Raw genomic sequence first — 115,343 nt, 5'->3', positions numbered from 1 at the left:
GACTAAGCCTGCCTTTGTATTGGATGCGGTTGGGAAAAATAGTTTCTGGGTTCAAAACAAAACAACCCAGGGCATTGAAAGTTACCCGGAGTTGTTTCAATATGTCCGTAAAAACTATACGTTTGCGGGAAGCTTCGATGATACCCGACTTTTTATAAGAAAAGACCGGCCCAGATCAAGATAAAACATCTGTCCGCTCAGCGGTTTCTGCCTGCAACAGGTCGTTTAAAGTTGTCTTATCTAATACTTCAAGGTTTGCATCCCGCCATTTTTCGAGGACAGTACGCAGGCTGCATGACTCTTCGTCCTTGCAATCATCACAACGCCCGTAGAAAAACATAGAAACGCAAAGAGCTGGTGCGATTGGGCCGTCGATTATCCTGAGAACTTTCGAAAAATTTACTTCGCCCGGAGGTACTCTTAGCAAATACCCGCCACCCTTGCCTTTTTGACTTTGCAACACGCCATTATTCCGAAGATCAAGTAAAATTGCTTCCAGAAATTTTTTCGGAATCTTCTCTTTCTCAGCAATATAGGAAATCAGCACAGGGCCTTTCCCATATTGTTCCGCCAAAACTTTCAGGGCTTTCAGGGCGTATTTGGCTTTTTTCGAAATCATTGTTGGTCAATTGTACTTTTTAGAGGAATTAGTATGCGTGAAGATGAATTTGTTCCAGATCTCAATAAACGATTAATTCTAAATATCGAGCTTTTATTGGAAGATCATACCATTTGCAGAACATAATTTGCCCTTGCAATAATTCCGCGAATAAATTCGCCCTTCACTAGTTACGGGGCGGTTTGCCTCCATTAAGCAAGCCCTGCATTCTTTCCAATGTTTTCTTTTCTCCACAAAGTGACAAAAATGCCTCCCGTTCCAGATCCAGCAGATACTGTTCCGTTACATTTTGTGCATAGCTCAAATCCCCGCCGTTGATTACATATGCTAATTTGTTAGCGATCTTGGCATCGTGATCGGAAATGTAATTCGCAATGCGCATTTGTGCGATCCCTGCCATAAATAACGCAATACCGGTTTTTCCCTGCACTTTGATGTCAGCGCGCTGCTTGGGCTGGGTGTAACCATTATCCGCAAGTTCAATCGCCGCTTGTTTTGCCTCCGCGATTAATCTTGACCGGTTCAGTACAATCTGATCCTTTTCCTGCAAATAATTCATTTCCCTTGCTTCCTGCGCAGAAGTGGAAACTGTGGCCTGTGCAATGTTCATAAAAGCAGTTTGCAGAATGTTCAACTCCGTGTCTCCCGTCTGGTACATATCCGAACATCTCAATGCCATTTCTTTGGTCCCGCCGCCAGCCGGAATGACACCCACCCCAAATTCAACCAATCCAATGTATGTTTCCGCATGCGCAACTACCTTATCTGCATGCAGGTTAAGCTCGCAGCCGCCGCCCAAAGCGAGCGAATGCGGGGCTGTCACGACGGGGATGGAGGAATAGCGCGCGCGCATCATTGTCTGCTGGAATTGCGCAATTACCATGTTAATCTCATCAAACTCCTGTTCAATGGCATACATGAAAAGCATGGCCAGGTTCGCACCAGCTGAAAATGCCTCACTGGATTCATTTCCAATCACGAGGCCACGAAAATCTTTCTCGGCAATGCTAATCCCTTTCTGGATTCCCTCGATAACTTCGGAACCCATGGTATTCATCTTGGACTTGAATTCCAGGTTCAGAATTCCGTCGCCCAGATCGTATAGGTTTGCCCCGGCGTTTTTCCAGACAATGTTGTGCGAAAAGTTGCTCAGTAAAATGAAGCTATCCTGTCCCGGGACTTTTTTGTAGGATTTGGAAGGAATGTCATAATATAATCTGCTACCTTTTTCAACTTTATAAAATGATTCATTGCCTGCTTCCAGCATTTCATGAATCCAGGCTGCCGGTTTCAAATCCAGGGTTTCCATGATGCCCAGCATATTTTTCACGCCAATCGCATCCCAGGTTTCAAAAAGGCCATATAGCCATCCAAAACCTGCTGAAATAGCCTGATCGATCCTGAAAATTTCATCCGAAATTTCCGGAATGCGCAAACTGGCGTATCTGAAAAGGTCGGCGAAGGTTTTTCTGTAAAATTCACCTGCCTTATCCGCTCCGGCCAGCAGCACCGGAAACCGTTCCAAAACGTCACTTATCGCTTTGGTCCCTTCCAAAGTGTCAAATTTGACTTTTTCGGAAGGCTTGTATTCCAATGTGGAGAAGTCCAAAGCAAGAATGACCGACTTACCTTTTTCGTCCTTAATTTTTTTATAAAATCCCTGTCCGGTTTTATCTCCCAGCCATTTATTATCAAACAACTTTTGCATAATCGAAGGCAGCACAAATGCATCCCGTGACTCATCATGACCTTCCCCAGAACTATACAGATTATTGGCCACGTGAACGGTGGTATCCAATCCCACTACATCGGACAAACGATAGGTCCCCGACTTCGGACGTCCGGCGACAGGTCCCGTGAGCTTATCTACCTCATCCACCGACAATTGCATTTCCTCCGCGATGCGTATCGTCTGGATCAATGCATAAATGCCCAGACGGTTGGCAATAAAACCCGGGGTATCCTTGCACAAAACGGTCGTTTTTCCAAGGAATAGCTCTCCATAATGCATTAGGAAGTCTATCACACGCTGATCCGTATCGGCAGTCGGAATGATTTCCAATAACCGCAGATACCTGGGCGGATTGAAAAAATGAGTTCCGCAGAAATTCTTTCTGAAATCCTCGCTCCTACCCTCTGCCATCAGATGAATCGGGATACCTGATGTATTGGAAGTGATCAAAGTGCCTGGCTTGCGTAGCGCATCAATTTTTTCATGAAGACTTTTTTTTATGTCGAGCCTTTCTACGATCACTTCGATTATCCAATCAGAATTTTTAATATCAGCCAGATTATCATCAAAGTTCCCAAGCTTAATGCGGGAAGCAAATAAGGGGCTATAAAGTGATGCGGGTGTAGATTTTAAAGTTTGCTGAAACGAATCGTTGACAAGGCGGTTACGAAAAGCAGGATGTTCTGTGGTAATTCCCTTCACTTTTTCGGCTTCCGAAAGCTCTCTTGGAACAATATCCAATAATAAGACTTCCACGCCAATGTTGGCAAAATGGCAGGCTATACGGGAACCCATAATCCCCGATCCCAGGACAGCTACTTTACGAATTGAACGGTTCATTTTTTAAAGGTTTGGTTTGGGTAGTTGTTGGCTTCGGCTTCAACTTGTTTTTCAGAATTCTTCTTCGGTATCGCCGATTTCTCCGGCTTTTAATTTCTGGTTTTCTTCTTCGACGAGTTTATTGATATCCTTGATCACTTCGAAAAAGGTAACCAGCTTGTCCAGAGGGATTTTATCGCGGATCATGGTATTGAATGAAATGACACCTTCACGGGCCATCTCGCGCTTTTCTTTTCCTAGTTCTGTCAGTACGATCCGAACAAAACGCTTGTCGCTTTCGCTCACTTCGCGTTTGATCAGGCCCCGTTGTTCCAGATTTTTCAGCATCCGGACGAGGCTTCTTGGTTCCATGCCCAGAAGCGGTGCAATTTTAGTCGCAGGAGTTCCTGTCTCGATATCAATGTTGAGGAGGACATAACCTACGGCCATGGTGGTGTCGAAACGCGCGGCGTAGGCATTATACATTCTGGAAATAGAATGCCAGGCCCATTTAATCTGGAAATCGATTGTTTTTTCCTTGCGCATTGTTTCAGAAAGCCGTGTATTGGAGCAAATGCCTTATACACAAATGTAAGAAATCACGGCAGTATTATGCAAGCATACTACTTTTCAGCGATGAGCTTATCCATCAGGCTATTGAAGTCGGAGACGAATTCATCGTAGTATTTACCTGTACCCGGACCAGAAAAGCCGGTGTGGATTTCACGGACTTTTCCTTTTTTATCAATGAAAATCGTTGTGGGATAAGACATTACCTTATTTAGCATTGGTAATGCTTTGGCAGTGGCTTCATCGGTATTGGTACCGGCCAGCAAGATCGGATAGTCAATGTCAAACCGACTAATCATGCGCCTAATCTTCGGATTAGCCACTTCGGGCTTATCTGAACGCTCGAATGAAAGTCCAACCATCTCTACGCCGCGGTCTTTATTTTTCTGATACCAAGGCGCCATAAAATTGGTCTCGTCCATGCAATTGGGGCACCATGAACCCATGATTTGGATAATTACAGCCTTGTCCTTAAAGCTCGGGTCTTTTAACGACCATACCTTTCCATCCGAATCCGGAAAACTGAAATCGACTGTTTCAAAACCTGGCTTTAAAAAGGTCAGCTTGGCCGCGTCCGGAAGCTCCGCTTTGGGATCCAATCGTGCCTCCCATGTTTTATAAGCCTTCACTCCCGACCATAAAGAACCTTTCAGTATCCCATTTTCACCAATAGCCGCCTTGAACAATTTGGCATTGGATCCGTCAAATGTGGAGAGGAAAAGACTGTCGCCATTTACACTTCCCGTTAAGAACCGATAGTCCCCGGTTGTAGTCAGAAAAGACCCGGTTACATCTGTTCCGGTTTGCGTAAAATTGCCTACTGCCTGGGTGGAATCGCCTTTGTCATCCATAAAAAACGTAGCCCATTTCCCGGTTACATTCTTTGAAGATTTGGCTTCCCCACTTTTGAAGAATTTATAGCTTTCTCCTGCTTTTGCTTCGAATGGCAAAGATCCGGTAATAACACCATTTGCTACCCGATAATAAATTCCTTTCAAAGATTCCGGTTCTGCCTTTGCGATTATTTTGGCATCGAAGAGCTGCATTGGGATTACGATGGAATCGTTTTCGAAATAGGCCGAATCGAGCTGCAATTTTTCGGCTCCGTTCAGCGCAAAAATGGTGTAGGTTTTCCCGTCAGGGTTTTTGGTAATGTCAAGAAGGAGTGGAAGCTGCTGGTTTTCGCGGTTTAATGTTGCGCGCCAAACGCCGTTTTTTAATGTGGGATCGGCAGCAGGTTTGCAGGCAAATTGTATTAAACAAAACAACGTTACCGCGGCGGAAATGATCAATCTCATAAACAGTGGGTTAACATGAATACGTTAATGTAGCAATAAAATTAATTCCTTTATTACCGGTAATTCCTACGCATTAAAATTGCTAAGTTTGTAACTGCCTCCCGGCAAAAATAAGTTCCTGCTACATTGCTTTTAACAAATGAATCCACTAAGTACTTATCATGAGCCTGTCATGTTACAGGAGTGCCTGGAAGGTCTTCTGATACAACCCGACGGCATATATGTGGATGTTACTTTTGGCGGAGGAGGCCATTCGAGGGCAATTCTCGACAAACTGACCACCGGTCGTCTTCTTGTTTTTGACCAAGACCCGGATGCCGTTGCTAATGCAGAAGAATTCAAGGATGACAAAAGATTTACCTTCATCGCAGCCAATTTCCGGCACCTGAAACGTTACCTAAAATTACACAAGGCTGAGAAGGTAAACGGTATCCTGGCAGATTTGGGCGTTTCATCACACCAAATCAATACGCCCGAAAGGGGTTTTTCTACCCGGTTTGATGCCGAGCTGGATATGCGGATGAACCCGGCAAACGAAAAAACCGCTCGGGAAGTGATTAATACAAGATCAACAACGGAATTACAGCGGATATTGGGCATGTATGGCGAGGTGATGAATGCGAAAACAGCTGCCGAAGCCATCTTTTCAGCCAGGCATAATTCCCAGATCGAGACTGTGAATGATTTGAAAGACATTCTCATGCGTTATGCGCCCAAACACCGGGAAAACAAATATTTCGCCCAGGTCTTTCAGGCATTGAGAATTGAGGTTAATGATGAACTGAGCGTGTTGGAAGAGTTTCTGACACAAGTTCCGGAAGTGCTGAATCCGGGCGACAGGCTGGTTGTGATGTCATACCATTCCTTGGAAGACAGGCTGGTCAAAAATTTCATTCAGAAGGGTAAATTTTTCGGGGAAGTGGAAAAGGATTTTTACGGAAATGAAATCAAACCGATGAAAAGCGTCACCCGGAAACCTGTCGAAGCCACGCCGGAAGAAGTTGCAATAAACCCCAGGGCGAGGAGCGCGAAGCTGAGGGTGGCTGAGAAGATTTAGTGAAAGTGGTCATTTGTAGTCATTGATGGTCATTTATTGTTTTAAATTATTATATATCACCATAATAACTACAAATGACTATATATGACCATTAATGACTATTTCTGACCACATATAACAGTTGACACCCCGGAATCATGGCAGAAAACAAAAAGCGACCGAAGCCGATACCGCCCAAGCCTCCAAAACGGAAGCGGGAGTATCCTTTATTCAACTGGCTAAACAAATTTTTGCCGTTAGACCGTGTTTTCGGCGATAATCTGCCTGGGCATGAGGAGCGCCTTCCGGTGAAATATTTCTATTATTTTGGTTGGGTTGTTATTTTGCTGGTGGCGTACGAAAGGATTGGGTTTCAGTCCGAGCAATATGTTCGAAACAGCATTAAATTAAAAAAAGAAGTGGATGATCTGCGGGCAGAATACACGTCCATTCACTCCGAATACATGAAGAGCAGAAAGCAATCGGTGGTTATTGAAAAAGTAAAAACCGAGGGATTAGAGGAAAACCTGATGCCGCCTAAGAAAATTGTTATCAAGCAAGTTGAAGAATAGCAATCATGAAGAACGAAATTGAAAGCGGTCAAAACAATAAAAAAGCTTTAATCGGTCGCGCTAGGACCGTTGGCTGGATGCTTCTTCTACTGGCTATCCTGGTTTTTGTCAAACTGATTCGGGTGCAGTATTACGATGAGTTTAAAGGGAAAACATGGGCCGAATACTCGGTTAAAAATGACCTTAAACTGGATACGATTCCGGCCATGCGAGGGAATATCTATTCCAACGACAATAGCCTCCTGGCAACTTCCCTACCCTATTATTTCATTGGCCTTGATACCAAAACATCCGATTCCGCTTATTTCTATGCGCATGTAGATGAGCTCGCTTCTCTGCTTGCCAAGAGCTTTCACGAAAATGACGTTGCAGGTTATCGACGAAAGATCATTAGTTATAGGGTAAGCAGGAGCAAGCGCTACCTGCGTTTGAAAAATAAGGAAATCAGCCATCTCGATAGAGAAAAAATAAAGAAATGGCCGTTTTTCGTAAAAAACCGCAAAGGCGGTGGCGGTAAATTCGAAACGATTTACAAACGCTACAAACCATTCAGTCCAATGGCCGACAGGACTATTGGCGGCATTGATCCTAAGAGCGGACGCGGATACATTGGCCTTGAAGCTAGTTTTGATAAAAATCTTGAAGGAAAATCGGGTATTGGCTGGGCTGAAATGGTCGAAGGTGGAATAAAAATTCCAGTTGGCGATGCATTGAATGTGCAACCTGAGGCTGGAAGGGACATTTACACTACCCTGGACATGAATTACCAGGATATGGCTGAGATTGCATTAAGAAGAAAACTCAAAGAAATGGATGCCGACTTCGGCTCGGTAGTGATCATGGAAGTGAAGTCTGGCGAGATAAGGGCAATGGCTAACCTGACAAAACGCGGTGAAAACAAATATGAGGAAGTTTTCAATTATGCGCTGGCAGGAAGCAATGATCCCGGATCGACGTTTAAGCTTGCGACCATGATGGCGTTGCTGGAAGAAACGCATATGGACCCGGATAAGATCATGGTGAACACGGGTACCGGCGCCATGCCATTTAAAAACCACGTGATCCGGGATGCGCACAGAGGCGGTTTTGGAACTATTACGGCTTCTGAGGTTTTGGAGAAATCATCCAATATAGGGATCGTGCAGCTGATGCTCCGCTATTTTGCAAGCAAGCCCGATAAATATCTTTCCTATCTCAAACAATTTCACCTCACCACGCCCACAGGCATTCACATGAAAGGTGAGAAGCCTCCACTTATTCGTGATCGCAGTTCCAAACATTGGAGCAGCTATTCACTTTATTTCATGGCGCATGGTTATGAAATGCAAATGACGCCCCTGCAAACACTTGCGTTGTACAATGCAGTGGCTAATGATGGTTACTGGGTAAGGCCGATGATCGTTCGGGAAGTGCGGAATGCGGAGGGAATAGAAGACAAAATACCTCCGTACGTGGAAGATCAGCCGATTTGTTCGCCTGAAACGATAAGGAAAGTGAAAAAGATGCTGCAAGGAGTTGTTAATACCGGCCTAGCAAAACACATTAAAAGTGATCTCTACGAAATTGCAGGGAAGACCGGGACAGCCCGGAAACTGATCAACGGGGTGTACACTGAGGGCAGGAACTATACCTCTTTTGTAGGTTATTTTCCTGCGGATAAGCCCAAATACAGCTGCATTGTGATCATTGACAACCCGAAAAGTAAAGGCGCCGATTACACCCGGTATGCGGGAAGCGTTGCAGCGCCGGTCTTCAAAGAAGTAGCGGATAGGATTTATGCTTATGATGTCAATATCCAGAAGCCCGTAAAGGATTCTATCCCAGAGACTTCGAAAGACGTGAAATGGGCTGGAAAAACATCGGAATTGCGAGTGATCAGCAAAGAACTGAAACTTACCCCGGTACCCGAAGATACCGAATACGCCTCCGCCTCTCTTTTCAAAAAAGGAAAAACAAACTGGCAATCCCGGAATATTAGCTTAAGAGATATCCCCAATCTGCAGGGAATGGCCATGCGTGATGCTTTGTATATCATGGAAAATAAGGGTTTTAAAGTAAATTTCCGGGGCTCAGGAAAGGTAATTGAGCAATCCTTACCCCCCGGCTCCAATGAAGCTGGCGCAAAAACAATCCTTTTAACATTACAGTAATTCCATTTATGGAAATCAATCAAGAGAAGAGTCTGAGCAGTTTGCTGGCAGAGGTGAAGGACGCGCAGCTGTTTGGGCAAGTGGATATTGTTGTTAACAATATCATTTTAGACTCAAGAAAAGTACTACCCGGCAGCTTGTTCGTCGCATTAAGAGGCACTCAAACAGATGGTCATCAATACATAGGCATGGCCACAGAACTTGGCGCTGCCGCGATTCTTTGTGAAGAATTGCCCGAAAATAGAGTTACCGGAACAACATACATTCAAGTACCGGATTCTGCGGAGGCTATGGGGCACATTGCTTCGGCATTTTACGGACATCCTTCGAAAAGTCTGACGCTAGTAGGCGTTACCGGGACAAACGGAAAGACTTCCGTAGCCACATTTCTTTTCCAATTATTCAGGGCATTGGGGTATAGGTGCGGCTTGCTTTCGACCGTGCAAAACCAGATTGAGGATAAAGTAATTGCCGCAACGCACACCACTCCCGATTCCACTGCTTTGAACGAGCTGCTTGCCCAAATGCTGGCAAAGAAATGCAGCCATGTCTTTATGGAAGTGAGCTCGCATGCCGTTGCTCAGCACCGCATTACGGGTTTACAATTTGCTGGTGGCATTTTTACCAATATCACCCACGATCACCTCGACTTTCATAAGACATTCGATAACTACATTAAGGCGAAAAAAGGCTTTTTCGATGCGCTTCCCAAGACCGCATTTGCATTGGTGAATGTAGATGATCGCAGGGGAGCGGTAATGGTGCAAAATACCAGCGCTAAAATAGAAACTTACTCGCTTCAGACGCTTGCAACCTTCAAAGGGAAAGTAATTTCTGATACGCTGGCGGGAATGCATATGGAGATCAATTTACAGGAGGTATGGTTCAGGGTAATTGGGCGATTTAATGCGTATAACCTGCTTTCGGTTTACGGTGCTGCGCTTCTATTGGGAGAAAAAGCTGATTCTGTCCTAACTGAACTTTCCAATTTGAAAAGTCCTCCGGGAAGGTTCGAGCAATTTCATTCTGATGATCACGTTGTCGGCATTGTAGATTATGCCCACACGCCGGATGCATTGGAAAATGTTTTGGAAACGATTGCGCATTTGCGAAGCGGAAATGAAAAGGTGATTACGCTGGTCGGATGCGGGGGAAATCGGGATGCTGAAAAAAGGCCGAAAATGGCTGAGATTGCTTGTAAGTATAGCAATCAGGTCATATTAACCTCCGACAATCCCCGCTTTGAAGATCCGTTGGACATTCTGGACCAAATGAAAAAAGGCGTCCCTCCTTTGGATTATAAAAAAACGAAAGTGATCGCTGATAGACGAGAGGCCATTTTTAAAGCGGGTTTAGAAGCGGAGTCAGGTGATATTATTCTTATTGCAGGAAAAGGGCATGAAAATTACCAGGATATCAAAGGTGTAAAACATCATTTCGATGACAAAGAGGTTTTATTGGAAGTATTTGAAAAACGACATTCCAATTAAAAGTTTCCAGGCCTTTTGTGTAATCTCCGAAATAAAGCAACTTTGCAGCCGTCACTCCAATAAGCAATTTCATGCTCTATTATCTTTTTGAATATTTAGATAAAAATTTCAACATCCCTGGCGCAGGGGTTTTCCAATATATCTCATTCAGGGCATTAGGCTCTACGGTTTTATCCCTTTTTATAGCTGCCACTTACGGAAAGACTATCATTAATTTCCTCCGGAAAAAGCAAATGGGGGAAAACATCCGTGATCTTGGACTGGCAGGTCAGATGGAAAAGGCCGGAACCCCTACCATGGGCGGCTTCATTATTTTAGCATCGCTATTAATTCCCGTCATACTTTTTGCAAAACTGACTAATGTATATATCGTTCTGCTGATCATTACCGCTCTTTGGACTGGAATGATTGGCTTTATCGATGATTATCTTAAGAAATTTAAAAACAATAAAGACGGGCTTCACGGGCGGTTTAAAATCGTAGGACAAGTAGGATTAGGCTTGATTGTCGGCATTACGCTTTCGTTTAATGACAATGTGAGGATCCGCATTTACGATAAACCATTACTAAGTTCTAATCTAGGCGAGATACAGCGGTATCGCGATATCATCCATCCCACGGTTACCACCATTCCTTTCACCAAAAACAATGAATTTGATTACAAGGCGCTGCTTTTTGGCCTGCCAGAAGAGTACACCTGGATCATTTACACCATTGTAGCGATTTTTATCATCACCGCAGTTTCCAACGGTGCAAACATTACAGATGGAATAGACGGATTGGCTGCAGGTGTATCAGGGATCATTGCGCTCACATTGGGCGTTTTGGCTTATTTGTCGGGAAATACCAAGTTTTCACAGTATCTCAACATCATGTACATCCCAAACTCGGGTGAGCTCGTGATTTTTTGCGCGGCATTTATCGGGGCCTGTGTTGGGTTTTTGTGGTATAATGCGTATCCAGCCCAGGTTTTTATGGGTGATACGGGAAGTTTGATGCTTGGGGGAGTGATTGCAGTGGTTGCGCTGGCCATTCGTAAAGAATGGCTTATTCCGATTATGTGTGGAATTTTCATTGCCGAAAACCTTTCGGTCATCCTGCAAGTCAGCTATTTTAAATACACCAAAAACAAATACGGGGAAGGAAGAAGGATCTTTTTGATGTCGCCCCTACACCATCATTATCAGAAAAAGGGCATTCACGAGTCGAAAATTGTAACTCGTTTCTGGATTGTGGGAATAATCCTGGCAATTATGACATTGGCAACGTTGAAATTAAGATAGAATTTAAGGGAGGAAGGAGGACATGGATGAAGGGGAATAGACACTGCGTCAAACCTTTCGTCCCTTTACTCCTTCCTCCCTTTTCTCCTATCAAATCTATCTACCAACGGCTTCGCTGTATCTTCTCGGATCGTAACCTTTCGCGAATAGCGGGTATTGGTCAAAAATACGTCTTACGACACTTCGGTAGTGATTATTGGAATTTTCAACTCCCTTGAAGATTCCAGACGCATAGCCTCTCCACACAACCTGATCGCTTTCAGCATCAATTAGAGAGACTATCAATGTTCCTTTATCTAATGCATATTTGATTGGTTCATATCGAAACCCGTCATTTTCAGTGTCCACCCAGTTCTTAATCACCGGCTGCATATAACCCTGATAGCGCAGGTTATCGTAGAAAATTCCATAATTAACCAGCAGAGTTGGTTTCTCGGCAGTTAGCTTGTAACCCCTAACCTGCATCTGACGACGAATCGCCTCATAAATTTCGGTACAAAGATTATTGGTATCTCTCTCACATTCAAGAAATGTATAGGAAGAATAATCTTTAAAGTTGGTTTCGTAGCTATAATCATGCTCCACAAACACTTTCCGACCACTTGAGCAGCCCGCAATTATAACTACCAGAAAAACAGCGGAATAAGTAAAAATAGACCTCAGCATAAGCATTTAATTTGTCAGGTTTTATATATATATCAGAATGTTTCAATACTTGGTTGATCCTGCAATAACTTGTTTACGAGACCTTTCAAAATTATCCCAAATAATAAGCTATTGATTTACGCATTTCGGAAGCAGTAACTACTATATCATAAGCACATTGCCCTGCTCCATTTAGCAGTGAAAACCTCACTTCTTTTCCTTTGTTTTTCTTATCCTGGCGTGTCAAGGAGATTATTTTCTCAACATCATCCGGTTTTATAGCCACTTTGCCATATGTGGCAAAAAGAAATTCTTCAATATTTGTCAGCGTTTGCTGATCTATCATTTTCCTTGCAAATGAGAGGTAACTCTCCATGATCATGCCAACTGCAATTGCCTCTCCATGAAAAAGTCTTTGGCCAGCTGGCTTATTCAAAAAGCACGTTTCCACTGCATGCCCTAATGTGTGTCCGAAATTTAGAATTTTCCTTACTCCTTTTTCAGTCGGGTCTTGCTCCACTACCCGCTGCTTAATTTTGACCGAATGACTGATAAGGTCCTCCCAGTTCTGTTCCTCAAAATCCTTATACCTGATCTCCTCCCACTTTTCCTTATCCGCTATCAGACAATGTTTGATGACCTCTGCAAATCCTGAACGCAACTCGCGCTCTGGTAAAGTGCTTAAAAACTTCGGATCGATGAGCACGCTCTTCGGAATGTTGAAGACGCCCAGATGGTTCTTAAACCCTTGAAAATCAATTCCCAATTTTCCTCCTACACTCGCATCAACCTGGGATAACAACGTCGTCGGGACCTGTATAAAATCTATTCCACGTTTGTAAACTGCTGCGCAAAATCCCCCCATATCGCCGATCACTCCTCCTCCTAAATTAATAACTAACGCATGCCGGTCTAATTCCTCCTTTGTCAGTATTGCCCAGATTTTTTCGCAAGTTGCCAGTGTTTTTTGAGACTCTCCGGGCAGAACGGTTACCACACTATGTCTTGGTAAAACCGCCTTCAAAGCTGGATAACAATGCTTTTTAGTATTATTATCGACTACAACAACTACCTTTGAATATTGAAAAGAACTCAAAAATCCCGATAAGCTTTCGCCCAAAGGTGCAATTACTACTGACTGATTCATTCGAAACTTGAATTGAGACTGGCTCACCACACATACGATGAGCACACATAAATGGATGCGTAGACTTCGTTCTTTCTGAAATAATATTCTGGAAATCTCTTTTAAAGATAGGAATTATTATGTTTACCAAATAAATAATTAGGTTTTGTATCCTAAGATATTTTCTATAAACCACATTTTTGATTCAACTTTCTTGCCCAACGACTGGTTTACATTTTATTTTGTAAAATTGCGATTTTGAATAACCCGTTTTTGTAACCCATTAAAAATTTAATCTCGACGAATGAGTGCTCCACTGATTTCAGGAATTCAACAAGTAGGAATTGGTGTTCAGAATGTGCCCGACGCATGGAAATGGTACCGTAAGGTCCTAGGATTTGATGTTCCCGTGTTTGATGAAAAGGCGGATGCACCGCTGATGATCCCTTATACCGGCGGTGAAGTTCACCAAAGGCATGCAGTGCTGGCGATCAATATGGCGGGAGGCGGTGGTCTTGAAATCTGGTCATTCACAAGCAGGACTTCGCAACCTCCAAATTTCAAAATTGAGCCGGGTGATCTTGGAATCAATGCAATACGGTTTAAAGCCCCCGATGTTAAGAAAGCGCACGACTGGGTTAAAAGTAAATCCAAAGAGGCTGTCGGCCCATTGGTGAAATTGCCGGAAGGGGAAGGATTTTGGGGTAATGACCCTTACGGAAATGCCTTTCAGATCACCAGTGACAATTCCTGGTTCCAAAAAACAGGTAAACCGGTAGGTGGTGTTGCAGGTGTTGTGATTGGGGTTTCGGACATTGACCAATCCGTAATTTTTTACGAAAACCTGTTGCGGCCATTGGAAGTTGTGTATGATCTGACAGGCACATTCGACGATATTCCAGCATCCATTCCCAGCCAAAAGTTCAGAAGAATGTTACTGCGCAAAAGCTTCACGCCTGACGGTGCGTTCAGCAAGTTACTTGGCGACATCCAGATTGAATTGATACAGACATTGGACAGAACGCCTAAAAAGATATTTGAGAACCGATACTGGGGAGACTGCGGCTACATTCATTTGTGTTTTGACACTCTGGACATGAATGCGCTCAAAACAAAGCTGCAATTACAGGGTTACCCCTTTACAATAGACAGCGAAAGCTCTTTCGGCATGGAATCCGCTGCAGGCCGGTTCGCTTATCTTGAAGATCCGGACGGAACATTGATCGAACTCGTGGAAACGCATAAGGTACCAGTTCTGAAGAAAATAGGCTGGTTTCTGGATATTCAAAAAAGGAAGGATCAGAAGCCGCTACCGGATTGGATGCTGAAGACGATGAGTTTGAATCGGGTGAAAGATTAATTCCAACAAATTTACTTCGATTTTCCCAAATAACCATGTAAATTTATTCTTCAAAAATAAAATTACATGGTTAATGATAAATCGCTCGATTGAGCAGGCTGTCTTGCGCTCTCTTAGCTTCTTCCCGGCCGTCGGAATTTTAGGTCCCCGGCAGGTGGGAAAGACAACTCTTGCGCAGAAACTGATGACTGAGTTACAAAAGCCTTCGGTCTATTTTGATCTTGAATTAGCAGAAGACTTTGAAGCTATCTCACAAAATACTACATGGCTCCTAGAAAATAACATTGACAAAACGATTGTAATTGATGAGGTTCAAAGGCTACTGCCTTTGTTTACACAATTAAGAGCTATTATAGATCGAAAAAGAGAGGCAGCGCGGTTCATTCTGCTAGGGTCTGCTTCTCCGAGTTTTTTGCAAAAAAGCTCAGAATCCCTTGCGGGCAGAATTGCATATCACGAATTATCACCAATACTGACAGTCGAAGCTGCATCTACCGAAATTCCCTGGCAACAGCACTGGCATCGCGGTGGATTTCCGGATGCCTTACTTGCACCTGACGACGGTTTCTGGTATCAATGGCAACAAAATTTCATCAAAACGTATGTCGAACAAGACCTGTCACAACTCGGCATAACCATGTCAATACCTCTGCTGAATAATTTTATTCGTATGATATCGCATGTTCACGGATCCCTTCTTAATTATGTAACAATCAGCAATTCTATTGGCATTTCAAATATCGCGGTTCGTCGCTATCTGGAAATTCTTGAACAGGCTTACCTCGTGAGACGGCTCGAACCTTGGTATGTAAACATGAGCAAAAGGATCGTAAAATCGCCGAAGATCTATATCAGGGACAGTGGAACCCTGCATTTCCTCCATAATATCAGGACGTTCGACGATCTGATTAAGCATCCCGTTTCTGGTGCATCATGGGAAGGCTATGTGCTCGAACAGGTCATTCCTTTACTTGACCCCGCAATACGCCCGCATTTTTATCGGACTTCAAACGGAGCCGAAATGGACTTAGTTTTGGTTGATGGGATTACTCCTGTGGTTTCAATTGAAATAAAGATATCCTTAGCTCCTGCATTAAAAAGAGGATCAACAGAATCAGTGAATGATTTGAAAACTAAAAACAATTTTGTTGTCACTCCAAAGGGTGGAAATACATCAATTCGTCCGGGCTGGATTCATTGTAATGTGGTGGAATTAATTCAAAATCTGCAAACGTTAAAATTTGTGAAGTATTAAAACTTTGCAAGTCTTAATACTTACTCCCAACCCAAGCCAGAAGCGGAAGTGCAATAAACAGTCCCAATCCTGCAGTCCAGCCGGCAATAAATCCCAAAATAACAGAGAGCAAGCCGACTATTACGGGATATAGGTAGATCAAAAGTCCAAATAATACCGAATCATAAAATACCGTCCGCGCTGTTAGTTTGGCTGACTTATTTTTAAAGACGGAAAGCAGCGGCCGATGAATGGTCCGCCCGATTACACCGATTGCTTGCAGCAAAACATTTCCCTTGCCCGGAGCAGGACAATTTTCAAAAAAAGCATTCAACTTTTGAAGTTGCTCTGCTTTGGGCAGGTCACCGGGAATGGTCAGAATTTCATTATTCATTCTCTTTTCGAGAATTTCATTGAACTCGCGCAGCCATTTTTCGTATTCCTCAGGGTTGGTCGCGATATCCGCCTGGCTAATCGCGTCGCCGAATTTGAGGGATACACGCTTTCCAAACCCACGGAAATGTTCGTAATTAACACCTGTTGGAATTACTTTCATTGTAGGCACTGCATCTTCTCCGTACCAAGTCTTGTGGGCCATTCTTGCGGTTCCTTTGCCTAATGGCCGTAATTTCCATTCATGAACACAAACACCTTCTGAAAAAACCAGAACCGGAGACCCTTTTTTCAATGCGTTATGGCTTTCGTCCGCGGTAATTTCATGATTCTTAAGATATTGCCGACCTTCGGATCCCCTAAAAACCGGAATGAGATTGATCTGACGCAGCCAGAAAGCGACCTTCGGATTTTTGAAAACATCCCCTCTTGCCAGCGTATACATAGGCTTTAGAACGGAACCGATCACCAATGCATCGAAAAACGAGTCAGAGTGATTGGAAGCAAAAAGTAAAGGCAGCTCCTGAGGCAACTGTTTATACCCGGTGAGACAAAGTTTTTTTAGGTAGATCGGCAAAGCAAGCCTGATCAGAAAGCGCGAGAAGTAGTAAAACAAAATCTAAAAGGTAAGTTTTTGTAAAATTATAAGATTATTTTTTATTCGGCTTGCTCATGCAGCGGTATTGCACACCTGCGAAGTTGCTACCTTTGGAATAACATAACTCCACGGAGCAAAGCATCAACAATGCTGAAACCTAATGCTTATTTGTAATGCGTTTAAAAGATTATCCCGAAATTATCCGTCAGGCCTGGGCCGGTTTTGATAATTCGATCGGAGTAAAATTTGTGGAGGATATCAGTGCCAAAGTATCAACTAACCATGTTTTCAGGGTTACACTGGACAATGACGATGTAGTCGTTGCAAAGCTTTCCTATTTTGGTAAATACGAACATTTCAAGGAAGATCACCGGATCATTCAGACGCTATCCAATAATTTGCTTTATCCGTTTGAAAACGTCCTCGCCAAGTCGCTGGTTAAGAATAATCAGGTTTATACATACCGTTATCAGGAAGATTTTGTGGATACCTGGGTTGTTTTTTACAATCCGATCCGCGCCATGAACCGTTTGCCGAGGAGGCTTAATGAAGATCAGATACGCAAATTAGGTACTGAGGCCGCAAAATTCCATCAGGCTTGTTTTAGAGCAGGTAAATCCATCCCCAAATCATCCAAAAACCTGCGGACAGATATTCAGCATTTGCTCGAAATCCTGGAAAGCGACACGGGGAAATATGAGCACCGGGGTAATATACATATCCTGGAAAAGCAATGTGACATTTTCATGAAAAACATCCAGCGCCTGAACCTGAGCTCGTTTGACCTGATGCCTGTTTTTATGGACTGGAACATCGGCAACTTTTCTGTCACGGATGATCTGAAATTGTTTTCACGCTGGGATTACGACTGGTTTCGGGTTTCTTCCCGTGTAATGGATTTTTATTTTTTCAGCCGGGTGGTTTCTAGTGTTGGTGACCGTACTGTTTTCAGCTATCTTATTGGCCCGCTGATGGAAGACCGGTTTATGATTTTTTTACAGGAATACCATAAAGTATATCCATTGACAGAGCGGGAAGTGCGGTTTATGAAAGAGGCTTACCGCTTTTTTATTCTCAATTATGTGATCAAATATGGAAAATATTTCTTCCATCGGTCTTATTGCACCAAACTACAAAAAGAAGCCTACGAATTATACTTCCCATCCATTGATGGGTTTGATGCCGAAAAAATTTTAAGAGCATTAAAAATTTAAAAGCACCGTTACCCTGAATTACTCAAAGACACCAACTCTATGATCCTCGACAATTTTAAATCTGTTATCTCCAAATATGATGTAATTTTCTTTGATGCTTTCGGTGTCCTTAAAACCTATAATGGGCTGATCCCTGGCATTAAAAATACATTTGCTTATCTGAGGGAGACAGGGAAAGATTTTTATGTGGTTACCAATGATGCCTCAAGAGGGCCTGAGGAACTTGCCGAGAGTTATGTTAAGTTGGGTATAGATGACGTCACGCCGGACAGGATCGTTTCATCAGGAATGCTGGCCCGGGAATATCTTGAATTAAAAGTCAGAAGCGGTGTTGTTGCTTATCTGGGGACCGAAAATTCTGCACATTACATCGAAAGTTCTGATTTAAAAACACTTTCCATCCGGAAGCTGGACTTAAGTGACATTAATGATATTAATGCATTGGTCTTCCTCGACGACGAGGGTTTTAACTGGAACACGGACCTTACTAAAACCCTGAATTTGCTGCGGAAACGAAACATTCCCGTTATCGTGGCGAATACAGATAAAACCTATCCGGCTTCTAAAACCCGGCTCTCTATTGCTGTTGGCGCATTGGCCAAAATGATTGAGGATACGATCGGCCGTCAATTTATTAGGTTTGGAAAGCCTGATCCCCAAATGTTTATTTTCGCTTATCAGCACATTAAAAACTATCCCAATGTCAGCAAAAGAGACATTCTAATGGTCGGCGACACTTTGCATACCGATATTTTAGGTGGCAATAAATTTGGCCTGGATACCGCATTGGTTCTAACTGGTAACACCCAAGCCGAGGACGCCGAAGTCAGGATCCGGGCGACGGGGATCATACCTACTTACATCTGCGTTTCAGCGGTGGTTGAATAGTAAGGTTAGGCAATTTTTTTATATTTATTAAAAACACAATGATTATGGACTCACGGGCAATTCAAATTACTGAAATTGAAACACCGCTGGAAGAGTCCATGTCATTGAACCATTCCCGTCTGACTTACCGCATTAGCGTCCTGTTATCCGCTTACGACACACAATTTGATATTATGCCAGAATTGGAACTGGAATTAATTGAAGGGCGCGGCAAACCGGATATCTCCATTTTTCAAAATTTAGTATTCAACTGGGAAGAGACATTATAAGGTATCCAGCCCCGCCAATCACTGCTATTGAAATCCTATCCCCAACGCAAGCTTATGATTCTTTAACCAGTAAGATTCGCAAAACATACTTCCCAAGCGGCGTTAAATCTGCCTGGATCGTCATGCCTTCCGTCAAAAGCATTCAGCTGTTTATTCCAGATCAACCTGTTAAGTGGTTTACTGAAACTATTTTCAGCGATCCGGTGAACGGAATTGAGTTGGATCTGAAGATGGTTTTCAGATAAAAGGCGATAATGAAAAGCTGCGTGATAAAAAACTGCACAACCACCAGACTTTTTCGCATGGATACCTTTCCGGCTTTTTGCGTCGTCAATTTACCTTTGAGGGCTGCAACCGGATTAAACCGAGCGAGAATATCCGCAGGATATAGTCCCGTCAGCAAAATCACCCCGACTACTAAGGTGCCAAACCATTTAAATGCATTTGGATTCAAAAGATCAAGGACTGAAATGTTCGCGTGAAGCATGGACAATGCCTGATTAAGCATTGGTAGACTTAGCTTCGTAAAAATTAGGGCAACGACAAAAGCACCGAGACAAATGATGGCTGTTTCCAGCATAAACTGTCCAATTAGCTGTCTCCGTGTACTCCCCATTGTTTTGCGAACACCCACTTCCCTTGAACGTTTGATTGCCTGAGCCGTAGAAAGATTGATAAAATTGACGCTGGCTGCCAGCACCAGAAATAACCCAACACCAATCAATGCATATAAAATAGGTTTTGGTGCCGCGCCATATCCGGGCGCGTGAAACATTTCGCTTAACGGAATCGCTCGGAAGCTGTAAGCCTTCGCGTCGTTGGGCCTATAATGTTTTTTCACATTTCAGGAAAGCTGCTGGTCAATCTGGAAGGCTCTGTTCCCTCCTTTAATGTTACCCAGCACATGGTGGATGGTTCGGCCCAAACATTGAGCATATTGGTATCGCCATAAAATCCTGGTATCGTGGAATATGAAATCAGGACATCATAACGAAGCTGCGTATTCGGCGGAGGATTTTCAATAATTCCTGTGACGGTTAGATTCACTTTATTATCAAACCGCAGGATTTCTCCCATTACATTTTCACGTCCAAAATACTTTTTCGCATAATCCCTGGATAAAACAACCGTATTGGGAGCGGACAGCGCTTGTTTCGCATTTCCGCTAACCCATTTGGAATCGAAAACATCAAAATATTCAGGTTCTGTAAAACAAATATTCCTTGATTCCTCGAATTTTTTGCTGCTACCACCCTTACTATCAGGGACAGCGATAACCGATCCGAATAAATTATTCAGTCGAACAGAACTTTCTACAAAAGGATATTCCCGTCGCAAGATTTCACCCATTGGGCGAGGCGTAACATCCGTTTGCTGAATTTCATCATCAATCACATCTGTAACAATCCAGAAAATACGATCTGCCTTTGAATGATAGCGATTGAAGCTATCTATTTGTCTTCCATTTTAAAAAAGTATTCCCTTGCCCGTTGCGCCTCCTGGGTGAATTCCTGCTCTTTACCCAATGTTTTCAAAATTAGTGATCGGTGCTGATGGCATTGGGCAGCCACATAGGAGTCTGGAAATGAGCGGGCAGACCTGGTGAATAAAATCATAAGCCGTGTGCACAAGCATTAAAACGGCAATGATTTATTTCTCCGATTTCCTGCTATTTTTGCCAAAAATCGTCCTATTAATTACTCTAATTACACACACATGTTCGCTAAAACTTATGGTAGCGCCGTTTTCGGTGTGGATGCGCAAATCATCACGATTGAAGTCAATGTGGGCCAGGGCATTGGCTTTTTATGGTTGGACTTGCCGATAGTGCGGTAAAGGAAAGCCAGCAGCGCGTAGAAGCCTCTCTCAAATATTTTGGCTACAAAATGCCGCGGCAAAAGTTGGTTGTTAACCTCGCCCCTGCCGACATTAAGAAAGAAGGCTCATCGTATGACTTGCCAATTGCTCTTTGCACCCTCATCACCTCCGAACAACTTAATTGCGAGCTCAATACAGAAGACTACATTATCCTCGGCGAACTTTCTCTGGACGGCATGCTCAGGCCAATAAAAGGCGTACTTCCCATTGCAATTGAAGCACGAAAAAAAGGATTTAAAGGCTTGGTACTCCCCGCTGAAAATGCGCACGAAGCTGCCATCGTCAATAACATCGACGTTATTCCGGTAGAAACGCTGACCGACGCCATTGCCTTTTTTGAGGGGAAGCTTCACATTGAGCCATTGGTTGTGGACACGCGCGATTTGTTTTTTACTTCTCAAAATGAATATGATGCTGATTTCGAGCATGTTCAGGGGCAGGAAAACATCAAACGTGCGTTGGAGATAACTGCCGCAGGCGGACATAATGCAATCATGATCGGGCCACCAGGAGCGGGGAAAACCATGTTAGCAAAGCGAATTCCTGGCATATTACCTCCGTTGAGCCTACCCGAAGCCCTCGAGACCACTAAAATTCATTCGGTGGCTGGAAAACTTGGAAAGCAGGCAACGCTTGTTTCCCGCAGGCCATTTCGTTCGCCGCACCATTCAATCAGCGACGTGGCATTGGTGGGCGGAGGCAGCTATCCACAACCCGGCGAAATATCCCTGGCGCACAATGGTGTACTTTTTCTTGATGAACTCCCTGAATTCAAGAGAACGGTGCTTGAAGTAATGCGGCAGCCTTTGGAAGAACGGAAGGTAACCATTTCCCGGGCAAAAATGTCTGTTGAATTTCCTGCCAATTTTATGCTGATCGCCAGTATGAATCCTTGCCCGTGCGGCTATTATAATCATCCGGACAAAGAATGTGTCTGTGCTCCAGGCGTCGTCCAAAAGTACCTGAACAAAATCAGTGGACCCTTATTGGACCGCATTGACTTGCACGTGGAAGTAACTCCCGTATCATTCGACCAGATCTCGTCCACCCGAAAATCGGAAAACAGCGAGCAGATCAGGGAACGGGTTATCAAGGCTCGCAAGCGGCAAACTGAACGTTTTAAGGATCGGAAAGATATTTATTCCAATGCCATGATGACGCCTGAAATGGTGAAGGAAATCTGTGTGATAGAGGATGTCGGCAAAGCATTGCTGCGGAAAGCAATGGAAAGGCTGGGCTTATCTGCCAGGGCTTATGACCGCATTTTAAAGGTATCCCGCACCATTGCCGACCTGGCCGGAAGTGATGATATCAAGGTTGAACATTTGGCAGAAGCAATTCAATATCGGAGTTTAGATCGGGAAAGCTGGGCTGGGTGAACCATTTGAAACCAATTTTTTTACACTTAAATATTATTAAATTTGGAAACACAACTTTTGACTAAGGAAATGAGTACCCGCATTTATTCTAAAATTTTGGACAGACCGGATGCTTATTTGATTATCGAAGCAGTGAAAGCCGCATTGGATAAAGAAAAAGAAACACGGCTAAAATTTTATGACAATATCACGGAGGAGGACAAGGCTGAATTTATTAACGGCGAAGTGATTATGCACTCGCCGGTAATGATGCGGCATAATCATGTAACAGGATTGCTGCTTCGTCTACTGGGTATATATGTTGCCCGAGAGCAGCTAGGCTTCGTAGGATTTGAAAAGCTTATGATTTCGCTCACACGCAATGACTATGAGCCGGACATTTGTTTTTTTCGTCAGGAAAAGTCAGCGCAATTTACAGGTGACCAAATTCTTTTTCCTGCACCGGACCTGATCATTGAAATACTTTCCAACTCAACACAAGCCCGTGATCGTGGCGTTAAGCTTAAAGATTATCAGGCTCATCGAATCGAAGAATATTGGATTATTGATCCAAAGGATGAGACACTAGAGCAATATCATCTGTTCGGGGAGGAATATCAACTAGTTCTAAAATCCAGGGTCGGGGATGTAAAGAGTTTTGTGGTTGAAGGCTTCCTGATTCCCATTCGAGCTATTTTTGACAATGCTGAAAATCTAAAAGCACTTCAAAATTTATAATACTCCACTCAAAGTTCCTCTATACTCACTCCCCCCAATTCTTGAAACAACGTTTGCCAATAATGGGTAATGTGCGGATTATTTTCCTTTGAAGAAGCCGTAGGCTCGAACGGCGAAACAATAGTAACCTGCGGTGAACCGATTGCATATTGATCCAGTTTCTTGGAATCTGCTTTTGCATCTGCCTCAGCCTCAGAATCATTCTTCGGTGGTTTGATATGGAAATCCCTTCGATCGGAGCCCCTTACACTTTCAATCATATCACTGAAATAATAGACTTTTACCTCAGAGCCACTTTCACCTGCTTTGGCAATAACAGGTAAGCTTGCCCAGATATCGGTATATTGACTGGATGAACCGGTATTTTGCTGGTTCATTTTTGCCAGGAGCTGACGGAGGTAGATGCCTTTTTCCTTTTGCAATGAGAGTTGGAAAGCAGTTTCAATACCTTCCTTATCCGTAGCATTTGCCCCATCCATATTATCCTTTTCGCTCCTCACAGTCAATGACAATGCTCTTGCCTTCGAAGTATTTTCATGGATAAAGTAAACCTCCAATTTATCGCCCTTGTTTTTCATATTGCTTTCAATGATATCTGTTAATGCCTGGCGGTATTTATCATTGACATAATTCTTGTCGACATGTATGCTTTGTGTTTTATCCAAAAAAACCAATGAGTAAATGGATGCGTCCGGAACCGTCTGCGCAACTTCCTTTTCACCTCCGCAGGCAAAAAGCATTGAAATGATAGTTGAAACCAGGACAACCTTTGATGTCTGTTTACTTTTTCTAAAAAAGGGGCGATTTAATTGAGGATCCATAGATAAATTTTATTTGGCTAAACGGGTGAGTAGTGCAAATATTTTATTCAACAAAGTAAACCCCTCAAAACGTGTGCCTTGAAGGGTTTTCCTATTTCAATGATGGTAAAACGCTATTTGCTTTGATTCTGGATCAGCTCTACAAGGTCTTCTGAAATACCTGTTGACGAATAACCCCCATCGTGATAAAGATTTTGCATGGTCACATAACGGGTCAGATCCGAGAATAAGGTAATGGCGTAATTCGCGCAATCATCTGCGGAAGCATTCCCCAAAGGGCTCATTTTTTCAGCAAATTCATAAAAAGCATCAAATCCTTCAATTCCTGAACCTGCTTTCGTTCTGGTAGGCGATTGGGAAATGGTATTAACTCTTACATTTTTTGATTTTCCGTAACGGTATCCATAGCTGCGGGCAATGCTTTCTAACAATGCTTTCGCTTCCGCCATATCATTATAAAAAGAATACGTACGCTGAGCGGCAATGTAGGATAAAGCCACAACCGATCCCCAATCATTGATAGCATCCTGCTTCTCAGCAACTTGTAAAAATTTATGCAGAGAAAGGGCAGATATATCCAATCCTTTTTGGAACCACTCATAGTTAAGATCGCCGTATGCTTTCCCTTTCCGAACATTTAAAGACATTCCGATCGAGTGAAGGACAAAGTCAATTTTACCTCCTAAAATTTCGACTGACTTGCTAAACAGATTTTCGATATCCTCAATAGAAGTAGCGTCGGCAGGAATTATCTGAGCGTCACATTGTTTTGCCAGATCATTAATAGCACCCATTCGCATGGCAATTGGGGCATTCGTTAATGTAAAAATTGCACCCTCTTCTTTTGCTTTCAGTGCCACTTTCCAGGCTATCGAATTTTCGTCCAAAGCACCTGATATAATTCCCCTTTTTCCTTTTAATAAACCGTAAGCCATGTTTTCCTTTTATTGTTAATGAACTTGGATTCGTCCGTTTAGGGCGGCAAAGTAAAGCATTTCAGTGCTATAAAACACTCTTTTCTGCTGGTTTCATGTGTAGCTTATCTTGAAAAAATGCATCAGTAGCTTCATAAACGCTTTTTACATCTTTGGAGCGAAGGTGTGAACCAATCACGTGGTCGCCGCTCTCGGGAAATGCTTTTTCAACTTTCATTTCGTCAGGTGTACCTAGTTTCTGGAACATATTCTGAATAGCCTTGACAGACACTACCTGGTCTTGCTCTTTTTCATTTTTGTAATAATACCCTACGAAAATCGGCATTTTGACTTGTTCAAAAATCTCAGGCTTCGCAACGGCGTCTATCGTTTGCTGCAAAGTCATTAATCCGTTGGTATGATAACCCTGCAGCCAGTATTTAGCCTGTTCTGTGTCCTCATCTTTTGATATGTTGTGTTCACCAATTACCTGCTTTAAAATTTGTCTGCCCCAAGGTTTTGTAATGTATTTTAAGGCTGGGTTAGCCACTGCCATGCAGGGAGAATAAAGCACAACCCCTTTAATTTCCGGATGCGTGGCGGCTAGATACACTGTTAGAAGTCCACCGGCGGAGGTACCAATCACGATCACGCTATCGCCGATCGCCTTACCAATTGCCAATGCGCGTTTGGCGCCAGCCAGAAAATTGGCAGGGGTTAGGTCATTAAAAGCATCGGGATCGCTGATACCGGCATCGTGCATACGCGACAGGTATAAGTTGGCGCCATACCTCTTCGCAAGCTCTTTATGAATCGGATCGCCCTCTGCCCAACTGGCTCCATAGCCGTGAATGTAAACCACGCTATATTTTGTCTTTTCCTTTTTGGTACTATCTGCCCACACGATACGTGCCTCATTATCAGGCTTTATCAGCGGTATGGCCTTTTCAGATTTGATCACTTCCTCTTCCAATTTTGGCAAATCCGAGGTAATGGTGGGTAAAACGGGCGTCAGGCGCGCCTCAGGTATTTTGGGCCCGACGAAGTAAGCGATGCCTAAAATGACGATCAATGCAATGACCCAAAAGAGAAATTTTAACATTATTTATGAGTTAAGAAGGTTTTTGAGAGTCGAAAGATCGGTAGTTTTAGGCAGTTATTTGTTAGATTAATGTGTAATCTGAAAGTTCTGACAGAAGCATTATTACCCCGTTTCCTTACTCCCCGATTGACATTTACTATCTTGCAACTTCATTTAAAAGCGCTCTCCAATGCCTAATCTTTTGCTTGTTGAGGATGATGCCAACCTTGGTTCTCTGTTACAAGAATATTTAATAGATAAAGGCTTCCCTACCGACCTTGCTACTGATGGCCAAAAGGGATGGCAGAGTTTTGTGGACAAAAAATATGATCTCTGCATCTTTGATGTGATGATGCCAAAGAAGGATGGGTTCTCTCTCGCAAAAGAAGTGAGGATGAGCGGACGGGATGTTCCTATCATTTTTTTGACGGCTAAATCAATGAAAGAAGATACAATGCAGGGATTTCGGGTAGGTGCGGATGATTATGTTACCAAGCCATTTGACAGGGAAGAATTGCTTTTACGCATTGAAGCAATCTTACGTCGTTACAAAACGCAACCCGATGCGCCGGAAGAGCCGAAGGTGTTTCAGGTAGGCCAATTCACTTTTGATTACAGTCACCAGCAGCTTATAGCTAATGATAAATCGGCGAGGTTAACCAGTAAGGAATCTGAATTGCTTAAACTGTTTTGTCAAAATCTCAACCAGCCGATTAGCCGAAGCTTTGCGCTTAAAACCATTTGGGGCGACGACTCCTATTTCAATGCACGCAGTATGGACGTTTACATTACCAAGCTTCGCAAATACCTGAGAGAGGACCCAACGATTCAGATTATGAATTTGCATGGAGAGGGTTTTAAGCTAATGGTCGGGTAAAAACAGGAACTTCAGTTTTAACCGGCTGGTTTTCTTCCAATATATTGAAATAACAGCCTCGTCTCATGATCAACTTATCCCGTCGCCCGCGACGTAACAGAAAATCAGCCGGAATTCGGGAAATGGTTCAGGAAACCACTCTTCGGGTCTCTGATTTTATATATCCCATGTTTATTCAGGAGGGTGCAAATCAAAAGGTTGAGGTCAAATCAATGCCTGGTATCTACCGCTTTTCACTGGATAATCTGCTTGAAGAACTGAAAGAAGTCACTGATCTTGGCATTGTTGCGATCGACCTGTTCCCCAATTACCCCGAAAGCAAGAAAGACCGGATTGCAAGTGAAAGTTATCATGAGAACACGTTCTATCTAAAGGCAATCACAGCGATCAAAGAGCAGTTTCCGGAATTAGTGATCATGACAGATGTTGCGATGGACCCGTACAGTTCAGACGGACATGACGGCCTGGTTGAAAATGGGAAGATCCTCAACGACGCTACGTTAGAAATTCTCGGAAATATGTCGCTGGCACAAGCCAAAGCAGGGGCTGATATCCTCGGGCCCAGCGATATGATGGATGGTCGGGTCGGATATATTCGAAAACATTTGGATACGCATGGTTTCACGGATGTGAGCATCATGTCTTATTCGGCCAAATATGCCAGTGCTTTTTACGGCCCGTTCCGCGATGCACTCCAATCTGCCCCTAAATTTGGAGACAAGAACAGTTACCAGATGAACCCCGCAAACAAGCGGGAAGCATTGCTCGAAGCACAGCTGGATTTTGAAGAAGGTGCTGATATGCTGATGGTTAAGCCCGCGTTATCCTACCTAGATATTATCCGTCTTTTGGATGAAAACTTTGAGATTCCTATTGCGGCCTATAATGTTTCGGGTGAATATGCGATGATCAAAGCAGCCGCACTAAACGGCTGGCTGGACGGCGACCGCGCCATGATGGAAGTACTACTAAGCATACGCAGAGCCGGCGCCAAGTGCATATTGACGTATTTTGCAAAGGAAGCGGCGATGATATTGAATGGGTAACTTTGCTGAATTTATTATATTTGTTTAAAACTAAAAGGCTATGCAACACACTTTTAAAATCAATACGGCTCAGCTTGGCTCTAAGTTTATCGAGTCAGTGAAATCTATGTTCTCTAACCGAAATGTAAAAATTGTGGTAGAGGAAATTGATGTAATTGATAAGAACATCAATACTTCCGAAGTCACCAGGTTTTTGGATCACAGGAAAAGCCATCCCTCTGTTAAAATTTCAGGTCAGGGTGATTTCAATCAAATTGTCGACGAAGTAAACCTTTGATCGATGATATATTTTGATTCAGATGTGATTTTTAATTATGTGGTTATACAAGATCCCGAAAAAAACCGGCAGTCTAATCAACTGATTCTTGAGGCAATTACCTACAATCATTTCGTTATATCCACTTTAGTTATCAATGAGGTCGGTTATGGGCTTGCAAGATTTAATGTTGAAAATCAGGTCATAAAATCAGAGTTGGACTTCCTGATCTCTTTAAATATTGCGCAAATCGAGCGACGCCATTTATCCCGGGCGCTACACTTGTCAGAAATTATCGGATTCAAACATATCAATGACTGCATTCATACGTCCATTGCAGAAGAATTGAATTGCGATACTTTTTATACCTATAACAGATCTGAATTTAGGCGTATCCAAAAGCATACAGATCTTCAAATTATTATTTTATAAAAATCTTTTACCAAAGAATTATCGCAAGATTATGAGAACCCCGTTACTTCTTTTATTTCTAATTTTAAAAATTTCCCAACCCTCATTCTCCCAAAAGAAACCGCCAGTTCTCCCTGAATTTCAGATAAAAAAGGCGGAGGCGGAGGCTCACATGCGCTTTTTGGCTGCGGACGAGTTATTGGGACGACGTACTGGAGAGCAAGGGAATGCTGTTGCGGCAAGATACATTGCAGAGCAGTTTCGCAAATTGGGCGTGACCTCCGTTCCTGGAAATACGGCATCAGGTACTGGCACTTATTATCAGAATGTCCCTTTTGAAAAAATGGGCCTGTCGGGCGCTGGTGAAATTACAGCTGATACAGAAGTGATGAAAAGCGGGCAGGATTGGATCCTGATGAATGGTGGAGAAACGAATCTAAAAGCGCCCATTGTTTACGCGGGCTTTGGACTCGAAAATGCCGCAAAAAGCTGGGATGATTATAAAGGACTGGACGTAAAAGGTAAAATTGTGCTTGTTGAAAGCGGTACACTTGAGACACAAACCCCATCCGAAATCATAACGACCTCAATTGAAAAACGGAAAATTGCAGCTGATAAAGGCGCTATTGGAGTCATTGAGCTGTTCAATGCCCCAATTCCCTGGAATATAGTAATACGCAATTTTGATCGGGAAAAAATGTCGCTGGGAGAAGGCGACAAATCTGCATCCAGCTCTATTCCTCACGCCTGGGTTAATGGGAAGGAAGCCAAATTTGCTCGCGCGCTAAGGGCAGTCAAAGAAGTAGATTTCAAAACTGCCGGACGTAAATCGCAGACGATCAACAGTTACAATGTGGCTGGTTTAATCGAGGGAACCGACCCTAAATTGAAAGAAGAATATGTGCTGCTCACTGCCCACTATGATCACATTGGTACCGGGAAGCAAGGCGGACAAGCGTTTACGCCAGAAGACAGTATTTTCAATGGAGCCCGGGACAATGCATTTGGAGTCGTTGCACTGCTCACTGCTGCGGAAGCTCTTTCTAAAAACCCGCCTAAACGCTCGGTATTGATCGTCGCCTTAACTGGCGAAGAAGTCGGACTACTAGGCGGCAAGTATTATGCTTCGCATCCCTTAATGCCTTTGAATAAATGCATTTTTAATATGAATTCAGACGGTGCCGGCTATAATGATACGACCATTGTTTCGGTGATGGGGCTCGATAGGACAGGCGCACGTGCCGAAATTGAAACGGCCAGCAAAGCATTCGGCTTAGGTGTTTTTGCAGATCCTTCTCCAGAACAAGGATTATTTGATCGGTCAGATAATGTAAGTTTTGCCAAAGAAGGCATTCCGGCACCCACATTCACCCCTGGTTTCAAGGAATTTAATGGTGATATCATGAAAAATTATCACCAGGTTTCTGATAATCCCGAAACCGTTAACTTCAATTATCTGCTTAAATTCAGTCAGGCGTTTACATATGCCACGCGATTGATCGCAGATAGGAAGGTTGTGCCCCAATGGTCACCAGGCGATAAATACGAACCTGCCGCCAAGAAGTTGTACGGAAAATAAAAGCAAAAAACGCAGCTGGCTTGGCTGCGTTTTTTGCTTTTATCAAACGATTACCTTCCTCCTGGAGGACAATTCCTTTTCAGGTAATCTGTAAATAAAGTTCGCATATGCTGCGCTGTTCCGGTTCCTTCATTGATTCCGTGAGACCTGTTGGGATAAGGCATCACCTGGAACACCTTATTGGCTTTAATCAGCTCATTGATAAGCATTTCGGCATTCTGGTAATGCACATTATCGTCTCCCGTTCCGTGAATGTAGAGCAAATTCCCGCGCAGGTTTTTCGCATATGTTATTGGCGATCCTTTCACAAAATCTTCGCGGTTTTCCTGAGGAAGGCCCATGTAGCGCTCCTGATAAATGTTATCGTAAGTCAATTGATTTGCAACCGCAGCAACCGCAATACCTGTTTTGAAATGCTGCGGATATTGGAATAGCAGGTTCAATGTGGAAGAACCGCCGCCGCTCCATCCGTGGACAGCCACTCTTGAGGTATCTATAAAAGAATATTTCTTAAATATCTCGGCAGCAGCGCCATCCAAATCCCTGATGTTAATCACACCAATATTCTTGTGAATCGCTTTACGCCATGCAGATCCTTTCGGCGACGGCGTTCCGCGGTTATCCATAGAAGCATAGATGTAGCCATCGTCGGCCATACTCCCGCTATAGAGCTTATTTGTTCCTGTTCCATAAGTATCCTTTATGGTAGTTCCTGCTGGTTCCCCGTAAACAGTAAAAACAATTGGATACTTTTTCGAGGCATCAAAATTGGTGGGTTTAACAAGCCAGGCATCCACTTCAACACCTTCTGCGGTTTTTACTTTAAAGAATTCAATGTCTAGCTTAACAGAATTGATCTTACTTGCTGATTGCGCAATGGAATTGTTAGGGTCAATGGAAATGTGGTTTGGAAAAGAGACCCACTCCGTCAAAGTCGCGGTTTTAGCGTTCGAAAATCTGTGCTTGCCAAATTTTGCTTCCGGCGAAATGTCGTAAATATGCGACCCTTGCTGATCAGCAGGGGTAACCCTTACCGCTTTGCCTTTCCCGTTTAATGAGATTTTGTAAAGGTAATTTTGAGTAGCATTATCGGGAGAAGCCATGAAATAGTAAGCATTATTCTTTTCATCGATGCGCACCGGACTGATCATATCGAAATTGCCAATAGTAACCAAAGTTTCCTTTTTACCGTCACGGCTCACACGATATGTATGTCGCCAGCCATCCTTTTCACTGACCCATAAAAATTCTTTCCCGTTATTCACCCAGTCCCAGCCACTTGGATCACCTCCCCAGCGACTCTTTATATCAATCCAGGCAGCATCTTTTTCTGTATAAAAAGGTTTGGCACTCCCGTCAGTTGTGTTGATATAGAAAAGCGTGCTCTCGTTTTGTTTTCTGTTTAATTGCTGGATCACCAATTCGCTAGGCATTCCCGACCATTCCATTCTGGGTACGTAAGTATTCTGAGGGTCGCCGGGAATATTCATCCATTTGGTCTGCGCATTAGCAATGTCTACCACACCGATTTTGTAGGGAGAAGGCGTTTCACCTACCTTCGGATATTCAACCGGAACAGTGTAAGCGTAAATGGAATCGGTCGTGTTGATCATCAGGAAATTCCGGATTTTACGCGCATCCAGCTGCCAATACGCAATGAATTTACTGTCGTCACTCCACCGGAAACCGTCGCGGCAGCGAAATTCTTCCTCATAAACCCAGTCGAAAGTTCCGTTAATAATGCGATCGGTGCCGTCCTTAGTAAGCGATTTTACTTCTCCTGTTTGTAAATCTTCAACATACAGATTGTGCTTACTCACATAGCCTACGTTTTTCCCATCTGGTGAAAACTTCCCAAACATTAATGAAGATTCCGGCAAACCCTTTCCCAATTTTTGAAGTGTTTTGGAGGTCAGGTCAAAAACCCAGTAATCGCCGCGGGTATCCAATCGCCAGACTTTTTTTGTATTGGTGTATATTAAAGCCTTATCCCCAGCTTTACTCAAAGTATAGCTCCTGATTGAAAGTGGAGAGCCTCCGGAAGGAGTAAGCTGGGCTTTTGAAATAAGTACGTTCGGCTGGTTAGCAGGTAATGCAACTTCAACAATCTCATTTTCCACAACATCCCGATAGCCGCTCCCGTCGGGCAGCCATTGAAAGTTATTTGGTATTTGGGCAAAAAGCCGGACGGAAAAAAAAGTAAAAAACAAAATCCCCTTAATATGCTTCATGAAATAAAAATTGGTACAACAATTATGGTTAGGCAAATTTAACGCCTTAATTATTCTTCTCATCTACCCGTCCTTCGCCACTAGACTTTTGACGTTTCTGCTTTTTCAGTGCTTCGCCGAGTAGATATTCGATCTGACCGTTTAAACTGCGAAAATCCTGCTGTGCCCAGGCTTCCAGTTCCTTGAGCACATCAGGATTAATGCGTAAAACAAATGCTTTCTTCTCCGCCATATCAAGGATATAAGGTACCTGCGTTCAAAATTGGTGTGGCCGCTTTTTCACCACATAGCACCACCAGCAAGTTACTCACCATCGCAGCTTTGCGTTCTTCGTCCAGATTAACAATTCCTTTTTCAGACAACATGGCCAATGCCATTTCCACCATCCCAACTGCACCATTCACGATCTGACGGCGGGCAGCAACCACAGCCGATGCTTGCTGTCTCTGAAGCATTGCGCCTGCGATTTCAGGCGCATAGGCCAAATGGCTTATTCTTGCTTCCAGAACGTCAATTCCCGCTCGGCTTAGGCGTTCGGTTAATTCGCCTTCCAGCATTTCGTTGATTTTTCCGCTGCCGTCCCTCAATGTAACTTCCTGAATTTTCAGATCTTCATCCTCCATGGTATCGTAAGCATAGATTCCAGCCAAATGCCTTACCGCCGCTTCCGACTGGATTTCTACATATCTCACGTAATCATCTACTTCAAACGACGACTTTGCGGTATCACCAACCCGCCACACGACGACAGTAGCGATTTCGATAGGGTTACCAAGCTTGTCGTTAACCTTCAATTTTTGTCCGTTCAAGTTACGGGCACGAAGACTTATCTTTTTTCTGCGAAACAATGGGTTAACCCAGCGTAAACCCCTTTGCTTCATCGTACCCATGTAATCCCCAAAGAAAGTGGTCACAACCGCTTCATTGGGATTGATAACGGTTAGCCCGATCAACAGGACAAAACCGATAACGGAAATCAAAACGCCTTCCAGTAGGTTACCTGTTCTTACGACATAAATGACGCCACCAAATAGCATAATCAGGCCGATTGCAAAGAGTAAATAGCCTGAGATCGAACGTAATTCTTTTTCATTCATAGTTTGGATTGTGATAGTAAAATGATATTACAATATTATTAAATCAAAATCACATTCAAAGAAAAATTAGACAAAAAAAATCCCAAAACCAGTGACTGGCTTTGGGACAGGATAAGTGGTTTTATCAGTTCAACTGAAAATTGATTGGGACGTCAATGGCCTTCCAATAGCCATCTCCTGCCTCAACTCGTTGTGTACCGTCTACATCCCAGGCATAGTTACTTCACCTACCGAGCACACATGAATAGGATAAAAATTCTCATCATTTGATTGCTTGATTTAAGCAAATATAAATCATGTCTTCATTTTTCTTTATTAACTCATAGTTACCATGCAACAAAGAGCATAAATTTTAGTAGAACTAGTTTTTAGACAAATCTTAACCTATTGATAATCTGCGAATAACATCCAGGTAATAAGAAATGAGAAAATTTGTAACATGGGAGATACAACTCACTTTCGCACCATTATCATCTCTGATCTGCATTTAGGGGCCGGGGGTTCCAAGGCAGAGGAGGTAACCAGTTTTCTCAAAAGTTACTCTTGCAAAAAGCTTATTCTGAATGGCGACATTATCGACGCCTGGCAGCTGAAAAAGTATGGAGTTTGGAAGCGCAAGCATACAATGTTTTTCAAGCGGGTTCTTAAAATGATTGAAGAGAACAAAACGAAAGTGATTTATATCAGAGGTAATCACGACGATTTTTTGGATCAGATCATCCCGCTTCGCCTTGGAAAGCACTTTCAAATCCGCAAAGACTACATTCTCAACTCTGGCTCCCGGCGATTCTATGTAACTCATGGAGATGTTTTTGATTCAATAACAACGCATTTGAAATGGTTGGCTTATTTGGGTGATATGGGTTATACATTCCTTTTATGGGTCAATAAATTTTATAATAAATACCGCGAATGGAGGGGCCTATCCTATTATTCCCTTTCTCAAAAAATCAAGCAGTCAGTAAAAATGGCAGTCAATTATATGACGGATTTTGAAGAAAAGCTGACTGAACTAGCTAAATCCCGCAATTGCGACGGTGTTATTTGCGGACATATCCATCATCCGGCAATCCGTGAAATCGACGGTGTTGTTTACATGAATTCAGGAGATTGGGTGGAAACATTAAGTGCGCTGGTGGAAGATTTCGATGGAAACTGGAGTCTTCTTTATTACGATCAGCAGGCTTTTGGCAAAAAATCCCTTAAACAGGCCAAAGCCACCACGCAAGTGGAAGGCTTCCCTGTAATTGACAAGCAAGTTGCATTTACCGGCTTTCCGACCGGGAGAAACCAACGCTACCTGTAATATGCGAATTCTATTTATGGTACAGGGAGAAGGCCGCGGGCATCTTACCCAAGCTATCTCGCTGGGGCAAATTTTACGATCGGCAGGTCATGATATTGTGGCTTCGATGGTAGGATCTTCGCCCGGACGGATAATTCCCGCATTTTTTGAGGAACAAATTTTGGCACCCGTCATTCAAATTGATGCGCCTAACATTATCTACAATGCGCAAAATGGCGGGATGAACCTGCAAAAAACAGTCTTTACCCATATATCCAATTTACCTAAATACCTGCGAAGCCTGCGTCACATTCACCAGTGCATTGAGCAAATTAAGCCTGATCTTATCATCAGTTTTTACGAAACATACGGAGGCTTGTATAATGTGATGTACAGGTCAAAAATTCCGATGGTGTGTGTTGCACACCAGTATCTCTTACTGCATCCCAAATTCGTTTTTCCGGAAAAAAGCCGATTTAATCAATTACTGATCAACCTAAATTCCAGGTCTACATCATGGCTCTCGGCAAAGCGACTGGCATTGTCCTTCCGGGAAATTCAAAATGAAGAGAAATTTGGAGTAAGCGTTGTCCCGCCGCTTTTACGTCAGGAAGTTGTAAATCTTGTTCCCAAGAAAGGAAACTACTTTCTGGTTTACATGACGCATCACAGTCTGAGTCATCAAATTATACATTGGCACCTGGCGAATCCTGAAACCCCTATCCATTGCTTTTGGGATAATCCGGACGCTTCTGAGGAATTTATATTTGATGAAACCCTGACGTTCCACCGGATCAATGGCCGAAAGTATCTGGAAATGCTTGCTGGTTGCGAGGCTTTGGTCACAACCGCTGGTTTTGAGTCAGTTTGTGAGGCAATGTATCTTGGGAAGCCGGTTATGATGGTTCCCGTTCCAAATCATTTTGAACAGGAATGCAATGCCATCGATGGGGTAATTTCAGGAGCAGGCATTACTTCCAAATCGTTCGACCTCTCCGTTTTGTTGGATTATCTGCCCAGGCATGTTGATCAGTCCGAGAAATTTAGGTCCTGGTATAAACACGGGCGGTTCATTTTTATTAATGAAATTGATGATTTAGGTCGAAAGTATAATCTCAACAGTCGTTCGGTCACAAATCCTGAGAGCGTTAAGACTGATCAAAAGGACCTTACTTCGATTTCTTAAATACCATACTTTCCAAAGCATTTTTGAAGGTAATCTTCAGCGTTTCTCCTTGAACGCTATAGGTACCTTGGGATGAAGCCAGCCAAGCCTTGCCACTCCATTTGGGTTCACCAACCTTTGAGCCTCCAAAGCTTTTAATTTCGATTGTACAGCCGGATATCAACGTGTAAGCGCCATAAACCTGATTGGCAACGGTATGCCCCTCAATCGTTCCCGCTCTTGTATCGTCCTTTAAAGTAAAAACGACGCCTCTGCCATCCGGGTCCGGATCTGCGTCCAGTGCACCTGTTGTTATGTTTTCAAATGCTGTCAAACGCCAGGTACCTGTTAATGTATTTTTCTCCGAGCAGGGTGGCGGGCCGCAACAGAGGCGGGCCGCCTCTTCATTGGTGCATTGAAATGCAAAGCATCCTACGAATAAAATGAAAGTATAATAACAGACTTTCTTCATAGCATCAAAAGCTTATTCCCAACCTCATTGCCAAACGATTATAGACCCTCTGTTCAGAACGCTCCGTTTGATCCGAAAAGGGTGGTTTGTCGACCTGAGCTTCCTGTCTTTTATAAGTTAAGGCCAATGTGAAACCCGCATCTTTTCCGATTCTTAGTCCTAAACCTGGATTTACCATAACGCCGCCCCGGGTATCGTAGCCCTCGGCATCGTCATGAAACCAGGCAAAGGCGTAGCCCGCATCCAATGTGCCGAAAACCTTCACATTGCCTTTCCTGGTAAGGTCGTAACGCAATCCTGCTGCAATTGGATTGAGCAATGCGGCCCGATACCAATCCATACCAACGGTAACACCAGTTATCAATCGTTTGTTGATCTGGATTCCGTTAAAAGTCTGAACTGTCAAGTTGAGCTTATTGTCAACTTGCTCCTGGTTGCCGTTGTATTGATTTAGGTATTTTACACGTCCAAACAGTCCACCAAACTCAGTATGGTTCACATATTTTTTAGTGTTTGGATTTTGAGCGTTTGCATTATATGTCAGCAAAAGCAATGTGAATAAGATGTATAATGTTGTTTTCATCTCAGATGGCTTTCCCTACGGGAATTTTGCTGATCAATTTCAGATCAAGCGGATTGGAAGAATCGTATTGATAAAACCCATCTTTTCCGATCAGCAATAAGGTCTTGCCAAGCGATATCACATCATAAGCATCCATATTCTTGAAATGTGCCAGTTGATGTTTGTCAACTCCAAATTTGTCCTTTACATCAAACAATTTTAAGCCATGCTCCCCTTCACATAAATACAATGTTGGGAAATCAAGGCTCAATCCATGGGGATTTTCCATCTGATAGCTCTTGATCAATTGAGGAGATGAGGCATTGCTGACATCCACCAAATCCAATTGATTTTGCGAACCTGCACAGGCATTTCCTGTACGTAGGGTAACATACGCAATGTCTTCATGCACCACGACCGGGTCACACGCGCGGCCATGCTGAAATGTTGAGAGCTGTTTTGGTTGAGCAGGATCGCTATTTTCATAAATAAACATTCCCGTAGACGATCCAATGAACAATTTGTTTTCGTAAGGAAATATGGTCTCAATTCCCCAACCAATGTCAACCATAGCGAAATCTACTGGTTTGGATGGTTTGGAGATATTAAATAAATGAAGCTGGTTTTGGCTAACTGTGTATAAAAATTGTTGATGAAGTGCGAAACGGGACATTGATCCGGCCTGTCCATTGGAATTTCCAGATGATTGTGGAGAGGCAGCTGAGCCGCTGGAATTACTTAAAGATGCCCTATCGGCGATTGCCCAGCCTCCGCTCCACCAAAAATTCGGGGATACATTTTCTTCGCAATTAACAGTAACTGTTTCCGTAACGTATTCTACATTTTGATCATTTATCGAGCCGATTGATTCATTCAAATTCCATAAGCCGCCATCAAAAAGGCCATTTTTAAAAACATTTTTTACCCTTTCAATTTCCTTTGCTTCGGCCGGATTACTGATATCGATTGCGACGAGATCTGAAAAACTATCCGCATAAAGAACATTATCCCGGACTGCGATATCGCCGTTTCCTGGAATATTGATAAAGGAAACAAATTTGGGAGACGAGGGATTACTATTATCGATAATGTGAATTCCCTTTTTAATTTCATTGACATAAAGGTAATTGCCTTTAACGTACATTTTTCCAGGCTTTTCCAACCCGCGGGGAGATTCAGACTTGACCTTTGTGCGCAGCTCCATCAGAGAATGTGTAACGTTGCTAAACCGGCGCACTACACGGGATTCTTTACATTGATCGTTGCAGGACCATAGCGTGACTGCCGCTATAAAAAGAATTAAATGTAAAAGTTTAGGATTCATGTTTTTGAAGTTATGGGTTGAGTAAAAGTCATTGACGACTTTAAAAACACATGGACACTGCAACTTTTTAATTGGTTGTAAATCAAAACAAAATCGTCCGAAAGCAAAGCCTCCGGACGATAACGCACCCCGAAAATGCCGGAAATCCGGCATTTTTTATCTTAAATGTTTTTAATGGCTAACAGATGATTTATTTACTATCCGGATTTTTTATTCTTCCAATAAAGAGAACTGTATTTGAGGTCCTTTCACTAATTATCAACCCAAATGGGCGGTCACATACGAACTTCGGCTCATCAGGGCTTACAGATGTTACATCAAATCCAATCGAAGTTACCGCAGCTGCCTCAGTTCCCTGTTCGTCTATTCCCAGATACGTGTCTTGCTTTACAAAATCTACAACCAGATTAGCCGTCTTGTTAATCTTGCCCAATTCTGCTGAATCCGTAAACACTTTTTTAATCCCCATTCTTTCAAGGGTTGTATTAAGTTTTATTGAATAATCCAGCTTGAAGCGAGGCAAACCAACTTTTACTGTTCTTTCATACATTCCATTGGATAACTCTTTCCAACTGGCATCGCTGAAATTCGACAAGACCTGATCAATAGAGTTCGTTCCCTTCGGTATTAGTAAGGTCATACTAAATTGCCCATTGGAATAAGGAAGTTGTACCGCGTCATATTTATTATTACTCGCCACTCTGAACACCGACTTAACATTCATCATTTTCACTGTTTTGCTGCCACCTTTCTCCAGATTGAATGGTGCATCAACAGTCATTTTCGCGTCAAATTTTGCTTTCCAATCCCCCTTAAAATAAAGTGCATTCAATAGGAACATTACCTTGTTTGGATCGATATCGTCCAACACTTTCTTGATTTTTCCATTGGTTTTGTCACTCGCCCAACGGTTGATTTTATCTTTGGCGGCATTGTCAAATGGTAACCCTGTTATGTCAGAATTGAATGATGTTTTAAGAATATTTTGGAAATCCTTTTCAACCTCAAATCCGCTTTTATACCACATTGAATTTGCAAGACCCAAACTCACTTTGGGATCGGCAACGGGTAAATCGTTAACAAGTGTATTGTAAGTTTTATTAAGATCAGATATTGAAATGCTTTCTAGTTGAAGAGTTTTCAAAATCTCAGCTGCGGTTTCTTTTTCTGCTCCATTCAACAACATTCCCAATGCTATATTTAAACTCAACGGAGAAACAAAAAGATTGTCTTGTGATGGTTGGGTTTGCTGTAAAGTGTGTAGAAAATTAAAAGCAAATGACGTTGTTCTATCTGCTATTCCAGCAGGTATTTCAACTGGGTTAATTTCATTCGAGGGAGTGGGATTTTCATTAGTACATCCCAAAAGTATCAACACTGTAAAAAAAAGGACACTGGCTAATTGTGTGAAAATTTTCATGGCTAATAAATGTAATATGGCTACACTTTTTCTAGATTCAAAAAGAATATCAATGGTTGGAACAATCCGGCTATTAATCAGAAAGAATAGCGGACTCCCCAGGAAACACCATACAAATAAGGATGTGTATCGAGGCTTTGATTGGATTTAAAACCAGAGGAAATTGCCTTTTGATATGAGCCGGTTAGGCTGGCTTTCCATTTGGCAGACAATTTGTAATTAAACCGGAGTCCAGTCGTAGCTGCCCAGTTCATACTTCTGTATATCTCGTCGCTCGCTGTCGTCGTGATTATTTCTCCCGAAGCAGATTCCAGATCATTACTTAAAAAGAAATTTGCCATCATCCCGCCTAAGACGGAATAACTGAGCTTCTTATCAGGATTAATCGTAAATCCGGCCTGAACTGGCAATTGCAAAAACTGATAGTTATTGCTCACCTTTTTGGACACATCCACATAAATTGAGCCGGTATTAGCAAAATTGTAATTTTTATCTGTGGCAATAGGGCTCGATGATGGAGCCAATCCTGCCAGTGCATTTTCTAACACATTGGCAGATTTGCTATTGTTCGCATTCAATAGATATCCACCTCCTTGGTAATCAGAATTTCCTTTTAAATAACTAACTCCAAGTTCGACAGACCAATGCTTTGATATGCGCATTCCACCTTGAGTCTGCACGGCATAAGATGCGCCAGCTTCACTCGATCCCGAAACCGATTTTTTGTCTGAAACCGTTTGATTGGCAAATCCAATCGGCGCTTCTTTCACCTTCAGATCCGGATTGAACGATGCAGGCATTAAACCCAAACCAGCCCAATATTCTTTGTGACCTGTCAGTTTTGTCGGGTTCTCAGATTCAACTTCGGGTTTGAAAAACACATACCTTTTTTGAACGTGCACATCGAGCTCACTGTAAGGCCGTGAAGCCAAAAGCGTTGCCGTAATTGTCTGTTCCATCGACTCGATCTGCTGCAACCTGGTAGCTTCACCTCTGATTACCGAAGACGGCAGATTATCAGGATCATTATCTATTTTGTTAAACGAATTTTTGCCACCTTCAAAGATTGACACGCCTTCTTTGGAATTTTTGAATGGGTTAGTTTGCCCTTTTGTAGCGACCTCATCGGTATTCTTTGGCACCAATCCGACATTTTCCAGAACCTTACCTTCTGCAAGGCGCTCCTCTTTTTGAGGTGAGACGGCAGAGCTCTTTTCCGCATCAGATGTCTGCTTATCATTTTTCAGACGAAGACCTCTCTCGTTGGCTGCGATCGTGTTGATCTTCTGATCATTAACATCAGATCCGGAAAACCAAACACCTGCCCCGACGATTAATAATGCTGCAATAGATGCAGCTGCATACCAGAGCTTACGCGACTGCCACCAAAGAGGAAGTACCAAACCTCTTTCACTATCTTCTTCCAGACGTGCTTCTATACCCTGCCATACTGACGGAGGAGGTGGTTCAGAAGCTTCATTCAAAGCCTTTCGCCACTGATCTTCAAAATTGTTTATTCCGGACGGATCCATCATCAAATCTTTTTTCCTTGTTTAATTTTTGTTGAAGCAGCATTCGGGCCCGTGAGTATTGCGATTTCGAAGTGCCTTCGGATATTCCTAATTTCTCTGCAATTTCATTATGCTGATAACCCTCAATTGCATATAAGTTGAAAATGGTCTGACAGCCAGGCGGCAATTCCCGGATCAGCTCCAATAACTGCTGCATTTGAAAATTGCCAAGTGTAAATTCTTTATCTGCAATTCCATTATGATGTATATCAATATCATCAAGCTCCTTTAAATGTTTTTGCTGCCTCAGATGATTTAATGCTGTATTCACTACAACTGAGCGCAACCAATATTCCAGAGGGCTATCTGCCCGGAATGAGTCGATATTTTCGTAGATTTTAATAAACGCATCCTGCAATACATCTTCGGCATCTGCCCGATTTTTGGTGTAACGAAGGCAAATAGCGAACAGCTTACCCCCAAAAACGTCATAAAGTTGTTTTTGGGCGATGCGGTTGCGCTGTTTACAGCCTCTCACCAATTCCTGTTCGTTAAAGGTCATCCGAAGTTTAGGGGTGCTTCGCTCGGTTTATGATTAATGTCAGCACCACTATCGCAAAGATAGGTGATACTGCTTTGCTGAATTCCGGCTTGAAACGTTGAGTACCCCAATCCGTACTGGGTACGACACGCTCATTTTCAAATTGGTTGGAAAAAATGGAAGAGTTTCTGCGTTTTTAGTATATCACTAACAGGAACTAATCGTTGATTCATATCCTTTTATAATTGTTGAAATGAAGTAAAAGGTATTTTAGTAACACTAATTTCTATCGTGATGAGCCAATATATGGTCGAAATTCAGCTTCCGGCAGTTATGTCGGAAGAGTTCACCGCAAGGATACCTGCCCAGAGAAAAAAGATCAATGAGATGATGGAGCAAGGCAAGTTGATGTCTTACGCTTTGTCGGACGATTATTCCAGATTATGGTGTGTCGTGAGGGCAGAAAGTGAATTTGAAGTAATGACACTTGTTTCAGAGTTCCCTCTAATCGACTATATGGATCCTAAAATTTCAAAATTAATGTTCAATAATGTGGTGGCGCTCAGGCTTCCGATGTTTTCGTTAAACTGATATATAGCAGGTGAATAAAAAAAACCCCACTACTTTCTGAGTAATGAGGGTTTTTTATTTTATAACAACTATGAATTATAGTTTCCTCTCGATGAGTTTGACTATATTTCCCAGCCCGCTCACATCAACATCCGTAAAATCATTAAGCTCATCACTATCCACGTCAAGTACCATTGCAACAGTACCATTCCTATAAAACAACGGAACTACAATTTCTGATTTTGATGCGGAATTGCAGGCAATATGTCCTGGAAATAATTCCACATCCGGAACAACGATGGTTTTTCTTTGTGTGTAACTGGCACCGCAAACACCTTTATTAAAAGCAATTCGTGTGCAGGCAATAGGTCCCTGAAATGGACCAAGTACGAGTTGACCTTCTTTAACAGTGTAAAATCCCACCCAAAAAAAGCCAAATGCTTCTTTGAGAGCCGCAGCAGTATTTGCCAGGTTAGCAATCAAATCGCTTTCGGTTTCAACCAGCGACTGTAGCTGGGGAAATAATGCTTCGTAAACCGTTTTCCGATTGGTCTCTGTGGGAATTATTAATTCTTCGGCCATCCTTTTTTCATTTTATATATTTAGGAACAGGATTAAGGGACCAATAGTTACCACCAAAGCAAGATGAATATGTGTTCTGGTGACTTATTTTTATCAGGAAGAATAAGAAAGTTTAATAAGACGTGAATCTTTTGGGCAAGAAAAAAGCCCTTAGTCAGAATCACCGAGGGCTTTTTGCAATCTGATGGATGTTATTGAATATGTAATGGTACAAAAAAATCTTTAAAACATCAAATTCAGATTCAATGGGTTAACCAATTCTAACGATATTCTAATTAGACAGGAATGGCGGTTCTCGCCAGATCAACAAGGTCTGCGTCATTCACTTCCTTTTTTAAATCAGCTACCTCCAGGAACCTCGTATACAGTTCGTCAAGTGCTGATTTATCAAAACTAAATCCAAGCAATTCAAACCTATGTTTTAAGGCATGACGTCCGCTTCTTGCCGTAAGAACGATATCTGACTTATCCACGCCCACATCGTGCGGGTTCATGATTTCGTAATTAAGTGTATTTTTAAGGAAGCCGTCCTGGTGAATGCCCGATGAATGTGCAAAGGCATTACGGCCGACAATAGCCTTATTTGCCTGAACAGGCATTCGCATCATTTTTGAAACAAGCTGGCTGGTTGGGTAGATATACTGCGTGTTAATGCCTGTTTCCAGGCCCAGTTCCTTGTGGACGTTTAACGCCATCACCACCTCTTCCAGGGAAGTATTCCCGGCGCGTTCGCCAATGCCATTAATAGTTACTTCAACCTGACGGGCACCCTGATTAACTCCCGCTATTGTGTTAGCAGTAGCTAGCCCAAGATCGTTATGGCAGTGTATGGAAATTGTCGCCTTATGAATGTTAGATACGTGTTCGAAAATGTATTTAATCTTGGAACCGTATTCGTCGGGAAGGCAGTAACCCGTAGTATCCGGAATATTCACAACCGTTGCGCCCGCAGCGATCACAGCCTCAACCAATTGTGATAAAAAATCAAGGTCTGCCCTACCTGCATCTTCACAATAAAATTCCACATCCTCGACTTTTGATTTGGCGTATTTTGTAGCTGCGATTGCTCTCTCAATGATCTTCTCCCGCGTCGTATTGAATTTATGCTGAATGTGAATATCAGAGGAACCTATCCCCGTGTGGATCCTACCTCGCTGCGCATATTCCAATGCATTGGCGGCAGCATCGATATCTCCCTGAACTGCGCGGGATAGTGCACAAATAATCGGTTCGCGTACTGCTTTCGAAATTTCAACAACTGATCTGAAATCGCCCGGACTTGATACCGGAAATCCAGCTTCGATGATATCTACTCCTAGTTTTTCGAGCTGTCTGGCTACAACAATCTTTTCGTCCGTGGTTAATTGGCTGCCTGGTACTTGCTCGCCGTCTCGTAAAGTTGTGTCGAAGATCTGGACTCGATTACTCATTGATTGGAATTAAAAATTTAATAGAACTCTAATTTAACAATTTTCAGACAATATAAAACCCTTCCCAAGCGAAGGAAAGGGTTCAGGCAGAATCAAAATATAACCTTTCCCGTTCTTACGGAAGTGTTAGAATGAGAAGATTTAAAAGAAAGCATATGTTTTGCCTGCAACAAATATTATTTGGCCAAACTTCCGGAATTTAAATTCTTTTTAATAGTTCAATACCAGCAGTCTCGGTGTTCAACAACTTGTCAGCCGCTGTCGTAGAATCGGCGATATCTCTGGTCCTGAAACCATCTTTCAACAATTTATCCACTGCCGCAATGATCGCATCCGATTCTTCCTTAAGGCCAAATGATATATCTAGAAGTAATGCTGCGGAGAGCACTGATGCGAGCGGATTAGCGATCCCTTTTCCTGTAATATCGTGAGCCGAACCATGTATTGGCTCATAAACTCCTGTACTGTCACCAATTGAAGCTGAAGCAAGCATTCCCATCGATCCGGCGATCTGGCTCGCTTCATCGGTAAGGATATCCCCGAACAAATTAGCAGTCACGACGACATCAAAACGGCGTGGATCTTTGATCAACATCATCGCAGCAGAATCAACAAATTGATGCTCAACCTGAATATCCGGATATTCAGGAGCGAGCGCCTGAATGACTTCGCGCCATAATCTGCTCGTTTCCAAAACATTAGCCTTGTCAACGGAACACAGTTTTTTACTTCTGGTTCTCGCGGCTTCAAATGCTTTCCGCCCAATTCTCTCCACTTCATATCTGCTATACTCCGCGATGTCGTATGCCGTGTTATTATCGTTTTTGCGGCCTTTTTCCCCAAAATAAATGTCGCCGGTTAATTCCCGGAAAAACAAGATATCTGATCCTTTCAATATTTCTGGTTTAATTGATGACGCTCCCAGCAATTCATCGAAAAGCTTAATCGGACGTAGATTGGCATAAAGACCCAACTCTTTACGCATCCTAAGCAGCCCTTGTTCCGGACGGACTTTTGCGGTTGGATCGTTATCATATTTAGGATGACCAACTGCTCCGAAAAGTATGGCATCGGATGCACGCATCTTTGTAAGCGTTTCATCAGGCAGCGGATTACCTGTCGCCTCAATAGCAACATGGCCCATCAGCGCGTCGTCATAACTAAATTCATGTCCGAATTTTTCCGCAATTTTAATCAACACATTCTTTCCAACCTCAGTTACTTCTTGTCCGATTCCATCACCTGGAACGATTAGGATATTTTTCTTCATTAAATGTTTTTGGTTGGTAATCAGTAAAATTTAAACGGCACTCAATAGGGTGATTTCAGGAGTAAGCTCCTGCTGATTTGGGATGCCTATCAAATTCAGCATTTTTTGGGTAGCCATAATTGCAGAAACAGTCTGATCCGAATCCAAGCCCCTGGTTTTGACGTCTTTGCCATTGATTTCCCAGGTAATGATGGTTTCGCAAAGTGCATCAGTTTTACCTCCTGGCGGAATGCGTACGGTATAATCTGTCAGCATTGGAAGGTTAATGCATTTTTTGCTGTAGATCTTTTTTAATGCATTCATGAACGCATCATACTGACCATCGCCCTGCGCATTTTCCTCGAAAACCTCGTCTCCAAATTTGATTTGTAAAGTTGCGGAAGGCTTTAAGTTTTTTGAATGCGTGAGTACGTAATTGACAATCACCACCTTTTCCTCAATGGCGCTGCTAGCAAGTACATCCGAAATAATGTAAGGAAGATCCTCAGGCGTCACAGATTCTTTCCGGTCACCTAACTCAATAATTCTCTCAGTGACTTTCTTAAGATCGGCATCAGTAAGTGCAATCCCCAGGTCCCTGAGATTATTTTCAATGTTCGCTTTTCCGGAAGTTTTACCCAGAGCATATAACCGTTGCCGCCCAAACCTTTCAGGCATTAACTTACTGAAATACAGATTATTTTTTTTGTCTCCATCAGCATGAATCCCGGCAGTTTGCGTGAAAACGCTTTCGCCAACAATAGGTTTATTGGAAGGGATCCTGATGCCTGAAAATGTCTCGACCAGCTTGCTGACGGTGTAGAGCGACCTTTCATTAACGGATGTTTTATATTCGGGTATCAGATCATTCAAAACAGCTATTGTACTGGCCAGGGGCGCATTACCAGTCCTTTCACCCATTCCATTTACGGTAAGGTGAAGGCCGTGAGCTCCTGCCCGAAGCGCTTCCATGACATTGGCCACACTTAGATCATAGTCGTTATGTGCGTGAAACTCAAAATGATGGTTTGGGTAACGGTCAACGATGGCCTTTACAAATGTGTAGGATTCCGACGGGGTAAGTATACCCAATGTATCCGGCAAAAGTATGCGCTTAATCGGTTGGGTTACCAGGAAATCCAGCGACTCAAAGACAAAATCCTGAGAGCTTCGCATACCATTACTCCAATCTTCCAGGTAAACATTGCAATCGATTCCATTCGACTCAGCTAGTTCAATAACATTTCTGATATCTTCGAAATGCTCCTTTGGAGATTTTTTTAATTGATGGGTAAGGTGGTTTAAGGAGCCTTTTGTCAGCAAATTCATCACCCTTGCACCAGATTGCAACATCCAGTTAATGGACGCGTCGCCATCGACAAAGGTTAATACTTCTATTTTATCAAGAAAACCATTGGTTTTAGCCCATGTGGTGATTTGTTTAACTGCCTGAAATTCTCCTTCCGAAACTCTGGCGGAGGCAATTTCAATGCGGTCAACTTTGACTTCCTGAAGTAATATCTGGGCAATGGTTAATTTTTCCGAGGCAGAAAACGACACTCCGCTGGTTTGTTCACCATCACGAAGGGTTGTATCCATTATTTCAATATAGCGACTTTTCATGAGGCGGCTTTCGGCTATATTAATAAATTCTCTCTTCTTGGAACACCTTAATTTCTCCCTTCATAGCCTGAAGATAATCAATATCGTCAAAGCCATTCGTCATATTATGTTTTTTGTAACCATTAATGTTGAAGGATTCCGATTCTCCGGTCGACAAAATTGTAATGCTTTGTTCTGGAAGATTTACTTCAAGTTCTGCATTAGGATCTGCTTCAATTGCAAGGAAAATTTTGTCAAGAAATTCCGGAGTTACCTGAACCGGCAAGATTCCGATATTCAGTGAGTTACCTTTAAAAATATCTGCAAAAAAGCTGGAAACTACACAGCGAAAACCATAATCATATATGGCCCATGCAGCATGCTCGCGGCTGGATCCGCTGCCGAAGTTATGACCACCAACGAGGATTTTCCCCGAGTAAATCGGATTGTTCAACACGAAATCCTGTTTCGGCGTATCGTCACCATTATAGCGCCAGTCCCTGAAAAGGTTATCTCCAAATCCTTCTCTTTTTGTTGCTTTTAAAAATCGTGCAGGAATGATCTGATCGGTATCAACATTCTCAATCGGCAAAGGAACTGCCGTGCTTGTAAGTATTGTGAATTTATCGTAGGCCATTGTTTTTTAAGCCGTTAGCTTTTAGCGATTAGCATTTAATTATTATAATAACTCTCTCGGATCAGTGACAACCCCCGTTACTGCCGCAGCGGCTGCTACCAGCGGGCTGGCCAGTAATGTTCTGGCTCCCGGACCTTGCCGACCTTCAAAATTGCGGTTTGATGTACTTACTGCATATTTGCCTGCTGGAATTTTGTCGTCGTTCATCGCCAGACATGCGGAGCAGCCCGGCTGGCGTAATTCAAATCCAGCCTCGGTTAGAATGTCAAGAATTCCCTCTTCTTTAATTTGAGCTTCAACAATATGCGAACCAGGAACAACCCAGGCGATAACATTATCTGCCTTTTTCCGACCTTTTACAATGGAGGCAAATGCACGGAAATCTTCAATCCTACCGTTCGTACAGCTTCCAATAAAAACATAGTCTATTTTCTTACCCAACATCGACTCATTTTCATGAAAGCCCATGTAGGTCAATGATTTATCATAGGTAGATTTTCCGCCTTCAACCTGATCCGAGGTAGGAATTGATTTTGAAATTCCCTGCCCCATTCCCGGGTTAGTACCGTAAGTAATCATGGGTTCAATGTCCGCAGCAAGGAACGTGTATTCCTTATCAAAAACTGCGTCATCATCTGTTTTAAGCGTCTTCCAATAAGTCAGCGCTTCATCCCATTTCTCTCCTTTGGGAGCATGCTCACGACCATTAATATATGCAAATGTTGTTTCATCCGGTGCAATCATACCGCCACGTGCACCCATTTCGATACTCATGTTGCAAACCGTCATCCGGCCTTCCATGCTCATGCTCCGGAACACATCTCCAGTATATTCTACAAAATAACCAGTAGCCCCCGCAGTCGTCAGTTTTGAAATAATATATAGTGTAACGTCTTTTGGTGTCACCCCTTTTCCCAACACACCATTTACATTAACCCGCATTTTTTTGGGTTTGGGTTGCATGATGCATTGTGAGGAAAGTACCATTTCCACCTCGGAAGTACCTATACCAAAAGCAATTGCGCCAAAAGCCCCGTGTGTAGAAGTATGCGAGTCCCCGCACACAATGGTCATTCCCGGAAGTGTAATCCCATTTTCCGGGCCCACCACATGAACGATTCCATTTCTTGCATGTCCAAGTCCCCAATGAGAAATTCCGTGCTTTAAGGAATTCACTTCCAATGCTTTCAATTGGTTCGCTGAGAGCGGATCTTGCACTGGAAGATGTTGATTGATGGTAGGAGTATTGTGATCTGCAGTGGCGAAAGTCCGTTCCGGGTACATCACACCGATATTCCGGCTTTCAAGTCCTAGAAAAGCTACCGGACTGGTTACTTCGTGAATAAAATGACGGTCGATAAAAAATACATCCGGACCATCAGCAATTTGGCGGACAACGTGGGCGTCCCAAACTTTGTCAAAAAGGGTATTGGCTTGATTACTCATTTTTTGATTATTAAAATTTCACCTCTTCATTACTTACTTTATGGAACACAAAGACTTAACATTCTATAAAGCAGAAGTGATGATACAAATTACCGTAAATCGAAAGGAATAAGTATAACGTTAAAGGTTCAAAAAATAGTGATTTTGGTTTTTGAAGGTTGTTTGAGCGGAAATCTTTATTTGGAGATTTTAAAAACGGTGCGTTTAGTATAACACGATTATTTGTTCTCAACTATTCTGATTAATGCATCATGCAGAGGGAGAAGATGTATTTCAATAATTCGCCAGACAATTTCAAAATCGATGCCCGCATAGTCATGAACTAAAATATGCCTAGAGCGAATAATGCGCATCCATTCGATCTCAGGATGTTGTTCTCGCACCTCTTTGGGCACCCGATTGGCCGCCTCTCCTAAAACTTGAATGTTCCTGATGACGGCATCCCTCGTTTTTCGATCCTCCAAGAATGCATCATAATTCAATCCTGCTGTATATTCGAATACCCTATCGACAGAGTCCAGCATGTCCAAAAACAAAATGGAGGAAATTCTTTCAGACATAAATCAAGCTTTTCTCGATAATGGGCAATAATGGCGCTTTGAGGCCTTTTTTGCTAACCAAATCTACTTTCTGGTTGAGTAGATCTTCGAGTTCGATAGCAAGATCAATAAACTCAAAGCCAACAGGAGTTAAAAATTCGACCAAAATATCCACATCACTATTTGGAGTAGCGTCATTCTTTGCATACGAGCCAAACAAAGCCATAGATTTTAAGGGGTATTTATAAAATAGGTATACCCGTGATTGATGAAGTTTGTCTAAGATCTGAGATGTATCCATGTCGATAGTTATAATCAATGAAGCTATGATTTTTGAACCTATTTCCCAAATTAGCCCTGCTTCTTGGGCGTAACGCTAAACTTCTCTTTATAAGTCTTGATAAAGTGTGAAACACTCTCATAACCGATCTCAGTACTAATTTCAGACACATTTCTAGTACTATTTCTTAAAAGGAAATCAGCATAGTCCAATCGTTTGTTTTTCAGCCACGATGCAGGAGATGTTTTGAATTCCTCTTGAAAATCCCTTTTGAAAGCAGATAAGCTACGCCCCGACATTCGAGCCAATTCATTTAATGTCAGCGGTTTGAGGTAATAGCTATTCATTAAAAATGGCAAATCCACTTTTTCGCCTTTGTACAAACTGTAAAGTATTGCCCTGAGCTGCCGCGAATTGTCCAATTCAAGTAAATGCAAAAGCAGCTCCTGGAATTTAAGGCGAAGAAAATGGTTTTTTAACTCTGCTCGTGACCGAAAATATGGAAAAACTGATTGAATGAACTTCTCAAAATTATCGTCGGATTTGAGCAGTAGGATTGGGTTTTCCAAAATTGTAACAGCTTCTTCTGCGCTGAAAAGTTCAGGATGCAGGCTGACGAATTCTTTTAATAGTTTCTCATCAAAAAAGAAAACCAGGCTTTTGTAAGATTCATGAATAGATTCAGACATTAAATAGAAACCTCTCTGAACGAAGAGAATATCCCCTTTTTCAACATGTACTTCCTGTGAGGGGCTGGTAAATTTCTTTTCCCCTTCCAAAACAACAATAACCGCATGCTCCTCAAAGAATACATCGTATTTGGATGGATAAACTTCATTGCGATAAGCAACAAATGTCATATCCTGAATTTTTAAGGATTCGAACTCCTGTGAGCTGATATCGGAAGGGACGCGGAGCATATTCAAACCATTAAAAAGAGCTTCGCGAAATTCGCAAAGCTCATATGACGCGGGCCCCGGGCTTCAGCCCGGGGCAATTGATTCTTTTTAGTTTCTTTCTGGTCTTAGGCCGCGAACGGTTGAGCCTGCTTGCCACATTTCTGATTCGCGCAATTCGGCCAATTCTTCTTCCAATTTCACGCGATAATCAGGTTGTGAGTTACGGGTAATCGAAATTGAAGCTTGTTCGCCGCTTTTCACAGAATTATATAGCTTTTCAAAAACAGGTTTTGTTGCGTCACGGAAGGGTTTCCACCAATCTAATGCGCCGCGTTGTGCGGTTGTAGAGCAGTTGGCGTACATCCAATCCATTCCATTTTCAGAAACCAATGGCATCAACGATTGAGTTAATTCTTCCACTGTTTCATTAAATGCTTCGGAAGGAGTATGTCCGTTTGAGCGAAGTACTTCATACTGAGCGGCGAATATTCCCTGGATCGCACCCATCAATGTTCCGCGCTCTCCTGTGAGGTCAGACGTTACTTCACGGTAGAAATCAGTTTCGAACAAATATCCCGAACCAACGCCAATTCCCATTGCAATACATTTTTCACGCGCTTTACCAGTTGCATCCTGGAATACAGCGAAAGAGGAGTTCAAGCCTTTGCCTTCTACAAACATGCGGCGAAGCGATGTTCCCGATCCTTTTGGAGCAACCAGATAAACGTCAATGTCAGCGGGAGGAATAATTCCTGTTTGATCTTTATAAGTGATGCCAAAACCATGTGAGAAGTACAATGATTTTCCGGCAATAAGATTTGCTTTAACGGTTGGCCAAAGCTCTATCTGAGCCGCGTCGGAAAGCAGATAGCAAATGATTGTTCCTTTTGAAAGTGCTTCTTCCAATTCAAAAAGGGTTTCGCCTGGTACCCATCCGTCGGCAACGGCTTTGTCCCATGACTTACCCCCCTTACGCTGACCAACGATCACATTAAAACCGTTATCACGCATATTCAAGCTTTGGCCTGGGCCTTGTACGCCGTAACCAATTACAGCTATGGTTTCAGTAGAAAGTAATTCACGCGCTTGTTCAAGAGGAAATTCTTCACGGGTTACTACTTCTTCTTCGACCCCGCCGAAATTTAATTTTGCCATTGATTATTGATTAAATTGATTTATTACGATTAAAGTGATATATAAAGCTGCTCGATTACTGATAATACTCCCACTCTGCCTCAGGAAGATAGTCCACGAGCGTTTGAGGAGATTTGCTAACCGCTACCCGTCCTGACCTTACAAATTCAAGGATTTCGTGCGGTTTGATGTAGTCAAAAAACTGAAAAATTTCCTCCTCAGTACCCGTTTTCTGTATAATTACATAGGTAAGGTGCCAATAGACTACCCAGGCTTTGTAAACTTTGTTAATGGTCTCAATGTCAATCGGTTTTGCGCCAATTGGTGTTGAAACTTTGAATAACGCGATCTCATTGTATGCGATATCGTCATTCAGATAGCCAAAAACAGCCAGTACCTCAATTACTTTACGGATCTGGCGAACAAGTTTTTCAACTGCCTCTCTCGATTCGTGGCGAATGACGATTGTAAATCTTGAAATACCCTTCCGTTCTGTTTCAGAAACCGTCAGGCTCTCAATGTTGATCCGTCTGCGGGTAAGGATCGTGGTAATCTTATTCAGAATACCAATCGTATTTTCTGTAAAAACACAAATGGTGTATGTTGTCATAATTGCCTTGGTTATACGATTATTCTAATCTGATATCGGCCACGCATGCACCCGTAGGAACCATTGGAAACACATTTTCTTCCTTCTCAACCAAAACTTCCAGCAGATAAGGCTTGTCCGAAGCCAGCATTTTGTCCAACGACGCATTCAGATCTTCGCGAGCGCCACAGGTATGGCCATCAATGCCAAAACCTTTTCCTATGGTGATGAAATCAGGATTTTGCAGTTCAACAAATGAATATCGTTTCTGGTGAAACAGCTGCTGCCACTGACGCACCATCCCAAGGAAATTGTTATTAAGGATGATGATTTTAACAGGCAACCCGCTCTGCGCAATGGTACCCAGTTCTTGAATGGTCATTTGAAAACAACCGTCGCCGATCATTGCAACTACCTCACGGTCAGGAGCGCCGACTTTGGCCCCAAATGCTGCAGGCAATGCATAACCCATTGTTCCCAATCCACCTGAGGTAATAAATGAGTTTGGTTTCTTAAATTGGTAGTAACGTGCAGTCATCATTTGGTGCTGACCAACATCCGCAACAATCACAGCTTCACCTTTTGTTTTGTTAGAAAGTGTGCGGATTACTTCCGCCATTTTGATTTTTTCGGTCGTTGGTGCCAGTTCGGGTTGCGTGATTTTTTCGTCCTCAATTTTATCGTATTTCTTGAACTCAGCTTTCCAGGCTTCGTGATTGTTTTCTTTAATAAGCGGAAGCAGCATTTCCAATGCGATTCTTGCATCACCAACCACCGGTGCTTCTGCCTTCACGATTTTATCAATTTCAGAGGGATCAATTTCGATGTGAACGACTCTGGCTTGTTTGGCATAACGGCTTAAATCTCCGGTTACCCGGTCGTCGAAACGCATACCAACTGCAATGATCACGTCACATTGATTGGTTAGAACATTTGTTCCATAGTTACCATGCATTCCCAGCCAGCCCACATAATTAGGGTGATCACAAGAAATGGATGACAATCCCAAAAGGGTCGAGGCAGCCGGTATGTCTGTTTTTTCAAGAAATTTCAATAACTCGTTTTCGGCATTCGCAATTTGAACACCGTGTCCAAAAAACAAAAACGGACGCTTGGCTTCGTTGATTAGTTTGGCAGCGGCTTCAACTTGTTCTTGTTTTGGAGACAGCCGTGGACGATAGCTGATCAGGTTTTCACATTTTTTATATGAAAATGATTTTGACATCAATTCCTGTTGCGCATTTTTGGTAATGTCTATCAACACAGGTCCTGGACGGCCTGATTTGGCAATATAAAATGCCTTAGCTATGATTTCAGGCACCTCGTCCGCGCGGGTAATCTGATAATTCCACTTAGTGATCGGAATGGTAATTCCAATGACGTCCGTTTCCTGGAAAGCATCGGTTCCGAGCAAATGTGCGGCCACCTGCCCCACAACACACACCATTGGAGTAGAATCAATAATCGCATCCGCAATTCCGGTAACCAGGTTCGTAGCGCCTGGGCCCGAAGTAACCAGACACACGCCAACCCTTCCGGTCATTCTTGCAAAACCTTCCGCAGCATGCGCCGCTCCCTGCTCGTGACGTACCAGAATATGATTGATCTCTTCCTGATAATCATAAATAGCATCGTACACCGGCATAATCGCCCCGCCAGGATACCCGAAGATTGTCTCGACGCCCTCCTTGATCAGCGATTGGATCAATGCATGTGAACCATTGATCAGTTCCGGTTTTATAGCGGAAACGACAGGCTCGGCGACCTGAATTGTTTGTGTTTGATTTTCATTAAATTCCATGACTCGTCTTTTTATTAGTCTACTGAATTTTCTTGGATCATCCCGTATTTTTTACGCTTCGTCCGTTACGCAACCTTCACTGGCTGATTTAACTGTCCTGATATATCTTCCCAGCATTCCTTTTGTAAATAGCGGCGCTGGCTGGACCCATAATGCTTTACGTGCAGCCATTTCCTCGTCAGAAATATGCAAGGTAAGCTGACGTGTATTGGCGTCAATGGTTATGCGGTCGCCGTCTTTTACCAATGCAATCGGTCCGCCATCGAATGCTTCCGGCGTAATGTGGCCAACAACAAATCCATGTGTACCTCCGGAAAAACGACCGTCGGTGATCAATGCAATTTTGTCCCCCAATCCAGCGCCCATTACCGCAGAAGTAGGTTTCAACATTTCCGACATCCCAGGACCACCTTTCGGGCCCGAATTACGGATTACCACCACCTGTCCGGCCTTGATCTCACCTTTGGAAAGCATGGTAATAATCTCCGATTCATGCTCGCAAACCTTCGCCTCTCCGTCAAATGTCATCCCTTCCTTACCCGTAATTTTCGCTACCGCGCCATTGGGTGTGAGGTTGCCATACATAATCTGAATGTGTCCGCTTGGCTTAATAGGTGTTTCGAGCGGCAAAACCATTTTCTGATTTTCAAAATTCAGATCGGGTGCTTCTGCAAGATCTTCGGCCAAAGTTTTACCGGTTACGGTAAGGCACTCACCATGGATTAAGCCTTTGGAATATAAATATTTCATGACAGCAGGAACACCACCGATGCCCAGCAAATCCTCCATATAGTATTTACCACTTGGTTTCAAATCCGCAATAAAAGGAACGCGATCCGAAATTTCCTGGATATCATCTAATGTGAGTGGAAGCCCCGCTGAACGCGCGATTGCCAGATAATGAAGCGCTGCATTTGTTGATCCTCCTAGTGCCATAACCACAGTCAAGGCGTTTTCGAGAGACTTTTTAGTAATAATATCTTTTGGCGTAAGATTGAGTTCCAGCAATTTTTTCATTGCTGCTCCTATTTTTTTACACTCCTCCTGTTTGCCTTCGTGCGTTGCAGGATAAGAGCTGCTAAATGGCAAACTCAATCCCATAGCTTCAATAGAAGCTGCCATGGTGTTTGCAGTGTACATTCCGCCGCACGCGCCCTGGCCTGGAATCGAATTTTGTATTACCCCTTTAAAATCTTCGTCAGAAATATTGTTTGCAAACTTCTTACCCAATGCCTCAAATGCGGAAACGATATCGAGTTTTTGCCCTTTATAATGTCCTGAACGAATGGTACCGCCATAAACCATGATTGCTGGCCGGTCCAGACGCGCCATCGCCATCACAGCTCCGGGCATATTTTTGTCGCAGCCAACTACTGCAATTACACCATCATACCATTGCGCAGAAACAACTGTTTCGATGGAATCAGCAATAATATCGCGGCTTGGCAAGGAATATCGCATCCCGTCATTTCCATTCGTCATTCCATCAGAAACACCGATGGTATTGAAGATCAAACCGACCATATTATTGGCAGTTACACCTTGCTTTACATAAACAGATAAGCCATTTAGGTGCATGTTACAAGGGTTGCCCTCGTAACCTGTACTTGCGATACCTACCTGAGGTTTAGCAAGATCCTCCTCTTTTAGACCAATGCCATAAAGCATTGCCTGAGCAGCCGGGTTAGTAACTTCCTGGGTTAGGGTTTTCGAAAATCTGTTTAATTCTGTCATGGTGAATTTATAAGATATTAAAACACCTCACTCCGTGCGGTGAGTGAGGTGTCAACTATGTAATCATCCCACTCAATTGGTTGCCGCCGCGGCTGTTCGCGTGGGAAGACGAAGAACAATTAAAATGACGAATCTCACTTGGATAGCGGAACCATTAGATTTAGCGAAATTTCGCTAATTTATTTTTTATTACAAATTAGACCCCTATCTTTTTATTTTCCAAACATTATGCCGTTTTATTGTGAATTTTCTATGATAAATACCAAATTTGATCAAGGGAAATTGCAATAATGGGAAAATATTTAATTTTGATTTTTATAAAACACCAATCAAATGCAAACAACAGAATCGTCCTCAAACTATAATGATCTTGAAAAAATGAGTATCGGTCATATTCTGACATCCATTAATCAGGAGGATCAGACAGTCCCGGACGCAGTTAAGAAATCTATCCCGCAAATAGAAGCCCTTGTAGGACAAATTGTCTCGAGGATGCAAAAAGGGGGCCGGTTGTATTACATCGGCGCAGGTACAAGCGGACGGCTGGGCGTAGTGGACGCATCCGAATGCCCGCCAACTTTCGGTGTTCCGTTCGATCTGGTGGTCGGAATCATTGCAGGTGGGGATACCGCAATCAGGAAGGCTGTTGAAAACGCAGAAGATGATGATAAACAGGCGTGGATTGATTTGGCTACTTATCAGCCTGGCGAAAACGATACTTTGGTTGGAATTGCTGCTTCGGGTAGGACTCCTTATGTAATTGGCGGGTTAAATAAAGCCCGGGAGGCTGGCTTGTTAACTGGTTGCATTGTCTGTAATGATGGTTCTGCGGTCGCAAAGGCGGCTGAATTTCCTGTCGAAGTTGTAGTAGGACCTGAATTTATGACAGGAAGCACCAGAATGAAATCAGGAACTGCCCAGAAGCTGGTTTTGAATATGATTTCGACAGCGGTGATGATCCGCCTGGGCAAAGTGAAAGGGAATAAGATGGTTGACATGCAGTTAACCAACGAAAAACTGGTACATCGTGCACACCGGATGATCATCGAAGAACTGAGCGTTTCACCAGAAGAAGCTGAATCGCTTTTGAATGAACATGGAAGTGTTCGTGCTGCGATCAATGCTGTGAAAAGATGATCACAGAAAAACGAAAATCCCTGGAAAGCGATGCCTCCCAGGGATTTTCGTTGATATTTTCATATCAATAATCTGAATAATCAGTCGGATAAAGGAACAAAGTAATGTTCTTTGAAACGTTGTTCTGATACTCGGGCATTGTCTTCACTTTACCCCATTCGGCATCGTCGGAAAACGATTTCCAATGCGCATCCCGCGAAGCTTTATCTGAAAAGGTGGTCAGATACATCAGATTCGGCATGGTAGCTCCCGAAATTACTTCTCCATAAAACACAGCATTAAAGCCCAATCGATTAAAAATGCCAATTTCATTTCCTGCATTAAATTGCTTTACCTTGTTCCAATGGATTTTTTCGGTATGTGCTTCATAACTTCTTAGCTCATAAATACGCTCATTACGCGGCGTCGAAAGGGTAGGCTTTTTTAGCATTGGGCTGTTTTCGAAAGCACGTAAAACGGTCGACTGAATCCGGGAGTAAGGAGGATTTTTATATTCAGCGTCAATGTAGTCCTTTCCGGCAGACTGGTAGGCTGCGTCTTTTTCCAATTCTTTTGGGACAGAAAGCAACTGATCCAGCGATTTTAAAGGTATCAAGACATAAATAAGTTTTCCTGCGGAAGTATCAGAAGAAACAGGCTTAAATACGCCAATATCTTTAATCCCGGCACGGTGCATGGCAGGTATAAAGGCATCTTTTAAATAATTTTCAACGCGGGTTTCCTGATCTTGCCCTTTTAAATGATAAAGCTTGATCTGGTAGTATTCTCTTTTCGGAGCAGCTGCATTTGCACATAGTGTAATCAGGCAAAGCGCCAGAGAAACAAAAATCTTGGTTCTTTTAAATTTAGAAATCATAAGTTGGATCAAAGAAATATTGATGTTGTAATTGGAAAAGACCAATATTAACTCGCTTTACCCTTATACTGCTTATCAATTAAGAATTTTGCAGATCAGAATTTCGGGCAGGAAAGCTGCCTTTTGCTGCTTTTGGAGCGTTTTGGCTTTGGATCCAGTGGTGGGAAAATGTAGGAGAGCGAAATTTCGTGCGCACCGCCGCTTCCCGTACCCAATGTGGAGATTGTCAGGTCATAACTGTAACCAATGGAGAATTTGTCCTGACGAAATCCTGCTAGAAAGATAAGCGATTCGTGATTATTAATGTTCTGCTCGTACTTTTTGAATGGTATCCCACGATACCAGGCTCCTAAAACCAGGGGTTCAATGGTCACATATAATCCCGCATCAAACTGATCGTATTTCCCTTGCTTTTTGTACATAATTGCGGGAGAGATGGTCTTTTCTTTATCAATTTCATCCCCAAGAAAAGTATATCCTGCAAAAGGAATACGCAACCCCGCCTGCAAACTAGCCTTAACAGGAAGTCGCGCTTCCGATATGGAAGAAAATGCCTGATTCGGCCTGTTAAGGTGATGAGCAGACAATCCGGCCCAGTACCAATCCGAGTATAACATCATTCCGGCACCAAAATCGGCATAAAAAACATTTGGTCCCCCTTTCGCAAACGGATCTTCCGATGGTTGCCCCGTAAGTCCGCCATTATCATACTGATCTCCGAAAGTGAGTCCAAAGTAATCGAGCGTGCGGGAAGCAAAACCTCCCTGAATGCCAAGCCGAAGAGACGTAAGATCATTCAGTTGGATCTGATAGGAATATTGCAATGCCGCCTCGGTGGATTTTAAATTACCCAAACCCTGACTGTCCATCGTCACCAATACACCCACCCCGCTATTGAAATTGGAGAAAAACGCATCCGCGCCAAATGATGTTGTTACAAAATTCGCCGAAAGTGAAGGCCATTGATTACGGTAATTGATTGTGGCACGTGGCGCCAGGGCACCACCTGCAAGAGCGGGGTTCAGATATAACGGATTGGCGTAGAATTGAGAGAACTGCGGGTCCTGGCTCCAACCTTTCACGCAAAGCAGTGTCAACAAAAAAAGGCAAAGTATACGCTTGCTCATATATTTAACTTATCGCCGCTATAAAATGCGGTTAGGTTACGGGCTCTAAAATTTTACCCAATTTAATTTAACAAAATATCTTCAAATTGCGTATTAATATTCAAATTAGAGAGGTTTTAACGACAATAACCCGCAAAATTTTAGCATTTTATTTTCGTTAGTATTGTCGGGTAACCTGAATATTAAATGTGGTGGGTAGGGGTGTTTGAACAAGTAACGAAACATGGGGCGAATTTATAATAAGTACCAACAAATTTTTTGTTGTTTTTTCTTTCTTATGCTGTGCTCAACAGCATATGTAAAGGCGCAAGCTCCATTCCTGGTGCAAAATCAATGCATGCAAAATCCCGATTGCGCGGATTCCACTTCATTTCGTGATACCTTAAGTACCGCCAGGACGTGGCGATGGAGTTTTGGCGACGGCGGTGCCGTTGATACACGTCGAAATGCCCAACATTCCTATATGGCTCCTGGTGCCTATACTGTTACACTGGTACGTACAATACAGGGCGGTGCATCTCAAACAGTTTCTCAGGTAATCCAAGTCGGTAAGCTTCCTCCCTCTTTTCAGGAGTGGAAGACAGACACAACAATTTGTCCGGGCGATACACTTATCCTGGATCCTTATCCAAATGGCGCTCCCGATGGTGCCAGGTTTGTATGGTATCCAAAAGGTGATACGACGCAGACTTTGAATGTGGACAGTTCAGGCTGCTATTCTGTGGAGGTTATCCTGCCAAATGGCTGCAAAATCCAGGACCGTATCAATGTTAAAATTTGTATGGAGCCTGCCAATCAGGAGGGGGCCAAATGGTTTTTCGGAGGAAATGCAGGACTTGATTTTTCCAACAATCCACCCACACCCATCACAGACGGAAAACTGAATACGCCGGAGGGAACGTCGGCTATTGCAAATTCCAAAGGACAGCTCTTGTTCTATTCGGATGGTATAACGGTTTGGAACAAGAATGGCGATGTTATGCCCTGTTTTTCAGGGACTTGTGTGCCGATGAAGGGAAGCCCGAATTCGACGCAATCCGTCCTCATTGTGCCCCAACCTACCTGTAAAGGCTGTGAATATCTTTTCAATATTTTCACTACCTCTGATATCAACGGCGAAAAACTGCTGACGGTAAGTGTTGTGGATATGCGCAGGAACAATGGACTCGGCGCGATCATTGAACAAAACACAACGCTTCAGCAACCAACAACTGAACGTATAGTATCTGCCCGTAACAATCGCGACAGTACTTACTGGGTAATTTCTCACGACTACGGAACAAATAAATTCCGGATTTTTCATGCAACCACAGGCGGTCTTGTCGAAACCAGTTCGCCAGCATTGGGAATGGCGCATGATAGCCTGAATAAAGCGGAAGGATACATGAAGTTTTCCTCTCCAGATAGCGCAACCGGTCAGCGGAGACTAGCCGTGATTATTCCCGGCCCCCCCAGAAACTACGTCGAGCTTTTTAATTTTGACGATTCGACCGGTGTACTTACTTATGATAAAAAGATAGACCTCGGGCCGGCCCCGCCTATTGCATATGGAATTGAGTTCTCCCCGACGGGAGAGAAAATGTACATATCCTTCCAGGGAGAAAACGGGACCAGTTCCTATCTGAAACAATATGATTTGACGCTGCCGGACAGTCTTTTGGAGGAGACTGCCATTACCATCGACAGCTCTGCGACCCGAAAGTTTGGAGCACTTCAATTCGCCCCTGATGGAAAGATTTACATGGCCATTGAGGGCAGTGAATATCTTGCGGTAATTGGTGAACCAGAAGGAAATTCTCTGACCGGAGTTGAATACGAAAGAGATGGAGTGAACCTGGGCGGAAAAAACAGTCAGTTAGGTCTTCCTAATATGGTGCAGGATTTCACTCAGGAAGCGTCTGGACCTGGTTTTGAAGCCGATGGTTTTTGTACCAATGAACCGACTACATTCCAGGCAAGCCCGATTTGCGATCCGATAGAAGATACTTACCAGTGGGATTTCCTTGGGGATGGAAGCTTTACGGCTCCTTCAAAGGAAACGAAAGCAACCTATACCTACACGCAGCCAGGCACATATATGGTGAGAATGCGTGCGACCAATAAATGTAAGGACACAACCATAATCCAGGAAGTTACCATTTACGAAACGCCACCGCAGATCAATTTGGGTGCGGATAAAGATACCTGTGGCAACTTTGTTCCCCTGGATATGAATGTTCAGGCGGAAGTTTATGCCTGGATTCACCGTGGAAGGGTTGTAGGCCGCCAGAAAACTTATAATGCAATTGCAACTGGCCGCTACATCGCAGTAGCATTTAATGGCCCACAAGGAGAATGTTTTTCTGCTGACACCATCGAAATTACACTTCGTAGGCCGCCAGCATTCTCGATTGGTCCCGATACAACCTTATGCCGCGACAGCTCTATCGTATTGGAAGTACAAAGTGAAAGATGGATTGAGTTTAATTGGAGTAATGGAGAAAAAACCAGGGAAGTTACAATTGGTCAGCCAGGCACCTACTTTGTAATTGTTAGAGACAGAAACGATTGCTTTAATTCTGATACCATTCAGGTTGTAGAGTTACCGTCACCAATCCTTAATCTTGCCCCTGAAAATATGATCTGTATCCCCGATGGGCAGTTTGTCACGTTAGATGCAGGCGGGGTCGGACAGCTATCTTATTTATGGCCAAAGTCGGGTGATACAACACGAACGATTACGGTCAATCAGGAAGGTGTATATGTAGTTAGGGCAACAAATGCGGTGGGCTGTGTCACCGAGCAATCAACCAATGTCCTTGACAAATGCGAGCCAAGGTTCTTCATTCCCGACGCATTTACTCCTGACGGAGAGGGGCGTAATGAAATATTGGAAATTTTTGGAGCTTACTATACCAATTTCCAAATCCGGATATATAACCGTTGGGGTGAGGTCATTTATGCCACCAATAACCTCGAAGAACGCTGGGATGGCACTTACAAAGGCATCAAAGTCCTGCCGGGAGCCTACCCATATGTCTTATCATACGAGAGTCTTTACTATCCCGAACGCGCACCAATTATGAAACGCGGCTCTGTAATGGTCATCAGATAATCTTCTTTTTGCAGATTAAAACAGCTATTTTTGATTAAATCATTGTTTTAATCTGCACTTCATTATGCGTCAGGATTACCTGTCCGGAGATAAAGAAAACCTTTCTAACACTGAAAAAGAGATCGAGCGCGCCTTGCGTCCCCTCACTTTTGAAGACTTCACTGGACAGGATAAAATTCTCGAAAATCTGAAAGTTTTTGTGCAGGCAGCAAGGCAACGGGGTGACGCCCTAGACCATGTTTTGCTTCACGGCCCTCCGGGATTAGGAAAAACCACCTTATCCAACATTGTAGCAAATGAATTGGGCGCTGGTATCAAAATCACGTCCGGCCCTGTCCTTGATAAACCGAGCGATCTGGCAGGCTTACTCACCAATCTTCAGGAGCACGACGTTCTTTTTATAGATGAAATTCATCGCTTAAATCCCATTGTAGAAGAATATCTATATTCCGCAATGGAGGACTATAAAATCGATATCATGCTCGACAGCGGGCCAAATGCCAGGAGCATTCAAATTGGCCTTAATCCATTCACATTAATTGGGGCTACTACCCGCGCAGGCATGTTAACTTCTCCGCTACGTGCGCGGTTTGGGATCAATGCAAGGCTGGAATATTATGATGCCCAATTGTTGACATCTATCCTAAAACGTTCTGCATCTATTTTGCGAACACCTCTGGAAGATGACGCCGCTTATGAAATCGCACGACGCAGCCGGGGAACGCCAAGAATTGCGAATAATCTTCTTCGCCGTACCCGCGATTTCGCACAAGTAAAAGGAACTGGTCAAATTACCGTGGCCATTGCCGAAATGGCCCTCAAAGCACTGGATGTTGACCAGAATGGGCTGGATGAAATGGACAACCGCATTCTCACAACGATCATCCATAAGTTTAAAGGTGGTCCGGTTGGGTTGTCGACGATTGCAACCGCTTGTGGTGAAGAAGCAGAAACCATTGAGGAGGTTTACGAGCCTTTTTTAATACAGGAAGGTTACATGAAACGCACGTCTCGCGGACGCGAAGTGACTGAAAAGGCATTCAAGCATCTTGGAATTATCCCAAAACACCGATCAGGTGAATTATTCTAACATGATCTCCGTATGAACTTTTAACAAATGCGTGTATATTAAAAATAGAAGTAGTATTTTTGCGGTAAATTACTGACCGCCTCTATGATTGAAGTACTCGTTTCCGAAAAGTTAGTTGTGAGAGTGCCCTGTGCTGTGATTGAACATAACGGAAAGGTACTGGCGGGTCAGCGTAGTCCTGCACTTTCATTTCCTTTAAAATGGGAATTCCCGGGAGGTAAAGCAGAAAAAAACGAATCAGACGAAGAGGCTTTACTTCGTGAAATAAGAGAGGAGCTTAATGTTGAAGTTGAAATAATCCATAAGTTGCCTGTTACATCCAAAGACCAGGGATGGCGTGAAATAATCCTGGTACCATTTGTTTGCCGACTTAATTCTTATCAAATCACATTGACAGAACACGAGCAGATTCTCTGGCTTAAACCAAAAGAATTACCCTCGCTGGACTGGACAGAAGCCGATCTGAATGTGATTGAGAATTATTATGAGTATTTATCTACAAAATAATAGCCTTTCCCCTTTTTTGTTTTCGTCAAATTCCCCGTTCGCGAACACCGGATGTCCGGAGACAAACGTATGCGTTACGCGTGATCCAAAATTTGTGCCCTCAAAAGGGGACCAGCCACATTTAGCGTAAATGTTTGATGTCTCGACCCGGATGTTTGCATTGGTATCTACCAAAATCAAATCCGCATGATATCCTTCCCTGATGTATCCCCTGTCTTTTATCTGAAAACAATCTGCAACTGCATGGCTCATTTTCTCAACAACCCTCTCAATTGAGATTTTGCCAGTTTTACTTAATTCGAGCATTACATTCAGAGTATGTTGGACCAATGGCAAGCCGGAGGGAGCTTGCCAGTAAGGCTGGGCTTTTTCTTCAATTGTATGTGGCGCGTGATCCGTTGCAATCACATCGATTCGGTTGTCAAGCACCGCCTTTAAAATTGATTCCTTATGATGCGGCGCTTTAATAGCCGGGTTACACTTAATTTTGTTTCCCAAATTATGATAGTCCTCCGCATCAAACCACAAATGATGTACACAGGCCTCTGCCGTCACCAATTTCTTTTCTCCATCTGCCAATAAAATCTGCCCATTACGGCGGATACCCGGCTCAAATAAGACAATTTCATCGCCCGTAGATATGTGCAGGATATGCAACCTGGTTTTATATTTATGGGCCAGTGACGAAGCAAACGAGGATGAAATTAGGCAAGCCTCCGCATTCCGGATTAAAGCGTGAATATTATAAGGTACATTGTCCCCGAATTTCTCTTTAAAAAACTCCATTCGTTGTCTTATCGTTGGCTCATCTTCGCAATGTGTGGCAATTAAGCAAGGAGCATTTGCGAAGATCCTTTCCAAAGCATCCGGCGCATCAACCAGCATATTTCCCGTTGAAGAACCCATAAATATCTTGATCCCGCACACATTCGCCGTATCCGTTTTCATCACTTCTTCATAGTTGTCGTTAGACGCCCCCATGAAAAATGAGTAATTGGCAAGGGATGTATTTGCGGCAATCTGATACTTATCTGCAAGTAGTTGTTGTGTCAGCGTATTTGGAACTGTATTAGGCATTTCCATAAATGAAGTTACCCCGCCAGCCACCGCCGCTTTCGATTCGGTGTAAATATTGGCTTTATGAGTAAGCCCCGGTTCGCGGAAATGAACCTGATCATCAATAATCCCAGGCATCAGATACTGGCCTTTAGCATCAATAACCTGATCGGCAGGGATATGCTGTAAATCTTTTCCGATTTTTTTAATGTGACCTTTTTCAATTATCACGTCTAACTCTTGAACAGAGTTTTCATTTACTACCTGTGCATTAACAATAAGTGTTGCCATCCCGGATACGATTTGATGATGTAAAGGTATTCAGTCACTTTGAAATTAATCCACATTACCTCCCAAGAAATGATATTCAAGACTCTTTTAAGCGATTTTATCGACCTCCTGTTTCCGCGTTGCTGTGAAGGTTGTGAGCATTCCTTGGTCGGAAATGAGGAAACATTGTGTACCATTTGCCGTGTCTCGCTTCCAAGGATTGGCCATAACAGCCTGAATCTAGCATCGCTGCAATACAAATTTGTCAATGTTCCCGAAGTGGTATCCTCGCATTCATTTCTCCTCTTTACAAAAAAAGGGAAAGTCCAAAAGTTGTTACACGCATTTAAATATAGGGGGAATAAGGAGGTTGGGATTTTATTGGGATCTATGTTTGGAGAAGAATTGATCGAATCGGGAAGCCTGCCCCCTGCAGATTTGATCATCAGCGTTCCGCTTCATGAAAAAAAGAAAAAAATTCGCGGCTATAACCAGAGTGATTTATTGGCGGAAGGATTTTCACGAGTCACCGGCATCCCCTGGACGGGAACTGCCCTGCAAAGAATCCGGTATACCGAAACACAAACCGGGAAAAGCAAATTGGAACGAAGGGAAAATGTAAAAGGGGTATTTGAAATAAAAGAGAAGCTAGATCAAAAATCTATTATTATTATGGACGACGTGCTAACAACCGGAGCTACGCTTGAAGAATGTGTACAAACATTGCTGATGGCGGGTTGCAAACAATTTTATATTCTTACAATCGCTTTGGCACAGCATTAAAAAACAAAAGCCGCAACCCAAAGGCAGCGGCTCTATATAACATTTAACACTCTTATTCTTTATGACTTCCGGTTGCAATCATTGCACAACGGAAACCTACCATTGCAGTTGCAGAATCCTGAGCCATGTAACGACGTGTTCCTGGTGACAACCAATAAGCAACATCAGCCCATGACCCCCCCTTGAAAACCCTCAACTCATCATCTACAAGTGAATTGCTATTTTTGGAGTCATAATTTTTCGCTTCATCCTGGTAACCATTACGACGGAAGGAGTTCAAATCGTTCACATCGCTATTAGAAAGTGGGCGATAAACATCATAAACCCATTCGCTAACATTTCCCGCCATGTCATACAATCCATTGTCGTTTGCAGGATATGAGCGAATTTCTTGCGTGATAATTGCTCCGTCATTGGACTTACCTGCAATACCAGCGTAATCACCAGAACCACGTTTGAAGTTAGCAAGCATTGTTCCTTGTTTTTTTCCGCGAGGCTGACGCATTGTTGAACCATCCCATGGATAAATTCTCGAGTTAGCCTGGTTCTCATCAGAATATTGTGTTCCGATCATCGCCATTGCAGCGTATTCAAATTCTGCTTCTGTTGGAAGACGGTAAGGAGGCATTACGTAACCACTTTCAATTCTAAGTTGAGGTGCTGGTCCGGCTGCTTCTGCAACAGCTGCATCCGCAGCGGCTGCTTTTTTCTTCTTGCCAAATGACAGCCCTTTTTTCTTCTTGCCGCCTGCTGCTGCTGCACCGGCGCTATTGTTCGCCAAACTCACGGCAGCTGTACGCCAAGCGCAATAATCATTAGCCTGAACCCACGAAACACCAACTACCGGATAAAGGCGGAAACCTGGGTGACGAAGATACATGGTAACATAAGAATCGTTGAACGACAATTCATTGTACCAAACATTGGTGTCCGGTAAAGCTTTTGCGTAAAATTCTTCGGATGAATCCCTTTGAACTGCATTCAAATACTCCAGATAATGGACATTTGCTACTTCGGTCTGATCCATATAAAAGGACTGAATACTGATGGTTCTTTTTGGATTATCCCTTCTGCTCATCACCTCTTCTTCCAGTGAACCCATTGTAAAACGCCCTCCTTCAACATAAACAAGGTCAGGACCTGCTGGTAAGGCTTTGTATTGCTTTACCTCAAAGCCATCTTTGCCATTGTAAGCCAAACCTGTTTTAGAACTGGTTTTACCTGGCTTTAAGCTCGTAGGCCTTTTATTCTTACTACATGAAGTAGCCGCTAATAACACAACCAACATCAACGCGATCGACCGGGTACCCATCTTTTGCATGCAAATCATTGCTTAAAGTGACTTTAAAGTTTGGTATTTTGTAGTATGCGAAACCGCAAATGTATGAAATCAATCGAAAAAACTCTGAAATTATTCAGGACGTTGCATCTCTCTTAGTATAGTTCTGGCCTGGTCAATATTCCTAACATCTTCACAGATCAGCATCAATTTACCTTTTTGATCCTTTAATGCAATCTGTTTCGGGTGTTTTTTAATGTAATCAATCACCTGACCGAACTTGGCTGACTGAAAAAACGCGTCATTCTGCGAAGTAACGAAGTAGCCTTTCATTGTATTGCTCTTTAAAGTTAGTTTTTCAAAGTGCAAAATCTCTGCTTCCCAGCGCAAATGAACCGTTTTTAATAAATTCTGAACCTCAAAAGGAATAGGTCCGAAGCGATCCAGAATTTCCTGTTCAAATTTACTCAGCTCTTCTTCCGTCTCAATATTGTCAAGGCGGGTATATAACGATAGTCTTTCTGAAATATTTTTGACATAAGTCTCCGGGATTAACGTCGCAAAATCCGTTTCGATCTGTGTATCCGGAACCAGGTTTTTAGGAAGCCCCAGGGCGGTTGAGAAAAGGTCTTTGAATTCATTGTTTTTCAACTCCTGCACCGCCTCATCCAGCATTTTATGGTACAATTCGTATCCAAGATCGTTTACAAATCCACTTTGCTCGGCTCCTAGCAAGTTACCCGCGCCACGGATGTCCAGATCACGCATCGCTACTTTGAAACCGTCGCCCAATTCCGAGAACTCTTCCAATGTCTGTAAACGTTTGCGGGAGTCGCTGGCCAATGTTGATACCGACGGGGTCAAAAGATAACAGAATGCCTTTCTGTTGGACCGTCCCACACGTCCGCGCATCTGGTGAAGGTCCGACAAACCAAACATATGCGCCGAGTTGATGATAATGGTATTGGCATTCGCAATATCAATCCCGGATTCAATGATATTGGTAGAAACCAGTACATCATATTCCCCTTCAATAAATGCAACCATTACTTTTTCCAGCTTATCTCCTTCCATCTGCCCGTGTGCCACGCCGATCCGAACGTCCGGGACCAATCGCAAAATAATATTTGCAATCGATTCAATGTCATTAACCCGGTTATGGACAAAGAAAACTTGCCCGCCGCGGCGTACTTCAAAACTCACAGCATCACGGATAAATTCTTCGCTGAACGTATGTACCTCGGTGGTAACCGGCTGACGGTTTGGTGGTGGAGTAGCTATCACAGAAAGATCCCGCGCGCCAAGTAAAGAGAAATGCAGCGTCCGCGGAATGGGCGTGGCCGTTAATGTAAGTACATCCACATTGACACGCATTTCCTTCAACCGGTCTTTCGCTTTTACGCCGAATTTTTGCTCTTCATCAATAACAAGAAGCCCCAGATCTTTGAATTTCACATCCTTATTCAAAATCCGGTGGGTACCAATCAGAATATCAATCCTTCCTTCCTCTACCTCTTTCAATGTATCCTTAATTTGCTTGGTAGACTTAAAGCGATTGATATAACCGACTTTCGCAGGGAAATCGGCCAGGCGTTCGCTGAATGTTTTGAAATGCTGCATCGCTAAAATCGTGGTCGGCACCAGCACGGCAACTTGCTTGCTATCACAAACTGCCTTAAATGCAGCGCGGATGGCAATCTCTGTTTTTCCAAAACCTACATCCCCACAAACCAGCCGGTCCATTGGACTGCCTTTTTCCATATCGTCCTTCACACTGGTGGTAGCCGTGGCCTGATCGGGCGTATCCTCATATATAAAGGATGATTCCAGCTCGGCTTGCATGTAATTATCTGGCGAAAATGGAAAACCGTGCGCCTGTCTGCGTTTCGCGTAAAGCTCAATGAGCTCATGCGCAATATCTTTAAGTTGTTTCTTAACCCTGGATTTCTTGGCTTCCCATTCACCTGAGCCCAGCTTGCTCATTGCAGGCGGCGTACCTTCCTTGCCGGTATATTTCGCGATTTTATGAAGGTTATGCACACTCACATAGAGTAGGTCATTATCCCTATAAATCAGCCTGATCGCCTCCTGCTGCGTTCCGTTTACATCTTTGCGCTCCAAACCCGCAAACCGGCCGATACCATAATCCACATGCGTTACAAAATCCCCTGGCTGCAATGATTTCAGCTCTTTGAGGGTAATCGCTTTGGATTTAGTAAATTTTTCTTTGAGCCTGTATTTATGAAAACGGGCAAATATCTGATGGTCTGTATAGCAAGCCACTTTCACATTGTCATCCACAAAACCCTCCCTCAGGGAAATGTGCATTGGCTGAAATTTTACAAACGGATCCAGATCTTCAAAAATCCTTTCCAGTCTGTCCAGCTGCTTGGGCTGGTCGGCGACAATAATATTAACGTAACCTTTGGACTGATTTTCAGACAAATCGTCTAAAAGCCTTTTGAAATCCTTGTTAAATGATGGTTGCGGCTTGGAGGAATAAGGTAATTTACTTTCTGTTTTGAAATACCCCTTTTTACCAAATTCAATCGTTTTGAACTGCTTAACATGGTTTAAAAAACCTCGGCGCGTTTCGAAAAGGTCCTGGGGATTTGAAACGATCTGAATCCCGCCGCTGGTAACTTCCTGCAACGCTTTTTCAGCTTTTTCAAAACAGTTTTCAATCACTTCTAATGTCAATTCCGCATCTTTGAACCAAACGGCGGTATCTGCTGGCAAAAAGCTGAGAAAAGATTCGCGGGTTTCGTGGGAAAGTTTTTGCTGGATATCAGGGACAATGTTGATTTGTTTGGCCATTTCAATAGAAAGCTGGGTATCCGGATCGAACGAACGAATGCTTTCCACTTCGTCGCCAAACAGCTCTATGCGAAATGGATGTTCATTGGCAAATGAAAATACATCCAGAATCCCTCCCCTGACCGAAAACTGTCCCGCCTCAAAGACAAAGTCAGTGATTTCGAATCCGTAATTTGTAAGAAACTCCGACAGAAATGCAGGATCAAGCTTTTCACCAACTTTGACAGAGAATGTGTTAGCCTTTAACGAACGTTTGTTGATTACTTTCTCAAACAAGGCTTCCGGGTAAGTCACAATCTGCATTGGCGTTGAGCGGCCGACATTGAGTTTATTCAGAATTTCACCACGCATCAGAACATTGGCATTATCCACTTCCTCGTAATGGTAAGGCCGTTTATATGAAGTGGGGTAAAACAAAACCTCTGCTTTGCCAATCAGATTCTGGAAATCGTTGTGAAAATAGGCTGCCTCTTCCCTGTCGCTCAGAACATACAGGGCAGGACTTTTCGCCCGCTGCTGAATTGCCGCCGTCACCACAGCGTCGAGGCTGCCTACCAATCCCTTGATTTGAATATGTGCGGCTTCCGGAGTTTTGGAGGCGATCTGTGTCACCAGCAGATCGAGGTAAGAATCACCTCCATATAGTGTCAATAAGTCTTTAACGTCCAAGTATTTTCAGTAATAGAGCCCTGATTTTAATGAAATCCCGGCAGTGAATGTAAACGCAAAAAGCCGTTTCGGGATAATTCCCCCGACCGGCAAAAAGAAGTAACAACGGTTTTTCGACTTTTGTCTTGACTGTTGTCCCTGGTTACAAAAATAAGCCGAAATCCGTTATATCATTCTATTTTTACGATTACCAATACATTAATCATGATAAACTGGCTCAATAAACTCGTTTCGCTTGGAGGCTTCACCGCAACGCCCCTTGAAATCCTGGGCTTTCTGACAGGTGCGATTTATGTTTATCTGAATACCCGCCAGAATGTGTTGGGCTGGTTTTTCGGAATCATCAATGCAGTGCTTTATGCAGCGGTTTTCTGGCAGGTAAGACTGTATGCTGATATGGGTTTGCAGGGATATTATTTCTTGACCAGCATTTATGGTTGGTGGATGTGGAAATTTGGAGGGAAAAACCACGACGGGATTGAGGTAACATTTACACCCAAACACCTCTATCCAATTTTTGGGGCATTATTTGTTATCATTACCCTTCTTTGGGGATTTCTGCTCGGCAGATTTACAAATGCAAGCCTTACCTATGCAGATTCGGCCTTAACAGTTGCGAGCCTGATCGGTCAATGGATGCTGGCCAGGAAATACCTCGAAAACTGGATACTCTGGATCATCGCCGATGCCTGTTATGTAGTTATGTATTTTTATAAATCACTGCATCTCACCGCAATCCTTTACGCAGTGTTTTTAATTCTCGCAATGATTGGATATGTGCAGTGGCGAAGGGATGCGGTACGTGGTTCCGAGGTAGCTTGAATGTCATTTATAGTCAAGAATTGTCATTGGTTGTCATTGATAGTTTACTATTTCTTATACAATAAGTGACTATAAATGACCACATATGACAATACCTGACAACAAATAACTCCCTGCTATTCCAACTCCCCAAACGGAATCTCCTGATCTTCCAGGAAGCCCCGGATTCGCTCTGAATCCTGGAAAATGATCTGAAGGTCTTTTTTGGTAACGCCTTCTTCCTCATCCAGCCACTTCCAATCCTCGGCAGTAGCATCCAGCACATCAATAATCGACAGGATTTTATCCTCTGATTTTTCCTTCGAAAGCCATTCTGCGGAATGATCAATGAAAATGATCACTTTTTGCTCCTTAATCCATTCCAAATCATTCAACATCTGGTCGAGGACTTCCAGGTTTGCAACCGGCTCTTCCTCAAAATGCATTGCGGCCGCAACGTGGTCGTAAAATTCCCTTAACGTAGTGGATTTGCTGCCGTCGACAGCGGCGATAAACGCTCCCAGGAACGACTTACGGACATCTGATCCCTGCTTTGCAATCAGAAAGTGCGTGTTTTTCATAATAATGATATGCGATTAATGACCTTGCAAGATATGGAAAAACGCAAGCCCTGATCACTAAAAGGGCTGTCAATTACTTCAAATACCGCTTTCTTAACATTTGCATCATATGTACATTGATAGCCCATTGATCCGCCAGGGGCTGATTTGTAAATGGTACTGTTGGCAAATAATGAGGCGGGCCAAATTCGGTCAGGACCGTCAATGTTTCTCCACTTTTCACTTTCTGTTCAACCACTGCATCCCACCAGGCCAGGTGCGCTTTTACAGTTGCATCCCATTCCGGTGCGCGGGGATCATTCACCTGCGGCCCTTCCTCATGTCCGATCCGCGAGTGGATGTGGCCAACGCGCGACAACGCCAACTTCACCGTTTCCTGCTGATCTGTAAGCAAACTCTCATGTACATTACACCAATGCGAAATGTCCAGTGTTAACCTCAATTGGGGGTTTTTTTCGATGAAATTGCGGGTGATGTGTGCGGCAAAAAGCATTCTTCCGCGGTGGGTTTCATGGTAGATCGGAATACCGGTTTTTTCGGTTGCCTCTGAGGTATGGTCTATAAAAGCTTTGTTTTGATCATAGGTGAAGTGGTCCCGGCCACTATGGCAATTCACATACAAAGGCTTTTGCACATATTCGGTGGTCGCTGCGGTGATGGATTTTTTGAAAGCATCCAAATGGACAGCATAATCGGTTTCTCCCGAGCCGCAGAGAAAGCCTACTTCCAATCCGTGTTTTTTCAAAGCGGTAAACAGCTCATTTTGCTTGTCTCTGGTATCAGGCCACCAAATTTCTATTCCGTCATACCCTTCTTTTTTTACAGCTGCGCAGAAGGCGTCCGTGGTTCCTTCAAAGCCCCAGTTGGTTCCCAGGATTTTTAAAGACAATTTATTTTCAAATTGAAAAGGAGCTGCACTGGCCTCGGCAATTGCCTCAAACCCTGTCAAAACTCCTGCTGATGCGAGGGCACTGCTCATAAAATTACGACGGTTCATTTTAGAAGAATAATTCTTGATATTACTAGTGATCAAAGCTTTTTGGCCTCTGCTTTGGTAGATGTGGTGTCGCCCGCCCTTAAAAATTCTGCAACTGCCGCCTCATTAAAGCCATTGACAACCAATAAATCTGGATTTTGCTTGCTAACCTGGCTTACAGCGCTGTCGGTCACAGCGGACTGCCAGACGTAAACTGATCTGAGTCCCTTCATTCCAGCCACATTTTTCAGGCCAGCATCCCCGACTTTTGTATCAACCACATTGAGATATTCAAGATATTTAAGGCCTTTTAAACCATTGATACCTTTATCTGAGATCACCGTATGTTCCAGATGCAGCTTATTAAGATTGGGGAACTTGGAGATTTGTTCCAAAGCGGCATCGGTGATCTTAGTATCTCCCAATTTAAGCCATGCGATCTGCTCGGCCACCGGTTTAAGCAATTCCATCTGCTTATCGTCGAAATTGGGCGCGTTCACCGCACTTACCTCAATCAGGTTTTGGTCTTGCGATAATGTGTTGACGATCAATCCTGCTTTTCTTAGGTTTTCAAGTGCCTGTTCGCTGGCCGCCGGGACTTTCAGGCTCAATACAGCGGATTCCTGCTTCTTTGTTTTACCAAGGACTGCGCCCTGGCCCAGCGAAGCAAGCGCTGGTTTGATTGCTTCCGTCATTTTTAGCTCAGCTACCTTTTTGTCAGCCGGAGCGCCCTGATCTATCCACCACGAAATCAATTCGATCTGGTCGGTGGTTAATTGCGGCTTGCCTTTTGGTGGCATATGGTCATCATCATTTTCATCCAGCAGGCAGCGTTTGATCATATCGCTTTCCGATCCCTTGCCCGGGATAAAAGCGGGGCCGCCTTCGCCGCCTTTCAGTAACAATGCAAGCTGGTCGACCCTCAAATCACCTTTCTGTTTGCTTGCATTGTGACACTGGGCGCAGCGGGCTTGCAAAATTGGCTGCACGATTTCGTTGTAAACAACCGCTTGCTGCACGTCAGAAAGCGGTTTGATCTCCATTCCTTTCTCTTCCAACGGAGGAATTCCGGCAAGTCCACGGAATGGTTCAGGTGTGTATTGGGTGAGGTATCCCTGTCCGTGCGTCAGAGATCCGCCGTCATGTCCGGCTGTGAGTGTTAAAATAGTAGCCAATAAAAAGGCCGGTAAATAGATCAACGAGCCATATGGTACTTTGCTTTTAAGCCTATCCGATTTGATCAGCCAGGCAATCCAGGCAAAAACGGCCACGCCAATTCCCTGCCACATGTGATTATCCAGCAGTTGTTCATCGTACCCTCCTCCTAATGATAAAAGGTAACCCGCGACGCAGGCAAGCGTAGCGCCAATGGCAGAGAAAAACAGAATAAAACGAATTGCACTTTCGGAAACCGCCACTTTACCCGTACGTCGCCCGATTTCCAGCAATGCTGCTATCAATAAAAAACCGATTGGAAAATGCACCAATGCCGGATGGAACCTTCCGACAAACATCGCCCAGGAAGAGGCCTGGAGAAGCGGGTATAACATACTGATGATGTGACGGGTTTAGTTAAAATTTATTCTTTTATAAGTCAGGACAGCCTGAAAACCTCGGGGCAGCTGATTGCTTTTGGCGAGTTATCATCATTCACTTCCATAATGTCAGCCATATAGTCCCACCACTTTTTCATAATAGGTAATGCCGATAATGTCGCAGTCGTGTCATGATTTCCGAGTTTTTGAAAAGCAAAAAGAGCCAGCGTTATGGGGTCAATAAAAATATAGTATTCCATGATACCGGCATTTATGAGCAGTTCGCTAAGCTCCGGCCAGATTTCACCGTGCCGTCTTTGGTACTCCGCTTCATAACCCGGTTTCAATTGCATCCGGAATGCCTTAACCTGCCCATTTTCCATTTAATCCTGATCATTTAAGCGACTATTTCTTTAACTACCTTTCCTTCCGTATCCGTCAGCCTGAAATTGCGTCCCTGGAAAGGATAGGTGAATTTTTCATGATTAAAACCCATTAAATGCAGGATTGTAGCCTGTAAATCATGTACATGCACACGATTTTTTACACCATAATAACCCAGTTCGTCGGTTTCGCCATGGGAAAATCCCTGCTTCACGCCGCCGCCAGCCATCCACATCGTGAATGCATCCAAATGGTGGTCACGGCCCATAAATGGCATTACGAGACCATTTCTATTTTCCTGCATCGGCGTCCTGCCGAATTCCGCTCCCCAAATGATCAGCGTTTCTTCCAATAAGCCCCTCATTTTAAGGTCTTTGATCAAAGCCGCGATCGGCTGATCCGACTCCCTGCATTTCTGCCGCAATCCTCCTTCAACATTATGGTCTTTGGAAGTACCATGCCCGTCCCAGCCCCAGTCAAACAACTGGACAAAGCGGACATCATTTTCAACCAGTTTTCGAGCCAACAGACAATTCATTGCAAATGTCCCTTCACCCGGTTTCACGCCATACATATCCAGTATAAACTGCGGCTCCTTGGAAACATCCATCACTTCCGGCACAGACATCTGCATCCTGAATGCCATTTCGTACTGACTGATCCTGGTCAATATTTCCGGGTCCTGTACCTCTTCATAAGTCTGGCGATTGATCTCATTAATTGCCTCAATGGTCTGTTTCCGCATATCTCGGTTCATCCCACTCGGGTCGCTCACATACAACACTGGATCACCGCCGGTACGACATTGCACGCCCTGGTAAACCGACGGGAGAAAACCACTTCCGTAAACACTTTTACCTGCATCAGGCTGCTGTCCGCCTGAGGCTAATACAATAAATCCAGGCAAATTCTGATTTTCTGATCCTAGGCCGTAAACTGACCAAGCTCCAAGGCTAGGGCGCCCCAAACGCGCGCTTCCGGTATGCATGAGCAACTGCGCAGGCGCGTGGTTGAACTGGTCGGTATGCATTGCTTTCAAAAATGTAATTTCATCAGCAACAGTTTGTAAGTAAGGCACATAATCCGACATCCATGCACCGGACTGGCCGTATTGGGCAAAATTGCTTTGTGCACCAAGCATTTTCGGAACGCCCTGAATGAATGCAAATTTCTTCCCTTCCAAAAATTCAGCTGGGCAATCCTGACCGTGGTACTTCTGTAATTGGGGCTTATAATCGAATAATTCGAGCTGTGAAGGCGCGCCCGCCATGTGGATGTAAATCACCCGTTTGGCTTTTGGCAAAAATTGGGGAATCCGCGCATTGGCTATTCCGGTTGCACCGGCAGTTTCCGTGGAAGATGAACTGCATGAGCCCAAAAGCGAGCCCAATCCCAATGCCCCCAGTCCAAAACCAGCCGATTGCAGAAAATGCCGCCTTGTCTGGCGATGCAAATCCGCATGTTGAAGTTCCTTTAACAGCTTTTCCATATTTTTTTCTTTCATATCCCCTGGCTGAAGCAAGGGGCAATTGATAACAATATTGCTAGTCTCAGTTCAGCCAATGGGGCAATTGATAGCAGCAATCTATGTCCGTTCGGCTTCAGCCAACGGTCTCATTCTTTTGTTACAACATTATCCAGATTCAGCATTACATTGGCCGATATGGTCAATGCGGCTAATTCCGGAGACCTTTCTTTTCCATATGCGAGGATACTGTCCGCATCCACAGGCTTTTTCTGATATGCCGATAATGCTTCTTTGTAAACCTTCACCAGTACCTTCAAATTCTTCTGCTCGATGGGCTGGAATGTTAGCATTCGGTAACCCTCGGTCAATTGCTGTTCCGGCGTTTTGCCCCTTTTCTGCATTTTGGTTGCGAGTTTCTCTGCGGCTTCCAGATAAACCGGATCATTCAATGTAACCAATGCCTGTAATGGGGTATTGGTCAAAATTCTTCGGGACTGACAAAACTCCCGACTCGGCGCATCGAATGTTACCATCGAAGGATAGGGCGCTGTACGCTTCCAATAGGTGTAAACGCCCCGTCTGTACCGGTCCTCACCCTCGCTCAATGTCCATTTTTCACCACTATATGGCGACTGCCAGATTTTGTCGGGCTGTGGCGGCATGACGCCCGGTCCGTACATTTTATGAGAGATGAGCCCGCTGCACGCCAGTGCCTGGTCACGAACCTGTTCTGCGCTCAATCGTACACGCGGCCCACGCGAAATCCAGACGTTGTATGGGTCTTTTTCTAATTTATCCTGATCCGTTTTTGAAGCCTGCCGGTATGTCGCCGACATGGTAATTGTTTTCAGGAGTTTCTTAACACTCCAATGATCCTCTTCAATAAAATTGACAGCTAGCCAATCCAATAGCTCGGGATGCGTTGGTTCACTTCCCTGAGAACCGAAATCCTCAACGGTTTCCACAATGCCTTTCCCGAAAAGTTGTTCCCAGAAGCGGTTTACGATCACCCTACCGGTTAATGCATTGTCGCGGCTTACGATCCATTTTGCCAATCCGAGCCGGTCCTTCGAAGCACCTTTGGGCATTGGAGCCAGTAGTTTTGGAACATCCGGCTTTACTTCTGCTCCTTTCACCATCCAATTACCTCTTACGAACACATTTGTTTTCCTAGCAAAATCTCCTTTTCCCTCCCATATCACCGGCATTCCTTCGGTTGGCCGGGTTAACACCGTGGCATAATCGGCAACAATGTTTGGATAATCAGGTTTATCTGCGCCTGGCAAAGCTTTTTGAAATGCCATCCATGTAATCCTTACCCATTCCTCCGGCGTCTTCGGACTTTTCATTGATAAGAATATATCATGCTTTCCGGTAGTGGGAGTTACAGGCGCTATGACCACACTATCCCGAGCCGGAACTTCAATTTCTGAAATAACTGGCCCGTCCAATTTGTCCAGATGCAAGGTCATCACTGCATTCTCTGCCCTGGTCGAAACATTCATGACAACATTATCCGCACCCGTAAGGTTAACCTGCGAAATCTTCGCATTCCCATTGTTTTTGACACCATAATAAGATATTAGCAAAACAGTCGATTCGTCGCCTTTTACAAAATTGTGGGCGTTGATCTTGGGCTCCATCACCTTTATAAATTGGGTTACCTCCTCAATTTGCTTGGGATTATTTTGCCTGATCCAATCCTTAACCCGCTCAACCCGCACCGAATCTTCTCCTTTGTAAAATCTTAATTTGGGCCACTCGTCCCATACATCCTCATCCCTGGAGCTATTGAAAAACGCCATGTATTTGTAATAATCTTCATGCGGAATGGGATCATAAGGATGGCTGTGACATTGAATGCAACCGAAAGTAGTTCCCTGCCAAACTTCCCAGGTTGTGTTTACGCGATCGATCTGTGCGGCAATACGAAATTCTTCATCATCAGTTCCTCCTTCATTGTTAGTCATTGTATTGCGGTGATAACCAGTAGCAATCAGGTTTTCTTCCAATGGAAAGCCATTCTTATCCTTTGGAAGCAAATCGCCCGCCAATTGTTCGATTGTAAACTTATCGAAAGGCTTGTCATCATTAAATGATTTGACCACATAATCGCGATATCGCCACATGGTGCGTCCGCCGTCGCTTTCATATCCCTTGGTATCTGCATATCGGGCCAGATCCATCCACATGGATGTCCATCGCTCACCATAAGAAGGGGATTTCAACAGCCGGTCAACTACTTTTTCGTATGCATTTTCCGATTGATCATTCTCAAAATCAACCACTTCCTTCTCAGTCGGAGGAAGTCCTGTCAAATCCAGGCTGACCCGTCGGATCAATGTAGCACGATTGGCTTCGGGAGATACGGAGAGGTTTTTCTCTTTAAGTTTTTCAAGAACAAAATTGTCTATCTCATTTTTAGCCCATTTTTTATCCCCAATATTCAGCAACCCAAAAAGGTTGCTGAAGTTATCTAATGACGGCACTTCTGGCTTTTCAGCCCGTTTGTAAGACCAATGTGTTTCCCACTTTGCACCTTCATTGATCCACGTACGAAGAATATCAATGTCGTCCTCATTGAGCGGATTGCCGTTTTTCGGCATTCTCTCCTCTGGGTCGTCGCTCATAATGCGCCGGATCATTTCACTGGAGTGTGCATCTCCGCGAACGACAGGGATTTTACCTGATTTGCCGGGTTCCAACATTTCATGTTCAAAAAGGAAGCTAACGTCGCCTGCTTTCTTAACACCCCCATGACAGCCCATGCAATTTTTATTGAGAATTGGCTTTACCTGTGTGTTGTAATCAATCCCGGAATTTTCCCTGTTACCCCACCACGACCACAAGCCAACGGCCAATCCCAAAATTCCGGTGAGTATGACTATTCTTCTTAACATGAATGATTGAATCTTTTGCGAATTTTAATTTACTTAAAATTGAGCAAATAACCGGTAAGGTCCGCCAAATCTTGCTCGTTCAGATTCAGGGCAGTAGGTTCCGGCATCATGGATAACGGCATCTTTTCCCTGCTTTTGATCTGATCTGCTTTGACAGCGTGCTGCTGTCCAGAAGCGTCTTTCAAAACAACATTGGCACCATCGCTCATTAAGAATCCGAAATAAGTTTCACCGGCTTTGGTCACAATGGTGTAACTCTCATATCCAAAACCCATTGCGGCAGATGGATTGATAATGGCGTCTAAAAGCCCAGCTTTATCAAACTTCTTATGAATTTGGGTCAGATCCGGACCTATCTCAGCGCCTTTTTCCCCATGTTTATGGCAAGCTGCGCAAGTATTGAAAAATACTTTTTCACCATTGGAAGGAACGGCAGACATTCTGGCTATAAAATCCGTCTTCAAAACCTTTCCGTTTCGTGGAAAAAACTGGCTCGCGATCACCCGCACATTCTGATCGGGATGCTTAAAAATGATCTCGCTCACCGATTTGGCGATGGTATCCTGTAATTGCCCCTGTACCTGCATATCTACGAGAATATTTCCACCGTCAGGATCAGCAGCCATTTTTTTGGCCAATTCAATGCGGGTTGATAGATCCTGATTTTTATCAGCTACCGTTTTCTTTATTTCCAGCATTTTTTTATAAGCTGGAGACATGGCTACCACAGCCTCTTCCCAATTGGCCAGATCAGCCCAATCATTTGTTTTCCGGAAATTGAGCCACCAGGAAGCCTGTGTAGAAACATCAGGTAAAGTAGATTTCGATAATGATACCATCGCATCTACCGCCTTTTTATCGTTGATAAAACCGATGGCTGTGAGTGCTTTACGACGTTGAGATGGTGATATCTTTTCAGACGAAGCCCTCATTTTCAGGTCATTAATAGCCTCGGTAGGATGCAGCCGCCAGATCAGATTGGCTTTGCTATTTTCCCACTTCTCGGGAGTGGAAGGGAATTTTTCATGCACATAAGCATATACTTCCTTTTCCTTGCCCAAGGCTGCGGTACCGATCGCTTCCAGCATCCACGGATCCTCGCCATCGTATCGATTGATCAGTTCTTTAATTACAGGCAAAGATTTTTTCACATTCAAATCCCGAAGAGCAATGCCAACTTCCCGCCTCACAGCGGCATCCGGATCTTTCGCCATTTGCATTAAATGCTTTTCCGCATCTCCAACAGACTTCAATGCCCTGAAAGCAGTTAGCCGATGTGCAGCATTGCTTGACGCCAAAAGTGTTTCCACTTCTTTCTGGCCCTTTTCACCCAATTGCGACATTAACCAAATTGCTCGGGCTTGGTGAAAAGGATTTTCAGCTGTCAGCAGTTTCTTAACGTCTCCGATAACTGTTTCACCCTTCTTTTTCAAACCTTCAAAACCAAGCGCACGAACATTGATCGCTGGATTTTTCAATGCTTCGATCAATCCTGCAGTTGTTGAAAAGTCTATTTTAGGAACGGTTAACTTTTTGCCTTTTGGCGTGATGCGGTAAATTCTTCCATACCCTTTTTTGTCTTTCATCGCGTGACCTCCCACTACCGGATCGTACCAGTCGGCAACGTAAAGCGCGCCATCCGGCCCGACGGCAGCATCGGACGGGCGGAACCATTTTCTGAAATCATTATCAGTTTCATACCATTCATATCGTTCATTGGCCTGTGGAAATGAGCTGATCAGGTTTTTTCTATCCAGTGTAAAACCGGCACCTTTCACAACGGGCTGATAGGCGAAGATCACATTGCGGCCCGCTTCGCAGCTTAGCAATGTTCCGCGATAGTTTTCGCCCAATGCATCGCCCTCGTAAAAAACAGTCCCTGTGGGCGAGCCAGCACCCGTATTATCTCCGGCGGGCATCACGCCCGGATCTTCCTGATGCCAATGTGTTGTGAAAATATCCTGTCCCGGACGGCGGTCGGCTTGCCAAAAGCGATTACCATCTGCCGAAAAATACCCGGCGTTTCCGCCTTCCTGCAAAAATGAAACGCGACAGGTAATGACCTGATCGTCATTGTCATTCTGCCACATATTGCCGTAGCTGTCCAGGCAAACCTCGTAACTGTTCCTGAAATTATGACCAAGCACTTTCAGGCCGGTACCATCGGGATTTATTCTCAAAGCAAGCCCTCCTACCCACACTTTCCCATCATCCGATTTCTGGTTTCCCTGATTCGATTTATTATAAGGCGTCCCGCCGAAGTATAAGCTCCCGCTTCTTAATGTCCAGCCACTTTTATCCGTGACCTTGTGCGGACCAGCATTTCCCGTATTAAAATAATACTTTCCGTCGGGGCCAACGATCAGCGAATGAAGGGAATGATCATGGTCAAAACCGCCGAAACCGGTCAGGAACACTTCGCGGCTGTCGGGTTTGTCGTCACCGTCTTTATCTGTATAAATAATAAGGTTAGGCGCGCAGGATACGATTGTTTTGTTGCCAATAACCGCAATGCCCAATGGCGAGGTCAGCAATGTATCCTCTACAAAAACTTTTGAAGATTCGGCTTTCCCGTCGCCGTCCTTATCTTCCAATATCATGACCCGGTCGCCTTTTTGCTTGTGGCTTAGCCGCTCGGCTGGTTTGGTATTGAAATCGCGATAATTTACTGCCTCAGTAATCCAGACGCGACCTCTTGCGTCGATATCCATGTTTGTCGGATTGTAAAACAACGGTGCTTCCGCCCAAAGGGTCGCTTCCAGATCATCCGGCACATATAGTTTTGATGAATCATCTTTGCTGACGACCGCGCTTTCGGATTGTTTAGGTGCTAAATGTTTTTTACTCCCAAACTGTATTGCAGTAAAAAGCAGTAATACAGTACCTGCCAGAAAAAAGGCAGCTTTAGGCTGTGTGAAAGTCGTTGAGGTCATGTTAGTTAAAGGAAAAAAGGCCTTCGAGATACTTCCGGTTTTGCTGATAGCATTCAATGAGTTCTGCTCCCGGAGGTGTCGCGCCTTCGATTTGCATCCAGCCCTGATAACCAATGTCTTTAACTGCTTTCGCGATTCTTGGCCAGTCCATCGTTCCCTGACCCAGTTTCTGGCCGTTTTCCTTCATATGAAGTTCGCAGATAAGGTCTTTACCAAGCATTGGAATTTCCTTAAAAACATCATTTCCAGCGTCGGCGGCATTACGAAAATCGTAGTATACTTTCACAGCCTTCGATCCGACGGCGTCAATAATGTCGATATGTTCCTGGGCGGTTAAATAGGATTCAATTCCCAGCGTAATCCCTTGCTTTTCTGCATGCGGCGCTACTTTTTTAAGTCTTTCAATCACGGCTTTTTTACCTGCTTCATCATTTCTCAAATCACCGTCTGAGAAAAAAGCGAGCAATATCACTTTCACGCCCAATGCTTTGGCGGCATCGACACTATTCCGGACCCACGCTTCTGTTTCCGGTTTGGATTTATAAGGCACGCGGTTAAGTTCGCCAATTGCCAGGCTTGACACCTTAATTCCGGTGCGTGCCGAGGCTTCCTGAATTGATTTTAGTGTAGCTGGATTGGAGAGACCGATGTAATCCTTCCCGGTATTATAGCTTACCTGTATTCCTTGCAACCCAATGGTTTTCGCACGGTCGAATGCTTCGGGATTCAGGCTTTTTCCTACCGACCAATCGCATGCTCCAAGTTGAAATTGGGGAGCGGGTTCGAACAAGGCACCGCTAGTAGCAGCCGCCCACAAAAGCGCGCTGCTTTTGATCATCGCTCGACGATCAAGTTGGACATGATTCATGATGATGGATTTGGGATTTGACTTACCTTCTAAATCGCTCAATCCATGTATTCTACTTATTGATTAGCCTTTGCGGCTACTTGCTGAATGCATCTTCAATGTGACGGATATCTATTTTTCCATTTGTAAAAATCAGAATGGAGATAATGTCGAAACGGACATCGAAATGCCAGTCTTTATCAAAAATGTAATTCTCCGCTGCCTTCATGATTGCCCGGGCCTTGGTTACATTCACAAATTCCTCCGGCATGCCATAGGCGATGCCGCTTCGCGTTTTTACTTCAACAAAAATCAGCATTTTGTCTTTTTTGACGATTAAATCAATTTCAGCATACCTGCCTCTGAAATTTTTCTCAATTATCTCAAAACCGTTTTGAATCAGAAATGTAGCAGCCGTCGCTTCGCCCCAATGTCCTGTATCGTTGTGTGCTGCCATTTGAAAATTTATGTTGAAAAACGCGAAGCCGAACATTTCAATACGGAAATAGCGTTGTACTAGCTGTAAGTTTGAAATTTCGCATTCAAGTCTTTTTCCTTAGACGTCGCGTTTTAGAATAAGTATCAGGATAAGAAAAATATATTTTCGGAAAGCATTAAAAATGAATACCCTCATTAATAAGCAGGTACAATTCAAGGACTTAGGCTTGATTGATTATCAAGACGCCTGGGATTTTCAGGAAAAAGTATTTGCAGAAACTTTGGCGGTCAAGACGCTTAACCGCACTTTGGCCGACAATGAAAAGGTGTTAACCCCTAATTACCTGTTCTTTTGCCAGCATCCGCATGTCTTCACATTGGGCAAAAGCGGCAAGCCAGACCATTTGCTTTTATCAGAAGACGATCTCTCCAACAGGCACGCCAAATACTACCGAATCAACCGCGGAGGCGACATTACTTACCATGGACCAGGCCAGATTGTGGGTTATCCGATACTGGATCTGGATAATTTCTTCACGGACATCCACCTTTACATGAGGACATTGGAGGAGGCTATTATTCTCACATTAGCGGAATATGATCTGCATGCAGGACGCATTAAAGGGTTAACTGGCGTCTGGCTGGATTTTGAAGAGCAGATCAATCCACGTAAAATATGCGCATTGGGTGTAAAGGCAAGCAGATGGGTGACCATGCATGGATTTGCGCTGAATGTCAATACGGATTTGTCTTATTTTGGAAACATTGTTCCTTGCGGTATTGAGGACAAAGCAGTAACTTCTATGTCAGCGGAACTTGGCGCCGAAGTAAATTTAGAAGAGGTATCATATAAACTTAAAAACCATTTGGCGCAGTTGTTTCAAATGGAATTGAATGTAGCAGATTAATGAAAAAGGATATTATTTTCCATCCTGTGAAAGGAATTCAGGTTGCTATTGTCAAAAATACGACCGAATTGAACCAGGAGGATTGGAGTGTAATCGTGATCAATCGCAATGATCAGCCAGTCACAAATGTTTTTGTCACTTCAAAAGGATACAGTAACAGTGAATCCGGTGACAATTCGGATCAGAAAACTTCGACGTTAAGACACTTTTTTGCGGAGATCGGCGCGGGTGAACACATGGTTGTCGAACCGATCATCCCGGACGTTTTTCACCTCAATAATGAATTCTGGGTGAGCTATTTTATCGGAAAACAGATCTACGATAAAAAGTTTATCTTCGTGCCTGACAGCATTGTAGAAGCCAATCTCCTGCATATTGACCCGCCCGGTTTGCCTGGGGTGTTGCATGACTAGAATGTCACGGGTTGTCATAAATTGTCATTTATAGCCAAGGTTATGATTTGTAAATGGAGAGAATACAATTCATAACTATACCTGACAACAAATGACAATTTTATGACAATAAATGACTATGAGTGACACCAAAAGGCCAAACCGAACAATTCGTAACTACATTCACAACTACCCACACTATGACAGACGATTTCAGAAGACGGGCTAAGAATTTTCTTTTGCTTGACATTGAGACGGTTTCCGCATTTGCATCCTATAACCAGCTTCCGGAACGGATGCAGAAGCTTTGGGACAAAAAAGCATTGACTATCAAAAAAGGCGATGAATCGGTTAGTAATGCCGAACACTTTTACGATCGCGGCGCGATTTATGCAGAGTTTGGAAAGATCGTTTGCATTGCTTTTGGCGCTTACTATTGGAATGATAGAGATGAGCTTGCTTTCAAGGTTAGCAGCTTTTCGGGTGATGACGAGGTCCAGCTGCTTTCGCAATTCAAAGCATTAATTGAAAAATATCCGGCAGAGCAATTGATTCTCTGTGCACACAATGGTAAAGAATTCGACTTCCCATTTCTCTGCCGCCGCATGCTGATCCATTGCATTGAAATACCAAAAGCATTACAAATGACGGGGAAGAAGCCGTGGGAAATCCTGCACCAGGATACGATGGACCTTTGGAAATTTGGTGATTATAAAAGTTATACTTCCCTCGATCTTTTAGCGGCGGTACTGAATGTTCCTGGAAGTAAAAATGAAATGAGCGGTGACCAGGTTACGAAGGTATATTACGAAGAAAATGATCTGGCAAAGATTGCCAGATATTGCCGCGAAGATGTGGTAGTGCTTGCGCAGCTATATCTTCGGTTGAACTGTTTTCAACAAGTAGCGGCAGAAAATATTATAAGAGTTGAAAGTTAGCGGACTGCTCAAAGATTTAAAGAATACATGAAAGAAGACAAGAATAAAACAAAAACATTTAAAGAAAGCCGGGCGGAGAATGCCCCCCACCACATTGTTTCCTACATCGACAACCTGAAAGCGGATATTGCGGCTTTCTTTGATTTAAATAGTGAACATTCCTTCCGGACATTTGATGTCCACGATCATTTTGGCGTACAGGATAAAAAGGTACGCCAGCTAATTAACGAAATACTACACGAATTGGAAGAGGCCGGAAGGCTGATTTACAATAACGGCAGCTATGCCGCAGCACCCGATGTTAAGCCTGTAATTAAAGGACTTACCGGTCGCATTGACCGGGTTAACAAGTCTTTTGCATTTGCCATAGTCGACGGCCGTGACGACGATATCTTTATAGAGGCCGAGCTTTTGAACGGTGCCTGGGACGGTGACATTGTCAATGTGCAGCAATTGACCAAAAACAACCGAGGTTCGAGAAATGGTCGTAATGACGCAGGGAAAAACCGGGTTGAAGGCCGGGTGACTGATATTGTAACCCGCTCGAATGCGGAAATTGTTGGTATCATAGAAATTAACCAGCGTTATGCGGTTGTCCAGCCGGATAACAAAAAACTTTTTGACCCGATTTTCATCGAAGTTGATGAAACAGGTGAGGCAGAGGATGGAGATAAGGTCATTGTAAAGGTAAAAGAGTGGCCTACGAGGAGGAGTCAGGCGGAAGGTGAGATTGTAACTGTTCTGGGCAAAGCCGGAAATAATGATGTAGAAATGCACGCGATATTGGCAGAATTTGGCCTGCCGTATCAATTTCCAGAAGCTGTCGAAGCAGAAGCGAAGAAAATTCCCGATAAGATCGCCAAAAAAGATATTGCCAAACGTCTGGACATTCGAAACGTACTTACTTTCACTATTGACCCTGTTGATGCGAAGGATTTTGACGACGCACTTTCTGTAAGGTATCTGGAAGACGGTGTTGTGGAAGTTGGTGTGCATATTGCTGATGTTTCGCATTACATTCTGCCAGGAACAGAATTGGAAAAAGAGGCTTACAGAAGGGCTACATCGGTTTACCTGGTCGACAGAACGGTGCCGATGCTTCCTGAAAAGCTATCTAACAACCTTTGTTCATTGCGGCCCAATGAAGACAAACTGGCATTCTCAGCCATTTTTGAGATTAGTTTGCTTGGAAAAGTGATTAAACAATGGTTTGGCAGGACGGTAATCCATTCGGATAGACGTTTTAGCTACGAAGAAGCGCAGGCTGTGCTTGATTCGGGAGAAGGTGATTTCCCCGGAGAACTTACTACATTAAATACGCTGGCGAAGATATTCAGGAAAGAGCGCTTTAAAAATGGAGCAATTAATTTTGACACGCCAGAGGTTCGATTTAAGCTGGATGAAAATGGTAAGCCTCTTGGAATTTACCAAAAAGAGCGCCACGATTCGAACAAACTGATTGAAGAATTCATGTTGCTGGCTAATAAGCGCGTTGCCGAATACGTATACGCTCTTTCGAAAGGTGATGTGAAAAATACCATGGTGTACCGTGTTCACGAAGCGCCTGATCCGGACCGTTTGAAAACCTTTGCAACGTTTGTAGCCAAACTTGGCCTTAAACTGGAATTGGACGAGGAAAGCAAAATTGCCAAATCCATGAACGATATGCTGGCCAAAGTGGAAGGTAAGCCTGAACAAAACCTGATTGAATCACTGGCGGTTCGCACCATGGCGAAAGCGCGGTATAGCACAGAAGATCTGGGTCATTTCGGTCTGGCATTTAAAAGATATTCACATTTTACATCGCCGATACGAAGGTACCCAGACGTACTCGCGCACCGGCTTCTTCAGCATTACCTGGACGGCGGCGCTTCGGTAGATAAAGAGGCGTACGAAGCGGCTTCCAAACATTCTTCCGAAAGAGAACGGCTTGCTGCGGAAGCGGAAAGGGCTTCTATTAAATACAAACAGGTCGAATTCATGAGTACCATGGATAAGGACCTGGCATTTGACGGGATCATTACTGGCGTAACTGAGTTCGGGATATTTGTTGAGATCACTGAAACTGCATCAGAAGGCCTAATCAGAATGACCGACTTAGGTGATGATTATTATGAACTGGAAAAAGAAAATTACCGGATTGTTGGCCAGCGCACACGGAAGATCTACACATTTGGCGATCCAATAAAGGTGAAGGTAAAGGATACGAACCTGGCCCGCAGGAGTATGGACTTGTATTTGGATGGCACGATTCCAAGTGAGAGTCGCGGAGGTGGCGGATCACGGAGTGGTGGCTCTAAAAGTGGTAGCAGCTCCCGAAACATTGGCCCTCGCGAAGAGAGTAGAAGACCTCGCGAATCAAAATCTACCGGTAGGAGCCGCAAACCTGCATCAGCCGCTTCTCCTAAGCCCAAGAAGAAAAGGAGATAGCCTATCTTAAACCAGCATTTTTGCTTTTACTTTTTGACCTAGTGCATCAACCTGGTTTGAAAGTAAAAGCAGCCCTGCTTCTAGGTGTTTATCCAACTCTTCGGGAGTTGCAGTATTGTTTCTTCGGATTTCATCCCAAAACTCCCTTTCTGTCTTTGCAGATTGCAAAGTGAGGTATTTCTTATAAGCCTGTTGAAAAAATTCTGGCAGTGCATGTTCGTTCATCATTGTCCTAGCTGTTTTTTGATGTCATTTATCATGTCAAGTATATCGTCTATGTGGCTTTCCATTTGCGAGCGGTTCATACTACCTACTTCATTGCGATACTTAACATAAAAATCGAGAATATTTTTCAAATTTTTAAGTTTCTCTTCGAGAACCTGCCGCTCTTTTTCCGACATACATTTTCTAATAAGTGTGCATCACTAAAATCATAATGTCAGACTTACCGGAATAAAGATTTACAATTTTTATTTTAAGGTATATCCATCCAATATTAGGCACGGCAGATTAGAATGTTCATGACAGCTCCTTTGGTTTAAAAAAAATCATATGCTCGCCGATCGCAATTTTCTACTCCTATTTCTTTTAATTTCATTCTCAACCTTCGCCCAAAAATCTTCCGACAAAGAAGAATGGCAATCGCTATTTAACGGCAAGGACCTAACTGGCTGGGATATCAAAATTGCCGGGCACAAAGTCAATGATAATTACAAAAACACATTCATTGTCGAGGACAACATGATCCGTGTGAACTACAAAGAATACGAGCGATTTACCACTGAATACGGCCACATGTATTACAATAAGCCGTTTTCACATTATAAACTCCGCCTCAAATATCGTTTCACAGGCAATCAGGTTCCGGGTGGCGCTTCCTGGAATGTCAGGAATAGCGGTATCATGCTGCATTCACAATCTGCGGCCAGCCTTGGAATCGATCAGGATTTCCCGGTTTCCCTGGAAATGCAATATCTTGGCGGCTTAAATGCGGGCGAGCGCAATACCGGAAATCTCTGTACGCCAGGTACAATCGTGGACGTCGATGGCAAATTAGCTGAGGCACATTGCATCAATTCTTCCTCTAAAACATACAATGGAGATCAGTGGGTTACCGCAGAAGCAATCGTTCTCGGAGACTCCATTGTTTATCATCTCATCGAGGGAGATACCGTTCTTGTTTTCACAAATCCCAAAGTAGGAGGCGGTTTTGTCGGAAAAACCCATACTTTTAAAGATGGTAAAGTGGGTGACGAGGAGGATTGGGTAAAGAAACAAAATACGCCATTAGGCAGTGGCTACATTGCATTGCAGGCAGAAAGCCATCCGATTGATTTTAAAAATATTGAATTGCTTAACTTAAAAGGGTGCATGAATCCAAAAGCAACCAATTATAAATCCTATTACCAAGTGGCTGACAATAACGCCTGCACATTTAAAAAGTAATCATTATAAACAAAATCTGCACAAGAAATGAGTCTTATCCAGCGCGTCAAACGCAAAGCCGAAGCTCTCAAAAGCCAATACTTTCCGCTAAAAGAATTTGATAAGTCTACACTTCCCTGGATAGACCAGGATAAGCCGGACATTGCAGGTTTTCTTGAGAAAAATCCACCAAGGTATGATGTGCCTTACGACATGGCGGACAAGCTTAGAAACTGGCAGCAAAACGGATATGTCGTCCTCGAAAACATTATTCCCGAGCCTATGATTGATAAGTTTTGGGGAGATTTCAGGGAATTGGTTAGCCATCCGGAAAAGTATGATTTGTCGGTACGGATTGATTTAGACGAGTTCAAGCCCAACCAGGAACGGAATATTAAAGAATTTCCAAAACAGGCGTTACAAGGTAAATATGTGAAAATCAATGATTTTCACAATTCTTCCGTTGCAGGTAAGAAGCTGATGACGCACCCTTACATTGTCTCCTTTCTGGAAGCAATCTTTAATGAGAAGGTAGTGGTCATGCAAAGTCTGGTTTTTATGTATGGTAGCCAGCAACCTTCCCACCAGGATTATCCCTGGGTTACTGCGAAAATTCCAAGCCATTTGGCTGCTGCATGGATTGCGCTTGAAGATATTAAAATCGACTCAGGCCCGCTGTATTATTATATTGGATCCCACCGCATGCCGAAATTTAATTTTGGCTCTGGCATTCTGTACAAAAAGGATTCTACAAAGAATGCGCTTGAATTTGCCGATTATCTTGACAAAACCTGCGCTGAGTTAAAGTACCCCAAAGAAACGCTATTGATCAAGAAAGGCGATGTGCTTATCTGGCATTCGGCATTGGCCCATGGAGGATCAATGATCACTAATCCTGGACAAACCAGAAAATCATTTGTCTGCCATTATTCCACCGAAAAAGCGCTTCCTTACCACCGCAATTTTCCGACTCAGGTGCCAATTAAACAGGATTATAACGGCGTATATATTTATAATAACCCCATTTTCCCTCAATCCGAAGATGTATTGAAATAACTATTGAGCCAGGGTTTTTGGTTTTTTATATTTTTGCAAAAAAGATGGACGTTTATGCTGGATAACAGGCTCGTCCATCTTTTGTTTTTAGTCTCTTACTGGAAATAAAGTTTAATGAAAAACACCTTGCTTCGGCTTATTCTACTATTGGGTTTTTTGGTCGGAGTAAATTGGTTGGCGTCCATCTTTTTTGTTAGGCTGGATCTTACCGAAGATAAGCGTTATAGCATTTCTGACGCTACCAAACAACTTCTGAATAACCTGGATAAGGATATTGTTATCAATGTGTATTTATCAGGAGAATTTCCGGCTGGTTTCGAACGGCTCGAAAGTGCTACCCGCGAAACGCTTGATGAGTTTAAAAACTACGCCAACGGTCACCTGACTATCAATTACTCAGATCCTTCACAAGCGTCTAATGAGGAGCAGCGTCAAAAGCAATATGTAAATCTGGTCGACCGGGGATTGGTACCTACCAATGTCTTTGCCAATGAAGACGGCAAGCGAACAGAAAAAATCATTTTTCCGGGCTTAATCGTTCAAGCTGATACCCTTTCCGTTCCAGTACAGTTACTTAAAGGAAATAATTCAAGTATTAACGGACGTAAAACAAGCTCTCCCGAGGAGCAGCTAAACCAGTCGTATGAAGGCGTTGAGTTTGAGATTGCCTCTGCGATCAGGTTATTGGACAACCAGCAACAAAAAAAAATAGGGCTGGTCGTCAGCCACACCAAGATTTCCCCCGCACGATTAAGCGACCTCATTGCCTCAATACAACAGAATTACGACGTTTTTCTCGATATGAATAATCCGGAATCCTATGAAGGATTGGATGCGTTGGTTGTATTGAAGCCTGACAGCGCTTTTTCTGAGGATGAAAAGTACAAGCTGGACCAATATGTGATTGGCGGCGGAAAAGCGCTCTTTTTTGTGGACGGTTCAAAAGTCGATAGTATCAGCCTGGACGGAAGCTATGCCCAGCCGCTCGACCTGAACTTGAATGACCTGTTTTTCAAGTGGGGCGCCCGGATTAATACGAATCTTGTGAAAGACCTCAACTGTGCTGAAATTCTGCTCAATGTTGGTAACATGGGTGATAAGCCGGAAATCAAACCTATGTCCTGGCGTTTTTTTCCTCTACTCAATAATTTTGGCCCGCATCCGATAACCCGAAACCTGAACGCAGTTTATTCCAGGTTCCTAAGCACCATCGATACAGTTGGCGGGAATTCGCAGATCCAGAAAACCCCATTAATCATGACTTCCAGATATACGCAACTTTTGAATGCTCCGGCATTAGTCGGATATAACGAAGCGCGCAAGCTGCCACAGCCGTCCGAATATACATCCGGAGTAAAGATAGGTGCCGTGCTGTTGGAAGGTACTTTTACGTCTCTCTTTCAAAACCGCATTTTACCCTCTGATCCCCGTGCCACAAAATTTAAGGCCACAGGAAATACCGGAAAGGTGATTATTTGTTCAGACGGAGATATCATAGTAAACGATTATGATTATAAAAGGAATGCTCCATTACCTCTTGGTTATGACCGCGTAACCAGGCAAACCTTTGGAAACAAGGACTTCGTAATGCATGCGCTTGATTTCATGACAGATGCCAACGGTCTGATCAGTTCCAGAAGCAAGCAGATTGAAATTCGTGCATTGGACAAAATCCAGATTCAGGAAAACAGAAAATTCTGGCAGGCTATCAATTTGCTGCTTCCAATTGCGCTTATCGCCATTTTTGGGGCGCTGCGCTACTATTTCCGTGTTCGAAAATTCGGCTGACACTGGGTGCTTCGTCGGTAATTTTTTATACTTTTGTTCCCTACAAAATGATTTAGAAATCATCCACAATATTTTTATCATCTAAACACTTACGTCACAAATTATGAAGTTTGTCGTTTCGTCATCAGTTCTTCTCAAACAGCTATCTGCTATAAACGGTGTCGTTTCAACGAACCCAATTGTGCCCATACTCGAGAATTTTTTACTAACTCTGGAGGGAAATTCACTAACCGTAACTGCCTCGGATCTTCAAACGGTGATGATCACAGAGATCGAAGTAGAGTCTTCCGAAAAAGGCGCTATCGCAATTCCTGCAAAATTGCTGCTGGATACGCTTCGCGGACTTCCTGAGCAACCGATCACATTACAAGTCAATAGCGAAACTTTCGGAACTGAAATTGTTTCGGATAATGGCAGATACAAATTATCCGGAGAAAATCCGATCGATTTCCCGAAAACGCCAGCGGTTAACAGAGGTCAAGCCGTTGACTTTTCCTCATCATCCCTGGGTGCTGCCATTGCAAATACACTTTTCGCAACCAGTACAGACGACCTTCGTCCTGCAATGACAGGTGTGTTTGTACAAATGGGAACCGAAAATGCCACTTTTGTCGCCACGGATGGACATCGGTTGGTGCGTTACCGACGTACAGACATTAAGTCGGATGTAGATACTTCAATGATCATTCAGCGAAAGGCTTTGAACTTGTTGAAGTCTTGTCTTCCATCTGAGGATCTTCCTGTAAAAGCAGAGTTTACATCATCCAATGCTTTTTTCAGCTTTGGGAATATCCGCATGATCTGCCGTTTGATCGACGAACGTTTCCCAGATTATGAAAACGCAATTCCTACCAATAATCAGAATTCACTTACCATTAACAGAATGGAAATTCTGAGCTCACTCAGACGTATTTCCATTTACTCCAATAGGACAACGCATCAAGTACGGTTGAAGATGGCATTAAATGATCTTGTTATTTCTGCAGAGGATCTTGATTATTCCAATGAAGCCAATGAGCGGTTAATGTGTGAATATAATGGCGATGATATGGAAATTGGTTTTAATGCTAAATTTCTGATTGAGGTACTTGGTAACCTTTCCAGCAAAACAATCACATTCGAACTTTCCGCTCCAAATCGGGCAGGGTTGATCATTCCTGTGGATCAGGAAGAGAATGAAGATATCCTGATGCTGGTAATGCCAGTCATGCTAAATACTTACGTTTAGTCGAAAATATTCATCTTTAAGTCAAATCCGGAGCTAATGCTTCCGGATTTTTTGTGTCAAAACATTATTAATCAACATTTTAACAAAAATTAACTTCTTATTACGAAAAAAATCGTAGGTAGAGCTTGCATGTACGATTTTTTTCGTAGACATTTGGTACGAAGATTATCGTAAGTAAACAAAAAGCCATGTATATTAAACCAACTGACTCTGAATTAGAAATTTTAAACAACCTGTGGCAGGCAGGACCCAGCACCGTACGATCTGTGCATGATGCACTTTCAGTGACTAAGGATGTTGGTTATACGACTACATTGAAGCTCATGCAGATTATGCATGACAAAGGTTTGCTTTACCGCACCGAGCATGGAAGATCGCACATTTATGTGGCGCTCCTAGGCAAAGAGGAAACCCAGCAAAATCTTTTAGGTAAATTGGTTGACACCGTATTCCAGGGCTCGGCCGCACAAATGGTGATGCAGGCGCTTGGAAATCATTCAACTTCAAAGGAAGAACTAGAAGAAATACGCGAGTTATTAAACAACCTGGAAAACAATCGTTAGTCATGAAAACTATTTCCAACTTACTTTCCGAATCAGCGGTAACAGCCTTTGGCTGGACGCTTATCCACTCTTTATGGCAGGGAACAGTACTGCTGGCTCTTGCAGCCGTAACTTTTTATCTGTTGCGAAAATGCACAGCCAACATCCGATATGCGGCGGGGATTGGTTTCCTCACTCTGCAGGTTTTTATGTCGATCGCAACATTTACCTACTACCAGTTGAAAATTACTGCTGTGATCCCGTCAGCCAAATCAGCAATCTCGCTTGGCAGGCATTCTTTCATGCCTGTCCTGAATGCTGCCAGAATGCAACTCCCAATTACGGTTAAAATTCAACTTTGGTTATCTGCTCATCTAAATGAACTGGTTATTTGCTGGCTTATCGGGGCAGCATTCCTTTTGTTACGATTTGCCGGTGGTTGGATTTTTACGGAAAGGCTGCGATCGAACGCTAAAATTGTGATGGACCGAGAATGGCGTGCGAGATTTGGGGTAATCATTGCGAAGATGAACATTTCCCAATCCATCGAATTCCGAGAATCCGCCAAGGTGCTGACACCCATGGTTATTGGAGCATTTAGCCCGGTAGTTCTTATTCCCTTAGGTCTGCTTTCCGGATTTTCTACTTCACAAGTGGAGGCTATCCTGGCACATGAATTGGCGCATATTAGGCGAAACGATTATTTGGTCAATATGCTTCAATCTCTTGTGGAAGTGGTCTTCTTTTTCCATCCTGCGATCTGGTGGCTTTCGGAGCGGATACGCACCGAGCGTGAACATTGCTGTGACGACATTGCATTAAGTGTTTGCGGAGACAAAATTTCGCTGGCACACGCCTTGGTAAAGGTGGCGGAATGGCAAAATGCGCCCAGAATGGCAATGGCATTTGCTTCGAAACGGCCGCTCCTAATGCAAAGGGTTCAGCGCGTTCTTGGGCTTTCTCCAAAATCTGCAAGGACATTTGGACGCATACCTGTGATGCTGTTTGCAATGAGCCTTGTTATTGGAGTCTCTGTGTATGCCGTGGCTCAAAAAGTTGAAAAAGCCAACAAGAGAAAGCCAGCTTATCAAACCGAGAAAATAAAAAATCTCAATTCTGGTAATACGGAAGACGTGGAGGATGCAGTTGCGGCAATTGCTGAAATTTCACCTGATATAGAGATAGCCGAGGCTCCGGAAGTAGATATAGACGAAATAGCCACAATTCATTTTGATGACGACTCTCTGAACAAAAAGATGAACGAGATCCATCGAAGGATGCAAGCTCTTCAGACTGAGATGGAGCCACTTAATCACCGCATGGAGGAAATCAATCTTGAGATGGAAAAGCAACGCTTTGAGGTAGAGCGCTTTCACAGGGAGATGGAGAAGCTTGAATGGAAAAAAAATACGGCGATGGAGTTAAGGTCTGATCTGATGGAGAAAAGGTCTGAACTATTTGATGGCAATCGGAAAGCCAATCAAACCAAACAGGCGGAACCGGATATTGACAAACAACTGGCTGATTTTGAACAACAAATCAAAAAACAGGAAGAAACCGTTTCGGAACTGAACAGTCAGATCGCTGCAACCAGAAAAGAAATTTTTAAGGCTGAGGAACCCATTCGCAAGCTGGAAAGCGAAATGGAAGAGATCAATGAGAAGGTTGAGGATATCAACGGCAAAATTGGACTGGAATCTCTTGGATTTGAAAAGATTGAAGCAACTGCGAGGCCAAGAATGGCAAGGACGGCGCGCGTGAACCGAAATTTTAATGGACACAGAGTTGCTCCCCCACCTCCGCCCGCCAAAGCCAAAGCGCCTAATCAGATCCTAAAACCTGCCAAGGCCCCGGCTCCGCCGAAAGCCCCGCCTGTGGCACCAGCCGCACCGATAAAGAAATGATCTAAAAATGAGCCGTAGAAAAAACGGCTCATTTTTGATTTTATCGGATTACTCAACTTCGATAATCACATCGTCGCTCATAGGGTGTGTAACACAGGTCAAAATAAAACCTTCGTCTATTTCAGCCTGCGATAGCGCATCTTCTTCGTCCATCTGAACTTTCCCTGAAACACATCTGCCCATACAAGCCGTGCACATTCCCGCCTGACATGAGTAAGGCAAGTCGATATCCATATTCAGTGCAGCTTCCAACACTGTTTCATGTGGTTTGACGGCGACTTTATATTCCGTACCTTCATAAAACAACGTTATCTCTCTTTCTTTCAATGAATTCTCTTCTTCCAGTACAACTTCTCCTGGCTGTGTAGCAGTTACCGTGAGAAAACTCTCTTTTCTGATTTTATTCTCAGAAACCCCAAGAATTGCCAGAGCCCGGTTGGTTTCTTCCATCATATCCTCAGGCCCGCACAGGAAAAACTCTGCTTCTGCCTTTTTCAAAGAAGGAAGCATTTCGATGATTTTCAAAAGATGTGATTTATTTAAACGCCCGGTTTGACCTTCCCACATCTCCGAAGGTTGGCTCAAAGTGTGAATAACTTTAAACCGTTCACCATACTTTGCCTGCAACGCTGCAATTTTATCCTTAAAAATGACGCTATTCTCATTACGACTTCCGTATATCAAAAAAACCTCACTTTCCCCCTCGACCATTAGTATTGATTTTAGGATTGAAAACAATGGTGTTATACCACTCCCAGCACCTATAAATACCACTTGCCTGGTTTGATCGTCTGCTTGTTTTGGAAAAAAAGCGCCCATAGGCTCCATTACTTCCAGCACATCCCCTTCCTTGATGGAATCCAGCAACATATTGGATGCATAGCCGCCAGGAACCCGTTTGATTGTAATTGCAAGGGAAACATCCGTATAAGGTGAACTCGACATCGAATATGACCTTCTCATTTTCTTGTCATCTTGCGGTAACAAGATCGTCAAAAACTGCCCGGGACGATACGAAACGACTTCGTTGATCGGATGCCAGAAGTGTATGGTCGAAGCCTCATCTGTTTCTTTTTCGACTTCCTTAACTTTTAAGAAATAATATTTGCTCATTGGAAAGAAGCTACTAGCGATTACCACTAGCTATTTTTAATTTGACAGGCATATTGCCTATTATCACGCCAGTTATGTTAATCTTCACTAAAATGAATGCAAAAGCCTCACAGGTAACACCCATGAGGCTTTTTAGATTTCACTGATCAATTATTTTAAAGTAGCTACTGCATTTCTAATGCGGTCCACGGCTTCAACCAAGGACTCATCGGCCGCGGCGGTAGATATGCGAATGCAATCCGGCGCCCCAAATCCCGATCCTGCCACGGTAGAAACGTAAGACGTATTTAACAGCCAATTCGAAAAATCATCGGAGTTGTTAATGGCAGTAGTGCCGTCCGATTTTCCGAAATAATAACTCACATCGGGAAATGCGTAAAATGCGCCCTGCGGAACATTCACTTTAAAACCTGGAATCTCTTTCAATAACCCCACAACCAGGTCACGGCGACGATGATAGGCTTTTGCCATTTCAATAGTCGGTTCCATCGGTCCGTTGAAGGCTGCGGTTGCTGCCTTTTGAGCGATGGAATTGGTTCCTGAAGTTACCTGTCCCTGCAATTTTTCAACACCTTCGGCAATCCACTTTTCGGCTGCAATAAATCCAATACGCCAGCCTGTCATGGCATAACCCTTAGCAACGCCATTGCAAGTAATAACGCGTTCCTTCAATTCAGGAATGGACCCAATGCTAAAATGGCCTTCCTCTGTAAAGTTGATGTACTCGTAAATTTCATCTGCAAGAATATATACGTCTTCATGCTTTTCCAAAACGGCTGCAATTTCTCTCAATTCACTTTCTGAGTAAACTGCTCCGGTGGGATTATTTGGTGAAGCGTACATGACAATTTTTGTACGTGGTGTAATTGCTGCCTCTAATTGAGCCGCCGTAACCTTAAAATCATTGTCAAAAGCACCATTCAAAACCACTGATTTGCCTTCGGCCAGTTTCACCATTTCGGAATAGCTAACCCAGTATGGCGCGAAAATGATTACCTCATCGCCCGGATTAACCATAACCTGGATTACATTCGCTAACGAATGCTTTGCTCCGGTAGAAACCACAATATTCTCAGGTTTCCAATCTATGTTATTATCTCGTTTTAATTTATCGGCAATAGCCTTGCGTAGATCAGGGTAACCTGCTACGGGTGAATATCCGTGAAAACCATCGTCAATGGCCTTTTTAGCTGCCTCGCAAATGTGAGCGGGTGTTTTGAAATCTGGCTCTCCCACGCTCAGGCTGATCACCTTATGACCTTGAGCAGCCAGTTCACGGGCCATTTTCGTCATCGCCAGGGTCGAAGATTCTTCGAGTGCGTTGATACGGTCGGCCAACAACCGTGTTCCCAATCGGGTTTGCTCTGCTACTGCGGACATTGCAACAAAAATTAAGTTTTGAAAGAAGGTACTGCTGTCTATATCAACAAATTGCCCGCAAAGGTAGCGGTTTTTGGGTGTTGTTTTGTGGATTACAGACGAAGATTTATTAAAAGTTGCCAGTTATGCCGATTTCTTCTTTGCGCATTGGCAAGAAGGATAATGCGGATTGGAGACAACGAAGGGCACTATACTTAAAGTCCCAACTCTGCTTTAACAGCTTCTAAACTATGCCATTGGGTTGTCTCGGCTTTTACTTTGATAGCTTTGAGATAATCCGCCAGGTCCTCAATACTCTCAAAATCTGATAATTCGCTTAGCAGCATTTCATATCTTTCTATTGGCAACAGAGCGAATTTTGGAACGCCCGATTCTTTTATTATCTGTGCTTGGAGATTCATTAGTATATACTTTTGCGGTGACCTAAATCGATGATCTCAATAATTTTTAGAGCGTCATCTTTATCAAAAAGAACTCTATAATTTCCAACTCTTACAGCGAAAAACAGCAAAAGGATGGTTTGTCAGACGTTTAACATTGCTTTTGACGTATGAGTTTTTCGCTAAGGCCTCTAAATTTTCTATTATCTTTTTAGCGTCCTTTAACGGGATATATTTCAAGCTTTTTAAAGCCTTGTCTGTAAACAACAGTTGATACATTATCAAAGTATAGTGCGTTGTGATAAATGTACATAATGATTCAGAAGTCACAAAACTACTGTTGTAGCTCTTAAACTATAAAACAAAAGGCCATCAAATCAGCTGAGATTTGATGGCCTTTTATTAAAAGTATTTCTCCCCTTACGCCAAAGCAACCTTCAAATTGCTATCAATCGCTTCAAGGAATTCTTCTGTATAAAGGAAATGATCGCCGTGTTTTACGTCGTTGCCGTAAACACCGATTGCCAGATCTTTTGTCATTTTTCCGCTCTCAACGGTTTCAATGCATACTTTTTCTAAGGCAAGACAGAAATCGATTAAAGGTTGGTTGCCATCGAGCTTTCCGCGGAATGCCAAACCACGGGTCCATGCGAAAATGGAAGCGATTGGATTTGTGGACGTTGGTCTTCCTTTTTGATGCTCACGATAGTGACGTGTAACGGTGCCATGTGCTGCTTCCGCTTCCATTGTTTTGCCATCCGGCGTAACGAGTACAGAAGTCATCAGGCCCAATGAACCAAAACCTTGCGCAACCGTATCAGACTGAACGTCACCATCATAGTTTTTACAAGCCCAAACGAAATTACCATTCCATTTAAGTGCCGAAGCAACCATATCGTCGATCAAACGGTGCTCATAATGAACTTTACCCGCATATTTCTGATCGTATATTTCCTGGAAAATATCCTTGAAACGTCCGTCGTATTTTTTCAGAATCGTATTTTTGGTTGACAAATACAAAGGCCAGCCCTTATCCAATGCAACATTAAAGCAGGCACGTGCAAAACCACGGATGGATTCATCGAGGTTGTACATACCCATGGCAACACCAGGACCATTGAACTGATATACCTCATGCTCAATCACTTGTCCGTCTTCACCTTCGAATTTGATGGTTAATTTTCCTTTTCCAGGAACCACGAAATCTGTTGCTTTATACTGATCCCCAAAAGCGTGACGCCCAACAATGATGGGAGCTGTCCAGTTGGTAACCAGGCGCGGAACGTTGCTCATGACGATCGGCTCACGAAAGACGGTACCGTCCAGAATGTTACGGATTGTTCCGTTCGGCGACTTCCACATTTGTTTCAGGTTAAATTCCTTTACGCGGTCCTCGTCGGGCGTGATTGTAGCACATTTAATACCTACACCATATTCTCTTATTGCATTAGCCGCATCAATTGTTACCTGGTCGCTGGTTTCGTCGCGGTATTCTACACCCAGATCGTAGTACTTAATATCAACATCCAGATACGGTAAAATGAGTTTTTCTTTGATAAACTTCCAGATGATCCGGGTCATTTCATCGCCATCCAGCTCTACGACGGGATTGTCAACTTTAATTTTGCTCATGTCCTAATTCTATACAATAGTTAAAGATTCGAAATCAGCCGTGAAAGTACAAACAATCAGCTAGATGCTGAAAAATAGGCGAGATAAGTTGAATTTAATGTTTGCTGTTGAACCCGTTAGGTTAATTTTTGATATTGCTCCATGAAAAGAAACCAAGAAATGACGACAACAAAAGCCAATCTAAGGCAGCAGTTTGTAGAGAAACGACTCGCTTTAAATACGGAAGACATTCGACTAAAAAATGATATTATTTTTAGTGTGATGCAAAGCATTTTTACTAAAATCCGCCCCAATGTTATCCATACATTTTTATCCAATACAACTAGAAACGAGGTAGATACCTGGAAAACAATACATTGGATATGGACTCATTTACTTCACACAAAGACGGTAGCCCCATATGTGGTACCTGGTACGCAGGAGATGCAGCATTACCTATTGGACTCACATACCCAACTACACTTAAATCGCTGGCAAATACCTGAGCCAGATCCTCTTATCTCTGCAAAAGTAGATTTGGCCTCTGTTGAAGTTGTATTAGTTCCTCTGTTGGCCTTTGATAAAAAAGGTTTTCGGGTTGGGTATGGCGGAGGATATTATGATCGGTTTTTAGAACAATGCGACCCGGATATACTCAAAATCGGGTTGTCTTTTTTTGATCCTGTTGATGAAATCGAAAACCTCGACCAGCACGATATTCCCTTAAACATGTGTGTTACACCAGAATATATTTATCAATTCTAAATTTCCTCGTAAATTTGCGGCACTTTTCGCCATTCAAAAGCGAAGCGTAAATCATTAATTATTCATTTTAATCTTAATGCAAGAATGAAAATCGCAGTAGTAGGCGCTACCGGTTTGGTGGGCGGCGAAATCCTCAAAGTGCTCGAAGAGCGTAATTTCCCAGTAACGGAATTATTAGCCGTTGCATCCGAAAGATCTATTGGTAAGGAAGTTACATTCAAGGGTAAACAGATAAAGGTGATCGGATTTGAGGAAGCGATTGCAGCCAAACCTGAGATCGCTATATTTTCAGCAGGCGGCGGAACATCACTTGCACTTGCCCCAAAATTCGCAGAAGCCGGAATCACTGTTATCGATAATTCTTCGGCATGGAGAATGGATCCTACCAAAAAGTTAGTGGTTCCTGAAATCAATGCAGGTGAACTAACAAAAGAAGATAAGATCATTGCAAATCCAAACTGCTCAACCATTCAAATGGTTGTGGTTTTGAATCCATTGCATAAAAAATATAAGGTTAAACGAGTTGTCGTTTCCACCTACCAATCGGTCACGGGAACGGGTAAGGCAGCAGTTGACCAACTTTTCGCCGAACGCGCTGGCGACCACAGCATATCCAAAGTGTATCCACACCAGATCGACCTGAATGCGCTGCCGCATATCGACGTATTCCTGGACAACGGTTATACCAAAGAAGAAATGAAGATGACGAACGAAACGAAAAAAATTATGGGCGATGACAGCATTGCTGTTACCGCCACAACCGTTCGCATTCCAACCATAGGTGGTCATTCAGAAGCAGTTAACATTGAATTTGAAAATGAATTCGATCTTGACGATGTCCGAAAAATCCTGAGCGAAGCCGAAGGGGTTATTTTGCAGGATGATCCTAAAAACGCGCTTTATCCAATGCCATTGACTGCTCATGGAAAAGACGAAACGTTTGTAGGCCGAATCCGTCGCGATGAATCGCAGCCTAAGACATTAAACTTGTGGATTGTTGCTGATAACCTCAGAAAGGGAGCTGCTACCAATACCGTTCAGATCGCGGAGTTTTTAGCAAAACATGATCTGGTAGGAATACCGCAGGAGGTTTAAGATTTTCTAAATATCATTAAGTGACAAAGAGCTGCTGCGAGGCGGCTCTTTTCTTTTATCGGTCTACCTCCCCCATCACAATGTCAATCGACCCGATCACTGCTACTAAATCTGCAAGCAATGCGCCTTTTGAAATTTCACTGATGACTGAGAGATTATTGAAACAACAAGACCTGGCTTTGCAGCGAACCGGAATGTCGGAACGTCCATCAGTCCGGAAGTAAAATCCTAGTTCTCCTTTCGGACTTTCTCCGCGAATGTAAAAATCCACTGCTTTGGGGCGAATTTTTTTCGGAACAATCGCCTGCGGATCAAAATCGCGAGTTCTTTTATAGTCACCCGTAAGTTGAGCGATGCTTTGCTCAATCAGCTTTACCGACTCCCAGCATTCCAACACCCGTACCCACGTCCGGTCCCAGCAATCCCCAATGGTACCCATCTTGCCCTCACCAATAGGAACTTCGAAATCAAGTTCGGGATAAACGGAATAGCCATCTACCTTCCGTAAATCGTACATTAATCCTGATCCTCTCAGCATTGGTCCGGTGCAGCCGTAGTTGATCGCGACAGGCAAAGGTAGCACGCCCACATTGGCAGTTCTTTTGATAAAGATTTTGTTATCTACCACCAATTGCTGCAACTCAATCAGCTTAGGTTTCATGTATTTGATAAATTCAAGACACCGTTCTTCAAAACCCACGGGCAAATCGTAGAATAACCCGCCAATCCATATATAGTTGTAAAGCATTCTGGCACCGCAAGTCCATTCCAGTAATCGCAGGATTTGCTCACGGTCGCGCATCATCCAAAGGAAAGGCGTATACGCTCCTATATCCATTGCATAAGTCCCTAATGCTACAAAATGCGATGCTAGTCTGTTCAATTCCGCTACAACAATCCTGATATATTCAATGCGTTTCGGGATGTCATTTTCAATTCCAAGCATTTTCTCTACACCCATTACATAAGCGTGCTCCGAATTCATAGCTGCTACGTAATCCAAACGGTCAACATAGGGAATGATCTGATTAAATGGCAGTGATTCAGCGTGTTTTTCGAAACAGCGGTGCAGGTAACCTAAATGCGGAACGACATCAACCACCACCTCCCCATCTGTCACAACTTCCAAGCGCAAAACACCATGAGTAGAAGGATGTTGCGGCCCCATATTCAACACCATTTCTTCTCTACGAAGATTTTCGGAGTTGTATTTTGTTGGAACAGAAACCGTTAAATGTTCCGGTTTATATTCATATTGAATCGCATTGCTCATCTTAAAATCTGACTAGTTTCTGATCGTGAACTTCGACCTTCAGAGGACCTATTGGTCTTCCTTCATTATGCAAACGGTCGACGGATGTGATATAGTAAACATATCTTTTGCCGGATTCAGCACTCACATCTACAAATTTTTCTCCCTCATAACACATCCCGATGATCCTCCTAGGATCGTGACCTGTTGGTTTTTCTTCCGCAGAAAACCTGTAGATTACATAATACCATGCACGGTCACCGTCTGACGCAGCGTCAGGCTTGTCCCAGCTGAGTTCCAATCCTTTTGATAGTAATGTTGCCTTCAAACTTTTTGGCGAAAGCGGCGGAATCCGATCTTTCCACGGCATGGTGGGAATTAATGCAGGATACCGGAAGAAATCCCGGCGAAGCGAATCTACAAAGCCAAGATTATTAGCTCTGAGTGATCGTGAACTAAAAAATATTGCACCATCGGATTCATTTTCCCGGAAATATCGGATCTGATTGGGAACTTCAACCGGATTAGACCAATGGCTGTCCCTATCCTTATCCCCTACCCGATATGCGCCAATACCAATATACAAATGTCGTTCATAAGAATTTTCAGTCCACCACTCAATCATATTCTTGTAAGGAACCCTGGCAAAACCGGATGAAAAGTAAATCTGTGGCGCGATATAGTCTATCCAACCTTCCTTAATCCATTTCCGGCTGTCAGCAAATAAGTCATCATATGAAGCGAGGGCACCAAATGTCTTTGAACCCTCGGTATCCCTGTCTTTATTTCTCCAAACCCCAAAAGGACTAATCCCGAATTTTAGTTTCGGCTTGGCAGCTTCCAGCGCATCATGGATTTGTTTTACCAAAAGATCCACGTTGTGTCTCCTCCAATCAGCTTTATTGGTATAACCATCAGCGTACTTTTTAAAAGTCGCCTCGTCCTTAATCACCTGTCCTGGTGAAGCATACGGATAAAAATAATCATCAAAATGGATCCCATCCACATCATAGTTCTTGGCAACATTAACTGTCATATCAGTTATGAACTGTCTGACTTCAGGTAGCCCAAAATCGAAGAGCTTATAACCATCATATGTCAAAATCCATTCAGGATGAATGCGGCTGATGTTTTCTGAGGAAACACTTGTTGAAGATTTATGTACGAGCCGGTTGAGGTTAAGCCACGCATGGAATTCAAGGCCGCGCTTGTGTGCTTCGACGATCATAAAATCGAGCGGGTCCCACATAGGATCAGGGCGTCGGCCTTGCCGCCCCGTAAGCCATTCAGACCAAGGTTCGGGACTCTTTGCATAAAATGCATCGCCTGCTGCCCGAACCTGGACAAAGACCGCATTTATACCTACTTTTTTATGAAAATCAAGGAGATTAGCGAATTCTTCCTGCTGCTCTTCAGGGATTAGGTTTTTGCTGCTTGGCCAATCGATATTATCAACAGTAGCTATCCAAACCGCTCTGAACTCTCTTTTAGGTGGTAATACATTTTCGGTTTCAGCACTCTGAGCGATGCAACTTTCCATTAAAAACATGACGATTGTAAAGGAAAGCGCAACTATTTTAATTTTTTTCACTATCTAACCAATCCAAAATGTTAATCCAGCCAAAGTAACGTAATTTGAAACAAAGTTAGCCGAGAAGCGACTTAAATTCGTGGAAACGAGGTCTCAACTACCAGTAAAGGCCTCTTTACTGTTTTTTAAGGCATTCTTGACTTTGTCATATTTTAGGGTGAAAGGACTCCTTAAATCGATGCAAAGACCGTTGAAACAAACAGCAGAATATTGTAATTGTGAATAATTTTTCTGCATATTTATTGTGCAATTACAAGGTTTTTTGTGACTTAAGGGAAACAACCGTCTTTGTAAATGCCGCCAGTAACGTTTAAACCTACATCCCATTTTGGAACCTTTTGTTAAAACCACTAAGAAAAACGTCCTGTTTGAAATTGCATGGGAGGTTTGTAATCAAGTTGGAGGAATATACACTGTCATAAGAACCAAAGTCCCGGCGATGGTTGAAAAGTGGGATGAAAACTACTTTTTGTTAGGCCCTTATTTCGAGAAAAAAGCATCATCCGAATTTGAAGAAATTACTGATCTGGAAGATTCCCCTGCTGGCAGGATAGTAAGAAAGATGCGGGAAATGGGCTATACCGTGCACTACGGTTATTGGTTGGTAACTGGTAAACCGAGATTAATCCTTTTTGATCTGGCGAGCATTGCCCGTGAACTGGATGCGATCAAATTCAATCTCTGGGAAAGGAGCAGGATACCGACTATTAATGTTGAAGCACTTGTTAATCAGACACTTTGTTTCGGAGAGCTTGTCCGCATATTTTTAAAGGAGTATGCTGAGGAAAATGCCAAACGCGAAGATATATCAGCGCAATTCCATGAGTGGATGGCGAGCAGCGGACTCCCCGATCTGAAACGCGATAATGTAAAGGTTGCCATGACATTTACGACCCACGCAACCATGCTGGGCCGTTATCTTGCACAGAATGTTTCAGGATTTTATAACAAACTTCCATTTTTCGATTGGGAGGCGGAAGCTAAGAATTATGGTATCCTCGCACAATGTTCGGTTGAACGGCAGGCTGCATTAAGTGCACATGTACTAACAACGGTGAGTGATGTAACTGCGCGCGAGTGCGAGGTTTTCCTGGGTAGAATGCCCGACCTGGTTACGCCAAACGGTCTTAATGTTGTTCGTTTTCAAGCTGTACATGAATTTCAGAACCTGCATTTAAAACATAAAGAACGGATACATGAATTCGTTCTGGGACATTTCTTCCCGAGCTATTCCTTTGATCTGGACAAAACCCTTTATTTTTTTACGTCGGGCCGCTATGAATACAGCAATAAGGGATATGACCTTACCCTGGAAGCACTTGCACGACTGAATTGGAAAATGGTACAGGCCAATATGGATATGACGGTGGTTATGTTTATCGTCACCAAACAGCCCTATTTTTCTGTAAATCCGGATGTGCTTCAATCCAGGGCCGTTTTGAATGAATTACAGGAAACCTGCCAGGCCATTGAAAAAGAGGTGGGCGATAAGCTTTTCCTAGCCGCCGCCTCAGGTACCGACCATAAAATGCCCGACCTAAATAACTTTGTGGATGAATATTGGAGACTTCGCCTCAGACGTACCATTCAGAGTTGGAAAACAGACAAATTGCCGGCATTTGTAACGCACGATTTGAAGGAAGACGATGGCATAACCGATTTTTGTAAGAGGGCCAATCTGGTTAATAATGAAAGAGATAGGGTGAAAATCGTGTACCACCCGGATTTCATATCTTCCACGAATCCTCTTTTCGGTTTGGACTACGGCCAGTTTGTACGCGGCTGCCATTTGGGTGTTTTTCCAAGTTATTACGAACCTTGGGGCTATACCCCGCTTGAATGCGTAGTACGTGGCGTTCCTACCGTCACAAGCGATTTATCAGGTTTTGGTGATTACATTATGCAAATTATGCGTGACTATGAAAACCGCGGCATTTATGTGATCAATAGAAAATCCCAGACTTTCTCACAAGCAGCAGATCAGCTCGCAGATATCCTTTTCAAATTCGTAAAAATGCAGCGCCGCGACCGCATTATGCAGCGAAACCGCGTCGAAAACATTTCAGACGTGTTCGATTGGACCAATTTGCGGTCATACTATGATACCGCGCATGATTTGGCGAATAAGAGGAAGAAGCCGTAAAGCCAAAAAACGGCCGGTACCCATATCGAAGAAGGAATTCAAAATAATACCGTTAATTTAAAATCTAATTTTAAATTAACGGTATTATTTTTTTTAATAATCAGGATCATGAATTACATAGAAGCAGATCTAAAACTTGAACCCGATTTTACGGAGATAATCATGGCGGAGCTTGGGGAGGCGAGTTATGAATCTTTTGTAGAGACTGAGGATGGCTTGCTGGCTTATATTCAGGAGGGTGATTTTGATCAACAAAAACTAGACGATATCACTGCCAAATACCAGGATTTAACGACAATAGCAGTGACTTGGAAATCGTTAGAAAAGAAGAATTGGAATGAGGAGTGGGAAAAGAGCTACGAGCCGATTGAAGTCGGTGACCAAATCCGGGTAAGAGCTACCTTTCATGAGCCGGATTCTGCATTTAAGCATGATTTATTGATTCAGCCCAAAATGTCATTTGGCACCGGGCACCATGAAACGACCTGGCTGGTGATGAATGAGCAATTGAGCCTTCCGCATAATGGGCTATCAATCATGGATGTAGGTTGCGGAACAGGCATATTATCGGTTTTGGCTGCTAAGCTCGGCGCTACCAGTTTACTCGGATTTGATATTGACGAATGGGCGGTTGAAAATACCGTCGAAAACTTCGAAATGAATGAATTATCGCTGGAAACGGAGGTTTTTCAAGGAACGATAGATAAGGTACAGGAAAACAAAATATTTGGAGGCATTCTGGCAAACATTAACCGCAACATTCTTCTCAGTGAAATACCTAAATATATTCAGCATTTGCAATCGGGCGGCTGGCTGGTAACAAGCGGCTTTTACGAAACGGATCAAGCTGATATTGAGCAATGTGCACTCCAAAATAGCCTGAAAAAATTAAGATCGAATACGCGGAATCAATGGGCTTGCGTTGTATTTGAGAAAATATGATAGTGCAAAGCTTTATATGCTAACCGCTGAAAGCCAATAGCTAAAAACACATGAAAATAATTCGTTTTACGATACTCCTTTACTTACTCTTCCTCGGAAAAGCTGTGACTGCCCAGAACCTGAAATTGGCGGACGAGCCGGCTCAGTTTATGACGCAGTTCCGCAAGCTGATGGACGGCAGCCGCAATCCGCAGTACATGCGAGCTGCGGCACAATTGGATAGTATCTGGATGTCAGCCTTCAATCCATCCCAGCAAATAAAGTTCACCGGGATTGTTAAAACACAGGTTGCCAAAGGACAGAAGGCTGGGCCGGTTCTTTATCTTGTAGCCCGAAATGCCCAGTTTTATGCCAAGCAATCCCCTGAAAATCTGGATGGTTTTCTCAGTCTTGCCGCTAATTCAGGTGAAAAGTATGATGGGAAAACTTTACAAAAAGTCCTAGAGACGCTCCGGACTTTGAATGAAAGCCGAAAACTTTACGCAGCTAATTATAATTCATTATATCTGCTTGAAGGAATTTACAAATACCGTTTCGATACAACGAATGCAGAAAAGGCGAATGTTGAGGCCAACATTGCTGCTGGAAATGACAGCTGGGATACACCTGTCGACTCTAATTTTGTGATTGCGCCTAAATCCAATCCTTTACCCGTTATTTCAGGTGCCCTGCTGGATTTGCAAAACGCAACTTTTGCCATGGTTACTGCCAGCGACTCAGTAGTTTTTGGGCCAGCCAATGGCGCTTTGTCCCTTCAAAATGGAATTTTTGTTGGTAAGAATGGTAGATTTAATTGGGAGGCCGCAGGCGATTCGTCTATTTATGTTGATCTCGATAATTACGCATTTAATATAAGTCAGCCGAAATTACTGGCTGAAAATGTCACGATCCATGCTGACCAGCAATTGGCCGCGCCTATCAAAGGAACATTGGAGTACCGGGGGATCAAGAAGGTGAAAGGCCAGCCTGCTCCTTACCCGCGTTTTGTTTCCAATGGCATCGACGCCCGGTTGAAAGAATCCAGAAAGAACATTGATTACAAAGGTGGTTTCGCATTGATCGGTACCAAAATGTACAGCTCGTCACTGAGTGACCTGCCCTCAACAATTCAGGTTAAGCACAAGGATAAGCTGGCATTCAAAGCATTAAGCAAAAAGTTTGAATTGAAAGATTCTGTTGTGTCCGCTTCGTTTGCTTCGTTTTCAATGCCGCTCGGAAGCGACTCTCTCTACCATCCGGGTGTTACATTTAAATATAATGATGATGAGGGTTTGGTGAAATTAGGGCGGGTTGAGAAGTCAGATTACGCACCACTGCCTTACCAGGATTCTTATCATAAAATGAATATCTGGTCGCAGGCCATGCGCTGGCGGTTTCCGAATGAGAAAGTTGAATTTCTACGAATTGACGGAAAAACGGTTGTACCTGTAAGATTGGAATCCCAGGATTATTTCAAAAAAGAACGGTTTAGGGAGATAGCAAAGGAATTCGGGTCTCAGCCGCTTAATATGGCTGCCAATTATTTGCAGACGACGAAAAAATCCGCATTTCTTGCCGAAGAATTGGCCACACATTTTAAGCAAAATCCAACTGTCATTCGAAATGCATTGCAGCGATTGGCTTTGGACGGTTACTTTATTTATAACAAAACGACCGATGAATTTGCATTAAGTAAAAAGGGCGTTTTGTATGTACTGGCCAATTTGGATAAAGCTGATTATGACAATTTCCAGGTCGCATCCCAATATACCGCCGACAACGAAACTGCCAATGCAACCATTTCACTGCCTGATACCATGCTAACGGTACTTGGCGTTTCGCGCTTTATTGTCAGCGACTCATTGAAGATCTACGCAACTCCCTCGGACAAAAAACTGGTCATTGGAAAAAACAGGAATTTCACATTGAATGGCCAGATGGTTGCGTCCAACTATCAGTTCCGCGGCCAGAATATCAAATTTGATTATGGTAAGTTCTTCGTTAATGTTGCCCCATCTGATTCCATCACATTTACACCGAGGGAAAAATTTGCCAAAGGACAAAAAGGTGAAGTAGGTGGCCATGTGAAGTATGACAAAGGCGGTACGTTTTACTTAAGTGATTCGAAAAACAAATCCGGTCTGCAAAAAGGCATTAAAAAGTCGCCGCGTTTGGTCGTGGAAAGTGGCATGACCGTGTTTTTCGATCAGCCTGAGCGTGGAACGGTACTTTATCCGCGCGAGGTTTTTTTTAAGATCCCAAAAATCGATATGGACGGCCTGGACAACCGGGACGTTATTTTTGAAGGCGCATTTAATTCAAATGGCATTGTTCCCCCAATTCAGACGATCCTGAAAAGTATGCCGGATAATTCTCTTGGTTTTGAATATAAGCCGCCGGTTACGGATATGAAGCTTTATGACGGCAAAGCCCTGGCCCGGTTTACAGACACTTTGACGATGGATAACAGCGGCTTGCATTCCAAAGCCATTTTGAAATACATGTCGGCCTCCATGACTGCCAAGAATATTTTGCTTACTTCTGATTCCCTTATGGCGTCTGGCGAAGTTGCGAGCATGAAGGAAGCGACCATTGGCAAAGGCTATTTTCCCGCAGTTGATCTAAAAGATTATGCGCTTAAATGGTATCCCAATGCGGATAGTATGTTCATTAACACCACTGGTAAGTCCTTCTCTTTTTATAACAAAACCACCAATTTGGAAGGAAGCCTGTTAATGCGTTCGACCGGATTGTATGGAAAAGGAAAACTGAAAAGGACTGATTCTGAATTGTCTTCCGCTGACATTAAGTTCAATAAAGACGGCTATCTCGCAAACCGCTCTTCATTTGCAATTAACAGCGGCGATGTAAAATCAACCAAAAAACTGCTGACCGGCAACAATGTGAATGTTGATTTCAATTTCAAAACAGGTATCGCCAACTTCTTGACCGACGAAACGGGTTTTGGAAATGACTCTTCCGGAATGCAGATTCCAACTGCTTCATACCAGACGCTGATCGGTAGTGCGAAGTGGGATATGGTCAAAAAGACGATCCTGATGAAAGGTATCGGCGAAACTTCGACTTATACTTCTACCGATCCGAGCCAGGAGGGACTTACTTTCAGCGGCGCCGAAGCCTTGTATGACATTGAAAAGGTTTCACTTAACATCAGAGGCGTTCCGTTTATTCAGACTGCCGACGTCAAGATCATTCCGGATAAAGGTTATATCAGTGTCGATAGCAAAGGAAAAATTGCGCCTTTGAAAAAGGCCCGCATTGAAATTGATACATTGAATGTATCTCACCGTTTGCGCGATGCGGACATCCGCATTGATTCCCGCAACCATTTTGAAGGATCTGCTACTTATCAATACATTACGGCCCGTAAAGATACTTTTAACATCAAAATGCAGAATTTTGAGTTGAGAGAAATGGGTTCGGCCGAGCCAGCAAAAAGGTCTAAAAACAATGCACAGGCAGATGCGGCCATCAAATATTACACGACTGCGCGTGCGGATGTGAAAGAAACCGAAAATCTGATCCTATCTCCGCGCATTCAATTTAAGGGCGGAATTAATTTGATTGCGTATGAGCCTTCATTGCAGCTTGACGGATTTGTAAAACCGGTTATCAAGTTCAGAAAGGATTTTCAAAGTTCGTGGATCGTTTACAAAGAGTCTCCGGGCGAAACAGTGGCAATCAAAATTAATAAAGACCTCAAAAACGAACATGAAATCCCGCTTTCAGTTGGCTTGCATTACAATGAAGCCCGGGGAATGTATATGAGTTTTCTTTCTCCAAAAGAATCGGATGGCGATGAGGACATTTATCTTGCTCAGGGCGCATTAAATTATGATGAAGACAACAAAGCGTTCAAGGTAACCCCGCCACCTGGTGCTGACGGGCTGATTGATGAAGCAAATGCACTGCAATTCAATGATAAGACTGGTTTGGCTACCTTTTCAGGCGCATTTAGGTTAACCGGAGCGGACTGGCTGCAATCCGTCGGAAGTGCAGAAGTTCAAGTCGACAGCGCGAAATTTGGTTTTAACACAATGCTTTTATTGAAGTTGCCGGCACTTGAACCAATATCACAGCCCCTGGTTGCCAAAATTGTAGAAACCAATCTGGAAGAACAAAATAGTACTGCCGCTGATGACGACGCGGAACAATTGAATCAGAAGCTTTCCGCTTTAATTGGCTCCAAAGCGACTGATGCATACGCAAAGCTCACAGCCGCTGGTTACAAACCACTATTCGACGCTTCGCCAATTCTTGATGTTCCAATGGTGCTGTCTAATGTAAACCTGCGCTGGTCGGCGGCACATGCTGCTTATTATTCTCAGGGACCGATTGGTGTCGCGCATTTTGGCCGAAATAATATCAATGCCCAAATGGAAGGATTGTTGGAAATCCGGCGTGGCGTGGAAGGCGACGAATTCAGTCTTTATTTGCAGGCTTCTCCGGATATCTGGTATTATTTTGACCTAAAACAGGGCGAATTAGGCGTGGTATCTTCACAGTTGGATTTCAATGATCAGATTACCGCGAAATCTAAAAACGTGAAGTCAAAAGATATGTCGCTGGTTTCAATTGGCAGTGAGGAGAAAGATATGTTTGTTAATCGTTTTGATGATTTTTATCAGCCCGCAATTAAGAAAGCCAAATTAGTGAAAGCAACTACCAAGAAAAAAGTTGTCAATACGCCCGCCGAAGAAAAAAAGAAAACAGCAGAACCTACCGAAGGATTTTAATCCAATCTTATGAATAGCAATACTTTATGCTATAATTTGAAATTATGCATATAGAATCGTAGTTTTGCACTCCTTTCCTTGCAAAATCCTTCAACTATCGTATTTTTGAGCAAAACTTAATGTAATTTAAATTAATCATTGAATAGTGCAATATGAGTATTGTCTTAGTAATAGTTTCAATTGTTGCAGCGTATTTATTAGGGTCCATCCCAAGTTCAGTTTGGTACGGAATAGGATACTTCGGGATTGACGTTCGGAAACAGGGAAGCGGAAATGCTGGTGCAACCAACACTTTTCGGGTTTTAGGAAAGCGGGCAGGAACCGTCGTAATGCTGATCGATGTTTTGAAAGGCTGGACTGCCACTTGCCTTGCGTCGATGTTGTTCTACATGAGTGAAATCGGCGAGACTGAATTATTGGTTTACAAAATACTTTTCGGGATCATCGCCATTATCGGTCATATTTTTCCTGTTTTTGTAAATTTTAAAGGAGGAAAGGGTATAGCCACATTGCTCGGCATGGTACTCGCCATTCACCCTGAACTTGCGTTGGTTTGCATTACCATCTTTATTCTGACACTCCTGGCATCTCAATACGTCTCGCTAAGTTCAATTCTGGCTACACTTGCGTTTCCGGTACTCTCCTGGATCGGCGTATTTGGCCATCCGGAGCCGTTATTGGTTGTTTTCGGGTTTTTGATGTTTTTGTTGGTCGTACTGACGCACCAGAAAAATATTATCCGATTACTCAATGGCAACGAAAGCCGGGTTAATATTTTTGGCGGATCCAAATCCGGCCGCCATTGATAATGTTAGATTTTAAGAAATACAACCCCTTGGGCATGTCCTTAGGGGTTATTTTTTTATCTTGACTTCCCTTTGAAACCAACTTCGAACATGAATAAGTACATTGAAGATAACCGTGGCCGATTTTTAGATGAGCTGCTGGATTTGCTCAGGATACCTTCCGTTAGTGCAGATTCCAAGTTTAAAGGAGATATGCTGAAAGCTGCGGAGTATGTCAGGGATAGTATTTCAAAAGCAGGTGCAGACACGGCGGAAATATATGAAACTGCTGGCCATCCGGTTGTCTACGGTGAAAAGATTATTGATCCTGATCTTCCTACCGTACTTATCTATGGACATTACGATGTCCAGCCAGCCGATCCATATGAACTTTGGAATTCACCCCCGTTTGAACCGGTTATTAAAAATGAGCGGATTTATGCCCGTGGATCCTGTGATGACAAAGGCCAGTTTTATATGCACATTAAAGCATTGGAAACCATGCTGGCAACCGACTCGCTGGCTTGCAATGTGAAAATAATGATTGAGGGCGAAGAGGAAATCGGCTCTTCCAACCTGGGAACATTTGTGAGTGAAAATAAGGAAATGCTGAAATGCGATACCATTCTCATTTCCGATACGAGCATTATCGCAAACGACGTTCCTTCCATCGAAACTGGTCTGCGCGGGTTGACTTATGTAGAAGTGGAGGTAGTGGGAGCCAATCGGGATTTGCATTCCGGGGTTTATGGTGGTGGCGTAGCTAACCCGATCAATGTATTATGTGAAATGATCGCATCGCTCAAAGATGAGAATGGCCATATCACGATTCCAGGCTTTTACAACAATGTTGAAGAATTGACAACCAAGCAACGTGACGCATTAAACGCGGCGCCGTTCGACTTGGAGGAGTATAAAAAGGATCTTCACATCAATGATGTTCTGGGTGAAAAAGGCTATACAACGATTGAGAGAACGTCCGTTCGCCCCACTTTGGATGTGAACGGTATTTGGGGAGGATACATTGGCGAAGGCG

General features: G+C 43.4%; 100 protein-coding genes and 1 pseudogene (2 of these 101 cut by a window edge). 45 read left to right on the top strand and 56 right to left on the bottom strand.

From position 1 onward, the window contains the following. Positions 1 to 184 carry the 3' portion of a hypothetical protein gene (locus tag FHS68_RS00750; RefSeq protein ID WP_167266215.1) on the top strand. 1,433 nt of this gene lie to the left of the window's left edge, so 184 of the gene's 1,617 nt are visible here — the last part of the coding sequence; the start codon falls outside the window, past its left edge; it ends in the stop codon at positions 182 to 184. Here the strand turns inward: FHS68_RS00750 and FHS68_RS00745 are convergent. The 4 genes from FHS68_RS00745 to FHS68_RS00730 form a co-directional block, all read right to left on the bottom strand. Further along, on the bottom strand, positions 176 to 619 hold the full coding sequence (locus tag FHS68_RS00745; protein WP_167266213.1) for an RrF2 family transcriptional regulator: 444 nt from the start codon (positions 617 to 619) through the stop codon (positions 176 to 178). The two genes, FHS68_RS00750 and FHS68_RS00745, sit on opposite strands and share 9 nt — an antisense overlap. A gap of 166 nt (positions 620 to 785) precedes the next feature. Further along, positions 786 to 3,191, bottom strand: coding sequence for a 3-hydroxyacyl-CoA dehydrogenase/enoyl-CoA hydratase family protein (locus tag FHS68_RS00740; protein WP_167266210.1), 2,406 nt, complete (start codon positions 3,189 to 3,191; stop codon positions 786 to 788). Positions 3,192 to 3,242: 51 nt separating this feature from the next. Then, the gene (locus FHS68_RS00735; protein ID WP_167266208.1) at positions 3,243 to 3,716 is read right to left on the bottom strand and encodes a MarR family winged helix-turn-helix transcriptional regulator; all 474 of its coding nucleotides are present in this window, start codon (positions 3,714 to 3,716) and stop codon (positions 3,243 to 3,245) included. 77 nt (positions 3,717 to 3,793) lie between these two features. Then, positions 3,794 to 5,038: a peroxiredoxin family protein gene (locus FHS68_RS00730; RefSeq protein ID WP_167266206.1), complete on the bottom strand. Its 1,245-nt coding sequence runs from the start codon at positions 5,036 to 5,038 to the stop codon at positions 3,794 to 3,796. Between the two features lie 139 nt (positions 5,039 to 5,177). Here FHS68_RS00730 and rsmH point away from each other — a divergent pair, with 139 nt between their 5' ends. The 5 genes from rsmH (at position 5,178) to mraY (ending at position 11,569) form a co-directional block, all read left to right on the top strand. Then, a complete protein-coding gene (gene rsmH, locus FHS68_RS00725; protein WP_229211731.1) occupies positions 5,178 to 6,095 on the top strand; it encodes a 16S rRNA (cytosine(1402)-N(4))-methyltransferase RsmH in 918 nt (305 codons plus the stop codon). Between the two features lie 137 nt (positions 6,096 to 6,232). After that, positions 6,233 to 6,646 (top strand): FtsL-like putative cell division protein, encoded by a 414-nt coding sequence (locus FHS68_RS00720; protein WP_167266203.1) that lies wholly within the window; start codon positions 6,233 to 6,235, stop codon positions 6,644 to 6,646. A gap of 5 nt (positions 6,647 to 6,651) precedes the next feature. Then, on the top strand, positions 6,652 to 8,796 hold the full coding sequence (locus FHS68_RS00715; protein WP_167266201.1) for a PASTA domain-containing penicillin-binding protein: 2,145 nt from the start codon (positions 6,652 to 6,654) through the stop codon (positions 8,794 to 8,796). 8 nt (positions 8,797 to 8,804) lie between these two features. Further along, positions 8,805 to 10,286 carry a UDP-N-acetylmuramoyl-L-alanyl-D-glutamate--2,6-diaminopimelate ligase gene (locus FHS68_RS00710; protein ID WP_167266198.1) on the top strand — a complete coding sequence of 494 codons (1,482 nt, stop codon included), beginning with the start codon at positions 8,805 to 8,807 and terminating at the stop codon, positions 10,284 to 10,286. A gap of 71 nt (positions 10,287 to 10,357) precedes the next feature. Then, positions 10,358 to 11,569 carry a phospho-N-acetylmuramoyl-pentapeptide-transferase gene (mraY, locus tag FHS68_RS00705; protein WP_167266195.1) on the top strand — a complete coding sequence of 404 codons (1,212 nt, stop codon included), beginning with the start codon at positions 10,358 to 10,360 and terminating at the stop codon, positions 11,567 to 11,569. 96 nt (positions 11,570 to 11,665) lie between these two features. Here the strand turns inward: mraY and FHS68_RS00700 are convergent, their stop codons facing one another. Next, positions 11,666 to 12,241 (bottom strand): DUF4136 domain-containing protein, encoded by a 576-nt coding sequence (locus tag FHS68_RS00700; RefSeq protein WP_167266193.1) that lies wholly within the window; start codon positions 12,239 to 12,241, stop codon positions 11,666 to 11,668. Between the two features lie 85 nt (positions 12,242 to 12,326). After that, positions 12,327 to 13,361 (bottom strand): 3-dehydroquinate synthase, encoded by a 1,035-nt coding sequence (aroB, locus tag FHS68_RS00695; RefSeq protein ID WP_167266190.1) that lies wholly within the window; start codon positions 13,359 to 13,361, stop codon positions 12,327 to 12,329. Positions 13,362 to 13,644: 283 nt separating this feature from the next. Here aroB and FHS68_RS00690 point away from each other — a divergent pair, with 283 nt between their 5' ends. Next, positions 13,645 to 14,700 carry a VOC family protein gene (locus FHS68_RS00690; protein WP_167266189.1) on the top strand — a complete coding sequence of 352 codons (1,056 nt, stop codon included), beginning with the start codon at positions 13,645 to 13,647 and terminating at the stop codon, positions 14,698 to 14,700. A 73-nt stretch (positions 14,701 to 14,773) separates the two neighbouring features. Further along, positions 14,774 to 15,955, top strand: coding sequence for an ATP-binding protein (locus FHS68_RS00685; protein ID WP_167266187.1), 1,182 nt, complete (start codon positions 14,774 to 14,776; stop codon positions 15,953 to 15,955). A 13-nt stretch (positions 15,956 to 15,968) separates the two neighbouring features. Here the strand turns inward: FHS68_RS00685 and FHS68_RS00680 are convergent, their stop codons facing one another. Then, a complete protein-coding gene (locus tag FHS68_RS00680; protein ID WP_167266185.1) occupies positions 15,969 to 16,943 on the bottom strand; it encodes a 1-acyl-sn-glycerol-3-phosphate acyltransferase in 975 nt (324 codons plus the stop codon). Between the two features lie 155 nt (positions 16,944 to 17,098). Between FHS68_RS00680 and FHS68_RS00675 the strand changes: the two genes are divergently transcribed. From FHS68_RS00675 to FHS68_RS26710, 4 genes are read left to right on the top strand one after another with little or no spacing between them, the layout of a single operon-like run. After that, positions 17,099 to 18,139 (top strand): aminoglycoside phosphotransferase/kinase family protein, encoded by a 1,041-nt coding sequence (locus tag FHS68_RS00675; RefSeq protein WP_167266182.1) that lies wholly within the window; start codon positions 17,099 to 17,101, stop codon positions 18,137 to 18,139. A gap of 39 nt (positions 18,140 to 18,178) precedes the next feature. After that, on the top strand, positions 18,179 to 19,027 hold the full coding sequence (locus tag FHS68_RS00670; protein ID WP_167266179.1) for a TIGR01459 family HAD-type hydrolase: 849 nt from the start codon (positions 18,179 to 18,181) through the stop codon (positions 19,025 to 19,027). Positions 19,028 to 19,071: 44 nt separating this feature from the next. After that, positions 19,072 to 19,296 carry a hypothetical protein gene (locus FHS68_RS00665; protein WP_167266177.1) on the top strand — a complete coding sequence of 75 codons (225 nt, stop codon included), beginning with the start codon at positions 19,072 to 19,074 and terminating at the stop codon, positions 19,294 to 19,296. Next, positions 19,272 to 19,541, top strand: coding sequence for a Uma2 family endonuclease (locus FHS68_RS26710; RefSeq protein ID WP_167268649.1), 270 nt, complete (start codon positions 19,272 to 19,274; stop codon positions 19,539 to 19,541). The genes FHS68_RS00665 and FHS68_RS26710 overlap by 25 nt, the downstream gene beginning before the upstream one ends. Here the strand turns inward: FHS68_RS26710 and FHS68_RS26310 are convergent. Genes FHS68_RS26310 through FHS68_RS00645 form a run of 3 tightly spaced genes read right to left on the bottom strand, consistent with a single transcriptional unit; the run spans position 19,457 to position 20,912 of the window. Then, positions 19,457 to 20,137: an ABC transporter permease gene (locus FHS68_RS26310; protein WP_167266175.1), complete on the bottom strand. Its 681-nt coding sequence runs from the start codon at positions 20,135 to 20,137 to the stop codon at positions 19,457 to 19,459. The genes FHS68_RS26710 and FHS68_RS26310 overlap by 85 nt on opposite strands. Beyond that, entirely contained in the window at positions 20,134 to 20,751 is a 618-nt protein-coding gene (locus tag FHS68_RS00650; RefSeq protein WP_167268647.1) for an ABC transporter permease, read from the bottom strand. Before FHS68_RS00650 ends, FHS68_RS26310 begins: the two co-directional genes overlap by 4 nt. Further along, positions 20,748 to 20,912, bottom strand: coding sequence for a hypothetical protein (locus FHS68_RS00645; protein ID WP_167266172.1), 165 nt, complete (start codon positions 20,910 to 20,912; stop codon positions 20,748 to 20,750). Before FHS68_RS00645 ends, FHS68_RS00650 begins: the two co-directional genes overlap by 4 nt. A 100-nt stretch (positions 20,913 to 21,012) precedes the next feature. Here FHS68_RS00645 and FHS68_RS00640 point away from each other — a divergent pair. Together FHS68_RS00640 and FHS68_RS00635 are read left to right on the top strand one after the other, a co-directional pair. After that, a pseudogene (locus tag FHS68_RS00640) lies at positions 21,013 to 22,553 on the top strand (YifB family Mg chelatase-like AAA ATPase). Positions 22,554 to 22,670: 117 nt separating this feature from the next. After that, positions 22,671 to 23,270: a Uma2 family endonuclease gene (locus FHS68_RS00635; RefSeq protein ID WP_310588484.1), complete on the top strand. Its 600-nt coding sequence runs from the start codon at positions 22,671 to 22,673 to the stop codon at positions 23,268 to 23,270. 8 nt (positions 23,271 to 23,278) lie between these two features. Here FHS68_RS00635 and FHS68_RS00630 read toward each other — a convergent pair whose 3' ends face one another. From FHS68_RS00630 to FHS68_RS00620, 3 genes are all read right to left on the bottom strand, one after another. Then, positions 23,279 to 24,010: a hypothetical protein gene (locus FHS68_RS00630; RefSeq protein ID WP_229211730.1), complete on the bottom strand. Its 732-nt coding sequence runs from the start codon at positions 24,008 to 24,010 to the stop codon at positions 23,279 to 23,281. Between the two features lie 194 nt (positions 24,011 to 24,204). Then, complete coding sequence (locus FHS68_RS00625) at positions 24,205 to 25,026, bottom strand: enoyl-ACP reductase FabI (protein ID WP_167266167.1); 822 nt, start codon at positions 25,024 to 25,026, stop codon at positions 24,205 to 24,207. Positions 25,027 to 25,093: 67 nt separating this feature from the next. Then, positions 25,094 to 26,107 (bottom strand): alpha/beta hydrolase, encoded by a 1,014-nt coding sequence (locus FHS68_RS00620; RefSeq protein WP_167266165.1) that lies wholly within the window; start codon positions 26,105 to 26,107, stop codon positions 25,094 to 25,096. A gap of 169 nt (positions 26,108 to 26,276) precedes the next feature. Between FHS68_RS00620 and FHS68_RS00615 the strand changes: the two genes are divergently transcribed. The 5 genes from FHS68_RS00615 (at position 26,277) to FHS68_RS00595 (ending at position 30,255) form a co-directional block, all read left to right on the top strand. Continuing rightward, positions 26,277 to 26,963, top strand: coding sequence for a response regulator transcription factor (locus tag FHS68_RS00615; protein WP_167266162.1), 687 nt, complete (start codon positions 26,277 to 26,279; stop codon positions 26,961 to 26,963). A 65-nt stretch (positions 26,964 to 27,028) separates the two neighbouring features. Continuing rightward, positions 27,029 to 28,009 (top strand): porphobilinogen synthase, encoded by a 981-nt coding sequence (gene hemB / locus FHS68_RS00610; RefSeq protein WP_208408119.1) that lies wholly within the window; start codon positions 27,029 to 27,031, stop codon positions 28,007 to 28,009. Between the two features lie 40 nt (positions 28,010 to 28,049). Continuing rightward, positions 28,050 to 28,286, top strand: coding sequence for a hypothetical protein (locus FHS68_RS00605; protein ID WP_167266161.1), 237 nt, complete (start codon positions 28,050 to 28,052; stop codon positions 28,284 to 28,286). Positions 28,287 to 28,289: 3 nt separating this feature from the next. Continuing rightward, positions 28,290 to 28,697 (top strand): type II toxin-antitoxin system VapC family toxin, encoded by a 408-nt coding sequence (locus FHS68_RS00600; RefSeq protein WP_167266158.1) that lies wholly within the window; start codon positions 28,290 to 28,292, stop codon positions 28,695 to 28,697. A gap of 31 nt (positions 28,698 to 28,728) precedes the next feature. Next, complete coding sequence (locus FHS68_RS00595; protein WP_167266155.1) at positions 28,729 to 30,255, top strand: M28 family peptidase; 1,527 nt, start codon at positions 28,729 to 28,731, stop codon at positions 30,253 to 30,255. 50 nt (positions 30,256 to 30,305) lie between these two features. Here FHS68_RS00595 and FHS68_RS00590 read toward each other — a convergent pair whose 3' ends face one another. The 3 genes from FHS68_RS00590 to FHS68_RS00580 are packed head-to-tail and all read right to left on the bottom strand — an operon-like array spanning position 30,306 to position 33,583. Further along, on the bottom strand, positions 30,306 to 32,486 hold the full coding sequence (locus FHS68_RS00590) for a S9 family peptidase (RefSeq protein WP_167266153.1): 2,181 nt from the start codon (positions 32,484 to 32,486) through the stop codon (positions 30,306 to 30,308). Positions 32,487 to 32,532: 46 nt separating this feature from the next. Next, entirely contained in the window at positions 32,533 to 32,718 is a 186-nt protein-coding gene (locus tag FHS68_RS00585) for a type II toxin-antitoxin system antitoxin (protein WP_167266149.1), read from the bottom strand. Between the two features lies 1 nt (position 32,719). Beyond that, a complete protein-coding gene (locus FHS68_RS00580) occupies positions 32,720 to 33,583 on the bottom strand; it encodes an SPFH domain-containing protein (RefSeq protein ID WP_167266148.1) in 864 nt (287 codons plus the stop codon). 439 nt (positions 33,584 to 34,022) lie between these two features. On the opposite strand from FHS68_RS00580, the gene FHS68_RS00575 reads away from it, so the two are divergent. Further along, positions 34,023 to 34,889, top strand: coding sequence for a UDP-2,3-diacylglucosamine diphosphatase (locus FHS68_RS00575; RefSeq protein ID WP_167266145.1), 867 nt, complete (start codon positions 34,023 to 34,025; stop codon positions 34,887 to 34,889). 1 nt (position 34,890) lies between these two features. After that, the gene (locus FHS68_RS00570) at positions 34,891 to 36,054 is read left to right on the top strand and encodes a glycosyltransferase family protein (protein ID WP_167266143.1); all 1,164 of its coding nucleotides are present in this window, start codon (positions 34,891 to 34,893) and stop codon (positions 36,052 to 36,054) included. On the opposite strand, the gene FHS68_RS00565 is transcribed toward FHS68_RS00570, so the two are convergent. The 6 genes from FHS68_RS00565 to FHS68_RS00540 all read right to left on the bottom strand — a co-directional run bounded on the left by FHS68_RS00565 (position 36,038) and on the right by FHS68_RS00540 (position 41,884). Next, positions 36,038 to 36,505, bottom strand: coding sequence for an META domain-containing protein (locus FHS68_RS00565; RefSeq protein WP_229211729.1), 468 nt, complete (start codon positions 36,503 to 36,505; stop codon positions 36,038 to 36,040). The genes FHS68_RS00570 and FHS68_RS00565 overlap by 17 nt on opposite strands. 4 nt (positions 36,506 to 36,509) lie before the next feature. After that, a complete protein-coding gene (locus FHS68_RS00560) occupies positions 36,510 to 37,088 on the bottom strand; it encodes a hypothetical protein (RefSeq protein WP_167266141.1) in 579 nt (192 codons plus the stop codon). Between the two features lies 1 nt (position 37,089). Then, positions 37,090 to 38,271, bottom strand: coding sequence for an LVIVD repeat-containing protein (locus tag FHS68_RS00555; protein WP_229211728.1), 1,182 nt, complete (start codon positions 38,269 to 38,271; stop codon positions 37,090 to 37,092). A 310-nt stretch (positions 38,272 to 38,581) separates the two neighbouring features. After that, complete coding sequence (locus FHS68_RS00550) at positions 38,582 to 39,811, bottom strand: serpin family protein (RefSeq protein ID WP_167266136.1); 1,230 nt, start codon at positions 39,809 to 39,811, stop codon at positions 38,582 to 38,584. 77 nt (positions 39,812 to 39,888) lie between these two features. Further along, positions 39,889 to 41,346 (bottom strand): hypothetical protein, encoded by a 1,458-nt coding sequence (locus FHS68_RS00545; RefSeq protein ID WP_229211727.1) that lies wholly within the window; start codon positions 41,344 to 41,346, stop codon positions 39,889 to 39,891. Further along, positions 41,315 to 41,884 carry an RNA polymerase sigma factor gene (locus tag FHS68_RS00540; protein ID WP_167266134.1) on the bottom strand — a complete coding sequence of 190 codons (570 nt, stop codon included), beginning with the start codon at positions 41,882 to 41,884 and terminating at the stop codon, positions 41,315 to 41,317. The genes FHS68_RS00545 and FHS68_RS00540 overlap by 32 nt, the downstream gene beginning before the upstream one ends. Before the next feature lie 273 nt (positions 41,885 to 42,157). Here FHS68_RS00540 and FHS68_RS00535 point away from each other — a divergent pair, with 273 nt between their 5' ends. Further along, positions 42,158 to 42,454, top strand: coding sequence for a muconolactone Delta-isomerase family protein (locus FHS68_RS00535; protein ID WP_167266132.1), 297 nt, complete (start codon positions 42,158 to 42,160; stop codon positions 42,452 to 42,454). 75 nt (positions 42,455 to 42,529) lie between these two features. On the opposite strand, the gene msrC is transcribed toward FHS68_RS00535, so the two are convergent. The 13 genes from msrC to ilvD all read right to left on the bottom strand — a co-directional run bounded on the left by msrC (position 42,530) and on the right by ilvD (position 56,355). After that, complete coding sequence (msrC, locus tag FHS68_RS00530; RefSeq protein WP_167266130.1) at positions 42,530 to 43,015, bottom strand: free L-methionine (R)-S-oxide reductase MsrC; 486 nt, start codon at positions 43,013 to 43,015, stop codon at positions 42,530 to 42,532. 275 nt (positions 43,016 to 43,290) lie between these two features. Next, positions 43,291 to 44,445, bottom strand: a complete 1,155-nt coding sequence (locus tag FHS68_RS00525) for a 2-isopropylmalate synthase (protein ID WP_167266127.1) — start codon at positions 44,443 to 44,445, stop codon at positions 43,291 to 43,293. Positions 44,446 to 44,644: 199 nt separating this feature from the next. Next, positions 44,645 to 45,715, bottom strand: a complete 1,071-nt coding sequence (leuB, locus tag FHS68_RS00520; RefSeq protein ID WP_167266126.1) for a 3-isopropylmalate dehydrogenase — start codon at positions 45,713 to 45,715, stop codon at positions 44,645 to 44,647. 30 nt (positions 45,716 to 45,745) lie between these two features. Next, positions 45,746 to 47,317: a hydroxymethylglutaryl-CoA lyase-like TIM-barrel protein gene (locus FHS68_RS00515; RefSeq protein WP_167266123.1), complete on the bottom strand. Its 1,572-nt coding sequence runs from the start codon at positions 47,315 to 47,317 to the stop codon at positions 45,746 to 45,748. 19 nt (positions 47,318 to 47,336) lie between these two features. After that, positions 47,337 to 47,933, bottom strand: a complete 597-nt coding sequence (gene leuD / locus FHS68_RS00510; RefSeq protein ID WP_167266120.1) for a 3-isopropylmalate dehydratase small subunit — start codon at positions 47,931 to 47,933, stop codon at positions 47,337 to 47,339. 42 nt (positions 47,934 to 47,975) lie between these two features. After that, positions 47,976 to 49,379: a 3-isopropylmalate dehydratase large subunit gene (gene leuC, locus FHS68_RS00505; protein ID WP_167266118.1), complete on the bottom strand. Its 1,404-nt coding sequence runs from the start codon at positions 49,377 to 49,379 to the stop codon at positions 47,976 to 47,978. Between the two features lie 218 nt (positions 49,380 to 49,597). Next, positions 49,598 to 49,939 (bottom strand): HepT-like ribonuclease domain-containing protein, encoded by a 342-nt coding sequence (locus tag FHS68_RS00500; protein ID WP_167266115.1) that lies wholly within the window; start codon positions 49,937 to 49,939, stop codon positions 49,598 to 49,600. Further along, complete coding sequence (locus FHS68_RS00495) at positions 49,932 to 50,219, bottom strand: nucleotidyltransferase family protein (protein ID WP_167266112.1); 288 nt, start codon at positions 50,217 to 50,219, stop codon at positions 49,932 to 49,934. Before FHS68_RS00495 ends, FHS68_RS00500 begins: the two co-directional genes overlap by 8 nt. Before the next feature lie 50 nt (positions 50,220 to 50,269). Continuing rightward, positions 50,270 to 51,118, bottom strand: a complete 849-nt coding sequence (locus FHS68_RS00490; protein WP_167266110.1) for an AraC family transcriptional regulator — start codon at positions 51,116 to 51,118, stop codon at positions 50,270 to 50,272. 87 nt (positions 51,119 to 51,205) lie between these two features. Further along, positions 51,206 to 52,252: a ketol-acid reductoisomerase gene (gene ilvC / locus FHS68_RS00485; RefSeq protein ID WP_167266107.1), complete on the bottom strand. Its 1,047-nt coding sequence runs from the start codon at positions 52,250 to 52,252 to the stop codon at positions 51,206 to 51,208. A gap of 55 nt (positions 52,253 to 52,307) precedes the next feature. Continuing rightward, positions 52,308 to 52,841: an acetolactate synthase small subunit gene (gene ilvN, locus FHS68_RS00480; RefSeq protein WP_167266105.1), complete on the bottom strand. Its 534-nt coding sequence runs from the start codon at positions 52,839 to 52,841 to the stop codon at positions 52,308 to 52,310. A gap of 19 nt (positions 52,842 to 52,860) precedes the next feature. Then, a complete protein-coding gene (gene ilvB, locus FHS68_RS00475; protein ID WP_167266102.1) occupies positions 52,861 to 54,621 on the bottom strand; it encodes a biosynthetic-type acetolactate synthase large subunit in 1,761 nt (586 codons plus the stop codon). A gap of 51 nt (positions 54,622 to 54,672) precedes the next feature. Continuing rightward, the gene (gene ilvD / locus FHS68_RS00470) at positions 54,673 to 56,355 is read right to left on the bottom strand and encodes a dihydroxy-acid dehydratase (RefSeq protein WP_167266101.1); all 1,683 of its coding nucleotides are present in this window, start codon (positions 56,353 to 56,355) and stop codon (positions 54,673 to 54,675) included. A 333-nt stretch (positions 56,356 to 56,688) separates the two neighbouring features. On the opposite strand from ilvD, the gene murQ reads away from it, so the two are divergent. After that, positions 56,689 to 57,492 (top strand): N-acetylmuramic acid 6-phosphate etherase, encoded by an 804-nt coding sequence (gene murQ / locus FHS68_RS00465; RefSeq protein ID WP_167266098.1) that lies wholly within the window; start codon positions 56,689 to 56,691, stop codon positions 57,490 to 57,492. 64 nt (positions 57,493 to 57,556) lie between these two features. Here the strand turns inward: murQ and FHS68_RS00460 are convergent, their stop codons facing one another. Together FHS68_RS00460 and FHS68_RS00455 are read right to left on the bottom strand one after the other, a co-directional pair. Continuing rightward, the gene (locus tag FHS68_RS00460) at positions 57,557 to 58,348 is read right to left on the bottom strand and encodes an NIPSNAP family protein (protein WP_167266096.1); all 792 of its coding nucleotides are present in this window, start codon (positions 58,346 to 58,348) and stop codon (positions 57,557 to 57,559) included. Positions 58,349 to 58,443: 95 nt separating this feature from the next. Beyond that, entirely contained in the window at positions 58,444 to 59,475 is a 1,032-nt protein-coding gene (locus FHS68_RS00455; RefSeq protein WP_167266093.1) for a PorP/SprF family type IX secretion system membrane protein, read from the bottom strand. A gap of 337 nt (positions 59,476 to 59,812) precedes the next feature. Between FHS68_RS00455 and FHS68_RS00450 the strand changes: the two genes are divergently transcribed. The 3 genes from FHS68_RS00450 (at position 59,813) to FHS68_RS00440 (ending at position 64,166) form a co-directional block, all read left to right on the top strand. Next, positions 59,813 to 62,569 (top strand): PKD domain-containing protein, encoded by a 2,757-nt coding sequence (locus tag FHS68_RS00450; RefSeq protein ID WP_229211726.1) that lies wholly within the window; start codon positions 59,813 to 59,815, stop codon positions 62,567 to 62,569. Between the two features lie 64 nt (positions 62,570 to 62,633). After that, positions 62,634 to 63,659 (top strand): Holliday junction branch migration DNA helicase RuvB, encoded by a 1,026-nt coding sequence (gene ruvB / locus FHS68_RS00445; protein WP_167266088.1) that lies wholly within the window; start codon positions 62,634 to 62,636, stop codon positions 63,657 to 63,659. A gap of 84 nt (positions 63,660 to 63,743) precedes the next feature. Continuing rightward, entirely contained in the window at positions 63,744 to 64,166 is a 423-nt protein-coding gene (locus tag FHS68_RS00440) for a (deoxy)nucleoside triphosphate pyrophosphohydrolase (protein ID WP_167266085.1), read from the top strand. Here FHS68_RS00440 and FHS68_RS00435 read toward each other — a convergent pair. Next, on the bottom strand, positions 64,152 to 65,513 hold the full coding sequence (locus tag FHS68_RS00435) for a dihydroorotase (RefSeq protein WP_167266082.1): 1,362 nt from the start codon (positions 65,511 to 65,513) through the stop codon (positions 64,152 to 64,154). The genes FHS68_RS00440 and FHS68_RS00435 overlap by 15 nt on opposite strands. A gap of 69 nt (positions 65,514 to 65,582) precedes the next feature. Between FHS68_RS00435 and FHS68_RS00430 the strand changes: the two genes are divergently transcribed. After that, a complete protein-coding gene (locus FHS68_RS00430; RefSeq protein ID WP_167266080.1) occupies positions 65,583 to 66,275 on the top strand; it encodes a ComF family protein in 693 nt (230 codons plus the stop codon). Between the two features lie 52 nt (positions 66,276 to 66,327). On the opposite strand, the gene FHS68_RS00425 is transcribed toward FHS68_RS00430, so the two are convergent. Continuing rightward, positions 66,328 to 67,596: an SUMF1/EgtB/PvdO family nonheme iron enzyme gene (locus FHS68_RS00425; RefSeq protein ID WP_167266077.1), complete on the bottom strand. Its 1,269-nt coding sequence runs from the start codon at positions 67,594 to 67,596 to the stop codon at positions 66,328 to 66,330. Between the two features lie 90 nt (positions 67,597 to 67,686). Then, positions 67,687 to 71,040 (bottom strand): transcription-repair coupling factor, encoded by a 3,354-nt coding sequence (mfd, locus tag FHS68_RS00420; RefSeq protein ID WP_167266075.1) that lies wholly within the window; start codon positions 71,038 to 71,040, stop codon positions 67,687 to 67,689. 204 nt (positions 71,041 to 71,244) lie between these two features. On the opposite strand from mfd, the gene pnuC reads away from it, so the two are divergent. Further along, positions 71,245 to 71,862, top strand: a complete 618-nt coding sequence (gene pnuC / locus FHS68_RS00415; protein ID WP_167266072.1) for a nicotinamide riboside transporter PnuC — start codon at positions 71,245 to 71,247, stop codon at positions 71,860 to 71,862. A gap of 116 nt (positions 71,863 to 71,978) precedes the next feature. Here the strand turns inward: pnuC and FHS68_RS00410 are convergent, their stop codons facing one another. From FHS68_RS00410 to FHS68_RS00370, 9 genes are all read right to left on the bottom strand, one after another. Next, complete coding sequence (locus FHS68_RS00410; RefSeq protein WP_167266069.1) at positions 71,979 to 72,422, bottom strand: barstar family protein; 444 nt, start codon at positions 72,420 to 72,422, stop codon at positions 71,979 to 71,981. Between the two features lie 73 nt (positions 72,423 to 72,495). After that, positions 72,496 to 73,419: a sugar phosphate isomerase/epimerase family protein gene (locus FHS68_RS00405; RefSeq protein WP_167266066.1), complete on the bottom strand. Its 924-nt coding sequence runs from the start codon at positions 73,417 to 73,419 to the stop codon at positions 72,496 to 72,498. A gap of 32 nt (positions 73,420 to 73,451) precedes the next feature. Continuing rightward, entirely contained in the window at positions 73,452 to 74,948 is a 1,497-nt protein-coding gene (locus tag FHS68_RS00400; protein WP_167266064.1) for a c-type cytochrome domain-containing protein, read from the bottom strand. Positions 74,949 to 74,992: 44 nt separating this feature from the next. Further along, positions 74,993 to 75,316, bottom strand: a complete 324-nt coding sequence (locus tag FHS68_RS00395; RefSeq protein WP_167266061.1) for an L-rhamnose mutarotase — start codon at positions 75,314 to 75,316, stop codon at positions 74,993 to 74,995. A gap of 14 nt (positions 75,317 to 75,330) precedes the next feature. Continuing rightward, on the bottom strand, positions 75,331 to 76,806 hold the full coding sequence (locus FHS68_RS00390; RefSeq protein ID WP_167268638.1) for a DUF1501 domain-containing protein: 1,476 nt from the start codon (positions 76,804 to 76,806) through the stop codon (positions 75,331 to 75,333). Positions 76,807 to 76,931: 125 nt separating this feature from the next. Next, on the bottom strand, positions 76,932 to 79,685 hold the full coding sequence (locus FHS68_RS00385; protein ID WP_167266059.1) for a DUF1553 domain-containing protein: 2,754 nt from the start codon (positions 79,683 to 79,685) through the stop codon (positions 76,932 to 76,934). A gap of 29 nt (positions 79,686 to 79,714) precedes the next feature. After that, positions 79,715 to 82,618 carry a PVC-type heme-binding CxxCH protein gene (locus FHS68_RS00380; protein WP_167266056.1) on the bottom strand — a complete coding sequence of 968 codons (2,904 nt, stop codon included), beginning with the start codon at positions 82,616 to 82,618 and terminating at the stop codon, positions 79,715 to 79,717. A 1-nt stretch (position 82,619) separates the two neighbouring features. Beyond that, positions 82,620 to 83,486, bottom strand: a complete 867-nt coding sequence (locus tag FHS68_RS00375) for a sugar phosphate isomerase/epimerase family protein (protein WP_167266053.1) — start codon at positions 83,484 to 83,486, stop codon at positions 82,620 to 82,622. A gap of 76 nt (positions 83,487 to 83,562) precedes the next feature. Next, positions 83,563 to 83,922 (bottom strand): YraN family protein, encoded by a 360-nt coding sequence (locus tag FHS68_RS00370; RefSeq protein ID WP_167266050.1) that lies wholly within the window; start codon positions 83,920 to 83,922, stop codon positions 83,563 to 83,565. A gap of 163 nt (positions 83,923 to 84,085) precedes the next feature. Here FHS68_RS00370 and lipB point away from each other — a divergent pair, with 163 nt between their 5' ends. From lipB to rnr, 4 genes are all read left to right on the top strand, one after another. Beyond that, complete coding sequence (gene lipB / locus FHS68_RS00365; RefSeq protein ID WP_167266048.1) at positions 84,086 to 84,811, top strand: lipoyl(octanoyl) transferase LipB; 726 nt, start codon at positions 84,086 to 84,088, stop codon at positions 84,809 to 84,811. Beyond that, entirely contained in the window at positions 84,811 to 85,224 is a 414-nt protein-coding gene (locus FHS68_RS00360) for a hypothetical protein (RefSeq protein WP_167266045.1), read from the top strand. The genes lipB and FHS68_RS00360 overlap by 1 nt, the downstream gene beginning before the upstream one ends. A gap of 179 nt (positions 85,225 to 85,403) precedes the next feature. Next, positions 85,404 to 86,141, top strand: a complete 738-nt coding sequence (locus FHS68_RS00355; protein WP_167266042.1) for a 3'-5' exonuclease — start codon at positions 85,404 to 85,406, stop codon at positions 86,139 to 86,141. Positions 86,142 to 86,168: 27 nt separating this feature from the next. Beyond that, the gene (rnr, locus tag FHS68_RS00350; protein ID WP_167266040.1) at positions 86,169 to 88,571 is read left to right on the top strand and encodes a ribonuclease R; all 2,403 of its coding nucleotides are present in this window, start codon (positions 86,169 to 86,171) and stop codon (positions 88,569 to 88,571) included. Positions 88,572 to 88,577: 6 nt separating this feature from the next. On the opposite strand, the gene FHS68_RS00345 is transcribed toward rnr, so the two are convergent. After that, entirely contained in the window at positions 88,578 to 88,799 is a 222-nt protein-coding gene (locus FHS68_RS00345; RefSeq protein ID WP_167266037.1) for a hypothetical protein, read from the bottom strand. Positions 88,800 to 89,123: 324 nt separating this feature from the next. On the opposite strand from FHS68_RS00345, the gene FHS68_RS00340 reads away from it, so the two are divergent. From FHS68_RS00340 to FHS68_RS00315, 6 genes are all read left to right on the top strand, one after another. Beyond that, a complete protein-coding gene (locus FHS68_RS00340; RefSeq protein ID WP_167266035.1) occupies positions 89,124 to 90,017 on the top strand; it encodes a 3-keto-disaccharide hydrolase in 894 nt (297 codons plus the stop codon). A 27-nt stretch (positions 90,018 to 90,044) separates the two neighbouring features. Beyond that, positions 90,045 to 91,052, top strand: coding sequence for a phytanoyl-CoA dioxygenase family protein (locus FHS68_RS00335; RefSeq protein WP_167266032.1), 1,008 nt, complete (start codon positions 90,045 to 90,047; stop codon positions 91,050 to 91,052). Positions 91,053 to 91,166: 114 nt separating this feature from the next. Then, a complete protein-coding gene (gene gldG, locus FHS68_RS00330; RefSeq protein ID WP_167266030.1) occupies positions 91,167 to 92,840 on the top strand; it encodes a gliding motility-associated ABC transporter substrate-binding protein GldG in 1,674 nt (557 codons plus the stop codon). A 103-nt stretch (positions 92,841 to 92,943) separates the two neighbouring features. After that, complete coding sequence (gene dnaN / locus FHS68_RS00325) at positions 92,944 to 94,068, top strand: DNA polymerase III subunit beta (RefSeq protein WP_167266027.1); 1,125 nt, start codon at positions 92,944 to 92,946, stop codon at positions 94,066 to 94,068. A gap of 188 nt (positions 94,069 to 94,256) precedes the next feature. Further along, a complete protein-coding gene (locus tag FHS68_RS00320; protein ID WP_167266024.1) occupies positions 94,257 to 94,631 on the top strand; it encodes a BlaI/MecI/CopY family transcriptional regulator in 375 nt (124 codons plus the stop codon). 2 nt (positions 94,632 to 94,633) lie between these two features. Next, positions 94,634 to 96,514 (top strand): M56 family metallopeptidase, encoded by a 1,881-nt coding sequence (locus tag FHS68_RS00315; RefSeq protein ID WP_167266022.1) that lies wholly within the window; start codon positions 94,634 to 94,636, stop codon positions 96,512 to 96,514. A 48-nt stretch (positions 96,515 to 96,562) separates the two neighbouring features. Here the strand turns inward: FHS68_RS00315 and FHS68_RS00310 are convergent, their stop codons facing one another. The 4 genes from FHS68_RS00310 to FHS68_RS00295 form a co-directional block, all read right to left on the bottom strand. Further along, positions 96,563 to 97,627 (bottom strand): ferredoxin--NADP reductase, encoded by a 1,065-nt coding sequence (locus FHS68_RS00310; protein ID WP_167266019.1) that lies wholly within the window; start codon positions 97,625 to 97,627, stop codon positions 96,563 to 96,565. 150 nt (positions 97,628 to 97,777) lie between these two features. After that, entirely contained in the window at positions 97,778 to 99,007 is a 1,230-nt protein-coding gene (locus tag FHS68_RS00305; protein ID WP_167266016.1) for a pyridoxal phosphate-dependent aminotransferase, read from the bottom strand. 194 nt (positions 99,008 to 99,201) lie between these two features. Then, positions 99,202 to 99,408, bottom strand: coding sequence for a prevent-host-death family protein (locus FHS68_RS00300; RefSeq protein ID WP_167266014.1), 207 nt, complete (start codon positions 99,406 to 99,408; stop codon positions 99,202 to 99,204). A gap of 399 nt (positions 99,409 to 99,807) precedes the next feature. Beyond that, positions 99,808 to 101,019, bottom strand: a complete 1,212-nt coding sequence (locus FHS68_RS00295; protein ID WP_167266011.1) for an NADP-dependent isocitrate dehydrogenase — start codon at positions 101,017 to 101,019, stop codon at positions 99,808 to 99,810. Between the two features lie 141 nt (positions 101,020 to 101,160). Between FHS68_RS00295 and FHS68_RS00290 the strand changes: the two genes are divergently transcribed. Together FHS68_RS00290 and FHS68_RS00285 are read left to right on the top strand one after the other, a co-directional pair. Continuing rightward, a complete protein-coding gene (locus FHS68_RS00290) occupies positions 101,161 to 101,763 on the top strand; it encodes a 5-formyltetrahydrofolate cyclo-ligase (RefSeq protein WP_229211725.1) in 603 nt (200 codons plus the stop codon). Between the two features lie 84 nt (positions 101,764 to 101,847). Continuing rightward, complete coding sequence (locus FHS68_RS00285) at positions 101,848 to 102,858, top strand: aspartate-semialdehyde dehydrogenase (RefSeq protein ID WP_167266008.1); 1,011 nt, start codon at positions 101,848 to 101,850, stop codon at positions 102,856 to 102,858. A 55-nt stretch (positions 102,859 to 102,913) separates the two neighbouring features. On the opposite strand, the gene FHS68_RS00280 is transcribed toward FHS68_RS00285, so the two are convergent. Then, complete coding sequence (locus FHS68_RS00280; RefSeq protein ID WP_167266005.1) at positions 102,914 to 104,131, bottom strand: NADH-quinone oxidoreductase subunit D; 1,218 nt, start codon at positions 104,129 to 104,131, stop codon at positions 102,914 to 102,916. 1 nt (position 104,132) lies between these two features. After that, positions 104,133 to 105,650 (bottom strand): glycoside hydrolase family 10-like protein, encoded by a 1,518-nt coding sequence (locus FHS68_RS00275; RefSeq protein WP_229211724.1) that lies wholly within the window; start codon positions 105,648 to 105,650, stop codon positions 104,133 to 104,135. Between the two features lie 379 nt (positions 105,651 to 106,029). On the opposite strand from FHS68_RS00275, the gene FHS68_RS00270 reads away from it, so the two are divergent. From FHS68_RS00270 to FHS68_RS00250, 5 genes are all read left to right on the top strand, one after another. After that, the gene (locus tag FHS68_RS00270; protein ID WP_167266002.1) at positions 106,030 to 107,844 is read left to right on the top strand and encodes a glycosyltransferase; all 1,815 of its coding nucleotides are present in this window, start codon (positions 106,030 to 106,032) and stop codon (positions 107,842 to 107,844) included. Positions 107,845 to 107,952: 108 nt separating this feature from the next. Next, complete coding sequence (gene prmA / locus FHS68_RS00265) at positions 107,953 to 108,786, top strand: 50S ribosomal protein L11 methyltransferase (RefSeq protein WP_167266000.1); 834 nt, start codon at positions 107,953 to 107,955, stop codon at positions 108,784 to 108,786. A gap of 50 nt (positions 108,787 to 108,836) precedes the next feature. After that, on the top strand, positions 108,837 to 113,522 hold the full coding sequence (locus FHS68_RS00260; protein ID WP_167265998.1) for a hypothetical protein: 4,686 nt from the start codon (positions 108,837 to 108,839) through the stop codon (positions 113,520 to 113,522). 152 nt (positions 113,523 to 113,674) lie between these two features. Further along, positions 113,675 to 114,328, top strand: coding sequence for a glycerol-3-phosphate 1-O-acyltransferase PlsY (gene plsY / locus FHS68_RS00255; protein WP_167265995.1), 654 nt, complete (start codon positions 113,675 to 113,677; stop codon positions 114,326 to 114,328). A gap of 90 nt (positions 114,329 to 114,418) precedes the next feature. Further along, a protein-coding gene (locus tag FHS68_RS00250) for a dipeptidase (RefSeq protein WP_167265992.1) crosses the window boundary here: on the top strand, positions 114,419 to 115,343 show its 5' portion. 446 nt of this gene lie beyond the right edge of the window; 925 of the gene's 1,371 nt are visible here — the first part of the coding sequence; the start codon lies at positions 114,419 to 114,421; the stop codon falls past the right edge of the window.

Origin of the sequence: Dyadobacter arcticus (genome assembly GCF_011762185.1) — a bacterium.
Taxonomy (GTDB): Bacteria; Bacteroidota; Bacteroidia; order Cytophagales; family Spirosomataceae; genus Dyadobacter; species Dyadobacter arcticus.
Note: the sequence above shows the minus strand (reverse complement) of the source record. Positions and strands in the feature narration are given on the sequence as shown.

Coding starts and splice junctions, on each gene's coding strand:
- FHS68_RS00745 (WP_167266213.1), bottom strand. CDS start 619: ATGATTTCGAAAAAAGCCAAATACGCCCTGAAAGCCCTGAAAGTTTTG.
- FHS68_RS00740 (WP_167266210.1), bottom strand. CDS start 3,191: ATGAACCGTTCAATTCGTAAAGTAGCTGTCCTGGGATCGGGGATTATG.
- FHS68_RS00735 (WP_167266208.1), bottom strand. CDS start 3,716: ATGCGCAAGGAAAAAACAATCGATTTCCAGATTAAATGGGCCTGGCAT.
- FHS68_RS00730 (WP_167266206.1), bottom strand. CDS start 5,038: ATGAGATTGATCATTTCCGCCGCGGTAACGTTGTTTTGTTTAATACAA.
- rsmH (WP_229211731.1), top strand. CDS start 5,178: ATGAATCCACTAAGTACTTATCATGAGCCTGTCATGTTACAGGAGTGC.
- FHS68_RS00720 (WP_167266203.1), top strand. CDS start 6,233: ATGGCAGAAAACAAAAAGCGACCGAAGCCGATACCGCCCAAGCCTCCA.
- FHS68_RS00715 (WP_167266201.1), top strand. CDS start 6,652: ATGAAGAACGAAATTGAAAGCGGTCAAAACAATAAAAAAGCTTTAATC.
- FHS68_RS00710 (WP_167266198.1), top strand. CDS start 8,805: ATGGAAATCAATCAAGAGAAGAGTCTGAGCAGTTTGCTGGCAGAGGTG.
- mraY (WP_167266195.1), top strand. CDS start 10,358: ATGCTCTATTATCTTTTTGAATATTTAGATAAAAATTTCAACATCCCT.
- FHS68_RS00700 (WP_167266193.1), bottom strand. CDS start 12,241: ATGCTTATGCTGAGGTCTATTTTTACTTATTCCGCTGTTTTTCTGGTA.
- aroB (WP_167266190.1), bottom strand. CDS start 13,361: ATGAATCAGTCAGTAGTAATTGCACCTTTGGGCGAAAGCTTATCGGGA.
- FHS68_RS00690 (WP_167266189.1), top strand. CDS start 13,645: ATGAGTGCTCCACTGATTTCAGGAATTCAACAAGTAGGAATTGGTGTT.
- FHS68_RS00685 (WP_167266187.1), top strand. CDS start 14,774: ATGATAAATCGCTCGATTGAGCAGGCTGTCTTGCGCTCTCTTAGCTTC.
- FHS68_RS00675 (WP_167266182.1), top strand. CDS start 17,099: ATGCGTTTAAAAGATTATCCCGAAATTATCCGTCAGGCCTGGGCCGGT.
- FHS68_RS00670 (WP_167266179.1), top strand. CDS start 18,179: ATGATCCTCGACAATTTTAAATCTGTTATCTCCAAATATGATGTAATT.
- FHS68_RS00665 (WP_167266177.1), top strand. CDS start 19,072: ATGGACTCACGGGCAATTCAAATTACTGAAATTGAAACACCGCTGGAA.
- FHS68_RS00645 (WP_167266172.1), bottom strand. CDS start 20,912: ATGATTTTATTCACCAGGTCTGCCCGCTCATTTCCAGACTCCTATGTG.
- FHS68_RS00630 (WP_229211730.1), bottom strand. CDS start 24,010: ATGCTTTTTGCCTGCGGAGGTGAAAAGGAAGTTGCGCAGACGGTTCCG.
- FHS68_RS00625 (WP_167266167.1), bottom strand. CDS start 25,026: ATGGCTTACGGTTTATTAAAAGGAAAAAGGGGAATTATATCAGGTGCT.
- FHS68_RS00620 (WP_167266165.1), bottom strand. CDS start 26,107: ATGTTAAAATTTCTCTTTTGGGTCATTGCATTGATCGTCATTTTAGGC.
- FHS68_RS00615 (WP_167266162.1), top strand. CDS start 26,277: ATGCCTAATCTTTTGCTTGTTGAGGATGATGCCAACCTTGGTTCTCTG.
- hemB (WP_208408119.1), top strand. CDS start 27,029: ATGATCAACTTATCCCGTCGCCCGCGACGTAACAGAAAATCAGCCGGA.
- FHS68_RS00605 (WP_167266161.1), top strand. CDS start 28,050: ATGCAACACACTTTTAAAATCAATACGGCTCAGCTTGGCTCTAAGTTT.
- FHS68_RS00600 (WP_167266158.1), top strand. CDS start 28,290: ATGATATATTTTGATTCAGATGTGATTTTTAATTATGTGGTTATACAA.
- FHS68_RS00595 (WP_167266155.1), top strand. CDS start 28,729: ATGAGAACCCCGTTACTTCTTTTATTTCTAATTTTAAAAATTTCCCAA.
- FHS68_RS00590 (WP_167266153.1), bottom strand. CDS start 32,486: ATGAAGCATATTAAGGGGATTTTGTTTTTTACTTTTTTTTCCGTCCGG.
- FHS68_RS00585 (WP_167266149.1), bottom strand. CDS start 32,718: ATGGCGGAGAAGAAAGCATTTGTTTTACGCATTAATCCTGATGTGCTC.
- FHS68_RS00580 (WP_167266148.1), bottom strand. CDS start 33,583: ATGAATGAAAAAGAATTACGTTCGATCTCAGGCTATTTACTCTTTGCA.
- FHS68_RS00575 (WP_167266145.1), top strand. CDS start 34,023: ATGGGAGATACAACTCACTTTCGCACCATTATCATCTCTGATCTGCAT.
- FHS68_RS00570 (WP_167266143.1), top strand. CDS start 34,891: ATGCGAATTCTATTTATGGTACAGGGAGAAGGCCGCGGGCATCTTACC.
- FHS68_RS00565 (WP_229211729.1), bottom strand. CDS start 36,505: ATGAAGAAAGTCTGTTATTATACTTTCATTTTATTCGTAGGATGCTTT.
- FHS68_RS00560 (WP_167266141.1), bottom strand. CDS start 37,088: ATGAAAACAACATTATACATCTTATTCACATTGCTTTTGCTGACATAT.
- FHS68_RS00555 (WP_229211728.1), bottom strand. CDS start 38,271: ATGGAGCTGCGCACAAAGGTCAAGTCTGAATCTCCCCGCGGGTTGGAA.
- FHS68_RS00550 (WP_167266136.1), bottom strand. CDS start 39,811: ATGAAAATTTTCACACAATTAGCCAGTGTCCTTTTTTTTACAGTGTTG.
- FHS68_RS00545 (WP_229211727.1), bottom strand. CDS start 41,346: ATGATGGATCCGTCCGGAATAAACAATTTTGAAGATCAGTGGCGAAAG.
- FHS68_RS00540 (WP_167266134.1), bottom strand. CDS start 41,884: ATGACCTTTAACGAACAGGAATTGGTGAGAGGCTGTAAACAGCGCAAC.
- FHS68_RS00535 (WP_167266132.1), top strand. CDS start 42,158: ATGAGCCAATATATGGTCGAAATTCAGCTTCCGGCAGTTATGTCGGAA.
- msrC (WP_167266130.1), bottom strand. CDS start 43,015: ATGGCCGAAGAATTAATAATTCCCACAGAGACCAATCGGAAAACGGTT.
- FHS68_RS00525 (WP_167266127.1), bottom strand. CDS start 44,445: ATGAGTAATCGAGTCCAGATCTTCGACACAACTTTACGAGACGGCGAG.
- leuB (WP_167266126.1), bottom strand. CDS start 45,715: ATGAAGAAAAATATCCTAATCGTTCCAGGTGATGGAATCGGACAAGAA.
- FHS68_RS00515 (WP_167266123.1), bottom strand. CDS start 47,317: ATGAAAAGTCGCTATATTGAAATAATGGATACAACCCTTCGTGATGGT.
- leuD (WP_167266120.1), bottom strand. CDS start 47,933: ATGGCCTACGATAAATTCACAATACTTACAAGCACGGCAGTTCCTTTG.
- leuC (WP_167266118.1), bottom strand. CDS start 49,379: ATGAGTAATCAAGCCAATACCCTTTTTGACAAAGTTTGGGACGCCCAC.
- FHS68_RS00500 (WP_167266115.1), bottom strand. CDS start 49,939: ATGTCTGAAAGAATTTCCTCCATTTTGTTTTTGGACATGCTGGACTCT.
- FHS68_RS00495 (WP_167266112.1), bottom strand. CDS start 50,219: ATGGATACATCTCAGATCTTAGACAAACTTCATCAATCACGGGTATAC.
- FHS68_RS00490 (WP_167266110.1), bottom strand. CDS start 51,118: ATGCTCCGCGTCCCTTCCGATATCAGCTCACAGGAGTTCGAATCCTTA.
- ilvC (WP_167266107.1), bottom strand. CDS start 52,252: ATGGCAAAATTAAATTTCGGCGGGGTCGAAGAAGAAGTAGTAACCCGT.
- ilvN (WP_167266105.1), bottom strand. CDS start 52,841: ATGACAACATACACCATTTGTGTTTTTACAGAAAATACGATTGGTATT.
- ilvB (WP_167266102.1), bottom strand. CDS start 54,621: ATGGAATTTAATGAAAATCAAACACAAACAATTCAGGTCGCCGAGCCT.
- ilvD (WP_167266101.1), bottom strand. CDS start 56,355: ATGACAGAATTAAACAGATTTTCGAAAACCCTAACCCAGGAAGTTACT.
- murQ (WP_167266098.1), top strand. CDS start 56,689: ATGCAAACAACAGAATCGTCCTCAAACTATAATGATCTTGAAAAAATG.
- FHS68_RS00460 (WP_167266096.1), bottom strand. CDS start 58,348: ATGATTTCTAAATTTAAAAGAACCAAGATTTTTGTTTCTCTGGCGCTT.
- FHS68_RS00455 (WP_167266093.1), bottom strand. CDS start 59,475: ATGAGCAAGCGTATACTTTGCCTTTTTTTGTTGACACTGCTTTGCGTG.
- FHS68_RS00450 (WP_229211726.1), top strand. CDS start 59,813: ATGCAAAATCCCGATTGCGCGGATTCCACTTCATTTCGTGATACCTTA.
- ruvB (WP_167266088.1), top strand. CDS start 62,634: ATGCGTCAGGATTACCTGTCCGGAGATAAAGAAAACCTTTCTAACACT.
- FHS68_RS00440 (WP_167266085.1), top strand. CDS start 63,744: ATGATTGAAGTACTCGTTTCCGAAAAGTTAGTTGTGAGAGTGCCCTGT.
- FHS68_RS00435 (WP_167266082.1), bottom strand. CDS start 65,513: ATGGCAACACTTATTGTTAATGCACAGGTAGTAAATGAAAACTCTGTT.
- FHS68_RS00430 (WP_167266080.1), top strand. CDS start 65,583: ATGATATTCAAGACTCTTTTAAGCGATTTTATCGACCTCCTGTTTCCG.
- FHS68_RS00425 (WP_167266077.1), bottom strand. CDS start 67,596: ATGCAAAAGATGGGTACCCGGTCGATCGCGTTGATGTTGGTTGTGTTA.
- pnuC (WP_167266072.1), top strand. CDS start 71,245: ATGATAAACTGGCTCAATAAACTCGTTTCGCTTGGAGGCTTCACCGCA.
- FHS68_RS00410 (WP_167266069.1), bottom strand. CDS start 72,422: ATGAAAAACACGCACTTTCTGATTGCAAAGCAGGGATCAGATGTCCGT.
- FHS68_RS00405 (WP_167266066.1), bottom strand. CDS start 73,419: ATGAACCGTCGTAATTTTATGAGCAGTGCCCTCGCATCAGCAGGAGTT.
- FHS68_RS00400 (WP_167266064.1), bottom strand. CDS start 74,948: ATGTTATACCCGCTTCTCCAGGCCTCTTCCTGGGCGATGTTTGTCGGA.
- FHS68_RS00395 (WP_167266061.1), bottom strand. CDS start 75,316: ATGGAAAATGGGCAGGTTAAGGCATTCCGGATGCAATTGAAACCGGGT.
- FHS68_RS00390 (WP_167268638.1), bottom strand. CDS start 76,806: ATGGAAAAGCTGTTAAAGGAACTTCAACATGCGGATTTGCATCGCCAG.
- FHS68_RS00385 (WP_167266059.1), bottom strand. CDS start 79,685: ATGTTAAGAAGAATAGTCATACTCACCGGAATTTTGGGATTGGCCGTT.
- FHS68_RS00380 (WP_167266056.1), bottom strand. CDS start 82,618: ATGACCTCAACGACTTTCACACAGCCTAAAGCTGCCTTTTTTCTGGCA.
- FHS68_RS00375 (WP_167266053.1), bottom strand. CDS start 83,486: ATGAATCATGTCCAACTTGATCGTCGAGCGATGATCAAAAGCAGCGCG.
- FHS68_RS00370 (WP_167266050.1), bottom strand. CDS start 83,922: ATGGCAGCACACAACGATACAGGACATTGGGGCGAAGCGACGGCTGCT.
- lipB (WP_167266048.1), top strand. CDS start 84,086: ATGAATACCCTCATTAATAAGCAGGTACAATTCAAGGACTTAGGCTTG.
- FHS68_RS00360 (WP_167266045.1), top strand. CDS start 84,811: ATGAAAAAGGATATTATTTTCCATCCTGTGAAAGGAATTCAGGTTGCT.
- FHS68_RS00355 (WP_167266042.1), top strand. CDS start 85,404: ATGACAGACGATTTCAGAAGACGGGCTAAGAATTTTCTTTTGCTTGAC.
- rnr (WP_167266040.1), top strand. CDS start 86,169: ATGAAAGAAGACAAGAATAAAACAAAAACATTTAAAGAAAGCCGGGCG.
- FHS68_RS00345 (WP_167266037.1), bottom strand. CDS start 88,799: ATGATGAACGAACATGCACTGCCAGAATTTTTTCAACAGGCTTATAAG.
- FHS68_RS00340 (WP_167266035.1), top strand. CDS start 89,124: ATGCTCGCCGATCGCAATTTTCTACTCCTATTTCTTTTAATTTCATTC.
- FHS68_RS00335 (WP_167266032.1), top strand. CDS start 90,045: ATGAGTCTTATCCAGCGCGTCAAACGCAAAGCCGAAGCTCTCAAAAGC.
- gldG (WP_167266030.1), top strand. CDS start 91,167: ATGAAAAACACCTTGCTTCGGCTTATTCTACTATTGGGTTTTTTGGTC.
- dnaN (WP_167266027.1), top strand. CDS start 92,944: ATGAAGTTTGTCGTTTCGTCATCAGTTCTTCTCAAACAGCTATCTGCT.
- FHS68_RS00320 (WP_167266024.1), top strand. CDS start 94,257: ATGTATATTAAACCAACTGACTCTGAATTAGAAATTTTAAACAACCTG.
- FHS68_RS00315 (WP_167266022.1), top strand. CDS start 94,634: ATGAAAACTATTTCCAACTTACTTTCCGAATCAGCGGTAACAGCCTTT.
- FHS68_RS00310 (WP_167266019.1), bottom strand. CDS start 97,627: ATGAGCAAATATTATTTCTTAAAAGTTAAGGAAGTCGAAAAAGAAACA.
- FHS68_RS00305 (WP_167266016.1), bottom strand. CDS start 99,007: ATGTCCGCAGTAGCAGAGCAAACCCGATTGGGAACACGGTTGTTGGCC.
- FHS68_RS00300 (WP_167266014.1), bottom strand. CDS start 99,408: ATGAATCTCCAAGCACAGATAATAAAAGAATCGGGCGTTCCAAAATTC.
- FHS68_RS00295 (WP_167266011.1), bottom strand. CDS start 101,019: ATGAGCAAAATTAAAGTTGACAATCCCGTCGTAGAGCTGGATGGCGAT.
- FHS68_RS00290 (WP_229211725.1), top strand. CDS start 101,161: ATGAAAAGAAACCAAGAAATGACGACAACAAAAGCCAATCTAAGGCAG.
- FHS68_RS00285 (WP_167266008.1), top strand. CDS start 101,848: ATGAAAATCGCAGTAGTAGGCGCTACCGGTTTGGTGGGCGGCGAAATC.
- FHS68_RS00280 (WP_167266005.1), bottom strand. CDS start 104,131: ATGAGCAATGCGATTCAATATGAATATAAACCGGAACATTTAACGGTT.
- FHS68_RS00275 (WP_229211724.1), bottom strand. CDS start 105,650: ATGGAAAGTTGCATCGCTCAGAGTGCTGAAACCGAAAATGTATTACCA.
- prmA (WP_167266000.1), top strand. CDS start 107,953: ATGAATTACATAGAAGCAGATCTAAAACTTGAACCCGATTTTACGGAG.
- FHS68_RS00260 (WP_167265998.1), top strand. CDS start 108,837: ATGAAAATAATTCGTTTTACGATACTCCTTTACTTACTCTTCCTCGGA.
- plsY (WP_167265995.1), top strand. CDS start 113,675: ATGAGTATTGTCTTAGTAATAGTTTCAATTGTTGCAGCGTATTTATTA.